Origin of the sequence: Asanoa iriomotensis, assembly GCF_016862515.1 — a bacterium.
GTDB lineage: Bacteria > Actinomycetota > Actinomycetes > Mycobacteriales > Micromonosporaceae > Asanoa > Asanoa iriomotensis.
In genome coordinates this window covers 112630-224491 of record NZ_BONC01000003.1, presented here as the reverse complement: position 1 = coordinate 224491, position 111862 = coordinate 112630, and the positions used below count along the sequence as shown (strand labels likewise).

At 71.8% G+C, this 111862-nt stretch carries 107 protein-coding genes and 2 pseudogenes (2 of these 109 running past the window's edge); 53 read left to right on the top strand and 56 right to left on the bottom strand.

Features of this window, described 5'->3' with window-relative positions; translation table 11 throughout:
• Positions 1–229: the beginning of an aldehyde dehydrogenase family protein gene (locus tag Air01nite_RS04225; protein WP_203700443.1), read on the bottom strand. Its footprint begins 1169 nt before the window's first position; 229 of the gene's 1398 nt are visible here — the first part of the coding sequence; the start codon lies at positions 227–229; its stop codon lies beyond the left edge, outside the window.
• 209 nt (positions 230–438) lie between these two features.
• Here Air01nite_RS04225 and Air01nite_RS04220 point away from each other — a divergent pair, with 209 nt between their 5' ends.
• The 6 genes from Air01nite_RS04220 (at position 439) to Air01nite_RS04195 (ending at position 3139) form a co-directional block, all read left to right on the top strand.
• Entirely contained in the window at positions 439–825 is a 387-nt protein-coding gene (locus tag Air01nite_RS04220; RefSeq protein ID WP_203700442.1) for a YbaB/EbfC family nucleoid-associated protein, read from the top strand.
• Positions 822–1136 carry a hypothetical protein gene (locus Air01nite_RS04215; protein WP_203700441.1) on the top strand — a complete coding sequence of 105 codons (315 nt, stop codon included), beginning with the start codon at positions 822–824 and terminating at the stop codon, positions 1134–1136. Before Air01nite_RS04220 ends, Air01nite_RS04215 begins: the two co-directional genes overlap by 4 nt.
• Positions 1136–1630 carry a WXG100-like domain-containing protein gene (locus Air01nite_RS04210; protein WP_203700440.1) on the top strand — a complete coding sequence of 165 codons (495 nt, stop codon included), beginning with the start codon at positions 1136–1138 and terminating at the stop codon, positions 1628–1630. The genes Air01nite_RS04215 and Air01nite_RS04210 overlap by 1 nt, the downstream gene beginning before the upstream one ends.
• Before the next feature lie 3 nt (positions 1631–1633).
• Entirely contained in the window at positions 1634–2131 is a 498-nt protein-coding gene (locus tag Air01nite_RS04205; protein ID WP_239090476.1) for an EndoU domain-containing protein, read from the top strand.
• Between the two features lie 18 nt (positions 2132–2149).
• Entirely contained in the window at positions 2150–2587 is a 438-nt protein-coding gene (locus Air01nite_RS04200) for a hypothetical protein (protein ID WP_203700439.1), read from the top strand.
• A 264-nt stretch (positions 2588–2851) separates the two neighbouring features.
• Positions 2852–3139 (top strand): DUF1905 domain-containing protein, encoded by a 288-nt coding sequence (locus tag Air01nite_RS04195; RefSeq protein ID WP_203700438.1) that lies wholly within the window; start codon positions 2852–2854, stop codon positions 3137–3139.
• Between the two features lie 27 nt (positions 3140–3166).
• Here the strand turns inward: Air01nite_RS04195 and Air01nite_RS04190 are convergent, their stop codons facing one another.
• The 3 genes from Air01nite_RS04190 to Air01nite_RS04180 all read right to left on the bottom strand — a co-directional run bounded on the left by Air01nite_RS04190 (position 3167) and on the right by Air01nite_RS04180 (position 5464).
• A complete protein-coding gene (locus tag Air01nite_RS04190; protein ID WP_203700437.1) occupies positions 3167–3724 on the bottom strand; it encodes a dihydrofolate reductase family protein in 558 nt (185 codons plus the stop codon).
• Between the two features lie 75 nt (positions 3725–3799).
• Positions 3800–4606: an MOSC domain-containing protein gene (locus Air01nite_RS04185; protein ID WP_203700436.1), complete on the bottom strand. Its 807-nt coding sequence runs from the start codon at positions 4604–4606 to the stop codon at positions 3800–3802.
• A 24-nt stretch (positions 4607–4630) separates the two neighbouring features.
• Positions 4631–5464 (bottom strand): class I SAM-dependent methyltransferase, encoded by an 834-nt coding sequence (locus tag Air01nite_RS04180; protein WP_203700435.1) that lies wholly within the window; start codon positions 5462–5464, stop codon positions 4631–4633.
• Positions 5465–5559: 95 nt separating this feature from the next.
• Between Air01nite_RS04180 and Air01nite_RS04175 the strand changes: the two genes are divergently transcribed.
• From Air01nite_RS04175 to hutH, 6 genes are all read left to right on the top strand, one after another.
• Positions 5560–6402 carry a MurR/RpiR family transcriptional regulator gene (locus Air01nite_RS04175; protein ID WP_203700434.1) on the top strand — a complete coding sequence of 281 codons (843 nt, stop codon included), beginning with the start codon at positions 5560–5562 and terminating at the stop codon, positions 6400–6402.
• A 19-nt stretch (positions 6403–6421) separates the two neighbouring features.
• Complete coding sequence (gene hutU, locus Air01nite_RS04170) at positions 6422–8056, top strand: urocanate hydratase (RefSeq protein ID WP_203700433.1); 1635 nt, start codon at positions 6422–6424, stop codon at positions 8054–8056.
• Between the two features lie 3 nt (positions 8057–8059).
• Complete coding sequence (locus tag Air01nite_RS04165; protein ID WP_203700432.1) at positions 8060–9355, top strand: allantoate amidohydrolase; 1296 nt, start codon at positions 8060–8062, stop codon at positions 9353–9355.
• Positions 9356–9428: 73 nt separating this feature from the next.
• Positions 9429–10766, top strand: coding sequence for a formimidoylglutamate deiminase (locus Air01nite_RS04160; protein WP_203700431.1), 1338 nt, complete (start codon positions 9429–9431; stop codon positions 10764–10766).
• Positions 10760–11929: an imidazolonepropionase gene (hutI, locus tag Air01nite_RS04155; protein ID WP_203700430.1), complete on the top strand. Its 1170-nt coding sequence runs from the start codon at positions 10760–10762 to the stop codon at positions 11927–11929. The genes Air01nite_RS04160 and hutI overlap by 7 nt, the downstream gene beginning before the upstream one ends.
• A complete protein-coding gene (hutH, locus tag Air01nite_RS04150) occupies positions 11926–13464 on the top strand; it encodes a histidine ammonia-lyase (RefSeq protein ID WP_203700429.1) in 1539 nt (512 codons plus the stop codon). Before hutI ends, hutH begins: the two co-directional genes overlap by 4 nt.
• A 158-nt stretch (positions 13465–13622) precedes the next feature.
• Here the strand turns inward: hutH and Air01nite_RS04145 are convergent, their stop codons facing one another.
• Positions 13623–14189 carry a helix-turn-helix domain-containing protein gene (locus Air01nite_RS04145; protein WP_203700428.1) on the bottom strand — a complete coding sequence of 189 codons (567 nt, stop codon included), beginning with the start codon at positions 14187–14189 and terminating at the stop codon, positions 13623–13625.
• Positions 14190–14275: 86 nt separating this feature from the next.
• Between Air01nite_RS04145 and Air01nite_RS04140 the strand changes: the two genes are divergently transcribed.
• From Air01nite_RS04140 to Air01nite_RS41845, 3 genes are all read left to right on the top strand, one after another.
• The gene (locus Air01nite_RS04140) at positions 14276–15187 is read left to right on the top strand and encodes an alpha/beta fold hydrolase (RefSeq protein ID WP_203700427.1); all 912 of its coding nucleotides are present in this window, start codon (positions 14276–14278) and stop codon (positions 15185–15187) included.
• A gap of 114 nt (positions 15188–15301) precedes the next feature.
• A complete protein-coding gene (locus Air01nite_RS04135) occupies positions 15302–15709 on the top strand; it encodes a hypothetical protein (RefSeq protein ID WP_203700426.1) in 408 nt (135 codons plus the stop codon).
• On the top strand, positions 15706–15906 hold the full coding sequence (locus Air01nite_RS41845) for a DUF6186 family protein (protein ID WP_373310305.1): 201 nt from the start codon (positions 15706–15708) through the stop codon (positions 15904–15906). Before Air01nite_RS04135 ends, Air01nite_RS41845 begins: the two co-directional genes overlap by 4 nt.
• 21 nt (positions 15907–15927) lie before the next feature.
• Here the strand turns inward: Air01nite_RS41845 and Air01nite_RS04130 are convergent.
• Positions 15928–16848: pseudogene (locus Air01nite_RS04130) on the bottom strand (AraC family transcriptional regulator); the annotation flags it as partial.
• Positions 16849–17104: 256 nt separating this feature from the next.
• Between Air01nite_RS04130 and Air01nite_RS04125 the strand changes: the two are divergent.
• The gene (locus Air01nite_RS04125; RefSeq protein ID WP_203700424.1) at positions 17105–17302 is read left to right on the top strand and encodes a hypothetical protein; all 198 of its coding nucleotides are present in this window, start codon (positions 17105–17107) and stop codon (positions 17300–17302) included.
• Here the strand turns inward: Air01nite_RS04125 and rdgB are convergent.
• The 5 genes from rdgB to Air01nite_RS04100 form a co-directional block, all read right to left on the bottom strand.
• Complete coding sequence (rdgB, locus tag Air01nite_RS04120) at positions 17299–17913, bottom strand: RdgB/HAM1 family non-canonical purine NTP pyrophosphatase (protein WP_203700423.1); 615 nt, start codon at positions 17911–17913, stop codon at positions 17299–17301. The genes Air01nite_RS04125 and rdgB overlap by 4 nt on opposite strands.
• On the bottom strand, positions 17910–18638 hold the full coding sequence (gene rph / locus Air01nite_RS04115; protein ID WP_203700422.1) for a ribonuclease PH: 729 nt from the start codon (positions 18636–18638) through the stop codon (positions 17910–17912). Before rph ends, rdgB begins: the two co-directional genes overlap by 4 nt.
• 10 nt (positions 18639–18648) lie before the next feature.
• A complete protein-coding gene (locus Air01nite_RS04110) occupies positions 18649–19812 on the bottom strand; it encodes a glycosyltransferase (protein ID WP_239090475.1) in 1164 nt (387 codons plus the stop codon).
• A complete protein-coding gene (locus tag Air01nite_RS04105) occupies positions 19809–20954 on the bottom strand; it encodes a glycosyltransferase family 4 protein (RefSeq protein WP_203700421.1) in 1146 nt (381 codons plus the stop codon). Before Air01nite_RS04105 ends, Air01nite_RS04110 begins: the two co-directional genes overlap by 4 nt.
• Positions 20955–21028: 74 nt before the next feature.
• Positions 21029–21778: an MBL fold metallo-hydrolase gene (locus Air01nite_RS04100; RefSeq protein ID WP_203700420.1), complete on the bottom strand. Its 750-nt coding sequence runs from the start codon at positions 21776–21778 to the stop codon at positions 21029–21031.
• Between the two features lie 286 nt (positions 21779–22064).
• Between Air01nite_RS04100 and Air01nite_RS04095 the strand changes: the two genes are divergently transcribed.
• Entirely contained in the window at positions 22065–22838 is a 774-nt protein-coding gene (locus tag Air01nite_RS04095; protein ID WP_203700419.1) for a hypothetical protein, read from the top strand.
• A 111-nt stretch (positions 22839–22949) separates the two neighbouring features.
• Positions 22950–23711 carry an alpha/beta fold hydrolase gene (locus Air01nite_RS04090; RefSeq protein WP_203700418.1) on the top strand — a complete coding sequence of 254 codons (762 nt, stop codon included), beginning with the start codon at positions 22950–22952 and terminating at the stop codon, positions 23709–23711.
• Here Air01nite_RS04090 and Air01nite_RS04085 read toward each other — a convergent pair.
• The 6 genes from Air01nite_RS04085 to Air01nite_RS04060 form a co-directional block, all read right to left on the bottom strand.
• Positions 23696–24661 (bottom strand): PLP-dependent cysteine synthase family protein, encoded by a 966-nt coding sequence (locus tag Air01nite_RS04085; protein WP_203700417.1) that lies wholly within the window; start codon positions 24659–24661, stop codon positions 23696–23698. The genes Air01nite_RS04090 and Air01nite_RS04085 overlap by 16 nt on opposite strands.
• A gap of 12 nt (positions 24662–24673) precedes the next feature.
• Positions 24674–25000 carry a MoaD family protein gene (locus Air01nite_RS04080; RefSeq protein ID WP_203700416.1) on the bottom strand — a complete coding sequence of 109 codons (327 nt, stop codon included), beginning with the start codon at positions 24998–25000 and terminating at the stop codon, positions 24674–24676.
• 61 nt (positions 25001–25061) lie between these two features.
• On the bottom strand, positions 25062–25553 hold the full coding sequence (locus Air01nite_RS04075; protein ID WP_203700415.1) for a M67 family metallopeptidase: 492 nt from the start codon (positions 25551–25553) through the stop codon (positions 25062–25064).
• Positions 25554–25609: 56 nt separating this feature from the next.
• A complete protein-coding gene (locus Air01nite_RS04070) occupies positions 25610–26104 on the bottom strand; it encodes a DUF2017 domain-containing protein (RefSeq protein ID WP_203700414.1) in 495 nt (164 codons plus the stop codon).
• Positions 26105–26107: 3 nt separating this feature from the next.
• Positions 26108–26398 carry an ATP-dependent Clp protease adapter ClpS gene (clpS, locus tag Air01nite_RS04065; protein WP_203700413.1) on the bottom strand — a complete coding sequence of 97 codons (291 nt, stop codon included), beginning with the start codon at positions 26396–26398 and terminating at the stop codon, positions 26108–26110.
• Positions 26399–26477: 79 nt separating this feature from the next.
• A complete protein-coding gene (locus Air01nite_RS04060) occupies positions 26478–28046 on the bottom strand; it encodes a hypothetical protein (RefSeq protein WP_203700412.1) in 1569 nt (522 codons plus the stop codon).
• Positions 28047–28243: 197 nt separating this feature from the next.
• On the opposite strand from Air01nite_RS04060, the gene Air01nite_RS04055 reads away from it, so the two are divergent.
• From Air01nite_RS04055 to Air01nite_RS04035, 5 genes are all read left to right on the top strand, one after another.
• Positions 28244–30907 carry a LuxR C-terminal-related transcriptional regulator gene (locus Air01nite_RS04055; RefSeq protein WP_203700411.1) on the top strand — a complete coding sequence of 888 codons (2664 nt, stop codon included), beginning with the start codon at positions 28244–28246 and terminating at the stop codon, positions 30905–30907.
• Between the two features lie 25 nt (positions 30908–30932).
• Positions 30933–32219, top strand: coding sequence for a nicotinate phosphoribosyltransferase (locus Air01nite_RS04050; protein ID WP_203700410.1), 1287 nt, complete (start codon positions 30933–30935; stop codon positions 32217–32219).
• Between the two features lie 10 nt (positions 32220–32229).
• Positions 32230–32811: an isochorismatase family protein gene (locus Air01nite_RS04045; RefSeq protein ID WP_203700409.1), complete on the top strand. Its 582-nt coding sequence runs from the start codon at positions 32230–32232 to the stop codon at positions 32809–32811.
• On the top strand, positions 32808–34037 hold the full coding sequence (locus tag Air01nite_RS04040) for an MFS transporter (RefSeq protein WP_203700408.1): 1230 nt from the start codon (positions 32808–32810) through the stop codon (positions 34035–34037). Before Air01nite_RS04045 ends, Air01nite_RS04040 begins: the two co-directional genes overlap by 4 nt.
• Before the next feature lie 207 nt (positions 34038–34244).
• Positions 34245–35123 (top strand): alpha/beta fold hydrolase, encoded by an 879-nt coding sequence (locus Air01nite_RS04035; protein ID WP_239090474.1) that lies wholly within the window; start codon positions 34245–34247, stop codon positions 35121–35123.
• Positions 35124–35550: 427 nt separating this feature from the next.
• On the opposite strand, the gene Air01nite_RS04030 is transcribed toward Air01nite_RS04035, so the two are convergent.
• Complete coding sequence (locus Air01nite_RS04030; RefSeq protein ID WP_203700407.1) at positions 35551–36555, bottom strand: GlxA family transcriptional regulator; 1005 nt, start codon at positions 36553–36555, stop codon at positions 35551–35553.
• Between the two features lie 91 nt (positions 36556–36646).
• On the opposite strand from Air01nite_RS04030, the gene Air01nite_RS04025 reads away from it, so the two are divergent.
• A complete protein-coding gene (locus Air01nite_RS04025; protein ID WP_203700406.1) occupies positions 36647–37201 on the top strand; it encodes a hypothetical protein in 555 nt (184 codons plus the stop codon).
• A gap of 87 nt (positions 37202–37288) precedes the next feature.
• On the opposite strand, the gene ctaD is transcribed toward Air01nite_RS04025, so the two are convergent.
• Both ctaD and Air01nite_RS04015 read right to left on the bottom strand, forming a co-directional pair.
• Entirely contained in the window at positions 37289–39043 is a 1755-nt protein-coding gene (gene ctaD, locus Air01nite_RS04020) for an aa3-type cytochrome oxidase subunit I (protein WP_203700405.1), read from the bottom strand.
• 178 nt (positions 39044–39221) lie between these two features.
• Positions 39222–40331: an FAD-dependent monooxygenase gene (locus tag Air01nite_RS04015; RefSeq protein ID WP_203700404.1), complete on the bottom strand. Its 1110-nt coding sequence runs from the start codon at positions 40329–40331 to the stop codon at positions 39222–39224.
• 146 nt (positions 40332–40477) lie between these two features.
• On the opposite strand from Air01nite_RS04015, the gene Air01nite_RS04010 reads away from it, so the two are divergent.
• Entirely contained in the window at positions 40478–41866 is a 1389-nt protein-coding gene (locus tag Air01nite_RS04010) for a GH12 family glycosyl hydrolase domain-containing protein (RefSeq protein ID WP_203700403.1), read from the top strand.
• A gap of 127 nt (positions 41867–41993) precedes the next feature.
• On the opposite strand, the gene Air01nite_RS04005 is transcribed toward Air01nite_RS04010, so the two are convergent.
• Positions 41994–42410 carry a DUF5655 domain-containing protein gene (locus Air01nite_RS04005; protein ID WP_203700402.1) on the bottom strand — a complete coding sequence of 139 codons (417 nt, stop codon included), beginning with the start codon at positions 42408–42410 and terminating at the stop codon, positions 41994–41996.
• The gene (locus Air01nite_RS04000; protein WP_203700401.1) at positions 42382–43398 is read right to left on the bottom strand and encodes a GntR family transcriptional regulator; all 1017 of its coding nucleotides are present in this window, start codon (positions 43396–43398) and stop codon (positions 42382–42384) included. Before Air01nite_RS04000 ends, Air01nite_RS04005 begins: the two co-directional genes overlap by 29 nt.
• 125 nt (positions 43399–43523) lie before the next feature.
• On the opposite strand from Air01nite_RS04000, the gene Air01nite_RS03995 reads away from it, so the two are divergent.
• Positions 43524–44744, top strand: a complete 1221-nt coding sequence (locus Air01nite_RS03995) for an FAD-dependent monooxygenase (RefSeq protein ID WP_203700400.1) — start codon at positions 43524–43526, stop codon at positions 44742–44744.
• Between the two features lie 392 nt (positions 44745–45136).
• On the opposite strand, the gene Air01nite_RS03990 is transcribed toward Air01nite_RS03995, so the two are convergent.
• Positions 45137–45922 carry an aldo/keto reductase gene (locus tag Air01nite_RS03990; RefSeq protein WP_239090473.1) on the bottom strand — a complete coding sequence of 262 codons (786 nt, stop codon included), beginning with the start codon at positions 45920–45922 and terminating at the stop codon, positions 45137–45139.
• Positions 45923–46002: 80 nt separating this feature from the next.
• Here Air01nite_RS03990 and Air01nite_RS03985 point away from each other — a divergent pair, with 80 nt between their 5' ends.
• Positions 46003–47067 carry a DNA polymerase ligase N-terminal domain-containing protein gene (locus Air01nite_RS03985; protein ID WP_203700399.1) on the top strand — a complete coding sequence of 355 codons (1065 nt, stop codon included), beginning with the start codon at positions 46003–46005 and terminating at the stop codon, positions 47065–47067.
• Between the two features lie 4 nt (positions 47068–47071).
• Here the strand turns inward: Air01nite_RS03985 and Air01nite_RS03980 are convergent, their stop codons facing one another.
• A complete protein-coding gene (locus Air01nite_RS03980) occupies positions 47072–47461 on the bottom strand; it encodes a cupin domain-containing protein (RefSeq protein ID WP_203700398.1) in 390 nt (129 codons plus the stop codon).
• Between the two features lie 241 nt (positions 47462–47702).
• Here Air01nite_RS03980 and Air01nite_RS03975 point away from each other — a divergent pair, with 241 nt between their 5' ends.
• Together Air01nite_RS03975 and Air01nite_RS03970 are read left to right on the top strand one after the other, a co-directional pair.
• Positions 47703–48986: an outer membrane protein assembly factor BamB family protein gene (locus Air01nite_RS03975; RefSeq protein ID WP_203700397.1), complete on the top strand. Its 1284-nt coding sequence runs from the start codon at positions 47703–47705 to the stop codon at positions 48984–48986.
• Between the two features lie 110 nt (positions 48987–49096).
• Positions 49097–50236 (top strand): hypothetical protein, encoded by a 1140-nt coding sequence (locus Air01nite_RS03970; protein ID WP_203700396.1) that lies wholly within the window; start codon positions 49097–49099, stop codon positions 50234–50236.
• Between the two features lie 75 nt (positions 50237–50311).
• Here the strand turns inward: Air01nite_RS03970 and Air01nite_RS03965 are convergent, their stop codons facing one another.
• Positions 50312–50506 carry a DUF397 domain-containing protein gene (locus Air01nite_RS03965; RefSeq protein WP_203700395.1) on the bottom strand — a complete coding sequence of 65 codons (195 nt, stop codon included), beginning with the start codon at positions 50504–50506 and terminating at the stop codon, positions 50312–50314.
• Entirely contained in the window at positions 50499–51386 is an 888-nt protein-coding gene (locus Air01nite_RS03960; RefSeq protein ID WP_203700394.1) for a helix-turn-helix domain-containing protein, read from the bottom strand. The genes Air01nite_RS03965 and Air01nite_RS03960 overlap by 8 nt, the downstream gene beginning before the upstream one ends.
• A gap of 177 nt (positions 51387–51563) precedes the next feature.
• On the opposite strand from Air01nite_RS03960, the gene Air01nite_RS03955 reads away from it, so the two are divergent.
• A complete protein-coding gene (locus Air01nite_RS03955) occupies positions 51564–51788 on the top strand; it encodes a hypothetical protein (protein WP_203700393.1) in 225 nt (74 codons plus the stop codon).
• Here Air01nite_RS03955 and Air01nite_RS03950 read toward each other — a convergent pair.
• The gene (locus Air01nite_RS03950; RefSeq protein WP_239090472.1) at positions 51754–53040 is read right to left on the bottom strand and encodes an MFS transporter; all 1287 of its coding nucleotides are present in this window, start codon (positions 53038–53040) and stop codon (positions 51754–51756) included. The two genes, Air01nite_RS03955 and Air01nite_RS03950, sit on opposite strands and share 35 nt — an antisense overlap.
• A gap of 54 nt (positions 53041–53094) precedes the next feature.
• Here Air01nite_RS03950 and Air01nite_RS03945 point away from each other — a divergent pair, with 54 nt between their 5' ends.
• On the top strand, positions 53095–54099 hold the full coding sequence (locus Air01nite_RS03945) for a GlxA family transcriptional regulator (protein ID WP_203700391.1): 1005 nt from the start codon (positions 53095–53097) through the stop codon (positions 54097–54099).
• Between the two features lie 15 nt (positions 54100–54114).
• Positions 54115–54546 (top strand): hypothetical protein, encoded by a 432-nt coding sequence (locus Air01nite_RS03940; protein WP_203700390.1) that lies wholly within the window; start codon positions 54115–54117, stop codon positions 54544–54546.
• 3 nt (positions 54547–54549) lie between these two features.
• On the opposite strand, the gene Air01nite_RS03935 is transcribed toward Air01nite_RS03940, so the two are convergent.
• On the bottom strand, positions 54550–56502 hold the full coding sequence (locus Air01nite_RS03935) for a VWA domain-containing protein (protein ID WP_203700389.1): 1953 nt from the start codon (positions 56500–56502) through the stop codon (positions 54550–54552).
• Positions 56499–57893: a sigma 54-interacting transcriptional regulator gene (locus tag Air01nite_RS03930; RefSeq protein WP_203700388.1), complete on the bottom strand. Its 1395-nt coding sequence runs from the start codon at positions 57891–57893 to the stop codon at positions 56499–56501. The genes Air01nite_RS03935 and Air01nite_RS03930 overlap by 4 nt, the downstream gene beginning before the upstream one ends.
• Before the next feature lie 95 nt (positions 57894–57988).
• Here Air01nite_RS03930 and Air01nite_RS03925 point away from each other — a divergent pair, with 95 nt between their 5' ends.
• Positions 57989–58741 carry a class I SAM-dependent methyltransferase gene (locus tag Air01nite_RS03925; RefSeq protein WP_203700387.1) on the top strand — a complete coding sequence of 251 codons (753 nt, stop codon included), beginning with the start codon at positions 57989–57991 and terminating at the stop codon, positions 58739–58741.
• A 7-nt stretch (positions 58742–58748) separates the two neighbouring features.
• On the opposite strand, the gene Air01nite_RS03920 is transcribed toward Air01nite_RS03925, so the two are convergent.
• On the bottom strand, positions 58749–59549 hold the full coding sequence (locus Air01nite_RS03920) for a TrmH family RNA methyltransferase (RefSeq protein ID WP_203700386.1): 801 nt from the start codon (positions 59547–59549) through the stop codon (positions 58749–58751).
• Between the two features lie 116 nt (positions 59550–59665).
• Between Air01nite_RS03920 and Air01nite_RS03915 the strand changes: the two genes are divergently transcribed.
• Complete coding sequence (locus tag Air01nite_RS03915) at positions 59666–62119, top strand: GcvT family protein (protein ID WP_203700385.1); 2454 nt, start codon at positions 59666–59668, stop codon at positions 62117–62119.
• A gap of 111 nt (positions 62120–62230) precedes the next feature.
• Here the strand turns inward: Air01nite_RS03915 and Air01nite_RS03910 are convergent, their stop codons facing one another.
• A complete protein-coding gene (locus Air01nite_RS03910) occupies positions 62231–63142 on the bottom strand; it encodes an N-acetylglucosamine kinase (protein ID WP_203700384.1) in 912 nt (303 codons plus the stop codon).
• 52 nt (positions 63143–63194) lie between these two features.
• On the opposite strand from Air01nite_RS03910, the gene Air01nite_RS03905 reads away from it, so the two are divergent.
• On the top strand, positions 63195–63953 hold the full coding sequence (locus tag Air01nite_RS03905) for a sugar isomerase domain-containing protein (RefSeq protein WP_203700383.1): 759 nt from the start codon (positions 63195–63197) through the stop codon (positions 63951–63953).
• Positions 63954–63980: 27 nt separating this feature from the next.
• Entirely contained in the window at positions 63981–64925 is a 945-nt protein-coding gene (locus tag Air01nite_RS03900; protein WP_203700382.1) for a DUF2332 domain-containing protein, read from the top strand.
• Here Air01nite_RS03900 and Air01nite_RS03895 read toward each other — a convergent pair.
• Together Air01nite_RS03895 and Air01nite_RS03890 are read right to left on the bottom strand one after the other, a co-directional pair.
• Positions 64915–66015, bottom strand: a complete 1101-nt coding sequence (locus Air01nite_RS03895; RefSeq protein ID WP_203700381.1) for a hypothetical protein — start codon at positions 66013–66015, stop codon at positions 64915–64917. The genes Air01nite_RS03900 and Air01nite_RS03895 overlap by 11 nt on opposite strands.
• 100 nt (positions 66016–66115) lie before the next feature.
• Complete coding sequence (locus tag Air01nite_RS03890) at positions 66116–67021, bottom strand: GNAT family N-acetyltransferase (protein WP_203700380.1); 906 nt, start codon at positions 67019–67021, stop codon at positions 66116–66118.
• Between the two features lie 54 nt (positions 67022–67075).
• Here Air01nite_RS03890 and Air01nite_RS03885 point away from each other — a divergent pair, with 54 nt between their 5' ends.
• Positions 67076–67513: a GNAT family N-acetyltransferase gene (locus Air01nite_RS03885; RefSeq protein ID WP_203700379.1), complete on the top strand. Its 438-nt coding sequence runs from the start codon at positions 67076–67078 to the stop codon at positions 67511–67513.
• Here Air01nite_RS03885 and Air01nite_RS03880 read toward each other — a convergent pair.
• Together Air01nite_RS03880 and Air01nite_RS03875 are read right to left on the bottom strand one after the other, a co-directional pair.
• A complete protein-coding gene (locus Air01nite_RS03880) occupies positions 67510–68163 on the bottom strand; it encodes a response regulator (protein WP_203700378.1) in 654 nt (217 codons plus the stop codon). The genes Air01nite_RS03885 and Air01nite_RS03880 overlap by 4 nt on opposite strands.
• Complete coding sequence (locus Air01nite_RS03875; RefSeq protein ID WP_203700377.1) at positions 68160–69407, bottom strand: sensor histidine kinase; 1248 nt, start codon at positions 69405–69407, stop codon at positions 68160–68162. Before Air01nite_RS03875 ends, Air01nite_RS03880 begins: the two co-directional genes overlap by 4 nt.
• A 116-nt stretch (positions 69408–69523) precedes the next feature.
• Here Air01nite_RS03875 and Air01nite_RS03870 point away from each other — a divergent pair, with 116 nt between their 5' ends.
• Positions 69524–70015 carry a PH domain-containing protein gene (locus Air01nite_RS03870; RefSeq protein ID WP_203700376.1) on the top strand — a complete coding sequence of 164 codons (492 nt, stop codon included), beginning with the start codon at positions 69524–69526 and terminating at the stop codon, positions 70013–70015.
• Positions 70012–71388, top strand: a pseudogene (locus Air01nite_RS03865) (PH domain-containing protein); the annotation flags it as partial. The gene Air01nite_RS03870 and the pseudogene Air01nite_RS03865, both read left to right, overlap by 4 nt.
• A gap of 21 nt (positions 71389–71409) precedes the next feature.
• On the opposite strand, the gene pdxR reads toward Air01nite_RS03865, so the two are convergent.
• Complete coding sequence (gene pdxR / locus Air01nite_RS40960) at positions 71410–72813, bottom strand: MocR-like pyridoxine biosynthesis transcription factor PdxR (protein WP_239090471.1); 1404 nt, start codon at positions 72811–72813, stop codon at positions 71410–71412.
• A gap of 47 nt (positions 72814–72860) precedes the next feature.
• Here pdxR and Air01nite_RS03860 point away from each other — a divergent pair, with 47 nt between their 5' ends.
• From Air01nite_RS03860 to Air01nite_RS03850, 3 genes are all read left to right on the top strand, one after another.
• Positions 72861–74177, top strand: coding sequence for an FAD-binding oxidoreductase (locus Air01nite_RS03860; protein ID WP_203700374.1), 1317 nt, complete (start codon positions 72861–72863; stop codon positions 74175–74177).
• 114 nt (positions 74178–74291) lie between these two features.
• Complete coding sequence (locus Air01nite_RS03855) at positions 74292–75698, top strand: trypsin-like serine protease (protein ID WP_203700373.1); 1407 nt, start codon at positions 74292–74294, stop codon at positions 75696–75698.
• Positions 75699–75862: 164 nt separating this feature from the next.
• Positions 75863–76099, top strand: a complete 237-nt coding sequence (locus tag Air01nite_RS03850) for a S1 RNA-binding domain-containing protein (protein WP_203700372.1) — start codon at positions 75863–75865, stop codon at positions 76097–76099.
• A 41-nt stretch (positions 76100–76140) separates the two neighbouring features.
• Here Air01nite_RS03850 and Air01nite_RS03845 read toward each other — a convergent pair whose 3' ends face one another.
• From Air01nite_RS03845 to Air01nite_RS03825, 5 genes are all read right to left on the bottom strand, one after another.
• Positions 76141–78579: an FtsX-like permease family protein gene (locus Air01nite_RS03845; protein WP_203700371.1), complete on the bottom strand. Its 2439-nt coding sequence runs from the start codon at positions 78577–78579 to the stop codon at positions 76141–76143.
• Positions 78576–79301: an ABC transporter ATP-binding protein gene (locus tag Air01nite_RS03840; protein WP_203700370.1), complete on the bottom strand. Its 726-nt coding sequence runs from the start codon at positions 79299–79301 to the stop codon at positions 78576–78578. Before Air01nite_RS03840 ends, Air01nite_RS03845 begins: the two co-directional genes overlap by 4 nt.
• On the bottom strand, positions 79298–79876 hold the full coding sequence (locus Air01nite_RS03835; protein ID WP_203700369.1) for a PadR family transcriptional regulator: 579 nt from the start codon (positions 79874–79876) through the stop codon (positions 79298–79300). The genes Air01nite_RS03840 and Air01nite_RS03835 overlap by 4 nt, the downstream gene beginning before the upstream one ends.
• Positions 79877–80021: 145 nt before the next feature.
• Positions 80022–81545: an amidohydrolase family protein gene (locus Air01nite_RS03830; protein ID WP_239090470.1), complete on the bottom strand. Its 1524-nt coding sequence runs from the start codon at positions 81543–81545 to the stop codon at positions 80022–80024.
• Between the two features lie 102 nt (positions 81546–81647).
• Positions 81648–82325 (bottom strand): siderophore-interacting protein, encoded by a 678-nt coding sequence (locus Air01nite_RS03825; RefSeq protein WP_203700368.1) that lies wholly within the window; start codon positions 82323–82325, stop codon positions 81648–81650.
• A gap of 247 nt (positions 82326–82572) precedes the next feature.
• On the opposite strand from Air01nite_RS03825, the gene Air01nite_RS03820 reads away from it, so the two are divergent.
• Complete coding sequence (locus Air01nite_RS03820; protein WP_239090469.1) at positions 82573–84606, top strand: glycerophosphodiester phosphodiesterase family protein; 2034 nt, start codon at positions 82573–82575, stop codon at positions 84604–84606.
• A gap of 84 nt (positions 84607–84690) precedes the next feature.
• Here Air01nite_RS03820 and Air01nite_RS03815 read toward each other — a convergent pair whose 3' ends face one another.
• The 6 genes from Air01nite_RS03815 to Air01nite_RS03790 are packed head-to-tail and all read right to left on the bottom strand — an operon-like array spanning position 84691 to position 90243.
• Positions 84691–86250: a SpoIIE family protein phosphatase gene (locus tag Air01nite_RS03815; RefSeq protein WP_203700366.1), complete on the bottom strand. Its 1560-nt coding sequence runs from the start codon at positions 86248–86250 to the stop codon at positions 84691–84693.
• On the bottom strand, positions 86237–87583 hold the full coding sequence (locus Air01nite_RS03810; RefSeq protein ID WP_203700365.1) for a sensor histidine kinase: 1347 nt from the start codon (positions 87581–87583) through the stop codon (positions 86237–86239). Before Air01nite_RS03810 ends, Air01nite_RS03815 begins: the two co-directional genes overlap by 14 nt.
• On the bottom strand, positions 87580–88596 hold the full coding sequence (locus tag Air01nite_RS03805; RefSeq protein WP_239090468.1) for an ATP-binding SpoIIE family protein phosphatase: 1017 nt from the start codon (positions 88594–88596) through the stop codon (positions 87580–87582). The genes Air01nite_RS03810 and Air01nite_RS03805 overlap by 4 nt, the downstream gene beginning before the upstream one ends.
• The gene (locus Air01nite_RS03800; protein WP_203700482.1) at positions 88584–88970 is read right to left on the bottom strand and encodes an ATP-binding protein; all 387 of its coding nucleotides are present in this window, start codon (positions 88968–88970) and stop codon (positions 88584–88586) included. The genes Air01nite_RS03805 and Air01nite_RS03800 overlap by 13 nt, the downstream gene beginning before the upstream one ends.
• 20 nt (positions 88971–88990) lie before the next feature.
• Positions 88991–89392, bottom strand: a complete 402-nt coding sequence (locus Air01nite_RS03795) for an STAS domain-containing protein (protein WP_203700364.1) — start codon at positions 89390–89392, stop codon at positions 88991–88993.
• Positions 89392–90243, bottom strand: a complete 852-nt coding sequence (locus tag Air01nite_RS03790) for an STAS domain-containing protein (protein ID WP_203700363.1) — start codon at positions 90241–90243, stop codon at positions 89392–89394. Before Air01nite_RS03790 ends, Air01nite_RS03795 begins: the two co-directional genes overlap by 1 nt.
• 117 nt (positions 90244–90360) lie before the next feature.
• Between Air01nite_RS03790 and Air01nite_RS03785 the strand changes: the two genes are divergently transcribed.
• The gene (locus tag Air01nite_RS03785; RefSeq protein ID WP_203700362.1) at positions 90361–91407 is read left to right on the top strand and encodes an ADP-ribosylglycohydrolase family protein; all 1047 of its coding nucleotides are present in this window, start codon (positions 90361–90363) and stop codon (positions 91405–91407) included.
• A gap of 13 nt (positions 91408–91420) precedes the next feature.
• Here Air01nite_RS03785 and Air01nite_RS03780 read toward each other — a convergent pair whose 3' ends face one another.
• Positions 91421–93031, bottom strand: a complete 1611-nt coding sequence (locus tag Air01nite_RS03780; protein WP_203700361.1) for a magnesium transporter MgtE N-terminal domain-containing protein — start codon at positions 93029–93031, stop codon at positions 91421–91423.
• A 143-nt stretch (positions 93032–93174) separates the two neighbouring features.
• Here Air01nite_RS03780 and Air01nite_RS03775 point away from each other — a divergent pair, with 143 nt between their 5' ends.
• The 5 genes from Air01nite_RS03775 to Air01nite_RS03755 all read left to right on the top strand — a co-directional run bounded on the left by Air01nite_RS03775 (position 93175) and on the right by Air01nite_RS03755 (position 102972).
• The gene (locus tag Air01nite_RS03775; RefSeq protein WP_203700360.1) at positions 93175–93372 is read left to right on the top strand and encodes a hypothetical protein; all 198 of its coding nucleotides are present in this window, start codon (positions 93175–93177) and stop codon (positions 93370–93372) included.
• Between the two features lie 131 nt (positions 93373–93503).
• Positions 93504–94094: a hypothetical protein gene (locus Air01nite_RS03770; RefSeq protein ID WP_203700359.1), complete on the top strand. Its 591-nt coding sequence runs from the start codon at positions 93504–93506 to the stop codon at positions 94092–94094.
• Positions 94094–96118 (top strand): flotillin family protein, encoded by a 2025-nt coding sequence (locus tag Air01nite_RS03765; RefSeq protein ID WP_203700358.1) that lies wholly within the window; start codon positions 94094–94096, stop codon positions 96116–96118. Before Air01nite_RS03770 ends, Air01nite_RS03765 begins: the two co-directional genes overlap by 1 nt.
• A complete protein-coding gene (locus Air01nite_RS03760; protein ID WP_203700357.1) occupies positions 96111–100970 on the top strand; it encodes a DNA repair ATPase in 4860 nt (1619 codons plus the stop codon). The genes Air01nite_RS03765 and Air01nite_RS03760 overlap by 8 nt, the downstream gene beginning before the upstream one ends.
• The gene (locus Air01nite_RS03755; protein WP_203700356.1) at positions 100960–102972 is read left to right on the top strand and encodes a prolyl oligopeptidase family serine peptidase; all 2013 of its coding nucleotides are present in this window, start codon (positions 100960–100962) and stop codon (positions 102970–102972) included. Before Air01nite_RS03760 ends, Air01nite_RS03755 begins: the two co-directional genes overlap by 11 nt.
• Here the strand turns inward: Air01nite_RS03755 and Air01nite_RS03750 are convergent.
• From Air01nite_RS03750 to Air01nite_RS03740, 3 genes are read right to left on the bottom strand one after another with little or no spacing between them, the layout of a single operon-like run.
• Positions 102969–103925, bottom strand: coding sequence for a dipeptidase (locus Air01nite_RS03750; RefSeq protein WP_239090466.1), 957 nt, complete (start codon positions 103923–103925; stop codon positions 102969–102971). The two genes, Air01nite_RS03755 and Air01nite_RS03750, sit on opposite strands and share 4 nt — an antisense overlap.
• Positions 103925–104674: an ABC transporter permease gene (locus Air01nite_RS03745; protein WP_203700354.1), complete on the bottom strand. Its 750-nt coding sequence runs from the start codon at positions 104672–104674 to the stop codon at positions 103925–103927. Before Air01nite_RS03745 ends, Air01nite_RS03750 begins: the two co-directional genes overlap by 1 nt.
• Positions 104671–105609 carry an ATP-binding cassette domain-containing protein gene (locus Air01nite_RS03740; RefSeq protein WP_203700353.1) on the bottom strand — a complete coding sequence of 313 codons (939 nt, stop codon included), beginning with the start codon at positions 105607–105609 and terminating at the stop codon, positions 104671–104673. Before Air01nite_RS03740 ends, Air01nite_RS03745 begins: the two co-directional genes overlap by 4 nt.
• 113 nt (positions 105610–105722) lie before the next feature.
• Here Air01nite_RS03740 and Air01nite_RS03735 point away from each other — a divergent pair, with 113 nt between their 5' ends.
• From Air01nite_RS03735 to Air01nite_RS03725, 3 genes are all read left to right on the top strand, one after another.
• Entirely contained in the window at positions 105723–105911 is a 189-nt protein-coding gene (locus Air01nite_RS03735; protein ID WP_203700352.1) for a DUF1918 domain-containing protein, read from the top strand.
• Positions 105912–106049: 138 nt separating this feature from the next.
• Positions 106050–106667 carry a PadR family transcriptional regulator gene (locus Air01nite_RS03730; protein WP_203700351.1) on the top strand — a complete coding sequence of 206 codons (618 nt, stop codon included), beginning with the start codon at positions 106050–106052 and terminating at the stop codon, positions 106665–106667.
• Entirely contained in the window at positions 106664–107827 is a 1164-nt protein-coding gene (locus Air01nite_RS03725) for an FAD-dependent oxidoreductase (protein ID WP_203700350.1), read from the top strand. Before Air01nite_RS03730 ends, Air01nite_RS03725 begins: the two co-directional genes overlap by 4 nt.
• Here the strand turns inward: Air01nite_RS03725 and Air01nite_RS03720 are convergent.
• From Air01nite_RS03720 to Air01nite_RS03710, 3 genes are read right to left on the bottom strand one after another with little or no spacing between them, the layout of a single operon-like run.
• Positions 107800–108936 (bottom strand): DODA-type extradiol aromatic ring-opening family dioxygenase, encoded by a 1137-nt coding sequence (locus tag Air01nite_RS03720; RefSeq protein WP_203700349.1) that lies wholly within the window; start codon positions 108934–108936, stop codon positions 107800–107802. The genes Air01nite_RS03725 and Air01nite_RS03720 overlap by 28 nt on opposite strands.
• A 17-nt stretch (positions 108937–108953) precedes the next feature.
• Positions 108954–109643 (bottom strand): 4-carboxy-4-hydroxy-2-oxoadipate aldolase/oxaloacetate decarboxylase, encoded by a 690-nt coding sequence (locus Air01nite_RS03715; RefSeq protein ID WP_203700348.1) that lies wholly within the window; start codon positions 109641–109643, stop codon positions 108954–108956.
• The gene (locus tag Air01nite_RS03710; RefSeq protein WP_239090465.1) at positions 109640–110365 is read right to left on the bottom strand and encodes a PIG-L deacetylase family protein; all 726 of its coding nucleotides are present in this window, start codon (positions 110363–110365) and stop codon (positions 109640–109642) included. Before Air01nite_RS03710 ends, Air01nite_RS03715 begins: the two co-directional genes overlap by 4 nt.
• Before the next feature lie 137 nt (positions 110366–110502).
• On the opposite strand from Air01nite_RS03710, the gene Air01nite_RS03705 reads away from it, so the two are divergent.
• The gene (locus Air01nite_RS03705; protein WP_203700347.1) at positions 110503–111183 is read left to right on the top strand and encodes a GntR family transcriptional regulator; all 681 of its coding nucleotides are present in this window, start codon (positions 110503–110505) and stop codon (positions 111181–111183) included.
• A gap of 4 nt (positions 111184–111187) precedes the next feature.
• On the opposite strand, the gene Air01nite_RS03700 is transcribed toward Air01nite_RS03705, so the two are convergent.
• Positions 111188–111478 (bottom strand): muconolactone Delta-isomerase family protein, encoded by a 291-nt coding sequence (locus tag Air01nite_RS03700; protein WP_203700346.1) that lies wholly within the window; start codon positions 111476–111478, stop codon positions 111188–111190.
• Positions 111475–111862, bottom strand: partial view of an alpha/beta hydrolase gene (locus Air01nite_RS03695; RefSeq protein WP_203700345.1) — the 3' portion only. The gene runs 335 nt beyond the window's last position; 388 of the gene's 723 nt are visible here — the last part of the coding sequence; the start codon falls outside the window, past its right edge — the gene reads right to left on this strand; it ends in the stop codon at positions 111475–111477. The genes Air01nite_RS03700 and Air01nite_RS03695 overlap by 4 nt, the downstream gene beginning before the upstream one ends.

The window sequence follows — 111862 nt, the reverse complement described above, 5'->3', positions numbered from 1 at the left end:
CCTGCGCGAGCAGATAGGCGAGTTGCTCCTGTTCGGCGGCGATCCCGTCGGCGATGTCGTGCAGCAGCCGCGCGCGCTCGTGAGCCGGCTGGCTGGCCATCGCGCGCTGGCCCTGCTGCGCGTTGTCGATGGCGCGCTGGAGCCCGGTGTGGTCGGTGGCGCGCACCTCACCCAGTTGTTCACCCGTTCCCGGATTGTGGACGGCGATGACCGCGTCGGCCGCTAACATCCGATCACTCCAAACCGGCGATGCCGTCCGCTTTGCCCGGCACCACGCACTCGACCTGCGCTGATATAAACATCCAGGGCTGCAAGAGTTTCGATGTCGTGACGGAATGGTCACAGACTCCGTGGATCACCGTCAATACTCATCCCATGATTGACCGCCGTCCACTTTGTCCGTCACGGTGAATACATCGATGCCCTACGCTCCGTCACGTGACGGATTCATCGGCGTTGACTAATTTGATCTCGGAAGCCGCTGCTGCCTTGTCGGCGGCGAGCGTCGAGTCTCCTGTCGGCTCCGGAGCCGCGGCTGACGGCTTGATCGCGGTGCGGGTGGCGCTGCCGGGCCGGGTGGTCGACATGGACCTGGACCCGGCGGTGCTGCGGCTCCCCGTCGCGGTCTTGGCCGAGTCGCTGACCTCGGCGGTCAACGACGCCCTGGCGGATCTGCAGGCTCGATTGCCCTCTGGCTCCGTCGACCTCGATGTGCTGGGCAGCCGGCTACACACGATCCAGCGGGAAACGGCACGCCAGTTCTCGGCGTTCACGGAGTCGCTCGTCGACGCACAGGCGGCGCTGGCGCGCCGGGCAGGCCGATGAGCAGCCCGGGCTTCCAGGTCGACCCGGCCGCGCTGGGCAGCTCGGCCGCCTCGCTGTCGCAGGCAGCGGGCTCGTTCGTGGGAGCGCTGCGGGCATTCGAGGCGGAGCTGGCTTCGTTCGGTTCGCCGTGGGGCGCCGACGAGATCGGCTCGCTGATCGGCACGGCCCACGCGGAGGTAGCGGACTGGGCATTCGAGTGCTTCCGAACAGCAGCGGACGAGATCGAGGCTGCAGGCTTCGACCTGGGCGACATGGCCGCGGCGTACGAGCAGGTCGAAGACCGGATCCGCACCACCTTCGAGGGTCTCTGATGGCGCTCGACCTGCCTGGAGAGTTGCGGTCGTTGCTGGGCGTGCTCGGCTACACGTGGCCAGAGGCCGACGAGGACAAGCTGTTCGAGATGGGCCAGGCCTGGCTCGGCTTCGCCACAACGCTGGAGGACCTGTCCTCGTCGGCGGAATCGGGCGCGTCGCCGGTGTGGTCCCGGAACGCGGGAGCAGACATCACGGCCTTCGAACAGTGGTGGCACAAAGAGGACAGCCCGCTGGCCACCCTCCACGACGGCATGCCAGCAGCGGTCCTAACAGGAACAGGCTTAATCATCTGCGGCACGATCGTGCTGGCCCTGAAGGTAGCCGTGATCGTCCAACTAACGATCCTGGCAATCCAGATAGCCCAGGCGATTGCTACGTCAGCCGTGACCTTCGGCGCGTCACTGGCAGAGATCCCCATCTTCCAAGCCATCACCCGCACCCTGGTCGGCAACCTCTTCGACGAGGTAATCGCCACGCTCCTCGAAGCGTGACCAATGGCCAAGAAGAACGCCGGTGGCAAACTCATGCGAGCGGCCCTGGCGTACCTACGGAAGGCCAACCGCCGCGAGCGCCCTGGCCGCTTGAGCGTCTGGTCGCGCGATCATGTGTTTAAGGGCCACATGTACCCTGGCGCGACCCACGGCTCAGGCTGGCATTACCGCCCGGGCGGCATGGACTGGCCGAATCGACGGATCGACCCGTCGACGGTCACGAGGAGGTCGTCGACGGGCGCATACTCCGCCACCGTGCAGTACTTCGACCCGACGATCCCTCCCAGCGGAGTGTGGCGCGACAAGCACGGCAACGACGGCGTGAGCAGCTTCTTTCCTGATCACTGGACACCGAGCGAAGTAGAGAATGCGATCAACACAGCCTTCCATCGATCAACTCCGGTTCCCGGAAGCAATCGATGGCGCGGCACGTATCGGGGCATGAGAATCGAGGGCTACTATGACAACGGCGACGTCGGTCACGGCTGGCCGGTCATCTGAAGCTGGAGCGAACCCCAGTTGACCTTCATCAGATTTGCGTCCGATCAGTACGACCTTCCGGTATTCGCGGTCACAGATCCCACGTACACGGCACTCGGGTCGTGGATCACCGGCGACATCTCGGTCCATTTCAGAGTGTGCCTCGACGCCTTGGCCGACGTTGACGACCTTGCGAAGGGTCGACCGGTCGAGCCCTGGGGTAGTGAACACTACGACGTCGCTATCGACGCCAACGGCATCCGTTTCAGCAATCGCTTCGTCGACGAGTCCGGCAGCTATTCACTCCGCGACCTGACCGAGGCGTTGGAGGAGTACTGGCGCTTCCTCGCTTCCCAGCCCGAGGACCCCGACCTCGTCCGCCAGTACTGGCCCGACCTGCCGCGATGGCAGGCGGAACTATTGCTGTGGGAGCAGCGCCGCGAGCGGCAACATCCATACCGCGGACGTCTCTTCTAGCTCGAGATCCCATCCGGTCCGTGCACCGCAACCGACGCGAGGCGCCGGCCGCTCGCCGCTCTCGCCGCGGCGCTGCCACGCCTTGGTCATCGCAGACCTCGAAGAAGCGTCTTGGACCGCGAGGTGACACAGCATCGCCCTGGCGCGCCCGCACCGCCAGAGCCTGCAACGGTGGGGTTGTCGGCGCTCCCGGGCGAAACGCGGCGGTGCCGCCCCCGTGAAGCGGGCGGTTGCGAGGGTGGTGGGTCTGTTTATGGTGTGGCGATGGAGATGGAGTTCGACGGGGAGATCTGGTTTTGGAGGGGGCCGGCACCTTGGCACTTCGTTACCGTGCCCGAGGCCTTCTGTCTTGAGATTGCGGCCAATGCCGATCTGGTCAGCTATGGCTGGGGGATGATTCCGGTCGGGGCGCGGGTTGGGGCGACCGACTACACCACCTCGCTCTGGCCCAAGGATGGGCGTTACATCGTGCCGATCAAGACCGCGGTGCGTAAGGCCGAGCGGATCGATGTCGGTGACACCGTGACGGTCCGGTTGACGTTGGACGTCTGAGCCGGACCGCCACGGGCCCGCACCGCATCAGCCCAACGTGTAGCTCAACAGCACCGACCGGTTGTCGAACGTGCGGGTGCCGGTCAATTCCAGAGCGGTCCGCGCGATCGGAAGCAACCGCTTGCCGCCGCCCAGGATGACCGGGTGGACGATGACCTGGATCTCGTCCACGAGGCCCAAATCCGCCAGCGTCGCGGCCATGCCAGAGCCGCCGTTCAGCAGCAGGTCCTTGCCCGTGCCGGACTTCAGGGCCGCTACCGACTCGGCCACGTCCGAGTTGATCACTGTGGTGTTCCAGTCGAGCGGGCCGCGCAGCGTACGCGAGAAGACGATTTTCGGTGTTTCGCGCCAGATTGGGGCGAACTCCTGGTCGTGGGGGTGATCCGATTCCTTGTCCGCGGTCGGCCAGTAGCCGGACATCATCTCCCAGACAACGCGGCCATAGAGAAAGGTGTCGACGCCGTCGTGGACCTCGTGTGCGTAGTCGGCGAGCTCCGGGCCCAGCTCTGTCCAGTCGAACTCGCCGTTGGGGCCGTCGACGAAGCCGTCGACCGACGTGTGCACCCAGTAAATGATCTTCCGCATGATGGTCCTCCGACCTCGGTTTCGTGTCCTTCAAACACGATGTCGGAGCGGGCACCGCAGCTTCGACAGCCTCGGCTAAAGAAGTTCGACCTCGTCTCCCACCTGGACCGCGCCCGGGGCCGACGGCACCAGGTTGAGGCCGAACATCAGGCCCTGGTCGATGTTGCGGTGCCGCCCCAGCGCGCGCAGCGGCTGCTTGCCCTTCACCGCCGTCTCCTGGTCAATTGTGGTCACGACGCAGCGGTCGCACAGGCTGATGGCGTCGAAGACCACGCCGCCCACGCGCAGGCGGCCGCCGACCCAGCCGTCCTCGGCCCACGGTGCCGCGCCCTCGACGACCAGGTTCGGGCGGAAACGGGTGATCGGCACCGGTTCGTCGCCCGCCTCGAGCAGCCAGTCGTTGAGCGCACTCAGGGAAGCGGCGTTGGCGAGCAACAAGGGGTACGCGTCCGCGAACGTCGTCACGCCCACCGTCGAACTGGCGCCGGCCACGTGGGCCGTCGGGTCGTGCAGGAACACCAGGCTGACGGGGCTGCCCAGGAACTCGCTCAGCCAGGCGTCCGCCTCCGGCCCGGCCGGGCGCGCCGGCACCGGGGCGGTCCGGCTTTTGAAGATCTTCACGCCCACGTCGTACGCCGGTGATGGCTCCTGGATCGTGATCGATGTGCGCCCGGGCGCCGTCAGCCGCAGCTCACCGGGCTGGACCTCGGCACGCAGGAAGACGAGCGCGGCGTTGTCCCGCTGCGTCACGCCGACACCCGCGCTGTCGACGATCATCCAGCGGCGGTCGCCGGCCAGGCCCCACGGCTCGACGCGCGCGCCGTCGTGGGTGACTCGGTGACAACCCTTCACCGGGTACGTGTAGATGGCGCCCAATCGCATCGCTTCAGGGTGCCACCGGGGCGCTCACCAGGCGAGGCCGATTCCGTCGCCGGCGTACCAGTGCTTGGCCGGAGTTTCGCGATATGCGAGGAAACGGCGGCCGGTGCGCTCGGCGTGCTCGGCCAGCACGTTGGTCACCGTGACGTTGTCGGTCAGCAGCAGGGCTCCGGGTGCCAGCTTGGGCTCGACGGCCCGGAACTCGCGCCGCTCGTGCGCCACGTGGTGGTTGCTGTCGTGCAGGAACATGTCGACCTTGCGGTCCAGCGCGCCGATCGAGGCGATGGAGTCGCCGATGACCAGGTCGACGACCTCGCTCCAGGGCGCGATGCTGGCCAGGTAGCCGGCCTCGGGGTTGATGTCGAGCGACGTGACCCGGCCCGGTGAACCCTCGGCCGTGTTGCGCAGGAGCGCGGCCGCGAGCACGCACGTGCCGAGACCCTTGTCGACGCCGGTCTCGACCACGTGGGCGGGACGCTTGGCTCGCACGATCGCGTACCAACCGATGCGCCTGGCATATCTGACCTGCTTGTCGGCGAGGCCGCGGCGGGCGGACGCGGCGGTGGCCGACGTGATGTGGTCGCGCAGCGCCTCGTCGTTGTCGAGCTCGTCCATGTAGCCGCGGACCGTCGCGACCGGGACCGCGCAGGTGATGCTGACGAACCAGGCGAGGTGCTCCCGGGACAACTTCGTCAGCTCGTACGTGTAGTTGTGGTGCTCGCGGGAGGTGAAAAGCCACCGCACCGACGAGCCGATGACGCCGGCGTCGTGTCGGGCCACGCGGTGGAGCCGTTTCGGGAAGGCCGCGACGGGTGCCAGCGGTGTGCGGGCGATGGCTCTGCGAAGTCTCGTCCGGTTCACGCGGCAGTTGTATCAGACTCTGTTGCCTGGGTCACACAGGTAGTTGGCAACGCCTCGCGCTTGTTTCTGAATGGTTCTATGCATACGCTGCGGGAGTGAATGAAGGCGTTCGGGTGGTGGATCTGTTCCGTGGGGCGCGGCTGACGCCGACCCAGCGGCGGATCGCGCACTGCCTGGTGCAAAACGCCACGTCCGCGGCCTATCTATCGGCGTCGGAGGTCGCCGAGCTCGCCCAGGTGAGCCAGCCGAGCGTGACCCGGCTGGCGATGGCGCTGGGCTACGACGGCTATCCGGCGCTGCGGCGCAAGCTCCGAGAGCTGGTCAGCCCGACGGTCGACGTCGCCTGGGCCAAGCCCGACGGTGACAACGAGCTTCAGGTGGCCGTCCGGGCCGAGGCCGACAATCTGCACGACCTGGCGAGTCGGCTGGGTGACCCGTCGCCGTTGTCGCGGGCCGGCGCCCTGCTGGCGGCCAGCCGGCCGTTGCCGGTGCTGGGGCTGCGGTCCGCCGCGCCACTCGCCGCCTATTTCGGATACTTCGCCGCGAAGGTGCATCCCGACGTCCGGCTGCTCGACACCGGCGGCAGCATGCTCGCCGATCGGGTCGACCAGGCCCGCGCGGCCGGTGCGACGGCTTTGCTGGCGTTCGTCCTGCCCCGCTACCCACGCGAGGCGGTCGACGCGCTGACCGCCGCCCGGGCCGACGGCCTGTCGGTCGTCCTGATCACCGACTCCGCGGTCGGCCCCGCCGCCGACCACGCCGACGTGGTGCTCACCGCCGCGGTCGGTGCCCAACTCGTCTTCGACCTGCACGCCGCCCCGATGGCGCTGGCCATGGTGCTGCTGCAGGCGCTCTGCGACGCGGTGCCGGCCGAGTCACAGAGCCGCCTCGAAGAGTTCGAACGCTCCGCGTCCCGTCGTCAGTTGTTCGTCAGCTAGTCAGCTAGGAGGCCGTCCCGTGCGAGCACCGCGTGGCAGCAGCATCACCGCCCTCGGGTGGCCGCAAGAGGCCGCCAAGCGCATGCTGATCAACAACCTGGATCCGGAGGTGGCCGAGCGGCCCGATGACCTGGTGGTCTACGGCGGCACCGGCAAGGCGGCGCGCGACTGGCCGTCGTTCCACGCACTCGTGCGCACGCTCGACACCCTGCGCGACGACGAGACCATGCTCGTGCAGTCCGGGCGGCCGGTCGGCGTGTTCCGCACCCACGAGTGGGCGCCGCGGGTGCTCCTGGCCAACTCCAACCTGGTCGGCGACTGGGCGACCTGGCCCGAGTTCCGCCGGCTGGAGAAGCTCGGCCTGACCATGTACGGGCAGATGACCGCGGGCTCGTGGATCTACATCGGCACGCAGGGCATCCTGCAGGGCACCTACGAGACGTTCGCGGCGGTGGCCGAGAAGCGGTTCGGCGGCTCGCTGGCCGGCACGCTGACGCTGACCGCCGGCTGTGGCGGCATGGGCGGCGCGCAGCCGCTCGCGGTCACCATGAACGGCGGCGCGTGCCTGATCGTCGACGTCGACCGGTCGCGGCTCGACCGCCGGGTGGCGACGCGCTATCTCGACGTGGTGGCCGACTCGCTCGACGAGGCGGTTTCCCTCGCCGTGGCCGCCAAGGCCGAGCGGCGGGCGCTGTCGGTCGGCGTGGTCGGCAACGCCGCGACGGTGTTCCCCGAGTTGCTGCGCCGGGGTGTCGAGATCGACATCGTGACCGACCAGACCAGCGCGCACGACCCGCTGTCCTACGTGCCGGAGGGTGTCGACCCGGGTGACGCGCCCGACTACGCGGCGGCGAAGCCCGACGAGTTCACCGACCGGGCCCGCGCCTCGATGGCGGCCCATGTGGCGGCGATGGTCGGGTTCATGGACGCGGGCGCCGAGGTGTTCGACTACGGCAACTCGATCCGGGGCGAGGCACAGCTCGGCGGCTACGAGCGGGCCTTCGCGTTCCCCGGCTTCGTGCCCGCCTACATCCGGCCGCTGTTCTGCGAGGGCAAGGGCCCGTTCCGCTGGGCGGCGCTGTCCGGCGACCCGGCCGACATCGCGGCCACCGACCGCGCGGTGCTCGAGCTGTTCCCCGAGAACGAGTCGCTCGCCCGGTGGATCCGGATGGCCGGCGAGCGGGTGGCGTTCCAGGGACTGCCGGCGCGGATCTGCTGGCTGGGCTACGGCGAGCGCGACAAGGCGGGTGTCCGGTTCAACGAGATGGTCGCCTCGGGCGAGCTGTCGGCGCCGATCGTGATCGGCCGGGACCACCTCGACGCGGGCTCGGTGGCGTCGCCCTACCGCGAGACCGAGGCGATGGCCGACGGCTCCGACGCGATCGCCGACTGGCCGCTGCTCAACGCCCTCGTCAACACCGCGAGCGGCGCGTCCTGGGTGTCGATCCACCACGGCGGCGGCGTCGGCATCGGCCGCTCGATCCACGCGGGCCAGGTCTGCGTCGCCGACGGCACGGCGCTGGCCGGCCAGAAGATCGAGCGCGTGCTCACCAACGACCCGGGCATGGGCGTCATCCGCCACGTCGACGCCGGCTACGACCGCGCCGCCGAGGTGGCCACCGAACGCGGCGTCCGCGTCCCGATGGCAGAGTGACCCATGCCCAGCGACCTTGACCTGGCGCGCACCTTCCGGGAGGTGTGGGCGGAGCTGTCGGGCATCGGCCGGGCACCCGACGGCGGCTACCTGCGCTTCGCGTGGTCACCGGCCGAGATCGCGCTCCGCGACTGGTTCCGCGCCCAGGCCACGGCCCGCGGCATGACCCTCACCCACGACGGCAACGGCAACCTCTTCGCCACCTGGTTCCCGGCGGGAGACGGCCTCGCGCCCGGCGGCGGCCGGGCGACCGCCGACGGCCTGTTGGCGCCGTCCGGTGGGCCCGGAGGGGTGCTGACCGGCAGTCATTTCGACTCCGTGCCGCATGGTGGGGCCTTCGACGGGCCGCTCGGGATCGTTTCGGCGTTCCTCGCGGTCGACCTGCTGCGCGACCTCGGGTTCCGGCCCGAGCGGGCGATCACCGTGGCCGCGTTCGCCGAGGAGGAGGGGTCCCGGTTCGGGTTGGCCTGCCTCGGGTCGCGGTTGCTGACCGGTGCGATCGACCCGCAGCGGGCCGCCGCGCTCACCGACCGCGACGGCCTGTGCCTGGGCGACGTGCTCGGCGCCGCGCCGGCCGGCGTGCGGCCCGACCTGGTCGCGGGCTTCGACGCCTACGTCGAGCTGCACGTCGAGCAGGGCCGCGCGCTCACCGCACCGGTCGGGGTGGCCAGCGCGATCTGGCCGCACGGTCGCTGGCGCTTCGACGTCGAGGGCGAGGGCAACCACGCCGGCACCACGCTGATGAGCGACCGGCGCGACCCGATGCTGACCTACGCGTTCACGGTGCTCGCCGCCAACAAGGAGGCCCGGCTGCGCGGCGCGCACGCGACCGTCGGGCGGGTCGAGGTCAGGCCCAACGCGACCAACGCGATCCCGGCCGCCGTCCGGGGCTGGCTGGACGCCCGGGCCGCCGACGAAGAGGCGCTGGCCAGGTTGGTCGAGGCCGTCGCCAAGAAGGCGACCGAGCGGGCCGGGCGCGACGGCACCGCGATCCGGTTCACCGCCGAGTCGACCACCGGCGAGGTGCGGTTCGACACCGGTCTCGCCGACCGCCTGGCCACCCTGCTCGGCGGCGTGCCGATCCTGCCCACCGGGGCCGGCCACGACGCCGGGGTGCTCTCCGCGCACCTGCCGACCGCGATGCTCTTCGTCCGCAACCCCACCGGGGTCAGCCACGCCCCGGCCGAGTCGGCCACCGACGAGGACTGCGCGGCGGGGGTCCGGGCGCTGGCCCGCGTGCTCCAGGAACTGTCCCGCCGACCACTCGTTGATCATGACGAGGGGGTGGCTGGGGCATGAGCGAGCGCAGCGAGCGAACCAGTCGGCTCAGTGATTGGAGCTCTTGCCACTCCTCGATTTTCGAGGAGTGGGCATGAGTGACGGGCTGTGGTTCGCCGATTTTGCGTGGTTGGGTTCCGACGAGGCGCCGACCGAGCGGGTGCTGATCGAGGTGGTCGACTCGCGGTTCTCGACGATCACCGTCGGGGTCGCGACGCCGCCCTCCGACGCGATCCGGTTGCCGGGGCTCACGCTGCCCGGGCTCGCCAACGCCCACTCGCACGCGTTCCACCGCGCCTTGCGCGGCCGCACCACCGACGACCGGGGCAGCTTCTGGACCTGGCGCGACCGGATGTACGCGCTGGCCGGCCGCCTCGACCCCGACCGCTACCTGGCGCTGGCCCGGGCCACCTACGCGGAGATGGCGCTGGCCGGCATCACCACCGTCGGCGAGTTCCACTACCTGCACAACGACGTCGACGGTGAGCCCTACGTCGACCCCAACGTGATGGGCACCGTGCTGATCGAGGCCGCCGCACAAGCCGGCATCCGGATCACGCTGCTCGACGCGCTCTACCTGACCGCGAGCGTCGACGGCGCCCCGCTCGAGGGCGTCCAGCTCCGGTTCGCCGACCACGACCTCGACGCCTACCTCGAGCGCCTGGAGCGGCTCGACGCGGCCAACGCCGACAACCAGGACACCGTGCGGATCGGCGCCGCGCTGCACTCGGTCCGCGCCGTGCCGGCGGAGCTGCTGCCCGCGTTCGCCGAGCGCACCGTCGGGCGTCCGCTGCACTTCCACCTGTCGGAGCAGCGCGCCGAAAACGAGGCCTGCCTCGCCACGCACGGGCGCACCCCCACCGAGCTGCTCTCCGACAGCGGCATCCTCAGCACCCGGTCGACGGCGGTGCACGCCACCCACCTCACCGACCTCGACCGCACCCTGCTCGGCGACACCGGCACCGGCGTCTGCTTCTGCCCGACCACCGAGCGCGACCTCGCCGACGGCATCGGCCCGGCCCGGGCGCTGGCCGACGCCGGCAGCCCGCCCTCCCTCGGCAGCGACAGCCAGACGGTGATCGACCTGTTCGAGGAGTCCCGTGCCCTGGAGGCCGACGAGCGGCTCCGCACCGAGCGGCGCGGGCACTTCACGCCCGCCGAGCTGGTCCGGGCCGCCTCGGTGGCCGGCCACAACGCGCTCGGCTGGGCCGACGTGGGCCGGATCGCGGTCGGCGAGCGGGCCGACCTGGTCGCGATCGACACCGCGAGCCCGCGCACGGCCGGCGCCCCGCCGGTCGGTGCGGCAATGGTCGCGAGTGCCGCCGACGTCACGACGGTGGTGGTCGACGGGCGGGTCACCGTCCGCGACGGGCACCATGTGCGGATAGACGTCCCGGCGGCGCTCGAAGAGGCGGTGCAAAGCTTGTGGTGAGTCTGGTGATCGACAACATCGGCGAGCTGGTGACCAACATCCCGGGCACCGGCGACGGCGGGCTGCTCGGCATCCGGCGCAAGGCGGCCGTGCTGGTCGAGGAGGGCGACATCGCCTGGATCGGCCCGAGCCGCTACGCACCGGCCGCCGACCGCCGCATCGACGCGCAGGGCGGCGCCGTCCTGCCGGGCTTCGTCGACAGTCACGCCCACCTGGTCTTCGCGGGCGACCGGGCCGCGGAGTTCGCGGCGCGGATGGCCGGCGAGTCCTACACCGGCGGCGGCATCCGCACGACCGTCGCCGCGACCCGAGCCGCCGACGACGAGGTGCTCCGCGACAACGTGGCCCGCCTGCACACCGAGGCGATGCGCCAGGGCACCACGACCATCGAGATCAAGAGCGGCTACGGGCTGACCGTGGCCGACGAGGCCCGCTCGCTGCGGATCGCCACGGAGTTCAGCCGCGACACCACCTTCCTCGGGGCCCACGTGGTTCCCCCGGAATACGCCGACCGGGCCGACGACTATGTCGGGCTGGTCTGCGGGCCGATGCTGCGGGCGGCCCGGCCTTATGCCCGCTGGATCGACGTGTTCTGCGAGAAGGGCGCGTTCGACGCCGACCACGCACGGGCGATCCTGACCGTGGGCAAGGACGCCGGTCTGGGCGTCCGCGTGCACGCCAACCAGCTCGGGCCCGGCGAGGGCGTGCAGCTCGCGGTCGAGCTGGGCGCGGCCAGCGCCGACCACTGCACCCATCTGTCCCGCGCCGACATCGACGCGCTGGCGGGGTCGCGCACCGTCGCGACGCTGCTGCCCGGCGCGGAGTTCTCCACCCGCTCGGCCTATCCCGACGCGCGCCGGCTCCTCGACGCCGGCGCCACCGTCGCGCTGGCCACCGACTGCAACCCCGGGTCGTCCTACACCTCCTCGATGCCGTTCTGCGTCGCGCTCGCCGTCCGCGAGATGGGCATGACGCCGGCCGAGGCGGTCTGGGCGGCCACCGCGGGCGGCGCACGGGCGCTGCTCCGCGACGACGTGGGCGTGATCCGCCCTGGTGCGCGGGCCGACATCGTGCTGCTCGACGCGCCTTCCCACCTGCACCTGGCCTACCGGCCTGGCGTACCACTGGTCACCAAGGTCCTGCACAACGGAGTGCCGCAATGACGACTGTCACCGTTCTTCCCACCGGCGTCACCCCCGCCGACGTCCATGCCGTGGCCCGCGGGGCCGCGCTGGTCGAGCTGCACCCGACCGCCATCGAGGCGATGGCCGCGTCGCGGGCCCACGTCGACCGCATCGAGGAGTCCGGCCGCCCGGTCTACGGGGTGTCGACGGGCTTCGGATCGCTGGCCAACACCTATGTGGCCAGCGAACGCCGGGCCGAGCTGCAACACGCGCTGATCCGCTCGCACGCCGCCGGCGTCGGCGCCCCGATGCCGCGCGAGGTCGTCCGGGCGATGATGCTGCTGCGCATCCGGTCGCTGGCGATGGGCCGGTCGGGCGTCCGCCCGCTGGTCGCGCAGTCGCTGGTCGACCTGCTGAACGCTGACGTCACCCCGTGGGTGCCCGAGCACGGCTCGCTCGGCGCCTCCGGCGACCTGGCGCCCCTGGCGCACTGCGCGCTCGTGCTGCTCGGCGAGGGCTGGGTGCTCGACAAGTCGGGTGCCCGCATCGACGGCAGCGAGGCCCTGCGCCGCGCGGGCCTGCACCCGATCGAGCTGGCCGCCAAGGAGGGCCTGGCGCTGGTCAACGGCACCGACGGCATGCTCGGCATGCTCCTGCTGGCGATCGGCGACGCCGCGCACCTGTTCACGATGGCCGACCTGACCGCGGCGCTGTCCATCGAGGCGATGCTGGGCTCCGAGCGCCCGTTCCTGCCGGAGCTGCACGCCATCCGCCCGCACCCGGGCCAGGCCACGTCGGCGGCCAACATCCACCGGCTGCTGCAGGGCTCCGCGATCATGGATTCCCACCGCGACGACCTGGCTCACGCGGTCCAGGACGCCTACTCGATGCGCTGCGCGCCGCAGGTGGCGGGCGCCGCTCGCGACACACTCGAGTTCGCGATCCAGGTGGCGGGGCGCGAGCTCCGCTCGGTGGTCGACAACCCGGTCGTGCTGCCCGATGGTCGTGTCGAGTCGACGGGCAACTTCCACGGTGCGCCGCTGGGCTTCGCCGCGGACTACCTGGCGATCGCGGCGGCCGAGGTAGGCGCCATCGCCGAACGCCGCGTCGACCGCCTGCTCGACGTGTGCCGCTCGCGCGACCTGCCGCCGTTCCTGTCGCCCGACGCGGGGGTCAACTCGGGGTTGATGATCGCGCAATACACGGCGGCGGGCATCGTCGCGGAAAACCGCCGCCTGGCGTCGCCGGCGTCGGTCGACTCACTGCCGACCAGCGGGATGCAGGAAGACCACGTCTCGATGGGGTGGGCGGCGACGCGCAAGCTACGCACGGTGCTCGACAATCTGACGAGCCTGCTCGCGGTGGAGCTGCTGGCGGGGGTCCGCGGGATCCAGCTACGGGCGCCGCTCACGCCGTCGCCGGCGGGCACCATCGCGACGGCGGCGGTAGCCCGCTTCGCGGGCACGCCGGGTCCGGACGTCTTCCTGGCCCCAACCATCGAGGCGGCCCGCGACCTGGTGGCCGGCACGGACCTACGCACAGCGATCGAGGCAGAACTCGGCCCCCTGAGCTAACCCGACCGCAACCGCGCCGCCCGGGCGGGTCGGCAGCGGCGCCGCCGGCGGAGCGCGGGCATGCGCGCGGCGCGGGTCAGTGTGGGGTAAGCCCAGCCGCGGGTCACCGCAGCGCGGGCCGCAGGGCACGGCGGCGCAGCCGCCGCAGGCAACGGCCCTCAGCGCTCCCCCGGCCCGTACGGCTGGGCGAACAGCAACAGCTCCACCGGCCGCGAGCCCTCCGGCCGCGCGGCGGGATCCCGCAGCCGGTCGTCATACCGGCTCAACACCGCCCGCAGATCGGCCACCAGCTCGCGCACCTCGTCGACTGTCCCGTGCACCACGGTGTTCGAGCCGCCGAGCACGTCCTGCCACTCGACCGGCTCGGCGTGCCGGTTGGCCTGCGCAGATTGCAACCGCTCCAGCCAATGCCGGATGAGCACATCGGACAAGGCCCGCGCGGCGGCCGTCGACTGTTCATCGTCCTGGACGTCCGAGAAGGCCAGCGGCATTTCCAGCGCCCGCCATGGGCGGCGGCGGCCCGGGCCCGTGCCGACCTCCTCGACGAAGCCGAACCTGGCCAGGGCACGCAGGTGGAACGCGCAGTTTGTCGGAGTTTCCCCGATCAGCGCGCTCGCCTCCGTCGCGGTCAGCGTCTCGTGCAGGCGCAGCGCCTCCATCAGCGCGATTCGGGTCGGGTGCGCCAACGCGCGCATCGCCGCCGCTCCCTGCAGTCGTCCGCTCACTATTCGCGAAGCTCCCTCTTGTTTCGGGTCCAACCTTTCGAGAATATCGTCTCGAAAGAATTCCCTCGAAAGCAGGAGGCAACGGGATGACGAATGGGCGGCAGCGCGACCTGGTGATCAAGGCACTCTCGGCGCTGGCGCCCGGCGCGCGCTTCGGCTACGGCGAGCTGGCCCGGCCCGGCGGCCGCCACCTCCGGTGGGTGGAGACCGACAACGGCGGCCCGACGATCCTGCTCGCCGCCGGCGCCGGTGACACCGTGCTCGACTGGGGTCCCGTGCTGCCCGCGCTCGCCGCCGACTTCCATCTCGTGGCCTACGACCGTGCGGGGCTCGGTGCCAGCGACCCGGCGCCGCGGACCACGTTGGACGCCCAGGTCGACGACCTGGTCGCGCTGCTCGACTGGCACGGGCCGGCGCTGCTGGTCGGGCACAGCTGGGGCGGGCTGCTCGTCCAGCACGCCGCCGCGGCCCGGCCCGGCATGGTGTCCGGGCTCGTGCTGGTCGACCCGACCCACGAGGAGATCATGGCCGAGCTACCCGTGCGGCTGCGGCTCGGTGCCGATGCCATGCTCGCCTGGATCGTGGTGCTCAAGGCCGTCGGCAGGTTCGAGAAGCGGCTCACCGCGTTCGGCCGCGGCACCGCCGAGAAATGCAGCGCCGACCCGGCCGTCCAGGCGCTGTTCATGGACGCCTACCGGGCCTCGTACGACCGGCTCGGTCAGGTCGTGTCCATCCGGTCCGAGAACCTGCTCGCCTCCCGGGTCGCCGCCGCCCGCCGGGCCCGGGCCGCGATGACGGTGCCCGACGTGCCGATGACGATCCTGACCGCGACCCGCGGCAAGCCGCCCGCGCTCCAGGCCCGCGCGGCCGAGCTGGCCGACCAGACCGCGGCCGCCTTCCCGAGGGGTCAGCATCTGGTGGTCGACGACGCCGGCCACTACCTCCACCACGACCAGCCGGCCGCCACGGCGGACGCGATCAAGGCCATCGCAGGTTGATCACCTGTCACGTTGAGTGGTCCCGCACCATCCGTAGCGACCAATGCGCCCTTGAGCCGCAACTCACGCGCGAATGAGCATCCCGGCGGGGTCGATCTTCGGCAGACTGAAGTGATGGTGGAGTCGCAGCATCGCGAGGAGACCGCCAGTCGTCCCCTCCTCCTCAACCGATACGCCGTCGTAGTCGTGCTCATCGTCGGCTACGCACTGGCCGCCGCCATCGCCCGCCCATTGACCCTGCCGGCGTCGATCACCGTGCTCGCGCCCGGGCTGGCTCTGGTCGTCTGGGGCGCGCGCCGCGTACCGAATCGATCGGTGAAAACCACCAGGTCGACCGTCGTCACCTGGTTCACCCTGCTCGGCCTGTTCTGCGTGTGGGAGGTGGTCGCCTTCCTCTGGGGCAACGACCAGGCCCACCCCACGCTGAGCCTGGCGTTCGACCCGGTGCTGGAGAACTATCCGGCCCGGGCGCTCGGCTACGTGATCTGGCTGAGCACCGGAGCCTGGGTGGCGTCCCGATGAGCGCCCGCAACATCCTCATCACGGGCTTCATCGTCATCTTCGGCTCGATGGTCCTGGTCGACCTCGTCAGCCGCCGACGCGGCCGCGGCCCGCAGCCGGTCGCGACCGCGCTGACCGCCGCCATGCGCACCCCGCTCGGCCGCGTCCTGGTCCTCGGCTGGTGGTGCTGGATCGGCTACCACTTCCTGGCCCGCTGACACGAGCACCCCCGACCGGCGCCGATGCTCCTGGGGACTGACCCCGTGGACCCGCTTGAACGCGGTGCTGAGCGCGAACGCGCTCCCGTACCCCACCTGCCGCGCCACCGCCGCCACGGTCGCGTCTGGCTCACGCAGCAGATCGGCCGCCAGCGCCAGCCGCCACCCGGTGAGATAGGACATGGGCGGCTCGCCGACAAGCTCCGCGAACCGCCGCGCGAGCGCCGCCCGCGACAGCCCACTCCGCGCGGCCAGTGACGCCACCGTCCACGGATAAGCCGGATTGCTGTGCAGCATCCGCAACGCACGGCCGACCACGGGATCGCTCTGCGCCTGGTACCACGCGGGCGCGGCAGCCTCCGGCCGCGAAAACCAGGCCCGCAACACGGCGATCAGCAACAGGTCGAGCAGCCGGTCGAGCACCGCGGACTGCCCCTGGTCGTCCCGGGTGATCTCATCCCCGAGCAGCCCGACCAGCGGCGTGTCCCATTCGTCGGACCGCACCACGAGCAGCGTCGGCAGGGCGCGCAAGAGCCGCTCACTGATCTCACCGTTGACCTGATAGGTCCCGGTCAACAGCACGGACCCACCGTCCACGCTGGTGCCCCAGGTCCGCACGCCGAGCGCCATCTCGTCGTGCAGCTCCCGCCCGTCGGGCGTGGTGCACCGCTGCCCGGGATGAATCACGATCTGCGGCACGGTCCCGGGATCGTCAGCCACGGTGTAGTGGTCAGGCCCGCGCATCACCGCGACGTCACCCGGCCGCAGCCGCACCGGAGCCGCGTCGTCGAAGATCACCCAGGCGTCGCCACGAACCACCGACACGATCGACAGCGGCGCCTCGTCGCGGATCCGCAACGACCACGGCGGGTCCAGCACACACCGCAGCAGGAACGCCTCCCGCGCCCGCGGCCCGTCCAGCAGCCCGGCAAGAGCATCCATCGAACCATGCTAACGAGCCCTGCTCGGGCCCGCGGTGGGCGCGACCGTCGCTCCCGCCAGCCACCGCTGCGCTGCCATCTCCGCCGCCGGTCACCCTCACCCCAAGAACCCCACCGGCAACGGAGACACATCATCATGGATGTATGAAAGCCAAGCGTGCGATCGGCACCGCGCCGATCTGGCTCATCGCGCTCCTGGGCGCCACCGTGACCGCGCGTCGTGCGCTGATCCGGGCGGCGCCAGCGACCGCGTCGCCGTGATTCACCAGCACCAGGCCCGCACTTGGCGGCCCCGCGCGTGGTGCGCTGACCCGGGCGGCGCCAGCGACCGCGTCGCCGTGATGTTCGCCGGCACCGGGCCCGCGCTTGGCGGCGCGACTGTCGGCGACGAGGTCAGCCTCTATCTCGCCGCCGGCGACGGCCGCGAGGTCCCCCGCCACGAGACGTCGTCCTAGCGGATGTTCTCCTTGGCGATGACCTTCGCCAGGGCGCGCAGTGCCTTGCCGCGGTGGCTGATCGCGTCTTTCTCCGCGGGGCTCAGCTCGGCGTTCGTCTTCTCCTGCCCCTCGCCGACGAAGAGCGGGTCGTAACCGAAGCCCCCGCTGCCGCGCGGCGAACGCAGCAGATGCCCCTGCTGCCGCCCCTCGACCAGATGCTCGCGGCCCCCCGGCGTCACCAGCGCGGCCGCGCAGACGAAGGCCGCACTGCGGTGCTCGTCGGCGAAGTCGCTGACCTGGGCCAGCAGCAGGTCGTTGTTGGCGGTGTCGTCACCGTGCTTGCCCGCCCACCGCGCGCTCAGCACGCCCGGCATGCCGTTGAGGGCGTCCACCGCGATGCCCGAATCGTCGGCGATCGTCGGCAGGCCCGTGCGGCTAGCCCCCTCGCGGGCCTTGAGCAGCGCGTTCTCCGCGAACGTCAGCCCCGTCTCCGGCACCTCCGGATAGGACTCCACGTCCTTGAGGCTCACCAACTCGATCGCACCGCCACCCAGAGCCGCATCGAGGATCCGCTGGAGCTCCACAAGCTTCTTCGCGTTGTTCGTCGCCAGCAGCATCCGACGGCTCATGACGCGAGCGCCTTCCGCTGGGCGTCGGCCAGCGTCGCGCAACCCGCCACCGCGAGGTCCAGCAGGGCGTCCAGCTCCGCCCGGTTGAAGACCGCGGCCTCGCCCGTGCCCTGCACCTCGACGAAGTCGCCCTCGTCGGTGCAGACCACGTTCATGTCGACGTCGGCGGCGCCGTCCTCCAGGTACATCAGGTCCAGCCGGGGCTCGCCGTCGATCACGCCGACGCTCACCGCCGAGACCGAGCGCGGCACCGCTTCCTCGATCTTGCCCGCGAGGATCTTCCGGCCGGCCATCCAGGTCACCGCGTCGTGCAGCGCCACATAAGCGCCGGTGATCGCCGCCGTGCGGGTGCCGCCGTCGGCCTGGAGCACGTCGCAGTCGAGGACGACCGAGTTCTCACCCAGCGACTTCAGGTCGACACAGGCCCGCAACGAGCGACCGATCAACCGCGAGATCTCCTGCGTACGCCCGCCGACCCGGCCCTTGACACTCTCCCGGTCGGAGCGCGTCGTGGTCGCCCGTGGCAGCATCGCGTACTCAGCGGTGACCCAGCCGAGGCCCGTGCCCTTGCGCCAGCGCGGCACCCCCTCGGTCACGCTCGCCGTGCACAACACCCGGGTGTCACCGAACTCGACCAGCACCGAACCCTCAGGGTGCATGCTCCACTGTCGAGTGATCGTCACCGGTCGCAGTTGGTCGGGTCGCCGCCCGTCTGGTCGAGCCATGGGGGCCAGCCTAGGCGGCCTCCACGTCGGCCCGCGCGCGCCCCGCTGTCACCGCCCCCGCGTGTGCACCGAGGAACCCCGCCGTCGCCACCGGCCAGCTGAACTCCTCGGCCCGCGACCTGGCCCGTGAGCGGCGGAAACCCTCGTCGACCGCGAGCAGGCCGGCCACCGCGGCGGCCAGTTCGGGACCGTTGCCGGGCGCGGCGGCGCCGGCCGGGCCGATCACCTCGGGCAGCGCGCTGGCCGCGTTGACCACCACCGGCGTGCCGCAGGCCAGCGCCTCCAGCGCCGCGAGCCCGAACGTCTCCACCGGTCCCGGCGCGATCACCACGTCCGCGCTGGCCAGCAGCGCCGCCACGGCGGTCTGGTCGGGCAGGAAGCCGGCGAACGTGACGGGCAGACCCGCCGCCCGCTCCTCGAGCGCCGGCCGGCGCGGGCCGTCGCCGAGCACCACGAGCCGGGCCGGCACGCCCGTGCGGACCAGGGCCGCGAGCGCGTCGACGGCCAACTCGGGCTTCTTCTCCGGCGAGAGCCGGGTGCAGGTCACCAGCAGCACCTCGCCGTCGGGGGCATATTGGGCGCGCACCGTGAGATCGTGCCGGCGCGGGTGGAACGTGGACAGGTCCACGCCGAGCGGCGCCCGCAGGACCGGCACGCCGATCCGGACGAACTCCTCCGCGGCCCAGCCGGTGGTGCAGACGATCGTGTCGTACGCGTCCGCACTGCGGGCGTTGAGCGCGTCCGCGGCCCGCCGTCCCGCCGCACCCGGCAGCCCGGAGATCCGCAGCAGCCCCGCCAGGCTCTCGTGGGAGACCATCACGCTGCGCACCCCGGCGTCCCGGGCCCACCGGCCGGTCCAGCGCAGCGTGCTGCGGTCGGAGACCTCGAGCCGGTCCGGCGCGAGACTGTCCAGCAACCGGGCCAGCGGCCGGCGGCCGACCAGCACCCGGTAGCCGCCGGTCAGCGGCACCATCGGCCCCGGCAGCGTGATCACGCGACCCTGGTCGGTCTCCTCGTCGGCGTACCGCTCCCCCGGCATCACCAGGATCGGATGGTGCCCGTTGGCGAGATACCCCGCGCCGAGGCTCCGCAGCGCCGTCCGGAGGCCACCGGACCTGGGCATGATGAAATTGGCGAGCCGCACGATGCGCAGCCCGGCCGCGCCGGAACTCATGCGGCGACGGCCAGGCGCGGCCGGGAAGCCCTTGCGGCGAGCACTTCCGTGTAGTGCCCGATCAGCTCGTCGCCGATCGCCGCCCAGGTGCGCCCGGCGACCGCGTCCCGCGCCGCGAGGCCGTACCGCGCGCGCAGTTCCGAATCGCCCGCCAGCGCGGCCACCGCGTCCGCGATCGCGGCGCCATCGCCCGGTGGCACCAGCGTCCCCGTCAGGCCGGGCCGGACCAGGTCGACCGGGCCGCCGGCGGCCGGCGCGACCACGGCCACGCCGCTGGCCATCGCCTCCTGCACGCTCTGGCAGAACGTCTCGTGCGGCCCGGCGTGCACGAACACGTCCAGGCTCGCGTAGATCCGGGCGAGCTGATCGCCGGCCCGCTGGCCGACGAACGCGGCACCCGGCAGCGCCTTCTCGGCGTCCTTGCGGCCCGGGCCGTCGCCGACCACGACCAGCCGCACGCCGGGCAGCCGGCCCGCGGTGGCCAGCAGGTCCAGCCGCTTCTCGGCGGCCAGGCGGCCGACGTACCCGATGAGCACCTCGCCGTTGGGCGCGAGCGCCCGGCGGACCGCGGCGCTGCGCTTGCTCGGGTGGAAGCGCACGGTGTCGACGCCGCGACCCCAGCGGTGCACCCGACGGATGCCCTGCTCGGCCAGGTCCGTCACCGACGTCGAGGACGGCGCGAGCGTACGGTCGGCGCCGTTGTGGATCGTGCGGATCCAGTGCCAGGTGATGTCCTCACCCCAGCCCAGCCGGTAGTTGCGCAGGAACGCCGCGATGTCGGTCTGGTAGACCGCGACCGTCGGCAGGTTGCGCTGGTTGGCCAGCGCCACGCCACGCGCGCCGAGGAAGAACGGACTCGCGAGGTGCACGACGTCCGGGGCGTGGGCGATGAGCGCGTCGGTGAGCCGGGCGCTGGGCATGCCGAACCGGAAGCCCCGGTAGCGGGGCAGGGGGACGCTCGGGATGCGGACCACCGGGTACGACCGGGGGCCGGTCACGCCCCGGGCGGACGACGACGGCGCGGGCGCGATCACCATCGGCTGGTGGCCTCGGGCGACCAGGTGCTCGGCGACGCGGACGACGGAGTTCGCTACGCCGTTGACGTCCGGCGGGAAGGACTCCGTGATGAGCGCGATACGCATGGGCACACCGTGTGCGCCGGTCCGGTGCGGGGGACGAAGGCCGGTTGTCGATCCGGCAAACAGTGCCTGAAGGGTCAGATCTCGTAGCGGGCGCCGGGCCGGACGATCTCGACCGGGCCCGCGTACGTCGCCGACGCCGCCTCGAACGTGAGCGCCTCGCTGCCCCACGCCGTGACCAGATGGGTCAGCAGCAGCCGGCCGACGCCGGCCTTGGTGGCGACCTCGCCGGCCTCACCGCCGGTCAGGTGGATGTCGGGCGGGTTGTCGGCACCGTCGAGGTAGCTCGCCTCGCACAGGAACACGTCGGCCCCGTGCGCCAGGCGCAGCAGCGCGTCGCAGGGCGCGGTGTCGGACGAGTAGGCGAGCGCCCGGCCCTGGTGCTCGATCCGCACGCCGTAGGTCTCCACCGGATGGTTGACCCGGTCGACGACGACCTGGAACGGCCCGATAGGGAACGAGCCCGGCTGGAGGCCGTAGAAGGTGTAGACGTCGTCGAGCGTGTCGTCGACCTCGTTGTTGTAGCCGGCGGCGATCCGGGCCGGCGCGCCCGCGGGCGCGTAGACCGGGATCGGCGGGTAGGCACCCTCGGGCGCGTAGCGCCGCACCACGATGTAGTCGCACGCGTCCGAGACGTGGTCGCAGTGCAGGTGGGTGATCAGGATCGCGTTGATGCCGTGCAGGCTCGCGTAGCGCTGGAGCGCGGAGAGCGATCCGGTGCCGAAGTCGACGAGAAGACGGAAATCGTCCGCTTCGATCAGGTACGCGGAGCAGGCCGACTCGGGGCCGGGAAAACTGCCGGCACAGCCGAGGATCGTCAGACGCATCCGGACGTTCCCGGCATGTGGTTGACAGGCCCGCCGACCGTTCGGAGGCACAAGATCGTGGTCGACGAGATTGTCACGCTGCGCAGCCTACGCCGTGGCCCGGAAGCTCATGAAAGAACTGATCGAACTTGTCGCGAAGGTGACACCGCAGCGTCGGATACCTTCCGGCAATTCCGGATGATCGCGGTTGGAGATCATGCCGTTACGCGTAGTCACATTCTGACGTTGAACCCGTGGCGGGCCCGCCGGGAGGCGGCGGGCCGATTCAGGCACGGGACGGTGACGTGTGTCGAGCCAGGCAGATATCCCAGCGGCGGACAAATCAGACAGCAGTCAGGCGGAGTCGTCGTCACCCCGGCACGCCAAGGGTGGGGACGCCACCGCGGCCACCGGCGTGATCGCGGGGCCGGCGGCCGGCGACGGCCTCGAGTCCCTGCCGATCGTGCCGCCGAGCGGGGCCAACCCGGCGCCCAGCCAGACGGTGGTGCCCACGATCACCGGGCTCGACACGGTCGCCGGGCCGGAGACAGTGGCCGCGGCGAGCGGCGACGGTGCGCTCAGCGGAGTCGCGACCGGCGACGACACGCTCCACGGTGGCGTCCGCTCCCCGGCCGCGCCGCCGAAGGCGGAGGATGCTGACGGCGGCGCTCCGGCGCACGGCGACGCTGGTGCGGTCAGCGTCGAGCGGCTGCCGACCCGGCTGAGCGTCAACAAGGCCCGGCACGCGGCGTCGGCACAGACCGGCATGTTCCGCATGGGCGACCTGCACTCGGACGCGCACCCGACGCCCGACAACAGCCACATGCTCGGGATCTGCGCCTGGGGCACGGCGTTGGCGCTGGCCGGCGTCGGTGTCGGCATCCGCGGGCTCGCGGCGATCATCGGCGGCAGCGCACCAGGCTGGTACAAGCCGGCGCTGATCGGCGTGGGCGTGATCGGGGTGCTGCTGACCGTGGGCGCGTTCGTCACGATCCAGCGCCGCTACCTGCCCTGGCTCCTGCTCGCCTTCGCCACCCTGCCCCTGGCAGTGACGATCGCGCTGACGATCATCGCGCTTTGACCGTGGCCACCCGCGGACCTGGCAGCGCAGCGAAGCGGAGCGGTGTCCGGCGGGAGCGACGGTTTACAGCCACCGCGGACCCGGGCAAAGTTATGTGTCTCTGATCGGAGGGTGACTGTGACGGAGACGGCGCGTTCCGCCGACGGCACGATGATCGCGTTCGAGCGGGTCGGTGACGGGCCCGCGGTGGTGTGTGTGGACGCGGCGGGCGGCTACCGCGAGCGCGGCCCGATGCGGCCGCTCGCGGCGGCGCTCGCCGACGGTTTCACCGTGTTCACCTACGACCGGCGCGGCCGGGGCGAGAGCGGCGACACCGCGCCCTACGCGGTCGAGCGGGAGGTCGACGACCTGGCCGCGGTGATCGCCGCCGCGGGCGGACGGGCGCACGTCTACGCGTTCTCGTCGGGCGGGCTCGTCGCGCTGCACGCGGCGGCGGCCGGTGTGCCGATCGACCGGATGGCGCTGCTCGAGCCGCCGCTCGGCGAGCCGTCCGCCGGTGAGTCGTCGCTGACGCGGGAGCTGCGGGCGCTCGTCGGCGCTGGCCAGCACGAGGAGGCGGCCGCGCACTTCCTGGCCGCCATCGGCGTGCCGGAGGAATATGCGACGCCGGACCCGGGGCTGATCGCGGTCGCGCCGACGTTGGTCTACGACTGCGTGATCAGCGACGACACCTCATTGGACCTGATCTCCCGCGTACGCCAGCCCACGCTGGTCATCGACAGCGAGGGCACCACCGGCCCGCTGCCGGGCTGGGCGGTGACGATCGTGGAGGCGCTGCCACACGGTCGTCACTCGAGCCTGCCCGGCAGTTGGCACGGTGTCGAGGAAGGTGCGTTGACGAAGGCGTTGCGGGAGTTCTACGCCCAGAGCTGACCGTCGAGGGCGTCTTCGGCCTCCGCGAGGGTGCCGCCGTAGGCGCCGGTCGACAGGTATTTCCAGCCGCCGTCGGCGACCACGAACGCGACGTCGGCCCGGATGCCGTCCTTGACCGCCTGGTGGGCGACGGCCAGGGCGGCGTGCAGGATCGCGCCGCTGGAGAAACCGGCGAAGATGCCCTCGACCTCGACGAGCTGTCGGGTCCGCAGCACCGCGTCCCTGGTGCCCACGGAGAAGCGCCGGGTCAGCACCGACGCGTCGTAGAGCTCCGGCACGTAGCCCTCGTCGATGTTGCGCAGGCCGTAGACCAGCTCGCCGTAACGTGGCTCGGCGGCGATGATCTCGATGCCCGGCACCTTCTCGCGCAGGTAGCGGCCCGTGCCCATGAGCGTGCCCGTGGTGCCGAGGCCCGCGACGAAGTGGGTGATCGTCGGCAGGTCACGCAGCAGTTCGGGGCCGGTGGTCTCGTAGTGGGCGCGCGCGTTGTCCGGGTTGCCGTATTGATACAGCATCACCCAGTCCGGGTGGTCGGCGGCGATCTGTTTCGCCGTCGCCACGGCCTGGTTGGACCCACCGGCGGCCGGCGAGAAGATGATCTCAGCGCCGTACATCCGGAGCAGTTGGGTGCGCTCGGTGGAGACGTTCTCGGGCATCACGCAGACCAGCCGGTAGCCGCGCAGCTTGGCCACCATGGCCAGGGAGATGCCGGTGTTGCCGCTGGTCGGCTCCAGGATCGTGTCGCCCGGGCGGAGCCGGCCGGCGCGTTCGGCCTCGCGGACCATGAACAGCGCCGCCCGGTCCTTGATGCTCCCGGTCGGGTTGCGATCTTCGAGCTTGGCCCACAGCCGGACCGGCGGTGCGCCCTCGGGCACTGCCGGCGACAGCCGGGGCAGACCGACCAGCGGGGTGTCACCCGCCGCTTCGAGCAGGCTCTCGTACCGCGACATGGCGGTGCCCCCTCAGCGCGCCGTGTTGCGACCCAGCAGGGCGGCCGCGGCGGCAAAACCGAAGGCGCCGCCGGCGACTGCGGGCAGGATCGTCACGTTGTCGCCGTCGTTGAGCTTGGCGTCGAGCGAGCCGAGGAAGCGGACGTCCTCGTCGTTGACGTAGATGTTGACGAACCGGTGCAGCCCGCCCTGCTCGGTGATCAGCCGGCCGCGCAGACCCGCGTGCCGCGAGTCGAGGTCGGACAGCAGCGCGGCGAGCGTGTCGCCGGAACCCTCGACGGTCTTCGCGCCGCCGGTGTACGTGCGCAGGATGGTGGGGATGCGAACCTCGATAGCCATGATCATTGCTCCTGTGAAGAACGACAGTCTGATGGGGACGGTGGTCGGGCGGGCGCGTGGGTCAGCGGCCTGGCGAACACTCGTAGTCGACCGTCGTCGGGCTCTGCCCGAACATGTATGACTGAACGGCGTGCGGGTCCACGGTGGGGTCAACGATCTGAACCGGCTCTTCGGTTACGACGCCGTCCACGATGCGGTATGACCTGATCTCCTCGGTGTCCGGCTCGCGGGTCGAGACCAGCATGTAGTGCGCCTCGGGCACGCCGGCGAGATCGGTGTCGGTGCGTGACGGGTAGGCCTCGGTCGCGGTGTGCGAGTGGTAGATGACCAACGGCTCTTCGTCACGGTCGTCCATCTCGCGCCAGACGCGCAACTGCTCCATCGAGTCGAACTCGTAGAAGGTCATCGACCGGGCCGCGTTGTCCATCGGGATGTGGCGCACCGGGGTGTCGCTGCCGACCGGGCCCGCGACCACGCCGCACGCCTCGTCGGGATGATCGCGGCGTGCGTGGGCGATGATCGCGTCGATGATCGACCGGTCGATGCTCAGCACGGTCCAAGCCTACCGTCTGAGCGGTCCGCCCCGGGACGTGGCAGCGGTCACCACTGTTACTCAGTGAGCGCGGTGAGCAATGATTCCTGGAGGTAGCCGAGGTAGGCGTAGACCGAGAGTTGGAAGACCCGCGACGACGAGGGGTCGCTCAGCACCGCGTCGTCGAGTTCCTCGCCCAGGTCGGTGTCGGAGCTGATGTCGAGCCGCACGCCCATCGCCAGCCGGGCGTCGTTGAGCGCTCGCAGCCAGGCCTCGGCGGCCTCCTCGTCGAGCTTGACCTCGCCGCCCGCGGCGCTGGGCAGGGCGGCCAGGATGGCGCCGGCGGCGTCAATCTTGCCGGTCTTGAGGTCGCCCTCAGTGAACCGGCGGAACTCGGCCGAGTCCTCCGCGTTGGTGGGATAGATGTCGGGGAACAGCCGGTCGACCACTGGGTCACCGTGGTCGAAGCCGTCGGTCAGCAGCCCGACCACCTCTGTCGCGACCTTCCGCAGCACCCGGACCTCGTCGGGTGCGAAGGTCGCGATGCAGTGCTCGCCATAACGCCGGAACATGGTTCAGGGTTGCTCGACCGTCGCCCAGAGGCCGTAGCCGTGGAGACACGAAGCGTCGTATTCCATCCGCTCGCGGGCGCCGGAGGAGACGGCGGCGCGGCCTTTGTTGTGCACATCGAGCATCAGGGACTGGGCCTTGTCGTGGCTGTAGCCGAACTGCTTCTGGAAAACCCACGTCACATAGGTCATCAGGTTGACCGGGTCGTCGTGGACGATCGTGATCCAGGGACGGTCGGTCGCCGGCACCGTCTCGACGTCCGGCACCTGCACGGGGGTCGTCTGCGGGGCTGCCACCCCGCCATCGTACGAGCAATTCGACGCACCGACGACCGCCACATGCGTCTCACTAACTCTCATCTGTTGTGTGCGCTGGTCAGGCCAGCAGGATGCCGTGATCGACGGCTTCGGCCAGCACGCCGGCGAGTGCCCGGTGGGTGGCTTCGAGCCGCCGGGAGACCTCCCGGAGCAGCTCCAGCTCGACGCTGCGGATCGACCGTTGTGCCCACGAGCGGGCCCGGTTGGTGTCGGCGGGGCCGGCCGCGCGCCACTGGCCGTAGCAGCCGCCGGCGAGCCCGACGCCGACCGACGGCAGGATCGTGCGGCCCGGCTCGACCGGGTAGGCGCCCAGCCCGGCCACCGCGCCGCCGCCGGCGACCGTGGCCACCCCGGCGGTGCTGGTGATCAGCAGGACCTTGTCGAGATCGCGGGCGGCGCGGTCGTCGGCCAGCGCGCGGCGTACGCCCGCCGCCACCCGGCGCCGGACACCCTCATCCGGTGGGGCGCCCAGCACCTGGGTGGCGGCGGAGGTCAGGAGGCGGTCGACGACCTCGTCGCACTCGGCGACCGCCCGGAGGGACAGCGCGTGCATCTCGCGGTCGAGGGTCTCGGGCAGGCCGCTGGGGCCGGTGCCGAAGACGATCTCCTGGACGCAGCGCAGGTGGATGTTGGCGAGTTCGATGGCCAGGCGCTGCCGGACGAGGTGCGTCTCGGCGCGCGCGGCCGTCTCTAGTCGTTCGGCCCAGTTGGACTCGTGGACGCCTTCGGCGACCCGGACCGTGCGCATCGCGTTGGGCGGCACGGGCGGGTTGTGGCTGGCCCGCTGCATGCCCTCGGCCGACGCCCAGTCGATCAGCGCGCGCCGCAGGTAGGCGGTGTCGCCGGCGGCGGGGTCGACGGCGAACCAGGGCGAATCGGCTAGGGCCGGGATGGCGGTGGCGATGGCCAGCCGCTGTGCCTCGACCGCGCCCGCGGCCGGGTCGTCGTCGCCGAGGCCGGGCGCGATCTCGCTCAGGTGCAGGAGGTCGACGTCGGCGGTGGACCCGGTCGACAGGGCGGTGGCGGGCGCGAACCAGGTGCCGTCGGAGCGCGGCGTGACGACGAAGAAGACGGCGGCGTTGGTCTGTGCGATCTCGCCGAGGATGTCGAGCTCGAAGCGGCCGGGTAGCTGGCCCGCGCTGAGCACGTACATCACCGCGCCGCCGCGGCCGACCGCGTCGTGCAGCACCCGGCCGCCGGCCACGCCGAGCACCTCGGTGTCTGGCGCGTCGACCAGCGTGAAGTGGCGCAGCAGCGGGTCGGGCAGGCTGAGCTCGACCCGGCGGGGCGGGCGTGCCGCGGCCGGCTCGTCGACCGGCGCGGACGCCGAACGAAACGGGTGCGCCTTGCGGGCACCGGGTAGGTAGGAGCAGACGTCCTTGCCGTGGCCGTGGTTGACCACGAGGTAGCTGGCCGGCGGGACGTCGAGCAGCGGGCCGACGGAGCCCACCAGCGCGGAGATCACGTCACTGTGGCCACTGCCGCGGGCACCGAGCGCCACGACCGCCAGCGGCTCGTCGGGGATGGGCTCGAGGATCGGACCACGCGTCCGGGTCGGCGTCCGCCGCTGCTGCGGCAAGGAGATGATCTGCGCTCCGGTCAGCCGATCGAGCGTGTTCGAACCCATTAGCCTGCGCCTCCCTGGCTGTTTTGCTGGTCTTGCGCGCGGCGATCACGGACCGCATTCCGCCGGGCACCGGAACGCTATGCGACCCGCCACCTAACATGACAGGCGACGGGGTACTCATGCCATGTTGGCCAGATACTCAACTTCAACCCGTTACGGGGAGTACCCATCGCCGTTACTCTCTATATGCTGCGCTGATGAGTCCGTGGAGATTTGTCGGGCGTGCCGCCGAACTCAACCGTCTCATCTCGACCGCCTCGGGCGGAAGCGGAAGAGGGCTCATATTTAGCGGCAGTGCGGGCATCGGCAAGAGCCGCCTGCTGCGTGAAGGCGTCGCCGCGCTGCCGACCGAGCGGCTGGCGGTCTGGACCGCCTCCGCCAACGCCGCGACCGCCTCCCTGCCGTTCGGTGGGCTCGCCCAGGTGCTGCCCACCGACCAACCGCCCGGCCTGACCGCGGCCGGCCTGCTGCGCTGGGCCGTCGAGGCGCTCAACCAGCAGGCCGCCGGCCGGCCGATCGTGCTCGCGATCGACGACGCGCACCTGCTCGACCCGTCGTCCTCGGCACTGGTCTACCTCATGGCCCGCGACGAGGGCGCCACCGTGCTCGGCACGCTGCGCAGCGGCGAGCAGTTCCCGCACCCGATCCGGGCACTGTGGACCGACGACTTCGTGGAGCTGGTCGAGCTCGAGCCGATGTCGGTCGACGACGTGAGCCGGCTGCTGGTGCAGATGCTGGAGGGCGACGTCGACCAGGCCAGCGCCGAGCGGCTGTGGAAGCTGTCCGAGGGCAACGCGCTGCTGCTGCGCGAGCTGGTGATGGCGGCCCGGCAGGCAGGCGAGTTCACCAAGCAGTTCGGCGTCCACCGGTGGACGGGCCGGCTCGAGCTGGCACCCAGCCTGTTCGACCTGATCGACGCCCGGATCGGGCAGTTGACGCCGGGCGTACGCACGGTCGTGGAGCTGGCCTCGCTCGGCGAGCCGATCGGCATCGACCTGCTGATCAAGGCGACCAACCCGGTCGACGTCGAGACCGCCGAGGAGCGCCAGCTCATCCGCGTGGTGACCAGCGACCGGCGCTCCAACGTGCGGCTCGCCCACCCGCTCTACGGCGAGGTGGTCCGCCGCCGGTGCCCGGTGGTGCGCCAGCGGCGGCTCGAGGCCCAGCTCGCCGACCTGGTCGAGGCGGTCGGCGCCCGGCGCCGCGACGACCTCCTCCGGGTCGCGGTGTGGCGCCTCGACTCGGGCACCGCACAGGACCCGATGCAGCTGCTGATGGCCGGCGCGCAGGCGTTCGCGGGCTTCGACGTGCCGCTGGCCACCCGGCTGGCCCGGGCAGCGCTCGACGCCGGCGGCGGGTTCGGCGCCGCCGAGCTGCTGTCCACGATGATGATGTTCAGCGACCAGCCCTCCGAGGCGCTGGCCGTGCTCGACGCGGTCGGCGAGCAGGCCACCTCGCAGTCGCTGCGGGCCCGCTGGCTGGTCGTCCGCGGCCTGGTCTCCTACTGGGGCCTCAGCCGCGAGGCGACTCCCGACGAGCTGGCCGTCGAGGCCAAGGCGCTGTCGGACCCGGCCGACCAGGCGCGGGTCCGCTCGTTCGAGGCGATCATGCGGCTGCACAAGCTGGAGTCCGCCGAGGCGCTGCGGATCGCCCGCTCGATCCTCGACCGCCCGGCCGCCCCGGTCTCCGCCCGCGGCCTGGCGCTGTGCATGATCGCCCACCTCCAGGCGGCACAGGGCGAGTCGCGGGCGAGCGAGCGGGCCGTGGCCAGCGTGCAGGCCGACGCGCCACTGTGGCGCACCGACATGCCTTATCTTCAGCTCGCGCTGGAGCTGGCCCGGGGCACCCGGCTGGCCATCGCCGGCGACCTGACCGGCATCGACGCGATCGTCGCCGACGAGTTCGCCGACCTGGCCGACGCCGGCGACTTCCGGCTCGGCTCCGGCTATCTCTCGGTGCTGCGTGCGCAGGCGGCCCGGCTCCGCGGCCAGACCGGCGAGGCGCTGCGCACCAGCGTGCAGGCCTGCGCGGCGCTGGCGACCAGCCGGATCTACGCGGGGCTGGCCCACGCCGAGCGGGCACAGGCGCACGCGCTGCGCGGCGAGGTCGACGAGGCCCGCGACGCGATGGCCGACTCCGACGAGTCGCAGTCGCCGATCATGTCGATCGTCTACCCGTGGCGCGAGCAGGCCCGGGCCGCGGTCCTCGCGGTCGCCGACGACCTGCCGGGCGCGGTCGAGGTGCTCCGCCGCCTGGTCTGGCGGCTGCGCGGCGACGGCTTCGCCGGCCACGAGGTGCTGGCCCTGCACGACCTGGTCCGGCTGGGCCGGGCGGCCGAGCCGATCGGCTGGCCCGAGGAGCACGACCCGGCGCAGACGGTCGCCCAGCGCCTCGCCGCGCTGGCGCCGACGCTCGAGGGCGACCTGCCGGGCATCATGGCGGCGCACGCCACGGCGGCGGCCCAGCGCTCCGGCCCTGACCTGCTGATCGCCGCCGACCTGTTCAAGGTCAAGGGCCTCTGGGTGTACGCCGCCGAGGCGGCCGCAGCGGCCGCGGGCCGCTTCCGGGAGACCCGGGCGACCGAGGCGGCGGGCAACGCCAAGGCGCTGATGAACGACCTGTTGAGTAAATGCGACATGCTGCGCACGCCGGCGCTCGGCCTGTCCCGGCCGGCGCTTACCGACCGGGAGCGGCAGGTCGCCAAGCTGGCCGCCAACGGGGTGCCCAGCCGGCACATCGCCGCGGAGCTCTTCCTGTCGACCCGCACGGTCGAAAACCACCTGCAACGGGTGTACGCGAAGCTCGGCGTCGCCGGCCGCGCGGAGCTGAGCGCCGCGTTGCGCATGCTTCCCGACAGCTGACGCCTCTTCCTCTTAGTCTGGTGGGATGACCAAGGGCCACCCCGCTCTGCTGACTGACCACTACGAGCTGACCATGGTCAGTGCCGCGCTCAAGGACGGCACGGCCGACCGGCAGTCCGTGTTCGAGGTGTTCGCGCGGCGGTTGCCGCCGGGTCGTCGTTACGGCGTGGTGGGCGGGCCGGGCCGGCTGGTGGACCTGATCCGCTCGTTCCGGTTCGACGAGGAGGAGATCGCCCACCTGCTGTCGCGGGGAGTGGTCGACGACCAGACCGCGGAATGGCTGGCCGGTTACCGGTTCACCGGCGACATCGAGGGCTACGCCGAGGGCGAGCTGTTCTTTCCCGGATCCCCGATCCTCACGGTCTCCGGGACGTTCGTGGAGTGCGTACTCCTGGAGACCCTGATTCTGTCCGTCCTGAACCATGACAGCGCGATCGCCGCGGCGGCCGCGCGGATGGTCACCGCGGCGCGCGGGCGCGGGCTGATCGAGATGGGCTCGCGGCGCGCGCACGAGGAGGCGGCGGTCGCCGCGACGCGCGCGGCCTATCTCGCGGGCTTCTCCTCGACCTCGAACCTGGCGGCGGGCATGCGGTACGGGATCCCGACCGCGGGCACCGCGGCGCACGCGTTCACACTGCTGCACGACGACGAGGCGGCCGCGTTCGCCGCACAGGTCGCGGCACTGGGCAAGAGCACCACGCTGCTCGTCGACACCTATGACATCGCGCAGGGCATCCGCACCGCGATCAAGGTGGCGGGCACCGACTTGCGCGCGATCCGGATCGACTCGGGCGACCTGTCGGTGCTGGCCGGGCACTCGCGGGAGCTGTTGGACTCGCTGGGCGCCACCGAGACGAAGATCATCGTGTCGGGCGACCTCGACGAGTTCTCGATCGCGGCGCTGGCCGCCGAGCCGGTCGACATCTACGGCGCGGGCACCTCGGTCGTCACCGGGTCGGGGGCGCCGACCGCCGGCCTGGTCTACAAGCTGGTCGAGGTCGACGGCCGGTCGGTGGTCAAGCGGTCGGAACACAAGGCGACGATCGGCGGGCGGAAGACGGCGGTGCGGCGGCACAAGCCGACCGGCACGGCGATCGAGGAGATCGTGGTGTCGCAGGGCACACCCGAGTCGCGTACGGGCGACCGGTTGTTGCAGCGGCCGTACTTCGTTGGTGGTGAGGCTGCTGTTCTGCCGTCGCTGGACGAGTCGCGGGAGCACCTCCGGCAGGGATTGATCTCGATTCCGTGGGAGGGCCTCAAGCTGTCGGCGGGCGATCCGGCGATCCCCGTTACTGTCGTACCCGCGCGTTAGTGTTCACCCCATGACCCGCGCACTGATCATCGTCGACACGCAGAACGACTTCTGCGAGGGTGGCTCGCTGGCCGTGGCCGGCGGCGCCGGCGTGGCAACGGAGATCTCCCGTGCGCTGTCCGGGTCGCCCGACCGGTGGGACCACGTGGTGGCCACCAAGGATTTCCACATCGACCCGGGCGCGCATTTCAGCGACAGCCCCAACTTCGTCACCACCTGGCCCGCGCACACGGTGGTCGGCACGCCGGGCTCCGACTTCCACCCCAACCTGGAGACCGGCCGCATCGAGGCCGTCTTCCACAAGGGCCAGCACGCGGCCGCCTACAGCGGCTTCGAGGGCCACACCGCCGACGGCGTCGGCCTGGCGACCTGGCTGCGCGACCACGACGTCGACGCGGTCGACGTGGTCGGCCTCACCACGGACCACTGCGTCCAGGCGACGAGCCTCGACGCGGCCCGCGAGGGCTTCCACACGACGGTGCTGCTCGACCTGACCGCGGGCGTCCTACCCGACACCACGGCGGCGGCGGTCGAGCGACTACGCGAGGCGGGCGTCACGCTCGTCGGCGAGCCCATCGTCAAGCCGGCGTGAGGCTGACGCCCTACCGGTCGGTCCTCGGGCTGCCCGGCGTCCGCACGCTGCTCGTCGTCGCAATCCTGGCCCGCATCCCGTCGGTGGCCGCCGGCGTGACGCTGACCCTGCACGTGGTCCTGGAGCTCGACCGCGGCTACCTCGCGGCGGGCCTGGTCGCCACGGCCTCGACGATCGGCGCCGCGGTGGGCGCGCCGCTGCTGGGCCGCATGGTCGACCGCCGCGGCCTGCGCCCGGTGCTGGCGGTCTGCACTGTCGCCGAGGGCGTCTTCTGGTCGGTGGCGGGTTGGCTCCCCTACCCGATGCTGCTGGGCTTGGCCCTGCTCGCCGGCGTGCTGATGCTGCCGATCTTCTCGGTGGTCCGGCAGTCGCTGGCGGCGCTGGTGCCGCCCGACCAGCGCCGGCCCGCGTACGCCCTGGACTCGATGTCGGTCGAGCTGTCCTTCATGGTCGGCCCGGCCCTGGCGGTGCTGCTGGCCACCGCGGTCTCACCGCAGGCGACCATGTGGGCGGTCGGCGTCGGCGTGGTCCTGTCGGGCACGGCCCTGTTCGTCTTCAACCCACCGGTCCGCGCGGAGTCGGAGTCGGTCGCCGCCGACGGCCCGGTGCCACCGCGCCGCTCGTGGCTGACGCCGCGGATGCTGGCGATCCTGGCCATCGCGGCAGCGACGACCCTGGTCCTGGGCGGCACGGACGTGACGGTGGTCGCGGTGCTGCGCGAGTCGGACCAGGTCGGTTGGACGGGCCTGGTGCTGGCGTTGTGGGGGGTCTATTCGCTGATCGGCGGGTTCGTCTACGGGTCGCTGTCGCGGGTGCCGTCGCCGTTGGTGTTGCTCGCGGTGCTGGCCCTGGGCACCGTGCTGGTCGCCCTGGCCGGCGCGGAGTGGTTCCTGCTCGCGGTGGCGCTGATCCCGGCCGGGGCGCTGTGCGCCCCGGCCCTCGCGGCGGCCGCCGACGCGGTGAGCCACCTGGCGCCGCCATCGGTCCGCGGCGAGGCGATGGGCTTACACGGGTCGGCCATCACGGTCGGTCTGGCGCTGGGCGCCCCGTTGGCCGGCTGGGTCATCGACGCGTCATCGCCGCGCTGGGGCTTCGTGGCGACCGGGGTCGCGGGGTTGCTGGTCGCTGTCGCGGTGCTGCCGGTCTACCTGTCACGCCGACGACCGCCGTTGTCGGTCCCGCCCACGCAGCGCGCGGCAGAGCCTTCCTTGGCCGCCACGGACTAGCGCCCTGGGTGCGGCCGCTTCGCGCTCCCGCGCCACCCGCGCCTGACCTGCCGCCACGTGCCATGCCGAAGCGGACAGGCCAACCCTCGCGCCGCAATCCGCCGGCGTCGACCGACGGCCAAGCCGCATCGGCCCGGGTCGTCAGCGGTCACAGCCTGCCCTCGGCCACGCAACCGCTTGCCGAGCGGAGCAGGCCGCGTCTGGCTGGTGCCAGAGGCGCCGTCGTACCTTGCGATCATGGGCGCGCATGTTCTCGCTGACGATGGTTGCCGGTTGTGGACCGCGGTCGCCGGTGATGGGCCGCCGCTTCTGCTCTGTCATGGTGGGCCGGGGCTCTGGGATTACTTCGACGGGGTCGCTGAGCTGTTGGGCGGCTTCGTTCGGAGCATTCGCTGGGATCAGCGGGGTTGCGGGCGTTCTGAGCGCCGCGGGCCGTACACCGTCGATCGGTTCGTCGGCGATGTGGACGCCGTGCGTCGGCACTTCGGCGCCGAGCGGGTCAATCTGCTGGGGCACTCGTGGGGCGCCATGCTCGCGTTGCGGTACGCGTTGGCGCACCCCTCCCGGGTTGGCAGCCTGATCTACGTTTCCGGCACCGGAGTCGACCCGGATCTGACCTGGCGTGATGCCTTTCATCGCAACCTCACACACGGCATCGGAGCGGACGCGGCGCGTTGGCGCGAGCTGGACGAGCGTGAGCGGACGCCCGAGGAGGACCGCGAGCACGCGATCCTCCAATGGCAGGCCGACTTCGTCGACCCGGTCACGGCCCGCGGCCACGCCGAACGACTCGGAACGCCGTGGCTCGGGATCAACTACACCTGCGCACGGGCCATCAACGCCGAGTCGCGTCGTTTCCTGCGGGATCACGACGTGCCGGCGCTCTGCCGCGCGCTCACCACGCCCACGCTCATCGTGGATGGCGCACACGACATCCGACCGCGATGGGCGGTCGACTCGTTGGAGCGGTCGCTACCCGACGTCAAGCGGGTCACTCTGGCTGGCGCCGGGCATATCCCCTGGGCCGAGGACCCGGCGGGTTTCCGGGAAGTGGTCGCCAAGTTTGTGACCCAGGTCGCGTCCTAACTCGACAGAGCTGGGCTCGTGCCCACCGATTGCGCGCCGGAAGACCCCGCCTGATTTCGGCCGGTGGCATGCGGCGCGTGCCGCGCTGCGTCCGCGAACCACATCCAGAGACGTTGCCCTCTCGGTGACCTGGGTCAGCGGACCCCGCAGCGGCCAGGCAACGGAAACCGCACCGTGCTTCTTCCACAGCATCCGGACACGAGCTGCGAAGGCCTGCGGCAACACCCCGCACGAGCCGAAGGGCGAAGACGTGACCACCCAGCTTGTGATCCGCTTCGGCTTCTAACCCGGCATCGCCGATCCAGTTAGTGGGCCCAGGACACGCGGCGGGGAGACCACATGAAACCTGCCCCATCGCAGGCGGAACCCACCACGACGGCCGAGCCCAGCGGCTCGGCCGGGCCGAAGCATGAAGCCTCGTCGGTCCCTAGCCTGACATTGCCCTTTCGGGTTCGGGGGTCTCGGGCGCTGGGCGGCGGGAGACCGCGCGGTATTTGGCCGGTGGCATGCGGAAACGGGCCACGAAAGCTTGGCGTAGCGCTTCGGCCGAGCCGAAGCCTGAGCGGGTGGCTACCTCTGGCATCGGGAGGTCGGTCGAGTCCAGCAGGCGGGCCGCCGCGTCGACTCGGGCGCAGCGGATGAAGCGGGCCGGTGGGTCGCCCAGTTCGCGTAGAAACAAGCGGGTCAGGTGGCGGGGGCTCACGCCGACCGCGTCCGCTACGCGGGCCGTGGACAGGTCGCCGTCCAGGTGGGTGAGGACGTGGTCGACCGCGCGGCGGACCACGTCGTTGTCGGGGGCGGGCGGCGCCACGTACACGCTCATCTGGGCCTGGTTGCCCGGTCTTTGCAGATATGTGACCAGGTCCCGGGCGACCTGGCGGGCCAGGTCCGGGCCGTGGTCCTCCTCCACGAAGGCGAGCGTCAGGTCCAGGGCGCTGGTCACGCCGGCGGCGGTGGCTACGCGGCCCTCGCGGATGAAGATGGGCGCCGAGTCGACGCGGACGTCGTGGTAGCGGCTGGCCAGCCGCGGTGCGAAGCGCCAGTGGGTGGTCGCGCGGCGGCCGTCGAGCAGGCCGGTCGCGGCGAGCACCGTCGCACCCGTGCATACCGACGCGATCCGGCGGCTCTCGCGGGCCAGCCGGCGGACGTGCGCGACTACCAGTGCGTTGTCGGCCGCCCTCTCGTGGCCGAAGCCGCCCGAGACGATCACCGTGTCCAGCGGGCCTGTCAGGCGTTCCAGGGTGAGCTGCGCTTCCACCACCAGGCCGCTGTCGCAGCGGATCGGGCGGCCGCCGAGGGTTGCCAGCGATACTCGGTAGCCGGGGCTCAGCTGGCCGATCGTGTTGGCCAGGCCGAACGTCGAGGTTACGCAGGCGATGTCGAGCAGTTCGGCGCCGTCGTACCCGACCATGACGATGTGCCGCGGATCCATATCCCTGACCTTAGGCCGCCGATCCCTGGGATTCGGACCTGTATTTCTCCGGCCGTTCCGGGCGGGCCGCCGCCGCTGCCACCGTCGGGGCATGACTCCCACGACGATCCAAGAGAACCCCTCGCTGCTGCGGTGGGTCGCCCACCGCTGGCCCACCTTCGCCGCGATCCCGGTCGTCGCGGCTTCGTTGTTCGGCCTGGCCGACGTGCGCGGACTGGCGTTCCTGCTCGTCCTGTCGCCGCTGGGCTACCTGGTGCCGGCATCGGTCAACCGGCCCGGAATCACCTGGCCCGCGGTGCTGATCGGCTCCGTGGCGATCGCGCCGTTCAAGATTCTCGGGCTGAATCCGGCGTACGCGCTGCTGGTGGCTTCCGCGGTCTTCGTCGTGATCGGCACCGTGCGTCGCGCTCCTGGCTTCGGTGTCCAGGCGATCGCGGCCGTGCTGTTCGCCTTGCTGGCAGTGGTGGCGATCGAGGGCGAGTCCCTGGTCCTCGGCGGCGTCCTGATTTCGCTCGGGTTGCTCGCCCACGCCGCGTGGGACGTCTACCACCACCGGCTGAACCGGGTCGTGCCGCGCTCGTTCGCCGAGTGGTGCGCCGTGTTGGACGTCATCGTCGGCGTGGCCGCACTCGTGCTGATCTTCTAGGCTGTTCCGCCGACCCGCGGCAGGCCCGGGACCAAACAAAGAAGCGGCGCGCCGGACCTGGTCCTGGCGCGCCGCTTCTTGTTGTCGCTAGCGGTCGACGTTGCTCGCCGTGTCTTCCTTGTAGCTGGCGCCGCCGTCGGACTCGCTGGTCAGCGGCTTGGCGCCGCCCTCCGGCGGCCCGGCCAGCGAGTGGCCCGCGGCCAGCTCCGGGAACTTCAGGTCGAACGCCGGGCGCTCGGACCGGATCCGCGGCATGCGGTCGAAGTTACGCAACGGCGGCGGCGACGAGGTCGCCCACTCGAGCGAGTTGCCGTAGCCCCACGGGTCGTCGGCCAGGGCCATCGGGCCGGCCTTGTAGGACTTCCAGATGTTGTAGAGGAACGGCAGCGTCGAGACGCCAAGGATGAACGCGCCGACCGTCGAGATCTCGTTGAGCGTCGTGAAGCCGTCGCTGGGGCGGTAGTCCGCGTACCGGCGCGGCATGCCCTCGTTGCCCAGCCAGTGCTGCACCAGGAACGTGGTGTGGAAGCCGATGAACGTCAGCCAGAAGTGAATCTTGCCGAGGCGTTCGTCGAGCATGCGGCCGAACATCTTCGGGAACCAGAAGTAGATGCCCGAGTAGACGGCGAACACGATCGTGCCGAAGAGCACGTAGTGGAAGTGCGCGACCACGAAGTACGAGTCGGAGACGTGGAAGTCGACCGGCGGGCTCGCGAGCAGGACGCCGGTGAGGCCGCCGAAGAGGAACGTCACCAGGAAGCCGACCGCGAACAGCATCGGCGTCTCGAAGCTCAGCTGGCCGCGCCACATCGTGCCGATCCAGTTGAAGAACTTCATGCCGGTGGGCACGGCGATCAGGAAGCTGAGGAAGCTGAAGAACGGCAGCAGCACCTGGCCGGTGGCGAACATGTGGTGCGCCCACACGCTCATCGACAGCGCGGCGATCGCGATGGTGGCGCCGACCAGACCCTTGTAGCCGAAGATCGGCTTGCGGGAGAAGACCGGGATGACCTCGCTGATGATGCCGAAGAACGGCAGCGCGACGATGTAGACCTCTGGATGGCCGAAGAACCAGAAGAGGTGCTGCCAGAGCATGGGTCCGCCGGTCGCGGCGTCGTACACGTGAGCGCCGAGGATCCGGTCCGCCGCGAGCGCGAACAGCGCCGCCGCCAGCAGCGGGAAGACCATGATGACCAGCAGGCTGGTGACCAGGATGTTCCAGGTGAAGATCGGCATCCGGAACATCGTCATGCCGGGCGCCCGGAGCGTCAGGATCGTCGTGATCATGTTGACGCCGCCGAGGATCGTGCCCAGACCGGAGATGGCCAGGCCGACGATCCACATGTTGGCGCCGACACCCGGCGTGTGCTCGATGTCGCTGAGCGGCGTGTAGGCGAACCAGCCGAAGTCGGCCGCGCCGCCCGGGGTGAGGAAGCCGCCGAGGGCGATGGTGCCGCCGAACGCGTACAGCCAGTAGGCGAAGCTGTTCAGCCGCGGGAACGAGACGTCCGGGGCGCCGATCTGCAGCGGGACGACGAAGTTCGCGAACGCGAACACGATCGGCGTCGCGAAGAACAGCAGCATGATCGTGCCGTGCATCGTGAACAGCTGGTTGTACTGCTCCGGCGATAGGAACTGCATGCCGGGCCGGGCGAGTTCGGCGCGCATCAGCAGCGCCATCAACCCGCCGATGAGGAAGAACACGAAGCTCGTGACCATGTACATGATCCCGATCTGCTTCGCGTCCGTCGTGCGCAGCATGCGCGCGAACGCCGAGCCCTTCACCGGCTGCCGGACCGGCCAGGGCCGCGTCACGATCGGCTTCGGTGCAACGGTGGTCACCACAGGCCTCCGCATCGTCGTCTGTGTCGGAGGCAGAATAGTCCTCGCATCTCAGGGATCCCGCGCTGGGTGGTGAAAACCTCTCTGAACCCCTGCGCGGTTGAGAACGGCCCCCTGTCTGCCTGCGCAGACGATCACGCAACGTTCGTGGAGCGTTACAAGTCGGCCTCGTGCCTGGCTAGGCCGGGTCGACGAGCAGGCGGTAGTGGTCACGGAAGATGCGGTCACCACGGCCGCGCAGGAGCGGGTCGCGCAGGGCCGGGGCCACGTCGCGGGTGCGGTCGCGGTCGCGGGTGCGGTCGAGGACCCACTTGGTGCGCGGGCGGCGGCGGCTCTCGTAGCGGCGAAGCGCCTCCGGCACCGACGTCGCCTCGGTGAGCGCCTCGGCCAGGACCACCGCGTCTTCGAACGCCATCGCGGCGCCCTCGGACAGGGTGGGCGAGGTGGCGTGGGCGGCATCGCCGACCAACACCGCCGGCCCGCGCGACCAGCAGGCGATCTCGACCTCGTCGGTCAGGGCGACCTGCACCTTGTCGACCGCGTCGAGGATGTCGGGCACCGGAGCGCCGTGCCCGCCGAACACCTCGCGGAGCCGGCCGAGCGGGTCGGCCGGTGCACTGGTGCCCGGTTCGTCGGCATAGAGATATAGCCGGCCCTCGCCCATCGGCGTGACGACGAAGGCGGTGCGGAGGCCGAGCAGCGCCGTCCAGTCGGTGATGGCGGGGCCGCCCGTGACGACGCTGCGATAGACGACCTGGCCGACGGGGCGGGCCGGGCCGCCGAGGGCGGCGAGGGCACGGACCGCCGATTTGCGGCCGTCTGCGCCGACCACCAGGTCGTACGAGGCGGTCGAGCCGTCACCGAACGTCGCCGAGGCTGCGCCCTCGGTGTCGACGTCGAGCCGGGCCAGCGCGGTGTCGTAGCGGACCTCGCCGTCGACCGAGGCCAACAGGACGCGCTGCAGCTCGGCGCGGGGCAACGCGCGGCACTCGCCGACGCCGTCCCAGAGCTTGCCGAGGTCGACCTCGCACAGCTCGCCGCCGCGCTCGTCGAGGAAACGTTGCCGCTCGACCACCTGCCCGAGCGGCCGGACCGGCTCGTCGAGGCCCAGCTCGCGCAGCGCCCGCGCGGCGTTGCCGGGCAGGAAGATGCCGGCGCCGGGGAGGGTGGTGGCGGGCAGCTTCTCGACGACCTCGGGACGGTAGCCGACCAGGCGCAGCGCCCGGGCCACGGCGAGACCAGCGATGCCGGCGCCGACGACGAGGACGCGCAGCGTAGACGGGAGCATGTGGACGAAGCCTCCGAGGTGGTCGAGGGGCCACGCACTGAAGCCAGAACATTACTCGCTGTCCGGACCTCTATCCAGCGCCCTGAACATGAACTAATGTCGATGGAAGCGCTCCCATCTCCTCCCTCGACATTGGAAGGAGCAGCATGCGCCGACTTGTCCGCGCCGCCGTGACCGCCGTCCTGGTCGCGAGCGGCATGGTCGCCGTGGCGTCGCCGGCCGAGGCCGACACGCAGATCTGCGAGCAGTACGGCTCGACCACCATCCAGGGCCGATACGTGGTGCAGAACAACCGCTGGGGCTCGAGCGCGCAGCAGTGCATCAACGTCACGGACACCGGCTTCAGCATCACCGCGCAGCAGGGTTCGGCGGCCACCAACGGCGCGCCGCTGTCGTATCCGTCGGTCTTCCTCGGCTGCCACTACACGAACTGTTCGCCGGGGACGAACCTGCCGATCCAGGTCAGCCAGATCAGCAGTGCGAGCTCCTCGATCAACTACACGTTCGCGAGTGGCACCTACAACGCGTCCTACGACATCTGGCTCGACCCCACGCCACGAACCGACGGGGTCAACCAGATGGAAATCATGATCTGGTTCAACCGCCAGGGCCCGATCCAGCCGATCGGGAGCCCGGTCGGCTCCGCGACGGTCGGCGGCCGCAGCTGGGAGGTCTGGCGCGGCAGCAACGGGGCCAACAACGTCATCTCCTACGTGGCTCCGTCGCCGATCAGCTCCTGGAACTTCAGCGTGCTGGACTTCATCGCGGACGTGCGCTCGCGCGGAGCGATCACCAACTCGTGGTATCTCACCAGCATCCAGGCCGGTTTCGAGCCCTGGAACGGCGGAGTGGGCCTCGGCGTGACCAGCTTCTCGGCGGCGGTCAACGGCGGTGGCACCGGCCCGGGCCCCGACACGCAGGCACCATCGGTGCCCGGCCAGCCGACCGCGGGCACCGTGACCGCGTCGAGCGTCGCGCTGTCGTGGGCGGCCTCGACCGACAACATCGGGGTTACCGGGTACGACGTCTATCGCCAACAGGGCGGTGGCGCGGCCACGCTGGTCGGCAGCACCGCCGGCACCTCGTTCACCGCGAGCGGGCTGTCGGCGTCGACGTCGTACACGTTCTCGGTGCGCGCCCGCGACGCTGCCGGCAACGTCTCGGCCGCCTCGCCGGGCCGGACCGTGACGACCGCGGGATCCGGCGGAGGCGGCGGGTCGGGCTGTCGGGTCCGCTACGCCGCGAACGTCTGGAACAACGGCTTCACCGCGGACGTGACGATCACCAACACCGGCACGAGCGTGATCAACGGTTGGACCCTGACCTACACGCTCCCCAGCGGGCAGGCGATCACCAACAGTTGGAACGCCACGGTGACCACCTCCGGCTCGGCGGTGACGGCTCGCAACCTGACCTGGAACGGGACGCTGGCGGCCGGTGCGAGCACCGCCTTCGGCTACCAGGGCACGCATGGCGGCGGGTACGTGTCGCCGTCCGCGTTCACCCTCAACGGCTCGGCCTGCACGATCGGCTGACCGGTCGACCGCGCCGGTCGTGGGCGCGCGCCTGCGGCGAACCTCGCCGCTGACGCCACCCGCGACCGGCGCACGCCCGCCGGCTGCGGAGCCACCGAAACCGCGTCCGCCGCCCGCAGGCGGGCTGCTAGCCCGAGGCGGCATCGTAGGCCTCCGTCAGCCAGGCGCGGACTTCTTCGTCGACCTGTCGTGCTTCGGTGAAGGCGACCACGTTGGCGATCAGGTCGGCCGAGACTCGCATCGTGCGGCGGACGCGCTCGTTGTCGATCTTGTGCGGGAGCACCAGCATCAGGTCGACCGCCCGCGCGCGTGGGCGGACCTCGGCCAGCGTGCGGTCGGTCTTGAGGAAGACGCCGACCTTGACCGCGTCGGTGTGCACCGGACCGAGGCTCTGCACGTGCGCCAGGATGGCGTCGAAGATGGCGCGCCACTCGGGACGGTGTGGCGTGAAGGTCTCGTCGATCGTGCCGGCCGGCACGCAGACGTGCGACTGCCGGGTGCGACCGAACTCGCGCTCACACGACGGACAGGTCCATCTGGTCATCGCCGCTCACCTCCCGGCGGGCCAGTGCGGCGGCGACGCCGTCGAGCAGCAGGCGCAGGCCCGACTCGAAGACCGCCTCGATGTCGTAGTCGAAACCCTGCTCTGCCACATAGCGCAGGGCCGAGGACCGCTCGGGTGCCGCGTTCAGCACAGCCTCGATCTCGCCGCCGTGCTGGTCGGCCCACTCGTCGTTGGTGACGCCGGTGTCCGCGCGCGCACGTAGCTCGGTGTCGAGGCTGAGCGCACTGGCCCGCACGTGGCCGAACAGGGTCAGGTGGATGTGCATCATGTCGTCGACGCCGAATCCCAGCGCGCGTAGCGTGCCCAGGCTCCATTCCGAATAAGGCAGAAGATTCGGTAGTAGCTGCGGGCGCGTCAGCGACAGCGGATCCGCGGCCCACGGGTGGGCCTCGAACGACCGCCACATCTGCCGCGCCGCGGTTTCGAGCCGGGTGCGCCAGTGTGCGGGAAGCTCGTCGGGAAGCGGGGCTTCACCGAACACCGCGTCGATCATCGCGAGGATCAGCTCCTCTTTGCCTGGGACGTGCCGGTAAAGGGACATGGTGGCCACGCCGAGGTCGGCGGCCACGCGGCGCATGGTCAGCATGGACAGGCCCTCGGCGTCGGCGATCGCGATCGCCGACCGGACGACGCGGTCGCGGTTGAGCTCGGCGTCGGCGGGTCGGCGCAGCCGCGGGGTCGGGTCGCCGTGGAAGCCGCCGGCGTGCGCCGGGAGGCCCAGCTCGATGACCATCTCGACGGGCGGGCTGCCGCGGTCGAGAACGACGCTGCCCGCACCGGAGCGGGTCTCCACCAGACCGGCCTCGCGGAGCGCGTTGATCACCTTGGTCGCGGTCGCCATCGCGACACCCCAGTCGCGGGTGATCTCGCGGGTGGATGGGATCCGATCGCCGGGAGCCAGGTCACCACGCGCGATGCGCTCACGGATCTCCGCGGCGATCCGCCGGTAGGGCGCTTCCTCGTGCATGGCTCTCGTGCCTCCTCCGTACTAGTGCGCATGAAGACCGTATCACGTGCTGAGTAGTGCGCTATACAACGTACGCACGCGTGTTGTACGTTGTACGCGTCCCACCGCGACACGGGAGGCAGACCATGAACGTCCTCATCTCCGGAGCCGGCATCGGCGGGCTCGCCCTGGCGCACTGGCTCGGCCGGCACGGCATCCAGGCGACTGTCGTCGAGCGCGCGCCCGCTCTTCGCTCCGGCGGCCAGGCCATCGACATCCGCGGCGCGGCCCGCACGGTCGTCGACCGGATGGGCATCCTCGACGCCATTCGGGCGCGACACACCGGAACACACGGCATCGTGTACGTCGATCGTGCGGGTGCGCCCGTCGCCCGCATGTCAGGCGACGACTTCGGTGACTCCGGCGGCGTGGTTGCCGAGATCGAGATCCTCCGCGGCGACCTGGTGCGCATCATGCGCGACGCGGCGCCCGCGGCCGAGTTCCTGTTCGACGACCACATCACCGCGCTGCACGACGGCCTGGAGGGCGTCACGGCCACGTTCCACCGCGCACAGCCGCGCATGTTCGACGTGGTCGTCGGCGCCGACGGGCTGCGCTCGGGCGTCCGCCGGCTGACCTTCGGCGGCGACCGGGAGACCGTACGCGACCTGGGAATGTACGGCTCGTTCTTCGCCGCCCGCACCTCGCTCGACCTCGAAGGCTGGGAGATGATGTACAACCTGCCCGCGGGCAACGGCGTCGGTGGCCGGGTGCTGCTGCTCTATCCGGTGGGTCGCGACGGCGAGGTACGCGCGATGTTCTCCTGGCACTCACCCGACCTGGGCCACGACCGGCGCGACACAGCGACACAGAAGGCCTTGGTCGCGGAGGTGTTCGCCGGCGCCGGCTGGCAGATCCCCCACCTGATCGAGCAGATGTGGCCGGCTGACGACTTCTACTTCAACCGCAGCGGCGCCACCCGCCTCGACCGCTGGTCACAGGGCCGCGTCACGCTGCTGGGCGACGCCGCGTTCGCCGGCTCGATCGGCATGGGCACGAGCATGGCGCTGGTCGGTGCCTATGTGCTCGCCGGCGAGTTGGCGACGGCACCGGATCCGGCGACGGCATTCAGCGGCTACGAGAGCGGCATGCACGACTTCGTGACCCGCAACCTCAAGCGCCCGCCGGGCGGCGACAGCGGTTTCGCCCCGGCGTCCCGGGCCGGGATCTGGCTACGCAACCAGGTCATCCGCACGATGACCAAGCTCCCCGGCAAGAGCGCGATGACCGGCAACCTCCAGGCGTCCGCCAACGCCATCACGCTCAAGGACTACCCGATGACCAGCGACCAGCTGACGACGCCCTGACCGCTTCGACAGCCGGCGCGGCCCGACGCAGCGCGACCCGAGGCGGGCGCGCGCCAGCGCGGCGCGGGCCAGCGTTGGGCGGGGCGGCGCGGGGCAGCGTTGGACGGCGCGGCGCGGCGTGGGGCAGCGCGGACCGGCGCGGCGCGGGGCGACGCGGCGGGCGGGGCGACGCGGCGGGCGGGGCGACGCGGCGGGCGGCACGGACCGGCGTGGCTCCGGGCGACACGAGCCAGCGACGCGGGCCAGCGCGACGCGGCGTGAGGCGGCGCGGCGCCGCGTGGTGGCGCGCCGCATGGCGGCACGGCGCGTGGCGGCACGGCGCGTGGCGGCACGGCGCGTGGCGGCACGGCGCGTGGCGGCACGGAGAGCGCGGCGCGCGGAGAGCGTGGCGGTTAGTGGCCCAGGCCGTCGATGGCGGCCATCTCTTCGGCGGAGAGCTTGAAGCCGAAGACGTCGCCGTTCGTGTGGATGCGGGCCGGTGTCACCGACTTCGGGATCACGACGATTCCATGTTGGATGTGCCAGCGGACCACGACCTGGGCCGGTGACACGCCGTGCGCCTGCGCGACCCGGGTGAGGACCGGGTCGCCGAGGCGGGTGGTTTTGAAGGGGCTGTAGCCCTCGAGGACTACGCCGCGCTCGTGGTGGCCTTTTACCTCGGCCGCGTTGAAGAGGCGCGGACCCCATTTGATCTGGTTGACCGCCGGGGCTTCGCCCGTCTCGGCGATCAGCGAGTCGATCTGGGCGAGCGAATAGTTGCTGACGCCGATCGTGCGGGTCTGGCCCGCGTCGCGGATTTCGATCAGGCGGCGCCAGAGGTCTACCAGGCTGCCGCGGGACGGTGGCCAGTGGATGAGCCAGAGGTCGAGTTGGTCGACGCCCAGCATGCGCAGGCTTTCGTCGATTGTGCGTTGTTCGCGGCCCGCGCGTTCCGGAGGGAGTTTCGTGGTGATGAAGATTTCTTCGCGGGGCACCGCGCTTTCGGCGATCGCGCGGCCGACCAGGTCCTCGTTGCCGTATGCCGTCGCCGTGTCGATGAGACGGTATCCGGCGTCGAGCGCTACCGACACGGCCCGGTGGGCGCTTTCGCCGTGTGCCTGCCACGTGCCGAAGCCGAGCAGCGGCATCCGCACGTTGCCGGGCAGCTTGACGGTTGGTTGTGCGGTGGATGAGGTCATGACCTTTTCTACCCGTCCATCAGGTTGGCATGCCCGAAGCCCGCGGTGCGCGGCGGCGGCCCATCCCGGACAATATCGTCATGGCCGACCGGCTGGAGGAATACCGCCGTAAGCGTGACGCGGGGCGCACCCCCGAGCCGGTGCCCGAGGCGGCGCCCGAGCCCGGCGGCAACGATCGCTTCGTGATCCAGCAGCACCATGCCCGCGCGCTGCATTGGGACCTCCGCCTGGAGCGCGACGGTGTGCTGGTCAGCTGGGCCGTGCCGCGCGGGCTGCCGCGGGACCAGGTGCGCAACCACCTCGCCGTCCACACCGAAGATCATCCGATGGAATATCTCGACTTCCACGGCGAGATCCCGGCGGGTGAGTACGGCGGTGGCCGGATGAAGGTGTTCGACACCGGCACCTACGAAACGGAGAAGTGGAAGCCCGACGAGGTCATGTTCACGCTGCACGGGTCCCGGGTGTCCGGCCGCTACGTGCTGTTCCGCACCGGGCGGCCCGAGCCCGGCAAGCGGGAGGACTGGATGATCCGGCGCATGTCGCCGCCGGCCGACGGGTGGGAGCCGCTGCCCGAGCTGATCCGCCCGTCACGGCCGACTCCGACCGACACGCTGCCCGAGAACGACGACGACTGGGCGTTCGAGATGCGGTGGGACGGCACGCGGGCGGTCGCCTACGTGTCCGGCGGCCGGGTCCGCCTCATGTCGATGTCCGACCAGGACATCAGTGGCGCCTACCCGGGAGTACGGGAGATGGGTCAAGCCCTGGCTCCGACCGAGGCCGTGCTCGACGGCGAGATCATCGCCTTCGACCGGCAGGGCCGCGTCCGCCAGGCCCCGGCCACCGCACCTGGGCGCCGGCCGCCGCCGGGGCTGGTCGTCAGCTACCTCGTCTACGACCTGCTCTGGTTGGAGGGGAAGCGCACCACCGACCTGCCCTACACCCAGCGACGCGAGCTCCTCGACGGCCTCGCGCTGTCCGGCCCGGCCTGGCAGACCCCGCCCGCCTTCCACGGCGGCGGCGAGTTCGCCCTGGACGCCGCTCGCGAGCAGGGCCTACCGGGCATCGTCGCAAAACGCCTGGACGCGAAATACACACCTGGCCGCCGCACCACCGATTGGCTGCGAATCGACGCGACCTAGAAAACTACGCAGGCGGCTCGTCCTGGCCGCTTTCCTCCAACCGGTCCGCTTCCTCCTTCGTCCGGTGCACCGCGTCCGAAGCGTGCTCCGGCGGCCCGTACACCGTGTAGAGCACCAACGGGTTGGGGCCCTTGTTGACGAAGTTGTGCTTGGTGCCGGCGGGCACGAAGACGAGATCACCGGGGTTGACCGGCTTCCGCTCTCCCGCGACCCGGGCCTCACCCACCCCGCTGACGAAGGTCAGGAGCTGGTCCGTGTGCTCGTGGACCTCCTCACCGATCTCCCCGTCCGGTGGAATGGTCATGATGACGAGCTGCGTGTGCTTGCCGGTCGCCAGCACCCGGCGGAAATCCGGGTTCTTGTCGGCGACCGCGGCGATCGTGAAGTGCTCCATGCACCATCCATACCCGGCCGATTAATGCCGCGAACGAGGTTTGGCACATCCGTTCACCGGGCAGTGGATGGCATAACCAGGTCCTCGTCGATGTACCGCCCTCGGGCTGCACCGACGGGAGACGGTCAAAACTCCCGACCGCGGCGAGCACCGGCGCCGCGGTGCGGGAGTTTTAAGCGGTGCGGGAGTCCCCCGTTCGGCGAATGGACCCCCGTCGTTCCCCGCGCTTAACTGCACCCAGATGGCCAGCAGCGGCGAGGTCGACGTCTGGCCGGCGGCCGGCACCGGCCCGGCATCCGGCCGGTTCGCCCATGTCATCGAGATCGACCGCGACGGCGACTGGCAACCGCCCGACCCGCGGCCCTGGAGCACCCTGACCCGGATCGCCGCCGCCGCCTTCACCATCGCCGTCGCCGCCGGGGTCTGGTTCGCCGGCATCGCCCGGCCGACCTCCCTCGCGCCGATCTTCCAGCGGCCCGGCGCGGCCGAGGTGATGGCCCTCGACGGCACACGGGCGTACGTCTCCGGCGACAGCTCCGTGCGTGCCTACCAGCTCGCCGACGGCACGTACCTCTGGTCCCGGCCCGTCATCGGCCTGGCCAACCTGCTCGTCCTCGGCAGCGACCGGCTCGCCGTGGCCACCGTCGACGTCGGCCAGCGGCCCCTGGTCGAGGTCCTCGACGCCCGCACCGGCGACGTCGTCTGGCAGCGCCAGACCCGCTTCGTCGCCCGCGCCGGCGACGTGCTCGTCGTCAGCGGCCCCCTGAGCGGCAACCAGATCCCCCTGCGCGGGCTCGCGATCGCCGACGGCACTCCACGCTGGAGCGTCGACATGGAACCCACCGCCACCGTCGCCGGCACCCGGCACACCGACCAGATCGAGGTGCTGCCCGGCCACCTCCGCGTGCGCGACCTGACCAGCGGCCGGATCGTCGTCGACGTCCCGGAGCCGGCGACCGCCGCCAGGGCGACCGTCGTCGGCGGCACCGCGCTGGTCGTCGACGAGACCGGCATGATCACCGCGCACGACGCCGGCGACGGCCGCTTCCTCTGGCGCCGGCCGACGCCCCTGATCGGGATCTTCTCCGGGTTCGGCGACTGCGGCCGCTACATCTGCCACCTCAACGACCGAGGCACGGTCGCGCTCGACCGGTTGAGTGGCCGCCAGGCCTGGACGGCCGACAAACGCTACCTGTCGATGCCGGTCGACGAGGAGCACATGTTCGTCGCGGAGACGTTCGAGGGCTTCGACGGACCGGGCACGGCGGTGGTCGACCCCCGCAACGGCCAGGTCCGCGCCGAGACCGCGCCGTGGCGGGCGCTCGGCGCGATCGATGGTCCGGAACTGCTGGTCTGGCGGTACGACGGCCCGCGTCGCCAGCTCATCGGCCTCTTCGACGCGCTGTCGGGCCGCACACGGGTCATCGGCCGCGCCGACGGCTGGGTCTCCCCGCCCACGTGCGTGATGGACCCACAGCACGTCCTCTGCGCCAACACGTTCGACTTCGCCGCCTGGCCACGATGAAACGACAGTCCCCCAAAGGGAGGACAATATGGAGAGACCGGGAGTCTGCCTGTAATTATCGCATTTCCCGTGTCTTCGACGTCCAGGTTTCCCAGCCCCTCTGGAGTGCCATGAACAGCCAGTCGCTGGCGGCCGAGTTCGCGACCCGTACCTCCGGCTTCTGGTCCTCCATGACCCGCGAGGCGCTGGCTGACTGGGTGGTCCGCGCCGACGCCGAGCCACAGCCGTTCGGCGCGCTCCCGTCCGCGGTGCCGCGGCTGCCCGGCCTCATCCGCGCGATCAACGACGCCGACGCGAAAAGCTTGCGTGAGGTCGCCCTCGGCATCGCCGGCATCGTCATCCGCACCACGGTGCCGGCCGCCGCCGAGTCCGCCGGCCAGCACTGGCTGCTCACCCCGTACGCGAACGGCGCCGAACGCTGGTTCCGCCTCACCGTCGGCATGTGCTGGGCGGCCGAGGTCAGCTACTTCGACGACGGCCGGATCACCACCGCCTTCCGGATGGCCGAGTCACCGATCAGCCGCGCCCTCACCGACGGCACGCTGCGCAAAGAGGACCTGGACAAGTTCGGCATCGCCAAACGCACCACCGACCTGCGTACGTTCGCCGAGGACGCGATCGTCTACCACTGCCCCGACATCGACGGCCTGCTCTGGTTCCTCGACCAGCCGGCGGTCGGCGAGGCCATCCGTCTGATGAACGCCCGCCTGGTCGCCAGCGGCCAGTTCGCCTGGCACAGGAGCTACGACCCGGACCTGGCCGAGGAAGCGTGGGCCGCCGCCGAGGCCCTGTCGCTGCCGGACCCCTTGGACCGGCCGATCGAAGCGAAGTACCAGGGCCGACACACCCCGGGCGCCTTCCCCGAATGGCAGGCGGTCAACGCTGAGGCGCACGAAGCGGCCCGCGACGAGCACGACCGCCTGCTGGTCCAGCTGATGACCAAGCTCAACGAGGTCGGCATCAAACCGTTCCAGCCCACCAGCCCACGGGCGGACCTGGCCTGGCGCACCCCGGACGGGCGCCTGCACGTCGTCGAGGCGAGGAGCATCCTCGGCCCGACCGAGGCCGACCGGCTGCGACTGGGCCTGGGCCAGGTCCTCGACTACCGCCACCGCCTGGACACCAGCGGCCGCCCTCAGGCGTACCTGCTGGTCAGCACCCTCGACGACCGCCAATGGCACGCCATTTGCGCGGAGGTCGACGTCCGCCTCCTGGTCGCCACCGAGCAGCAGACCTGGAACCTGCTCTGACGCCGAAGAAACTCCAACGCCGAAGAAAAAGCGACCGCCGGACCCCGCGAAGAGGCCCGGCGGTCACAAGGCGGATTACGGCTGGAAGTCGCCGCGGCTGGTGGCGTCCACGAAGGATTGCCAGGCCGTGCGGCTGAAGGTCAGTGCAGGGCCGGATTTGTCTTTCGAGTCGCGGACGCCGATTTCGCCGCCCAGCGTTGCCCATTCGACGCATCCGCCGTTAGCACCACTGTAAGTGGACTTCGTCCAGGTGACTGCTTCGTCACTCATTGTACAACTCCTCCGAGAGCGCCCGGATTGCGCGAGTCGATTGTGCACTGTCTAATGCCCGCTCGGAAGCGCTTTGCCAGATTGACTCGTACATATCCACCTCCCGGGTCTTGTCGAGGTAGAGGGCGCCGGTCGGGCCGTCGCTGTAGACGGTCGGCGGCTCCGGATCCCGGCCACGCTGGTCGGGGAAGTCGAGAATCGCGAAACCGCCGCCCGAGGCCCAGCGATGCAAACCCGCGGAAAACGGGAGCAAGCGCACAGCGACATTCGGCCGGTCATTCGCCTCGATGAGATAGCGCAGCTGGCCCGCCATCTCCGAGGGCGACCGCAACGGCCGCCGCAGCACCGCCTCGCTGATGATGACCTCCAACGCGGGCGGCGGCGGCAACCGCCGGTCCAGCAGGTTCTGCCGCTCCATCCGCACCGCGAGCCGCCGCTCCTGCTCCTCCCCGGACAGCTCCGGGTCGTCCAGGGCGATCACTTCCCGCGTGTACGCCTTCGTCTGCAACAAACCCGGCACGATGTCGGTCTGCAGATAGCGCAGCCGCCGGGCGGCCGCCTCGAGGCCCACGTACAACTCGAACCAGGACGGCAGCGCGTCGCCGTACGACTGCCACCAGCCTTTCGCTTTGGTCTCGCGGGCCAGGCCCATCAGTGCCTCGGTCAGATCCGCCGACGCGTCATAAAGTTCGCACATGGCCTTGACGTCGAGGGCGCGCATCCCTACAGTTCCGTTTTCGATCCGCCAGATCCGTGGCGTCGACCATTCCAACGCGTCGGCCGCCGCCTTGACCGTGACCTGGGCGTCTTCGCGAGCCCTTCTCAGGTATCGGCCGAGTTGACGTCGTGGAACTGTCGAACCGTGGTCTTCGGTCGGCATGTTCGTTCCTCTCCCGAACAGCGTTTCCGTAGTGGACACCCACAGATCATTGCGTCTTCATACCGCGTGGGCGGAATTCTGCTCCGCAACATTGCGTTTGGGAAGGGTCACGCCCAACATTCAACTCATGACCAGTCGGAAGCGGCGAAATCAACCGGCAGTCACGGGGCGGCAATCATGATCGACGCTGGCAATGTGATCGAATGCCCGCCGGGCAGCTGGAAGTTCACCGGATCGCCGCACACCCTGTTCCTCCGCGTGGAAAAGGTGCGGGCGGACCTGAGCGGCTTCTACGAGGGTGAGCTGTGGATCGAGGGCCAGCAGCTCGCGCGCGACGGCACGCCGCTCGGCCGGCTCCAGGCCCTCGTCACCGTGGCGCTGATCCGGGTGCTCCAGCCATAGCCGGCGAGGCGAAGCCAACACCGCCGCGCCGCCGGAACAGCATCAGCGACAGCCCGGCGGCGCCGATCGCCAGCACGCCCGCGACGTACCAGGCCAGGTCGTAGTTGCCGAGCTGGTCGCGGACGATGCCGGCCGCCGACGCCGCGAGCGCCGCGCCGAACTGGTGCGACGCGAACACCCAGCCGAACACCACGGCACCGCGGTCGCCGAAGTACTCGCGGCACAGCGCCACCGTCGGCGGCACCGTCGCGACCCAGTCGAGCCCGTAGAACAGGATGAACACCACCATCGACGGGCGCACGGCGTCGCCGAACAGCGCGGGCAGCAGCAAAAGCGAGCCGCCGCGCAACGCGTAGTACCCGCCGAGGAGCACGCGGCTGTCGAACCGGTCGGTGAGCCAACCCGAGGCGATCGTGCCGGCGATGTCGAACAGCCCGATCAGCGCGAGCAGCGACGCCGCCGTCGTCTCGGTCATCCCGTGGTCGTGCGCCGCCGGGATGAAGTGTGTGCCGACCAGCCCGTTGGTCGTCGCCCCACAGATCGCGAACCCACCGGCCAACAGCCAGAAGGCGCGGGTCTTCGACGCGTCACGGAGCGCCGAGACCGCTCGGCGGGCCGCACCTCCCGAGACGACCGGCGGCACGACCTCCGTGCCGCCGTAGGCCGGAATGCCGAGGTCGCTCGGGTGGTCACGCAACAGCCAGAGCACCAGGGGTACGACGGCCAGCGCGGCACCGGCGACCACCAGCGAGGCGGTCCGCCAGCTCGACCGCTCGACCAGCAACGCCAGCACCGGCAGGAACACGAGCTGCCCGGTCGCGCCGGCGGCGGTGAGCACGCCGGTGACCAGGCCGCGGCGCTTGACGAACCAGCGGCCGGTGACCGTGGCGACGAACGCCAGCGCCATCGAGCCCGTGCCGACACCGACCAGCACGCCCCAGAGCAGGATCAGCTCGGCGCTCGTCCGCATGAACACCGTCAACCCGCTGCCCAGCGAGACCAGCAGCAGCGCGGCCGCCACCACCCGCCGGATCCCGAACCGGTCCATCAGGGCCGCCGCGAACGGCGCCGTGAGCCCGAAGAGCAGCAGGTTGACCGAGACGGCGGCGGAGATCGTCGCGAGCGGCCAGCCGAACTCCGCGTGCAGCGGGTGGATGAGCACACTCGGCGTGGCACGGAAGCCGGCCGCGCCGATCAGCGCGACGAAGGCGACGGCGGCCACGAGCCAGGCAGGGTGAACGAGACGGCGCACGGAGAAGAGCATGCGTGACCAGGGGTACGCGCCGCGAGTGGCCGGGCAGCCATCATGCGCAATAATTCGGCCATGCCCCACCGCATCGCCGTCCTCGCCGTCGACCAGGTGGTCGGCCTCGACCTCGGCACCCCCGCGCAGGTCTTCGGCACGGCCCGGGACGCCGACGGCCAGCAGTTCTACCAGGTCGACATGTGCACGTCCGGCGGCCTGCCGGTCCGCTGCACCGCCGGCTACACGGTGCACCCCGACCACGACCTGGCCCTGACCGAGACCGCCGACACGGTCATCGTGCCCGGGATCCACGACGGTCCGGCGCTGACCGACGGCACGGTCGACCCGGCGGTCGCCAGCGCGCTGCGGGCCGCGCACGCCCGCGGCGCCCGGCTGATGTCCATCTGCACCGGCTCGTTCGTGCTGGCCGCCGCCGGCCTCCTCGACGGCCGCCGGGCCACCACGCACTGGGCGTACGCGGACCGGTTCCGCCGGTTCCACCCCGCCGTCGACCTGGACCCCGGCGTCCTGTTCGTCGACGACGGCGACATCCTCACGTCCGCCGGCGTGGCCGCGGGCATCGACCTCTGCCTGCACGTGATCCGCCGGGACCACGGCGTGGCCGTGGCCAACCACGCCGCCCGGCGCTGCGTGGTGCCGCCGTGGCGGGACGGCGGCCAGGCGCAGTTCATCGAGCGCCCGCTGCCGGCCGGCGACGGTGCGGCGTCCACGGCGGCCACCCGGTCCTGGACGCTGGAGCGGCTCGGCGAGCCGCTGACGCTGTCGGCGATGGCCACGCATGCCAACATGAGCGTCCGGACGTTCACGCGGCGGTTCCGGGACGAGACCGGGGTCAGCCCGGCCCGGTGGCTGCTGAGTCAGCGCACCGACCACGCCCGCCGCCTGCTGGAGACCACCGACCTGGGCGTCGACCAGGTCGCCCGGCACGCCGGATTCGGCACGGCGGCCGCGTTGCGGCAGCAGTTGCACGCCGCGATCGGTGTGTCGCCGACCACGTACCGTCGCACGTTCCGGCCCCCCACTGGCGATCGGGTGCCGGTATAGGCGACTATGCCTGCCATGCAACCGCAGGAGCGACCGGGCGGCCGCGTGTACGGCGGCGGGCCCAGCTATGGCGAACCGACCAGCGGCGGACCGCACTACGGCACGCCGACCAGCGGCGGCCCGAGCTACGGTGCGCCGACCAGCGGCGGGCCGAGTTACGGCGCGCCGACCAGCGGTGCACCCAGCTACGGCGGCCCACCGAGCGGCCCGCCCAGCGGCCCACCGAGCGGCCCGACGAACTACGGCGGCGGGCGACCACGGCGGTCGAGCCGGGGCGGCACAGGTCGCGACCCGATGATGGTCGCCGCCGTCGCGATCGGCGTCATCGGCGTCATCCTCGGCATCCTGTTCGCGACCGGCGTCTTCGCCGGCGACAACCCGACCCCGCCCGCACCACCGCCGGCGACGGCACCGGCCTCACCGGCCCCGACCACCGCCGGCGGCTGAGAGCTAAGCCGCCCGGGAGCCTCGGCGACCGCGCCGGGCGCGGATGTAGTCGGAGACCACGTACGCGCCGAGGTCGCCGGACGACGGGGTGAACACCCGTCCCCCGCTGCGCTGGGCCACCGCGTCGACGAACCGCCGCAGCCCCTGGTCCTCGCCGAGCATGAACAGGTTGAGCGTCGCGCCGTAGCGGGTCAGCCGGTCGACCTCCTGCACGGTCGCGGTGATGGTCTCCCGGGTCGGCGGCCACATGAACACGGGGTAGCCGTCCTCGTCGACGTGCGCGGTCGGCTCACCGTCGGTCACCACCAGCACGACCGGCTCGGCCTCCGGGTGCTTGCGCAGGTGCCGGCCGGCCTGGCGGAGCGCGTCGTGCAGGTTGGTGCCCTGCTCGTAGTCGGGCTCGATCGCCGCCAACTCGGCCTGCGAGAGCGGCGCCGCCGACCGGCCGAAGCCGATGATCTGCAGCGCGTCCTGCGGGAACCGGGTGGCGACCAGGTGCGAGAGGGCCAGCGCGGTCTGCTTCATCGGGCCCCAGCGCCCCTCGGAGACCATCGAGAACGACAGGTCGACGCAGAGCGCGACGGCCGCCGAGGCGCGCCGCTCGGTCTCCACGACCTCGAAGTCCTCGACCGCCAGCGAGACCGGCACGCCGGCACCCCGCCGGGCCACCGCGCGGGTCACCGTGCGGACGACGTCCAGCGGCTGCTCGTCGCCGTACTCCCAGGGCCGGGAGGCACCGGTCACCTCGCCGGCCGCGCCCGCGTCGCGCAGGTCGTGCTGGCCGCGCCGGCCACCGGCGAGGTCCGCGAACACCCTGTTCAACGCGGTGCCGCCGAGCCTGCGCAGGGCCTTCGGCGACAGCGTCAGACCGTCAGCGTCACGGGTGACCCAGCCCTGCCGGCGCATCTCGCGCTCCAGCTCCTGGAGCCGGCGCACGTCGTCGGCCGCCGACCGGCCCAGCGCCCGCTCGACCGCCTCGACGTCCACGTCGTCGAGCGTCGCGCCGGGGTGCTCCTGACCGAGCTGGTCGATCAGGTCGTCCAGCTCGCCGATCTCCTCCAGGGCGCCCGTCGCCTCGCCGTACCCGAGCGGCTCCTCGCCCCTCATCCGCTCGCGGCGGTCCCAGCCCAGGTCGGGGCGCAACGCCCGCAGGTTGTCGGTGAGCGCGCCCATCTCCCGGGCCAGGTCGCCGTTGCCGAGCGCCTGCTGCATCAGCGACGCCAGTTCCTCGCGCTGCTGCGGCGACAGCGAGCGCATGAGCCGCTCACCGGCCGCCGCCCGCCGGGCCAGCGCGTCGACCAGCTCGTCGACGCTCTGCGGCTGCTCGGGGAAGTAGTCGCCGTGCCGGCGCATGAACTCCGCGAACTGGTCGGTGGTGTCCTCGCCACGGGCGTGCCGGGCGAGCAGCGCGTTGAGGTCACGCATCATCTCCGCGACGGCCTGCTGCGCCGCCGGGTCCTGCAGGCTCTGCTGGAGCCCGCGGAACCGCTGCTCGACCACCTCGTCGCGCAGGCCGTCGAGGATCTGCTGGTAGAGCTGCCGGCCCTCGTCGCTGGCCCACTGGTATTCGCGCAGCTCCTCGACGGCCCGCGCGGTCGACCGCGGCAGGTTGTCCAGGATGGCCGAGTTGAAGGCCGCCGCCTCGTCGTCGCGGCCCGACAGCTCGTCGCGCTCGGCGGCCAAGGCCTGGTCGAGCAGCTGCTGCGCCCGGGTCACCGCGCCGTCGAGCTGGCCACGGCGCATCGCGTCCCGGCGCATCCGGCGTGCCCGCGCCTGCAGGTCGTCGAGGCCGCCGCGACCGGACAGGCCACGGCGGAGCAGGTTGCGCAGGGCGTCCCGGAGCGAGCCGCCCTCCAGCACGTCGGCGCCGACCTCGTCGACCGCGGCGCGGACGTCGTACGGCGGCGCGAGCGGGTCCGGCCCGCCCTCCCACGCGCCGTAGCGGTTGCGTTTCATCCCCGGCTGCCGTACATCGTGCGACCGTCGCCGCTGGCCTTGGACATCCGCCGGGTCAGGTGCAGCCCCTCCAGCACGAACTCGATGCCGGCGGCGGCCTCGCCACGGTTGGGCGCGTCGCCGAGGCCGAGCCGGTCGAGCACCTTCGCGAGCCCGGGCAGCGTGCCGACTTGGCGGAGGATCTCCTCGGCCGGCACGAGCTCGCCGGTCTCGACGATGTCGCCCTCGGCGACCAGGTTGACGAAGCTCGACAGGTCGAGCCCGGCCAGCCGGGCGCGGAACGTCTCGGCGGTCGCCGTACGCAGCAAATGGGCCAGGATCTCGATCTCCCGGCCCTCCTCGCCGCTCTCGAACTCGACCTTGCCGCGCAAGGTGCTGGTCACCGACTCGGTGTCGCCGATCCGGGCCACCGCCTCGGTCTCGCCGAGCAGGCCGGAGCGGCGCAGCGCGGCGGCGGCGACCGTCTCGGCCGCCGCGATCGGGAACCGGGCGGAGACACCCGACCGGGCGTCGACCGATGGCGACTCGCGGACCGCGCGGGCGAACCGGGCCACGACCTCCAGGACGTGATCGGGTACGGCCGCAACCAGGTCGGCCTCCTGGCGCACCAGGTCGAGCTCGAGGTCGAGCTCCAGCGGGTAGTGGGTGCGGATCTCGGCGCCGAACCGGTCCTTGAGCGGCGTGATGATCCGCCCGCGGTTGGTGTAGTCCTCGGGGTTCGCGCTCGCCACCAGCAGCACGTCCAGCGGCAGCCGGAGCTGGTAGCCGCGGATCTGGATGTCCCGCTCCTCGAGCACGTTGAGCAGGCTGACCTGGATCCGCTCGGCGAGGTCCGGCAGCTCGTTGACGGCGAAGACGCCGCGGTTGGTGCGCGGCACGAGTCCGAAGTGGATGGTCTCGGGGTCGCCGAGGGTGCGGCCCTGCGCGACCCGGATCGGGTCGACGTCGCCGACCAGGTCGCCGACGCTGGTGTCGGGAGTGGCCAGCTTCTCGCCGTAGCGCATCGACCGGTGCAGCCAGTCGACCGGCTGACCGTCGCCGTTCTCCTCGACCGCGCGCCGGGACGACGGCGTCAGCGGGCGCAGCGGGTGTTCGTTGAGTTCGGACCCGGGCAGCACCGGGGTCCACTCGTCGAGCAGCCCGACCAGCGACCGGATCAGCCGGGTCTTGCCCTGGCCGCGCTCGCCCAGCAGCACCATGTCGTGACCGGCCAGGATGGCCCGCTCGACCTCGGGCAGCACCGTCTGGTCGTAGCCGACGATGCCGGGGAAACGAGGCTCGCCGGTGCGCATCCGCTCCAGCAGGTTGGCCCGGAGCTCCTCCTTGACCGTCCGATAGGTGTAGCCGGCGGCCCGCAGCTCCCCGACCGTACGAGGCAGGTTTTCTGTCACCCGACCGACGCTATCTCGCGATCGTTCCGGGCGCGTATCGCTCACGGCGAACAACGGGTGGACAGGATGTTCCCGATGTAACTAGTGTGACGCACATGAGTCCTTACCTTGACGCGGCCGCCTGGCAGGAGAGCTGGGACCGTCAGCAAGAGGCGTTCCTCCCCGATCGCGAGGAGCGGTTCGCCGCCATGCTGGACATCGTCGAGGCCGTCGCCGGCCCCGCACCCCGGGTGCTCGACCTGGCCGGCGGCACCGGATCGATCTCGCTGCGGACCCTGCGTCGCTTCCCCCGCGGCACCACCACCCTGGTCGACGTCGACCCGGTGCTGCTGACCATCGCAAGGGCCAGCCTCGACGACCGCACCGCGATCGTCGCCACGGACCTGCGCGAGCCGTCCTGGACCGCTGACCTGCCGGACGACGGCTACGACGCCGTGCTGTCCGCCACAGCCCTGCACTGGCTCGACGGCGGGCGGCTGGCCGCCCTCTACGGCGAGGTCGCCGGCCTGCTCCGGCCCGGCGGCGTGCTGGTCAACGCCGACCACATGCCCGACGAGGGCCTGCCGGTGCTGAGCGCGACCCTGCGCGACCGGGCCCGCGAGCGCCGCAACGCCCGCTACGCCGCGGGTGCCGCGATCTCGTGGCCCGCCTGGTGGGACCTGGTGGCCGGCGACGAGATCCTGGCACCGCACTACGCGGAGCGCACGAAGATCTTCGACAGCACCCACCACAACGACTGGACCCCGCCGGCCGCCTGGCACGAGTCGGCCCTGCGCGATGCCGGCTTCACCGAGGTCGGCCTGGCCTGGCGCGGCGGCACCGACGCCGCGGTGGTCGGGGTGCGCTAGACCAGGCTCATTCCTCCCGGCGCATGCGTTGGCGGGCCGCCTCGTACAACACGATCGTGGCCGCGGCCGCCGCGTTGAGCGACGACGCCGCGCCACCGATCGGGATCCGCACCATCTCGTGGGCGGCCTGCCGCCAGGCACCGCTGAGCCCGACCGTTTCGTTGCCGACCAGCAGGAGCGTCGGCCCGCGCAGGTCGGCGTCGGCCACGTCGACCGTGGCCCGCTCGTCGGTGCCCACCAGGCGCAACGGGGAAGCCCATTCCATGACCTCGGCCGTCGCCGACGTACGCACGACCGGCAGCGCGAAGATCGACCCCGTGCTGGCCCGGATCGCCCGCGGGTCGTACGGGTCCGCCGCGTGCCCGCAGACCACCAGCCCCTCGGCGCCGAACGCGTCCGCGGACCGGATCAGCGTGCCCAGGTTGCCGGGCGAGGTCGGCCGGTCGAAGAGCACGTAGAGCGGCGCCCCGGCCCGGTCCGGCACGTGGTGGCCGAGCCGGTCCAGCCGGTCCGGCGGCAGCCCGACCACGGCGACCAGCTCGGCGTCCTCCTTCTCACCCAGCTCGGCGTGCAGCTCGGCGGCCATCTCGACCGGCTCCGGGACCTTGTCGAGCAGCGCGGTCGCCCACTCGGACAGGCGCCGCCGGGCCGGGAAGATCAACTGACGGACCTCCCACCCGTGCTCGACCGCGAGGCTGATCGGGCGTACGCCCTGGACCAGGAACTCACCCGCCCGCTGCCGCTTGTTGCGATTGGTCAACAGCGCCTGCCACTGCTGGAACGTCGCGTTCCGCGTCGTGATCTTCACCGTGCCACCTCATTCCGCACGGGCCTGTGTTTACCATCGTCGGATTCGCCGGAGGACGTGGTGCGGCATTCGCCGCACCACGTCCGAGGAATCTAGTAGGCACTGGGGTGGCGGAAGTGGCTTTTCCGGAACGTGCGCGGGTAGTAGTGATCGGCGGCGGGGTGATCGGCACCTCGGTCGCCTACCATCTGGCTGCCCAGGGCTGGACCGACGTCGTCCTGCTCGAACGGGACAAGTTGACCTCAGGCACCACCTGGCACGCGGCCGGGCTCATGGTCACGTTCGGGTCGTTGTCGGAGACCTCGACCGAGATGCGGAAATACACCCGTGACCTGTACGCCCGGCTGGAGGCCGAGACCGGCCAGTCCACCGGGCTCAAGCAGGTCGGCTTCATCGAGGTGGCCGCCGACGCGGACCGGCTCGAGGAATACCGCCGCGTCTCCGCCTTCAACCGCCTCTGCGGCATCGACGTGCAGGAGATCGGGCCGGGCGAGATCAAGGAGCTGTTCCCGCTCGCGCACACCGACGACCTGCTGGCCGGCTTTTACGTCGCCGAGGACGGCCGGGCCAACCCGGTCGACGTGACGATGGCGCTGGCCAAGGGCGCCCGGCTGCGCGGCGCGACGATCATCGAGGGCGTGCCGGTGACCGGCGTGCTGCGCCGCGGCGACACGGTGACCGGCGTGCGCACCCCGCAGGGCGACATCGAGGCCGAGTACGTCGTCAACTGTGCCGGCATGTGGGCCCGGCAGCTCGGCGAGCAGGCCGGCGTCAGCATCCCGCTGCAGGCGGCCGAGCACTACTACCTGATCACGGAACCGATCGCCGGGGTGTCGGGCGACCTGCCGGTGCTGGAGGACCCGTCCTCCTACGGCTACTACCGCGAGGAGGGCGCCGGCCTGATGGTCGGGCTGTTCGAGGCGGAGTGCGCGCCCTGGCACGTCGACCGGGTCCCCGAGGCGTTCTCGTTCGGCACGATCCCACCGGACTGGGACCGGATGGCGCCGTACCTGGAGAAGGCGATGGCCCGCGTCCCGATCACCGGCGAGGTGGGCGTCCGCACGTTCTTCTGCGGCCCGGAGTCGTTCACGCCCGACCTGTCGCCGGTCTTCGGTGAGGCGCCGGAGCTGCGCAACTACTTCGTCGCGGCCGGGCTCAACTCGATCGGCATCCTGACCGGCGGCGGCATCGGCCGGGCGCTGGCGCACTGGATCGTCGACGGGCAGCCCGACATCGACGTGACGGGCATGAACATCGACCGGCTGGAGCGTTATCAGTCCACACCGGACTATCGCGCGACGCGTACCGTCGAATCGCTCGGCAAGGTCTATGCCACCCACTTCCCCGGCCTGTCGATGAAGACCGCGCGCGGCGCGAAGCTCTCGCCGTTCCACGACCGGCTGGTCGCGCAGCGCGCCTACTTCCGCGACGTCAGCGGTTGGGAGGGCGCCGACTGGTACGCGCCACCCGGCGTCGAGCCACGGGTCGCACAGCTCTCCTGGGGCCGGCAGAACTGGTTCCCCTACTGGGCCGAGGAGCACAAGGCCGCCCGCGAGGGCGTGATCCTGATGGACATGTCGTTCATGTCCAAATACCTGGTGCGCGGCGACGAGGCGGGCGCGATGCTCGACCACCTCTCGGCCGGCGCGGTGGACGGCGACCCGGAAAAGATCACGTACACCCAGTGGCTCAACGACCGCGGCACGCTGGAGGCCGACCTCACGGTCACGAAGCTCGCCGACGACCGGTTCTGGGTGGTCGCCTCCGACACCGCCCATCGCCACGCACTGTCCATGATGGAGCGCTCTGCCAAGGGCCGGCACGCCTTCGTCACCGACGTCACCGGCGGCTACGCGCAGCTCAACATCCAGGGGCCGCGCTCGCGGGAGCTGCTGCAGTCGGTCACCAGCGCCGACCTGTCCAACGAGGCGTTCCCGTTCCGCACCGCCCGCGAGATCGACCTCGGCTTCGCGCGCGTGCTCTGCGTCCGGATCACCTACCTGGGCGAGCTCGGCTACGAGCTCTACATCCCGACCGAACAGGCGATCCACGTGTACGAGCGGCTGACGGCGGCCGGCGCGGCGGTCGGGCTGCGGCACGCCGGGCTGAAGGCGCTGTCCAGCCTGCGGATGGAGAAGGGCTACCGGGACTACGGGCACGACATCGACAACACCGACTCGGTGCTGGAGGCGGGGCTGGGCTTCGCGGTCGCGCTCGACAAGCCGGGCGGCTTCGTCGGCCGCGACGCGGTTCTGGCCCGCAAGGCCGAAGGCCCGCTGCACCGCCGCCTGGTCCAGGTGCTGCTGACCGATCCGGAGCCGCTGATGTTCCACGGCGAGGTGGTCCGCCGCGACGGCGTCGCCGTGGGCTACATCCGCGCGGCGTCCTACGGCTTCACCCTCGGCGGCGCGGTCGGCCTGGCCATGCTCACCCGCGCGGACGGCGCCGGCCTGGACCAGGCGTGGCTGGACAGCGGCGAGTGGACGGTCGAGGTCGCCGACCGGATCGTGCCGGCCCGCTGCTCCCTGCGCCCCCTCTACGACCCCACCAACACCCGCATCCGCATGTAAGGAACGGTCCGTTGTTAACGGTTTCTGCATAGGAACGGTCCCTTGTTAACGCACGTCGGCAGCCGTGGCCGCAGGCGATGTTAATAACGAACCGTTCCTATGCGAAAAGCGTTAATAACGGACCGTTCCTTCGCCTGAAGCCGCTAGGCGGGCCGCGGCTGAGGCCGCGTCGCCGGCTAGGAGGGTCGTGCGGCCGGTGGCCGTGTGGAGACGCTCCCGCACCGCGGCGGACAGCTCCGGGACCGCGGTCAGGAGGCCGCCGGCGAGGACGATCGGGCCGGCGCCGGGTGGCAGCGCCAGCAGGGTCCGGGTCAGGCGGTCGGCGCCGTCGGCGACGATCGCCTCGGCGGCCGGGTCGCCGGTGCGGGACGCTTCGAACACCAGCGGGGCGAGGGCGGCCATCTTGTCGCGGGCCAGGCCGTAGAAGGCGCTCACGAAGCCCTCCGGCCCGGCGCCGCCGACGGCGGCGTGCACCGAAGAGACGAGCGGGCCGGTCGCGCCGGCGTGCAGGGCGTGTGCGGTGTGGCGGGCCGCAGCCACGCCGAACCAGAAGCCGGAGCCCTCGTCGCCGAGCAGCCAGCCGATCCCGTCGACCCGCCGGCGCACCGACCAGTCGACGATCTCGCAGGCGATCGCGCCCGTGCCCGCGATCAGCACCGACCCGGTCGGCCGGTCGTGGCCGCCGGACGCATAGGCCACCACCGTGTCGGCGACCGTGCGCAACGGCACCGGCACCCCGGTCGACGACCAGGCCGCCGCGTAGGCCGCGGCTCCTTCCGGCGTCGCGAGACGGCTGTAGCCGGCCACGCCGACCACCGCACCCACCACCCGCGCCGCGTCGAGGTCGCCCAGCGCCGCTCGGACCGCGCCGACGAGGGCGGAAGCCGCCTCGGCCGGCGGGCGCGCCACCGGGTTGCCCGGCCCGCCGCGCGCACGGCCGACCACGGTTCCGTCGACTGTGGTCACCACGACGCGCGTGCTGGTGCCACCGCAGTCGCCACCGATCACCAACGGCTCGTTCACGACACACATGCTGCGCCGCACCCGCCCGGAAAGCCAGGACGACAATGACCGCATGACGATCGGCGCCGATAGCTATCTCGCGGCCGTCAGGGCCGCGATCGACCACGTCGCGACGACCCAGGCCGATGGGGTACGGCGGGCCGCCGACCTGGTCACCGCGGCGCTGCGCGCCGGTGGCGTGGTGCAGGCGTTCGGCGCCGGCCATTCCGAGGCGCTGGCCATGGAGATCGCCGGGCGGGCCGGCGGCCTGGTGCCCGCCAACAAGATCGCCCTGCGCGACCTGGTGCTGTTCGGCGGCGCGGACCGGACCGTGCTCAACGACCCGTTCCTGGAGCGCGACCCGGCGGTGGCCCACCGGCTGTTCGAGCTGGTGCCGGTCGAGCCCGCCGACGTCTTCGTGATCGCCTCCAGCTCCGGGGTCAACGGCGTCGTGGTCGAGCTGGCCCGGATCGTCAAGGAGCACGGGCACGGTCTGATCGCGGTCACCTCGCTGGCGCACACGATGGCCGTGTCGCCCAAGCACCCGTCCGGCCGGCGCCTCGCCGACCTGGCCGACGTGGTGCTCGACAACGGCGCGCCCTACGGCGACGCGGCGCTGCCCGTCGGCGACGGCGGCGCGAAGGTCGGCGCGATCTCCTCGATCACCGGCGCGCTGCTCGCCCAGCAACTGGTCTGCGAGGTGGTCGCCCGGATCGTCGCGTCGGGCGAGACGCCGCCGATCTACATCTCCTACAACGTGCCCGGCGGCGACGAACACAACCGGCAGCTTGAAGCGCGTTACGCCGGCCGCATCCGCCGCACCGCCTCCTGACCGCCGCCCTGCGGCAAGATGACGGGCATGACGACCGCACTGTGGTACGCGGAATTCGCGGCGGCTGAGGCGCGCGGCGTCTCACCGGCCTACGAACGACTGGCGGACGCGGTGTCCCGCGACGACGAACTGATCGCCCTGCTCGACGGGCTTCCGGAGGCAAAGCGCCAACCCAACCTGCTGTTCGGCGTGGTCCGTTGGCTCGGCGGTCCGGTCGGCGACCCGGCCGAGTTCCGGGCCTACGCCCTGGCCAACTGGGCGACGATCGCCGCGGCCATGCGCACCCGGGCCACGCAGACCAACGAGGCAGGCCGGTGCGCGGTGCTGCTGCCGGTGCTGGCCGCGTTGCCGCAACCCCTCGCGCTGCTGGAGGTGGGCGCGTCCGCCGGCCTCGGCCTCTATCCCGACCGGTACGCGTACCGCTACGGCGACCAGGTCGTGGGGTCAGGCGAGCCGTTGCTGGAGTGCGCGGCCACCGGCCTCACGCCGCCGACCGCGTTGCCGGAGGTGGTGTGGCGGGCGGGACTCGACCTGAACCCGCTCGACGTCACCGAGCCCGCCGACGTGGCCTGGCTCGACGCGCTGATCTGGCCCGAGCACCAGCACCGCCGCGACCGGCTGCGGGCCGCTGCCGCGGTGGCTGCCGCCGACCCTCCGCTGCTGGTCCGCGGCGACCTCGTCGACGACCTGCCGGCGCTGGCGGCGCAGGCACCGCCCGGCGCGACGCTGGTCGTCTTCCACACCTCGGTGCTCTACCAGGTGCCGCAGCCACGGCGGGACGCCTTCGTCGCGCTGGTCCGCGACCTGCCCGGGCACTGGGTGGGCCTCGAGACACCCGACGTGCTGGGCCTGCCCGCGCTGCCCCCGCCGCCCGCTCCCGGGCTGCACAACGTGCTCACCCTGGACGGCACGCCGCTGGCGTACGCGCGCGGGCACGGCCAGGAGCTGAGCTGGTTCGCTCTCACACCCTGACCCGCACGCCGTTCGCGAACGCGCCGCTGTGCAGCTCGATCATGGTTGGCGTGGCGCCGGCCGGAATCGCCCAGGAGACCTGCGCGAGCCGCTGGTCACCGGGCGCCAGTGGCGCGGCGAACACGTCGCGGCCGCCGTTGGCCGCCCGGGTCGCCATCTCGTCGGTGTGCACGGCCAGGTCACCGGCGACGGCCAGCCGTTGCAGGTGCGGGTGCCAGAACTCGGGCGTCGTGCTCCGGTTGGTCAGCCCGACCACGGCGGTGCAGCGCTGGCCGGAGCCCTCGGGCACGCAGACGAACCGGTACGCGGTGAACTCGAACGCGTTCTCCCGCAACGGCGTGCCGAGCGCGCCGGACGACGTCGGCCCGATCCAGCCCGATCCGGGCCCGCGTTGTGCCGTCTCCGAGGTGGCCGATGCCAGCTTGGGCAGACCCAGCGCCACCACCAGCACGCCAAGGCCGGCCAGCAGCACCAGCGCCGTCACCACGGCGACGCCGGCGCGGCCCCGGTCGGTGAGCGCGGTGACCCGGGCGGCCGCGCGCGGCCAGCCGTACCGGACGAAGAGGACGGTGGCCGCCACGAGCAGCATGCCCAACACCGGGACCCACCAGTGCCGCCACCACGGCTCGGGTTGCGGGTCGAGGACCGCGGGTCCGGCCGGTGTCCAGACCGACGCCGCGCAGTCGATGGGCTCACCGGCCAGGCCGACGTAGGCGCACGCCGCGCCGGACACCGGTGTGCCGCCGTGTGCGGGCGTGAAGGTCGCGGTCAGCGTGGTCGCCTCGTACGGGCCGAGGCGCACGGGCCAGACGATCTCGTTCGGCGACCCCGGGCCGGGCGAACCGCCCGGCCCGGGTGCCGGGTTCGTGGCCGTCACGCCGGCGCCGTCCGGAATGCTCTGCCGGACCGACAGTTCGGTCGGCGCGGCCGTGAAGTTGCGGACGACGACGTGATATTCCGCGTCCCGATGTCCCGTGCTGGTCACCGCCACGTCCACCTGACTGGCGTCGGGCTGTGCCGCCGCCGCGGGCGCCGCCGCCACGGGCAACGCGGGTGCCAGGAGCGCGAGAGACAAGGCAGTACGAAGCATGGCCGATCTCCCCCCGTTTTCCACGGTAGGAAGACCGGCTCTCGCCTCGGTGTGAACCCGGGATCCGGGCCGGAATCGACGGCCCCCGGTTACCCTCCGCTCACAGCTCCTTGACCGCGGAGCGCTCGGCGCCGATCGGCCGGTAGCCGAGCCACTCGTTGATCGCCAGCATCGGCTTGTTGATCTCGTCGTTGCCGGTGTATCCCTCGGTGAACCCGGCGTCCCGCGCTGCCCGGAATGCGACTGATTTGGCGATCTTCGCCAAACCGCGACCGCGGTAGGCGCGCCGGGTGCCCGTGCCGGTGGACATGAACCGGCCGGACTCGCGATCCGCGTAGAGGAAGGTCATCGTCGCGGGCTCGCCGTCGACCAGCACGACGTGGCTGAGGTCCTTGTCGACGTTGGGGTCGTGCCAGATGTCCTCGAACCAGTCGTCGTATTCGATCTTGTCGAACGGGGTGTCGGACGGCTCGTCGGCCATGGACTCGACGTCGACCGCGAACACCGCCTCGGGCCCGGCCTCGGCCATGGTCGCGACGGTCACGCCGGCGGGGATCGGTGGCGCCTCCGGCAGGTCGGCCAGCAGGAGCCGCTGGTAACGCACGTCGTAGGTGAGGGTGAACCCACGCTTTTCGAGGAAGCGCAGCGTGTCGGGCTCGTCGACGGCGTGGACCACCAGCTTGCGGCCACCCACGGACCGCAGGTGGGCCTCGACCGCGGCGAGCAGCGCGTTGCCGATGCCCCGCCCGCGCACGTCGGGTCGCACGATCGTCGTGGCGCCGGCCGCGCCGGCCTCGGAGGTGAAGATATTGAGGTCGGCCCGGGCGAAGCCGGCCAGCCCCTGCTCGTCGTCGACGGCGAACAACGCACCCTTGGCGTTGCGCGCGGCCAACTCCCAACCGTGCCGCAACCCCGCGACGGTGTTGACCTGCCAGGGAAAGACCTGGTTGCGAATCGCGAGCAGGGCGGCAGCGTCGTCGGCGGTGCCGGGCCGGACGGTAGTCATGCGACCTGTCTAACAGCCCCCGCAACCGGATTTACGGATGGCACTATCGCGGGCATGGATTCCTCCGTCACGCTCCGCCCGGTCGACGCCGACAACTGGCGCGCGGTCGCGGCCCTCGCTGTCACCGACGCGCAACGCGCCTGGGTCGCGGATCCCGCCTACTACCTGGCGTTGTGCCACTACAGCCCGGTCGGCTGGCAGCCGCTCGCGGTCACCGACGCCGCCGGCACCGTCGTCGGCTTCCTGATGTGGGCGATCGACCCGGCCGACGGCGCCGCGTGGCTCGGCGGCATCACGATCGACGCGACCGAGCAGGGCAAGGGCTACGGCCGGGCGGCGGTCAGCGCGGCCCTCGTCGAGATCGACGCGCCGAGCTTCGCGTTGTCGTACCAGCCCGACAACACCGTCGCCCGCGCCCTCTACGCGAGCCTGGGCTTCGCGGAGACCGGCGAGCACGAGGACGACGAGGTGGTGGCGCGCCGGCCGCGTTAGCTGTCGCCGGCGTCGTGCGCGAGCAGGGCGAGTTGGATGCGGTTGGTCAGGTCGAGCTTGGCGAGGGCGCTCGAGATGTGCGCCTTGACCGTGCCGACCGACATGAACAGCCGCTCGGCGATGTCGCCGTTGGACAGTCCCTCGGCCACCGCCGACGCCACCGCCCGCTCGCGCTCGGAGAGCGCCGCCAGGCGCTCCCGGGCGCGGTCACGGCGGGTCGTGTCGCCGCCGGCCGCGACATGGTCGATCAGCGTGCGCGCGACGCTCGGCGAGAGCACCGGCTCGCCCGCCGCCGCCCGGCGCACCGCCTCGACGATCTGCTCCGGCGGCGTGTGCTTCAGCAGGAAGCCCGCGGCACCGGCGCGCAGCGCCTCGACCACGGTCGCGTCCGCGTCGAACGTGGTGAGCACGATGACCGCGGGCCGGGTGCCGGCGAGGGCGCGGGTCGCGGCTATCCCGTCGACCACCGGCATCCGCACGTCCATCAGCACCACGTCCGGCCGGGTGCGGTTGACCTGGTCGGGCACCGAGGCACCGTCGACCGCCTCGCCGACCACCTCGATGTCGGGCGCCCCGCCGAGCATCAGCCGCAGCCCGGCCCGCACCAGCGCGTCGTCGTCGACGAGCAGCACCCGCACCGGCTCCGTCATGCCGGCCACGGTAGCCGGGTGACCAGCCGGAAACATCCCCGCTCGGCGCCGTGCTCCAGCGTGCCGCCGTCGAGCGCGACCCGTTCGGCGAGCCCGGCCAGACCGACGCCGGCACCGGGGATGGCGTTGCCGGGCGCGCTGCCCGGCGCGAGCGGGTTGCTCACCGTGGCCACCACGCCCTCGCCCGGCGCACCGGCGACCCGCACCTCGACCTTGGCGCCAGGAGCGTGCTTGCGGGCATTGGTGAGTCCTTCTTGGACAGTGCGGTAGACCGTGCGCTGCACGGCGGCGCGCAGCGTCTCGGTGGGCTCGCACTCGACCGTCATCGACACGCGTTGGCCGACCGCCTCGGCGTCGGCGACCAGCCGGTCGATGTCGGCGATCCGCGGCTGCGGCCCGGCCGGCTCCTCCTCGCCGGCGCGCAGGACCTCGAGCACGTCACCGAGCTCGACCAGCGCCCGCCGGGCGTTGCCGTGGATGACGTCGATCGCGGCGCCGACGTCGCCCGCCTCCAGCGGGCGCCCGGCGCCGGCCTCGGCCTGCGCGGTGCGGTAGGCCAGCGCACCGGCGTGCACCGAGATCAGCGAGATCCGGTGCGCGAGCGTGTCGTGCATCTCCCGGGCGATCCGGGCGCGCTCGGCCCGGCGCGCGTCGGCGAGCCGGTGCTCGTGGTCGCGCGCCGTCCACTCGGCGTCGCGGCGCAGGCCGGCCACGACCTGCCGGCGCGACCGCACCGCCATCCCCCACACGAGCGGCACGACGAACATGAGGAACACGATCGCCGACATCGCCTGCCAGGGGACGCCGGGCGGCGGGTTGGCGAAGCTGAACCACAGCGAGGGCACGAGAAACGCCAGTGCCACCGGCACGGACACCAGCCACCCGCGGTGCACGGCGACGGTCAGCACCGCGACCAGGGCGGCGCCGCTCGCGCTGTCACCGATCAGGTAGGCCACGAACACGAAGCCGGCGACCGCCACCGGGTGCCGCCGCCGCAGCCACAGCGCGAGGCAGGCCGCGAGGGTGACGAACGGGTCGACCGTGTGGAACCACTCCGGCACCGTGCCGGCGTAGTACGGCTTCTCCTCCGCGTTGACCACCATGAAGCTGAGCGCGACGAGGAACAGCGCGGTGTCGGCCGCCCAGTCGCGGACGGTGCGGCGACGACGCGGCTCGTCGACCGACAGGCCCGCCAGCTCCGCGGGCAGCAGCCACCGCGGCGCGTGGAACGGGTGTGTGGGCATGCCGCGAGGGTACGACGCCGCCCGGTCGCCGCCCGACCAGTAATCCTGGCCGACCGGCCAACGCGAATAGACCATGGACAGTGGCACCACTTGCACGGGACCGCCACGCTGAGTCGATGGGGGATCTCGGACTGCACCCGCCTCGGCACCGGGTCGCGCCCCGGGCCGTGGCCTGGTGGACGCTGCGCGGTGTGCTCGGCGGCGGGATACCGCTGATCGCCGCTCTGGTCGTCTTCGTGTCCGTCGAGTCGTGGCGCCCGTGGCTCGGCCCGGTGCTCGTCGCGCTGGTCGTGTTGACGGCCGCGCACGCCGCCGTCGTGCCGTCCTGGCGCTACCGCGTGCACCGCTGGGAGGCGACCGACGACGCCGTCTACGCCCTGTCGGGCTGGTTCGTGCGCGAGTGGCGGGTCGCCCCGCTGTCCCGCGTGCAGACCGTCGACGCCACCCGCGGCCCGTTGCAGCGCCTGCTCGGGCTGGCCACCGTGACCGTGACCACCGCGTCCGCGAGCGGACCCGTGCAACTCGTCGCGCTGCCCGACGCGGAGGCGACCGAGGTGGCGGCCCGGCTCACCGCGACGGTCGGCCGCACGGCCGGTGATGCGACGTGACGTGGCTCCGGCTCGACCGCAAGGTGATCGCGGTCGACCTGGTGCGCGCCGCGATCTCGCTGGTGCCCACCGCGATCGCGGCCGGCGTGCTCGGCCTGCAGCCGAGCGACGCCTGGCCCGCGCTCGTGGTGGCCGTGCTCGGCGTGACCCGCGCGGCCGCCGACGTGGCCCGCTGGGCGACCACCCGCTACCGGATCACCGACGAGCGGGTCGAGGTGCGGGGCGGGCTGTTCACCCGCAAGGAGCGCTGGATCGCCCGCGACCGGATCCGCAGCGTGGGCAGCGACGCCCGGTTGACGCACCGGCTGTTCGGGCTGCGGGTGGTCACGGTCGGCGCGGGGTTGACCGGGGTCGCCGGCGCCACCGCGGCGCTGCGCATCGACGCGGTCTCGACCACCACCGCGCGGCGGCTGCATGAGCTGCTCGACCCCGCCGCCGCCGGGCCGGCGCAACCGGACGGCGAGCTGCTGGCCCGTTTCCGGCCGAGCTGGATCCTCTACAACGTGCTCAGCATCTGGGGCCTGTTCAGCGGCGCCGGCCTGATCTGGGGCGGCTACTGGCTGGGCCGGCTGTTCGGCTACGACGCGTACGACCACGCCCGGGAGCTGGCCGACGGTGCGCCGATCGGCTGGATCCTCGCCGTCGCGGTGCTCGGGTTCGCCGCGATCGCCAGCATCGGCCTCGTCGGTGGCTTCGTGGCCGCGCACTGGGACTTCCGGCTGACCCGCACCGCCGCCGGCAGCCTGCGCACCACACAGGGACTGCTGCGGACCACCTCGGTCGACCGCGAGGAGCACCGGATCCGCGGCATGCAGATCAGCCAGCCGCAGGCCTGGCGCTGGCTCGGCGTCGCCGACACCACGCTGATCACCACCGGCGTCAGCCTGTGGAGCACGACCGGCGGAGCGACCATCCTGCCGCGCGGCCCGGTCTCCGTCGCCCGGTCGACCGCGACGAAGATCCTCGGCAGCGACGTGCTGACCCGCCCGCTGCGCCCGGCGCCGCCCGCCGCGCTGCGCCGGCGGCTGGTCAAGGCGTTCCTCTGGGCTGCCGTCGGCACGACCGCCGCCCTGCTGGTCGATGCCCGGTTCACCGGCCGGCTCTCCCCCGCCGACGCCGCCTGGCTGTTCCCCACGCTGCTGGTCGTCTCCACGGCCGGCGCGGTCCTGGCCTACCGCAGCCTCGGTCACGCGGTGCACGACGGCTATCTCGTGGTCCGGTCCGGGCTTGCGACCCGGTCGACGGCGGCGTTGCGGCAACCCGCGGTGATCGGGTGGCGGGTGAAGCAGTCCTTCTTCCAGCGCCGGCTCGGGCTGGCCACGGTGATCGCCACGACGGCGGCCGGCCAGGGCGCCTACGTGGCGCACGACATCGCGGCGGCCGAGGTCGCCGAGCTAGTGCGCGCGCAGCCCGGCGGCGAGCAGGCCGAGCCCTTCGTCGATCGCCGGCGGGTCGAGCGTGGCGTACCCGAAGATGAGCCCCTGCGGGCCCGGAGTGAGCCGGTACGGGCCGACACCGTGCACGCCGACGCCGCGGGCGAGGCCGGTGCGGACGACGGCGTCCTCGTCCAGGTGCGGCGGGAGCCAGGTGACCAGGTGCAGACCGGCCGCCACGCCGGCGGGCCGGAACTCGGGTAGGTGCCGGGCCAGGCCGGCCAGCAGGGTGTCGCGGCGGCGCCGGTAGACCGGGCGCATCCGGCGCAGGTGCCGGTCGAACTCGCCACCGGCCAGGAAGTCGGCGAACGCGAGTTGGTCGACGGCCGAGCCGCCGCGGTCGGCGGTGACCTTGGCGGCCGCGAGGTCGTCGACCAGGGCGCGCGGTGCCACCAGCCAGCCGACCCGCAGCCCGGGTGCCAGCGTCTTGCTGGCCGTGCCCGCGTACACGACATGATCCGGGTCAAGGCCCTGCAGCGCGCCCACCGGCGCGCGGTCGTAGCGGTACTCCGCGTCGTAGTCGTCCTCCACCACCACCGCGTCGTTGGCGCGGGCCCAGCGCAGCACGGCCGCCCGCGCCGGCGCCGGCAGCACGCCACCGGTCGGCCACTGGTGCGAGGGCGTCAGCACCAGCGCGTCGGCCCGCACCGCGGCCAGCGCGGTCACGTCGATGCCGTCCGGGCCGACCGGCACGCCGATCACCTCGAGGCCGGCGGCGCGGGCGTGCAGCCGGGCGTCGTCGTCGGGTGACGGGTCCTCGACGGCGAGCCGGCGGGCGCCGCGGGCGGCGAGCACCTGGACGAGCAGTGCGATGCCCTGTGCGAAGCCGTTGGTGACCACCGTCGTGTCCGGGGTCGCCACGGTGCCGCGGACCCGGTTGAGGTAGTCGGCGAGGGCGAGCCGCAGTTCCGGCACGCCGCGGCCGCTGGAGTAGCCGAACCGGTCGTTGGGCGCCTGGGTCAGCACCCGCCGCAGCGAGCGCAGCCAGGCCGCGCGCGGGAAGTGGGCGACGTCGGCCCGGCCGTACCCGAAGTCGATCCGGACCTCCGTCGCGGGCTCGACCGCCGCCGCAGGAGACGCCGGGGCCGGGCCGGCGGCCACCCGGGTATACCCGCCGGGCCGGCTGCTCAGGTAGCCCTCGGCCACGAGCTGCTGGTACGCCTCGACCACGATGCCGCGGGAGACGCCGAGGTCGGTCGCGAGCGCGCGGGTCGGCGGCAGCGAGGCACCCAGCGGCAGCCGGCCGGACCGGATGCCCTCGCGGATGGCGGTCTCGATCTGGCGGTGCAGCGCCTGCGGCGCGGCCCGGTCCAGACCGATCAGCAGGTCCGCGGCAGCCGACGAATTGGTCCAGGATTCCGCCATGGAATCGGAGCTTATCGGCAGTACCGATTCTTGGCACCGTGTGTGCCATGACGACGACATCCCTCACCGGCCAGGTCCTCACCCCCACCGACGACGGTTACGACGACGCGCGTTCCGTCTGGAACGCCATGGTCGACCGCAGACCCAGGCTGATCGTGCGCTGCGGCACGGTGGCCGACGTGGTCAGCGCCGTCCGCCACGCCCGCGAACACGACCTCGAGATCGGCGTCCGCTGCGGCGGTCACGGCGTGCTGGGCCTGGCCGTGCCCGCCGACGGTCTGATGATCGACCTCACCCCGATGGGCGGCGTGACCGTCGACCCGCGTACGAGGCGGGCCCGGGTCCAGGGCGGCGCGCTGCTCGGCGCGCTCGACCGGGCCGCGCAGGCACACGGCCTGGCCACCACGGCCGGCAACGTCTCGCACACCGGCGTCGGCGGCCTCACCCTCGGCGGCGGCATGGGCTGGCTGGCCCGGCAGTACGGGCTGACCTGCGACAACGTGCTGTCGTACGAGGTCGTCACCGCCGCCGGCGAGGTGCTGACCGCCAGCCGCACCGAGCATCCGGAGCTGTTCTGGGGCCTGCGCGGCGGTGGCGGCAACTTCGGCATCGTGACGTCCTTCGAGTTCCAACTGCACGAGATCGGCACCCGGGCACTGATCGCCGAGTACGCGTTCGACCAGGCCGACGCCGTCGCGGTGCTGGAGGGCTGGCGCGACCTGAGCGCGGCCGCGCCGCGGCAGGCCACGTTCACCGCGATGGTCGGCGGCGCCGGCACCGTGGACGTCGGCTTCGTCTGGGTGGGTGACCCCGCGGCCGGCCGGCGGCTCACCGCCGACTTCGCCGACCTGGGCCGCGCCCGCCGGCAGTCGGTCCGGGAACTGTCCTATCTGGAGCTGCAGACCATCGACGACACCGTCGACGGCCATCACTTCCGGCGCTACTGGAAAGGTCTCTTCCTCGACCGGTTCCCGGCGGACGCGGCGGCGGCGTTCGCGGCGCGGGGCGGCGGCGACGAGGCGCTGCGGCCGGGTGTTTCACTACAGGCCTACGGCGGCGCGATCCAGGACGTGCCGGACGACGACGCGGCCTACGGTCAGCGCGGCACGCTGTTCGAGCTCGTCGCGGCGGCCAGGTGGACCGACCCCGCCGAGGACGCCGACCGGATGGCGGCCGCCCGGACCGCGGCCGCGCCGCTGACCGCGTTCTCCTGCGGGCAGTACCTCAACACGATCAGCGACGAGGGCGCCGACGGCGTCCGGCAGGCCTTTCCCGCCGCGAAGCTCGCCCGGCTGACCGCACTGAAGCGGGCGTACGACCCGGCCAACGTCTTCCACCTCAATCAGAACATCGCCCCGAACTGATCCATCACGTCCGCCTACCTGTCTTTCTGGTATGACCGGACAAGGCATCGAAGGCGTTAAATTCCCCGAAACTCACGAGGTTTGGGGGAGGATGCTTTGTCCCGACTAAGAAGGATGCTGCTCGGTGTGGTGACCGCCGCGGCACTGGCTGCCGGCGGCGGGGCGCTGGCCGGCCCGGCCAGCGCGTCGCCCGATCCGGTCCCGGACGGTCCCAACCAGGTGGTCGGCGGCACGCTGGCCACACAGGGCGAGTTCCCGTGGATGGTGCGGCTGTCGATGGGCTGCGGCGGCGCGATGTACACGCCGAGCCTGGTGCTGACCGCAGCGCACTGCGTCGGCGCCACCGGCAACAACTCGTCGATCACCGCGACCTGGGGCGTCGTCGACCTCCAGGACCCGGCCCGGACCACCCGCACGTCCAACTACGTCTACCGGGCACCCGGCTACAACGGCGACGGCAAGGACTGGGCGTTGATCCGCCTGTCGAGCCCGATCAGCAGTCCGCTGCTGAAGATCGCCACCGACACGTCGCTACACAGTGGATCGTTCACGGTGGCCGGCTGGGGCGCCACGGTGCAGGGCGGCGGCCAGTCCCGCTACCTGCGCAAGGCGACCGTCCCGTTCATCAACGACAGCACGTGCGCGGCACAGGGCGGCTCGTACGCCGGTCTGATCCCCAACGAGGAGATCTGCGCCGGCGTGCTGCCCGGCGGCGGCATCGACACCTGCCAGGGCGACTCGGGTGGCCCGATGTTCAAGCGGGACGCCAACAACGAGTGGGTGCAGGTCGGCATCACGTCGTGGGGCATCGGCTGCGCGCAGCCGAACGCACCGGGCGTCTACACCGAGGTGCGCTACTTCGCCGCCGACATCCTCGCGGCCGCGGTCTCCCTGGGCGGTGGCCCCGGTGGCGGCGGCGTGAGCGTGACCAACCCGGGCAACCGGACCTCGACGGTCGGCACCGCCGTCAACGCGACGCACAGCGCGTCGGGCGGCACGGCGCCGTACACGTGGTCGGCCACCGGCTTGCCCCCGGGCCTGTCGATCTCGTCGTCGACCGGCACGGTCACCGGCACCCCGACCACCGCCGGCTCATACGGCGTCACGGTGACGGCGACCGCCTCGGCGGGCGGTTCGGGGAGCACGTCGTACACCTGGAGTGTCAACCCGGTCGGCGGCTGCGGTGCCATCACCAACGGCACGGACCTGACGATCCCGGATCTGTCCACCGTGGAGAGCACGATCACCGTGTCCGGTTGTGCCGGCAACGCGTCCAGCACGTCGACGGTCGAGGTGCACATCGTGCACACGTACCGCGGTGACCTGGTCGTGACGCTGGTGGCACCGGACGGCAGCCTCTACACGCTGCTCAACCGCAGCGGCGGCAGCGCGGACAACGTCGACCAGACCTTCACGGTCAACCTGTCGAGCGAGGCCCGCAACGGCGCCTGGAAGCTGCGGGTACGCGACGCGGCGTCGGCCGACACCGGCTACCTCAACTCGTGGACGCTGACGCTCTGATCCACCTATGATGGCCGGGTGACTGCCGGGTCGGCCCTTCTGACGGGCCTTTCTTCGAACGGTTACCCGGCCATCTCTTGATCGCCCCGCGGGCCCGCGGCCCGCCGGTGCACCTCCTCTCCTTGCCTCGCAGGCACGTCTTCGAGAGGAGGTGAATTCCTGACATGCCCGCATCTGACGCTGCCTGGTCCGCGTTCGCGGCCCGTTTCACGGTCGGCTCGGTCGTGCACGGCGACGTCGTGAGCGTCGTGCCGTTCGGCGCGTTCGTCCGCATCGGCGAGGTCGACGGCTTCGCGCCGGCCCGTGAATGGCCGACCCCGCTGGAGGAGGGCACGGTCGTCCCGGTCCGCATCGCCGCCATCGACGCGGAAACCCGGCGCTTCGCCGTGCATCCGGCCTGACCGACGGTCTCCGGGGGTGGCGCCGCCCCCGGATCCCGCCGTCACTCGATGGGCTGGCGAGCCAGCATCGTCGGTTCCCTGCCCGCGAGGAGCCAACCACCGGCGTACGCGACGGCCGGCAGGCCGACGAGGATCGCGGCCAGGTGGAGCAGGGGCACATGGCCGAGCCAGTGTGCGTCGCGGAGGTTCCACGCGAGCAGCGCGAGGTACGCGCCGCCGGTGCCGATCACCGCGCCCAGCAGCGCCAGCGCGCTCGCCGTGGCGGCGGTCAGGGTGCGCCTCGTCCTCCGCCGCGCGCCGGCGGCGGTCAGCGTGCGCAGGTCGCGTGCCGTCTCGCTGCGGATCAGGCCGACGGTCATGGCCAGCACGCCGAGCGCGACCGCGATGCCGGTGCCGGTGGCGTTGTCGGCCAGGCGGGCGACGTCGTTGCCGGTCGGCCGGGACTCCACGCTGAGGCCGGCGGCCAGGGCCACCTGCTGCGCGCGGTCGAGCTGCTCCTGCGTGAGCGGTCGCGGTGCCTGGACGAGCCAGCCGGCCGGCGCCGCGGTCAGCTTCAGCTCCGCCATGGCATGGGTGGTGATCAGCGCGCCGGGCAAGGAGGTGTACGCCGGCAGCGGCGCTGTCTGGATCCGCGGACGCCAGAAGCGGTGCCGGCCCGGATAGAGGTCGTACGCGGCGAGGTCGGTGCGCACGGCCAGGATGTCGGTGTCCGGTTCCGCCTCGACTCCGTAGCGGGCCAGCAGCTCGGGCGTGGCGACGAACAGCATCACGGAGTCGGCGCTGCTGTAACTGACGCCGTTCCCCTTGGGGTGGGGCCGTCCCAGCAGCATGGCTTCCGGGCCGCCGGGTGCGCCTTCGAAGCCTTGCACCGGTGGCGCGCTGGGATCGATCGCCGCCTGCAACGGCAGCGTCGTCGTCGCGTGCAGCTCGGTGGCGATCGCGTCGACCCGTTCTTGCGCGGTCGCCGCCTCCTCGGCGGTCAGCGGCGGAACCGGCCCGAACGGTGCCTGCGGCGAGAGCCAGACGATGATCTGGTCGGTGGGCAGGTTGCCGCCCGTGGGCGCCGCCGCTTTCGCGACGGCCACGGCGGCCGTCAGCGCGACCGCGGCCGCGATGCCGACCGCGAGCCCGGTGGCGGCCAGCGCGGCGCTCGACCGCGCGCGGTAGCGGGCCAGGTCGCGCAGCGCCAGCCGGGGTGCCAGCGGCGCGAGCCGGGCCAGCCGGCCGAGCAGCGCGATGCCCAGCGGGGCGAGCAGGAGCAGGCCGACGGCGGTGGCGAGGATGCCGCCGACGATGAAGGGCGCCTTGGTCTGCTTGGCCGCGACGAGCGCGCCGAGGCCGGCGAGCAGCAGCACGCCGCCGAGCGCCGCGAACCGGTGCGCCGGGCGTGGCGGCGCCGGGCGGGCGGACAGCGCGCTGACCACCGGCAGTCGGGCGGCCGCGCGGGCCGGCCACCACGCGGCGCAGACCCCGGTGAGGGTCGCCAGCAGGACGCCGGCGAGCAGGGCGAGCCAGGGCAGGTGGAACCGGTCGATGCGGTGCCCGACGAGCGGCTCGAGCCGCGGGCTGAGCAGGAACCAGGCGGCGACGCCGAGGGCGGCACCGGCGAGGGCGCCGGCCGCGCCGACGACGGCGCCGTTGGCCATCAGCACGAGGCGGATGTGCCGGTGGCTGGCGCCGATCGCGCCGAGCATGCCGAGCGCCCGCAGGCGGCGTTGGGCCATGACGCTGAAACCGGCCGCGGCGAGCAGGCCGACGAAGAGCAGCGCGACGGTGGCCAGGGCGAGGACGCCGACGCTGGAGCCGTCCCCCTCCTCCTCGGCGCGGACCTCCACCAACGCTCCGGCCGGCAGGGCGGTGTGTTCCTCCGTCGCCCGGGCGAGCACGACGACGTGTTCGTCCGGGGTGGTCGGCGCGGCCTGGCCGGGCGCGACGAGAGCGAAGCGGTCGAGCAGGTTGAGCGGGTTCTCGACCAGGCCGACGACCGTGCGGCCGTCCCAGGTGTCGCCCACGCGCAGACCGAAGATCGTGGCGACGCTCCCGGTGACGGCGATCTCGCCGGAACCCTGCGGGTAGCGGCCCTCGTCGAGCCGGAGCATCGGCCGGCCGTACACGCCGGCGGGGTCCTGATCGCGCAGGTCGACGGCGTTCGCGGAGCCGGGCACCCGGATCTTCCGATGTCCGATCACCTCGACGGTGCCGAACGCGGCCCGCACCGCCGCGACGTCGGCGTCAAGCCCGGCGCCCGTGCCGGCCAGGGTGAGCAGGCGGTTGGCGGTGCCGAACGACGACGCCTGTGACGGTGGCGTGTTGGCGGACAGGCCCAGGCCGACGGTGGTGGCGGCGACCGCGACCAGCAGCAGGGCCAGCAGCAGGGCCTGCTGGCGCCACTCGCGGCGGAACAGCCGCCAGGCCCAGCGCAGCACCGCCCGCCGGGCGGGTGCGCCGCCGTGGCCGCCGCCGAGGTCGAGTGGCCTCATCGCGCGGGCTCGCCGGTCAACAGCGAGTCCGGCCCGGGCCGGGGTGCCGTGCGGTCGACCACGCGGCCGTCGCGGATGAACACCACGCGTTCCGCCCACGAGGCGAGCTGCGCGTCGTGCGTCACCACGACGGCGGCCAGACCGCGCTTGCAGGCGGCCAGCAGCAGCCGCATCACCGCCTCGCCGTTGGCGGAGTCGAGGGCGCCGGTGGGCTCGTCGGCGAGCAGCAGCCGGTGGTCGCCGACGACGGCGCGGGCGATCGCCACCCGCTGCCGCTCGCCGCCGGAGAGCTGGTCGGGGAAGCGGGACGCCCGCTCGGCGAGACCGAGGTCGTCGAGCGCACGCAGGCCGGCGGCGCGGGCCTTGCCGGCCGGCATGCCGTCGAGCTCCAGCGGCAGCGCCACGTTCTCGGCCGCGGTGAGCCCTGGGAGCAGGTTGAAATCCTGGAACACGTAGCCGATGGCGCGCCGGCGCAACCGGGCGCGCTCGTCGCGCGACATCGCCGAGACCGGCTGCCCGCACACGAGCACCTCGCCTGAGGTCGCGGACTCCAGCGCACCCGCGATGGTGAGCAGCGTGCTCTTGCCCGAGCCGCTGGGCCCCATCACGGCGACCAGCTTCCCGGCCTCGACGGTCAGGTTGACCTCGCGCAGGGCGTGCACCTCGTCCACGCCGTCCACATAGGTCTTGGTGACGTCGCGCAGCTCGAGCACGCCGCTCATCGGCGCACCACCGCACGACGCCGGATCTTCGCCGCCGCCGGTGCGGCCGCGGGCGGCGCCACCGCGGCCCGCTTGATCCGCCCGTCGGCGCTGTCGAGCCACTGCACCACGGAGTCCAGCCGGAAGATCTCGGCGTCGACGACCAGGGCGAGCGCAAGGTCGAACTCGGCCTCCTCCTCCTTGAGGTGGGTCCACTGCTGCATGAGCTCCACCAGGTAGCGCCGATGCTCCTGGATCACCTCGTGCACGTCGACCTCGGGCAGCCGCACGGCGACCAGGATCTTGATGACGATCTCGTCGCGCGGTGGGGATGCCAGATCGGGTGGGGTACGCAACCAGGAGTCGAGCTCGGCGGCACCGCCGTCGGTGATCCGGAAACCCTTCTGAGGCCCGGGATCGGCGTCGTCGTCGGAGGCGACGAGCCCGTCGCGCTCGAGCCGCTGGAGGGTCGTGTAGACCTGCCCGACGTTGAGCGGCCACACCTCGCCCGTGCGCGCCTCGAACTCCTCGCGGAGCTGAAGACCGTATTTCGGCCCTTCGCTCAACAGCGCCAACAACGCGTGCCGAATGCTCACGACATCACCCCACTCGATATCATGCCGAGTAGCATACTGAGTATAACGAGGCATGTCCACCACGGACTCCAACGGTCAAACGGGGGAGGTTTGCGCACTGACGCGAGCGGGGTCATCCGGTCGGCCGGATGACCCCCCTTGCTGGTCAGCAGGCGCAGCGCGCCGTGGGTGCGGCGGCGGGCGCCGGTGCGGCGGCCGCCGCCTTCTTGACGTCGGCGAGCATCCGCGCTCGGGTGATCGGGTCGATCACCTGGCCGCGGACCACCACCGAGTGGATGCGCGTCGTGTTGCGGATGTCGCGCAGTGGGTCCGCGTCGAGCAGGACCAGGTCGGCGACGTTGCCGCGAGCGATCGTGCCGCGGTCGTGGACGCCGAGGTAGCGGGCCGGTTCGAGGGTCGCGGTCTGCAGCACCCGCATGTTCGACAGGCCCGCCTGTGCGAGCCGGGCCAACTCGTCGTGCAGGCTGAAGCCCGGCATCAGGTAGGCGGTGCCGTTGTCCGTGCCGGCCATCAGCGGCACCCCCGCCTGGTCCAGGTCGTGGACCAGGCGCAGCCGGCGCTCGAAGATCTCACGGCCGCGGGCGTCCTGCTCCGGTGTGCGGCCGGTCGTGTAGATCAGTTCGAGGGCGTACGCCCAGAACTCGCGTGTGGCCGCCGGGAAGTAGGCGTAGCGCGGGTCGTTCATCGGGGTGTCGCCGGGCAGGTCCGTGAACGTGTGCAGCACCAGCGTCGGTGTGACCCGGGTGCCGTTGCGGGCCAGCCGGGCGAAGACGGCCGCCGCCTTGTGGCGGTCGTAGCTGCGGGCGGCCGCGTACTCGTAGGGGTGCATCTTGTTGAGCCACCCGTTGTACTCGCCGCCCGCGATCGGCACCGACGTGATCGCCCGGCGCAGTTCGTCCTCGCGGCTCGACGTGTCGTACCAGACCTGGAAGAGGTGCTCCACGCTGGCCAGGCCGGCGTCGCTGGCCTCGGTCAGCTGCACGAAGTCGGAGACGTGGCCGAGGAACGGGATCCGCTGCCGGCGGGCCTCGTCGGCGATCGCGAAGAACGACCCGCGTGACAGTCGTGTGTAGACCTTGATGAAGTCGGCGCCGGCGTCCTTCTGCGCGCGCACCGCGGCGCGGGCCTCGGCGGCGGTCGCGACACCGATGTACGGCGCTCCCAGCCCTTCCCACAGCGACGGCGAGCCGTCGACGATCGGGCTGCCGATGGTCCAGTGCGGCCCGAGCCGGGTGCCGGCCTCGATCTCCCGCCGCCACTGCGTGACATCGGCGTTGGCGCTCATGTCCCGGACCGTCGTGACGCCGTTGACGATGTGCAGCGGCAGCTCGATCGCCGCGCCGTCGAACGTGTGGTTGTGCATGTTGGCCAGGCCCGGTATCAGGAACTTGCCGCGCCCGTCGATCACGTGGGCGCCGGGCAGCGCGCCGACCCGGCGGCTCGGCTCGACCGCGAGGATCCGCCCACCGCGCAGCAGCACGGTCATGTCCCGCTGCGCCGGCGCGCCCGTCGCGTCGATCACGGTGACGTGGGTGATCGCGGTCATCCGGTCGGCGGCGGCCGGCACGCGCGGCGTGGCGCTGGCCCGCCCGACCCCGACGGCCGCGCCCGCGGCGAGCCCGACGGCACCTGCGAGAACCGAACGGCGGGAGATGGCGTTGCGCTGCATGGGAAACCCCTTCGCGGTCGATGACGTGCCTTCACGATCTCCCGGGCGACGGGTCGGGGTCATTGCCGTGAGCGGGCGTATCGACGGTAGGGAAATCCTCACCTAGTCCATTCCGCGACGGCCCGGTGTCCAGAAGGGCTTGATCACCAGGGCTGAACGGGGCCAGCCGCGGTCGCTCCGGAAGTGTTGGCTCACTGCTTGGCAGTCACGGGCCTCGCCGGCGATGTAGACCGTGCCGACGGCCGGCAGCTCCAGCGCGCGCACCGCGTCCAGCAGCTGTCCACTCCGGACCCAGGTGAGCTTGCGCGGCAGCGGTATCTCGTCGCCCGCCGTCGCCAGGACGCCCATCGCCGGGGCGTCGTCGGGCAGCGCCCGGAGCATCGCCGCGAACGGCACCGCCGCGGTCTCGTCACCAGCGAACACGTGCGACGCCGTGGAGCGCAACGTCAGCCTGCCCTCGGGCCGACTGAGCGTGACCTCGTCACCCGGGCCGGTCGTGCGTGCCCACGCGCTGCCCGGGCCGTCGCCGTGGTCGAGCACGGCGAGGTCGAGGACGCCGCGGCCCGGATCCAGATTCCAGATGGAGTACGTCCGGCGTGCGTCGCCAGGGTTGCGCAACCATCGGCCCGGCGGGGTCACGTTGACCCGCACGTGCTGGCCGGGCAGCCAGGTGAGGCCACGCAGCCCGTCACCGGTGAGCCGGATGGCGCGCATCCGGTCGGTCAGTGCGGCGTTGTCGGCGACGGTGGCGCGAAGAAAGAAACGGTCGAAAACGGCCATGGCCGCGCTCCGTTCGAACATGTCACCGACCGGCGGTCGACAACCCCGCGGTGACCTTACCGACCGATAACCGGTTGCCGGGCCGCGTAGGCCGGCGCCGCGGTTCAGGCGACCGGGCGGGCGCTACGTCGCGTAGACATTTCCATCTGTTCATCTGCTGCATGCTCACGGGCCGTAACGGGTCTTCAGGATCGGCGGGACCACCGATCCCAGGAGGAACTCGATGTCCCGATGGCAACGACGTGCCGTGACGGCGCTCGCCGCCACCGTGGCCCTGAGCGGGGTGGCCGGCCTGACCGCCGGCATCAGCCCCGCCGCGGCTTCGAAACCCGCCAAGACCTTCGACCTGCAGGCGCACCGCGGAGGCCTCGGGTTGCGGGTGGAGAACACGCTGGCTTCGTTCGGCAACGCGCTCCGGCTCGGCGTGTCCACGCTGGAGCTGGACGTGCAGATCACCGAGGACGGGCAGGCGGTGGTCACCCACGACCGCCGGACCACCGGCTCGAAGTGCAAGGACACCGCGCCGGCGTTCCCCGGTGACCCGGAGTTCCCGTACATCGGCAAGTACATCAACACGCTGTCGCTGGCGCAGGTGCGCACGCTCGACTGCGGCAGCCTGACCCTGGCCGACAAGCCGGGCCAGGTCGCGGTGCCGGGTGCCCGGATGCCGCTGCTCAGCGAGGTCTTCGCGCTGGTCAACCGCTACCAGGCGCGGGACGTGAAGCTCAACGTGGAGACCAAGGTCGAGGCCGGCGCGCCGACCGAGACCGCGCCGCGCGAGCAGTTCGTCCAGGTGACCGCCCGTGAGGTGCGCAACGCCGGCCTGCTAGGGCAGGTCACGATCCAGAGCTTCGACTGGGGCGCGCTGATGCGGATGCGCCAGGTCGAGCCGCGGCTGCCGCTGGTCGCGCTGACCAACATCGACTTCCTGCAGACCGGCAAGCCGGGTGCGTCGCCGTGGCTGGGCGGCATCGACATCGACGACTTCGGTGGCGACCCGATCAAGGCGATCAAGAGCTTCGGCGTGACGACCTTCTCGCCGGTGCACGGCACGCCGCAGAACGGCACGGTGAACGACGCCAACTACGTGCCGTACGTGACCAAGGCGATGGTCGAGCACGCGCACCGCAACGGCATCAAGGTCGTGCCGTGGACGATCGACGACGTGCCGACGATGACGAAGCTGATCGACGACGGCGTCGACGGCATGATCACCGACTACCCGGACCGGTTGCGCACCCTGCTGGGCCAAATGCGGTTCAAGCTGCCCAAGGCGTACGCGTCGCCGTTCGACGTGCAGGCCCACCGCGGCGGCCGCGCGGACCTGCCGGAGAACACCCTGCCGGCGTTCGCCCGCGCGCTCTCCAACAAGGCCGTGTCCACGCTGGAGCTGGACACGGGCGTCACCAAGGACGGCAAGCTGGTCGTCATCCACGACCGGACGATCAACGGCTCGCACTGCATCGACACCGTGCCGGTGCGCCCGCGCGACCCGATGTTCCCGTACGTCGGAAAGCGCGTGCACGACCTGACGCTGGCGCAGATCAAGACCATCGACTGCGGCACGAAGACACTGCCGGAGCTGCCGAACCAGACGCCGGTGCCGGGCGCCCGGATCCCGACCCTGGACGAGGTCTTCGCGCTCGTCAAGGGCAGTGACCGGCCCGACGTGCGGATGAACATCGAGACCAAGATCAGCCCGACGGCGAACGACACCGAGGCGTTCGGCCCGTTCACCGCCAAGCTGGTCAAGGCGATCGAGAAGGCCCGCTTCGAGGACCGGGTGACGATCCAGTCCTTCGACTGGCGCACGATCATCCGGGCGCGCGAGCTCAACAAGAAGATCGAGACGGTCGCCCTGGTCTGGCAGTACGGCCCGGCCGAGTGCGCGACGCTGGCCGACGAGTGCTCACTGCAGGCGGTCTACGGCGACAAGTCGGTCAAGAGCCCGTGGACGGGCGGCCTGGACTGGTGGAAGTACAAGGACCTGGGCAAGCTGGTCCGCGCGGCGGGCGCCGGCACGGTCTCCGCCAACTGGCAGGTCCACGACCCGACCCAGGGCACGGTCGTCGACAGCGACTGGTACCTGCGCCAGGACCCGACCTACTACCACGGCCCGGACGTGCCGGTCCTCCAGCGCCGCGACCACCTCAAGGTCGTGCCGTACACGGTGGACGATCCGGCCATCATGCAGCGCGTCATCGACCTGGGCGTCGACGGCATCATCACCGACAACCCAACGCTCCTGATCCAGGTAGCAATCCGCAACGGCCTGCGCTGAACCGCAAGGAACGGACCGTTATTAACACCCCGTGTTAGTAACGGTCCGTTCCTATGCGGAAAGCGTTAACAACGGACCGTTCCTTCAGCCGCGGCGGAGGGCGACGATGGCGATGTCGTCGGCTACGTGGGTCGTGGCCAGGTCGGCCAGGAGGCGGTCCGCATAGGCGTCCAGGTCGGGCTCGACGTGTGCCGCCGACACCGCCAGCGTGGCCAGGCCGTCGTCGATGTCGTGCGTGCGGCGTTCGACCAGGCCGTCCGTGTAGAGGACCAGCGTGGCGCCCGGCGGGAGGAACAGGTCCAGGTCGCCCGGGCGTGGTGCGGCCAGGCCCAGCAACGGCGCCGGGTGCTCCACGAACGCGGCCGCGCCGTTGACCACCAGGAGCGGCGGTGGGTGGCCCGCGTTGGCCAGGCGGATCCGGCCAGACGGCGGGTCCAGCATCAGCACGCAGATCGTGGCCAGCTCGCCCGGCAGCAGCGTGCGCAGGAGTTGGTCCGCCTTCGCCAGGAGGACCGCGGGTGGGTGGCCCTCGACCGCGTACGCCCGGACCGCGTGCCGCAGCTCGGCCATCACCGTGGCGGCGTAGAGCGAGTGGCCCGTGACGTCGCCGATCGCGGCCAGCAGCTGCCCGTCGATCATCGTCAGCTCGTAGAAGTCGCCGCCCACCTCGGTCTGCGCGCTCGCCGGCACGTACCGGACCGCCAGGTCGTAACCCGCGACCGCCGGGATCCGTTGCGGCAACAGGCTGCGCTGCAGGGTGAGCGCGATCCGGTGCTCCTCGTCGAAGGTCCGCTGTGCCTCGACCGCGGACGCCACCGCCTGGACCAGCAGGCGCAGCACGTCGGCCTGTTCGCGCAGCACGGTTTCGGGCACCGTGACGTGCACGGGTGGGCGGTCGTCGCGCAGCCGGGCCGTGCCGACCGCGACCTCGTCGGTCGCCCAGTCGAGCTGTGGCCACTGTTCGCGGGAGTCGGTGCGGACGAGCGCGCCGACGGGCACGACCACCGCGGCCGCGGGCCATTCGCGGATCACCGGCTCCGCGCCCGGGCCGGCGACGGCCGCGACCAGGCGCTCGCCGGCGGAGCTGACGGCGCTGACCGTGTCGGCGGCCACCACCGCGCCGGAGCCGAAGATCTCCGCCGCGCCCGTCGCCGCGGCGGTCAACAGCTCGCTGAGGGTACGCGCGGTGTTGACCACCACCGTCGCCTCGGCCAGCCGGGTCAACCCCGCGGCGAGCGTCTCGGCGTGCCGCCGGGCGCGGTAGTAGCGCAGTACCGCGTGGGCGGTCGCCACGAGCTCGTCGGGCTCGATCGGCTCGGCCAGGTAGGCGTCGGCGCCGCGGGTCAGCCCCTGCGCCCGGTCGGCCACGTCGACCGCGTGCGCCGAGACGTGGATGACCGGCGTCGCCGCCAGCGCCGGGTGGGCCTTGATGCGTTCCGCGACCTCGAAGCCGCTCAGGTCGCCCAGCCGCACGTCCAGCACGACCAGGTCGATGTCGCCCGCGCCGACCCGGTCGAGCGCGGCCGTGCCGCTGTCGGCCTCGACGACCGTGAAGCCGGCCCGGGTCAGCCAGCGGACGAGCAGGTAGCGCTTCGCGTCGCTGTCGTCGACGACCAGCACCGTGGTGACCTCAGGATGTTCCATCGCCACCCGCCACCGGGAGCCGCACGGTGAAGGTGCTCCCCGCGCCGGGCTCGCTCGCCACGGTCAGCTCGCCGCCGAGCAGGGTGACCAGGCGGCGGGCGTACGGCAGTCCCAGGCCGGTGCCGGTCGCGCCGGTCGGTGCACGGCCCGGCACCTGGTAGAACTCCTCGAAGATCCGGTCGTGCAGCTCGGCCGGGATGCCGATGCCGGTGTCGGTGACCTGGATCAGCCAGTCCGCGCCGGCCCGCGTGGCGGCCATCCGGACCTCGCCGGCCGCCGTGAACTTGAGCCCGTTGTGCAGTAGGTTGCGCAGCACCTGGGCGAGCAGCACCTCGTCGGTGCGGATCTCCGCCGGCGGCGCCGGGTCGACGACCACCAGCTCGACGTCGCCGGTCGTCATGGCCCGCACCGTGCCGCGCAGCTGACTGAACACCCCGCGCAGGTCCACATCGGACCAGTCAGGCTGAATCGTGCCGGACTCGGCCTTGGCCAGGTCGAGCAGGTCGTTGACCAGCCGCAGCAGGTCCGCGGCCGAACCGCGGATCAGCTGGACCTGGCGGGCCTGGTCCTCGGTCAGGGGGTCGGACTCCGGGTCGTCGAGCAGCCGGGCCAGCCCGATCACGGCGGTGACCGGCGCCCGCAGCTCGTGGCTGACGTTGGCCAGGAACCGGGTCTTCGCCTCGCTCGCCGCGCGCAGCTGCGCGGACCGCTCGTCCAGCTCGGCGTAGAGCGCCACCACGCCGCGGTTGGTTTCCTCCAGCTCACCGGAGAGCTGGTTGTAGAGCGCCATCACGCCGCGGTTGGTCTCCTCCAGCTCCGCGTTGAGCTGGGCCAGCTCGTCGCGGTGCGCGCGGGTCTCCTCCAGCGCGGTGAGCAGTTGCTCGTTCTGTTCGGCCATCTCGTCGAGGGGGGAGCGCGGTGCCGAGGCGGCGAGCTCGCCGCGGATGCGGTCGAGCCGTGCCTCGCTGAGTTCCCCTCCGGCCGGGATCCGCCGGCTCATCCTCACCACCGTCGTAGTCGGTCCGTCGTCGATCGTGAGATCGTCGACCAACCGGCCGAGGCTGGGCAGCTGGTCCGCCTGGCTCGGGCCGATGGCGACGACCTCGACCTGAATTTTCCCGGCGGAGACACCGAACCAAACCTCGGCGGCGGTCGCCGCGGGTCCGCCACGGTCGGTGAACAGGGTGCGACCGATCTCGCTGAGCGCGGTGGCCAGCCGCACCTGGTCCTGCCGTTCCAGGCCGACGGCCGCGGCCACCTCGCGAGCCCGCTGCCGGGCCACGAACACGTCGGATTCGGTACGCAGCAACAGGTGCACCAGGCGCGTGTTCATGCGCGGGCCACCAGCACGCACGCGTCGTCACGCCGGGTGCCGGCGTCGCGCAGGACGGTGGCGGCGATCACCTGTGGCGAACGTCCCCGCAAGCCGGGGTAGTCGTCGACGTTCCACCGGTCGACCACGCCGTCGGAGTGCATGACCAGCAGCGCGCCGGGTGCGATCGGATAGCTGAACTCGCGGACGACCCGGCGTTGGTGGCCGGCGATGCCGGGCAGCGAGACCAGGCCGCGCCGGGTGGCGTCGTCGACCAGGAACCCGGCGATGTTGCCGAGCCCGGCGTACCGCACCTGCCCCTCGTCGAACTGGGCGACCGCGATGGCGGCACCCCGGGTGTGTCGCACCGATCGGTGCACATGCTCCACCACCACGGCGGGCGGGCCGGCGGGCGCGGCCCGGAACCCCTGCACGACCGCCGCGGTCGCCGCGGCCGCCAGCGGGCCGTGGCCCAGACCGTCGCAGACCAGCACCTGGGTGCGCCCGTCGGCCGTGCGCGTCGCGTAGCCGTCGCCGCAGACCTCCTCGCCGCTCATCGGCCGGCTGACCGCGGCGACCGTGGCGGGCCCGGGCGCCGGGCCGGGCCAGATCTGCGCGACCGTCACCGTGCCGCGGCCCGACACCGAGCTCAGGTCGAGCCAGCCGGCCTGGCGGGCGATCGCGCCGAGGCCGATGCCGAGCGTGCCGGCGGTCGAGTGACCGTCGCGGGTCGACGCGGTCACGTCACCCATGCCGGGCCCGGAGTCGACCGCGAGCAGCTCGACGCCGGCGACCTCGCCGGACCGCACCGGGCGGACCAGCAGGCGGCCCTCGTCGGCGTGCTTGACCAGGTTGCTGGCTAGTTCGGTGGCGACGATCGCGAGCCCGCCGAGCCGGCCCTCGTCGAGCCCGACCTCGGCACCCACGTCCTGCGCCGCCCGCCGGACGGCGCTGACCGCGCTGGCCTCCTCGAGGCGGAACCACAGTCCACCGTCGACGAGCCCGCTCGCGCGGCTCACCGCTACCGCGCCCACTTGGTGATGGTGATCCGGGTGCCCCGGCCCGCGGCCGTGTCGATCTCGAACTCGTCGACCAGCCGCCGCGCGCCGGACAGCCCGAGGCCGAGCCCGCCGCCGGTGGTGTAGCCGTCGGTCAGGGCCAGGTCGAGGTCGGCGATGCCGGGTCCGTCGTCGGCGAAGACGATCCGGATGCCGGTGCGGCGTCCGCTGTCCACCACGGTCACCTCGGCGCCGCCGCCACCGCCGTACACCAGGGTGTTGCGCGCCAGCTCGCTCGCGGCCGTGACCAGCTTCGTCTGGTCGACCAACGACAGCTTCGCGCCGACCGCGACGATACGCACGAGTTGCCGCACGCGCACCACGTCCTCGTCGGCGGCGATGGTCACCATCTGCGGCCCGACGTCGGTGGTCACGTCGTCGCCGATAGACCGTCGATGCCGAGGTCCTCGGGCTCGTCGGCCCGGGACCGCGCGAGCAGCTCCATGCCGAGCTCGACGTTGAGCGCCGTGCGGATGCCGTCGAGCGAGAGCCCGAGCTCGACCAGCGTGATCGCGACCGCGGGACGCATGCCGACGACGACGGTCTCGGCGTCCAGCACGCGGGAGATCGCGGCGATCGAGGAGAGCATCCGGCCGACGAACGAGTCGACGATGTCGAGCGCCGTGATGTCGATGATGACGCCGTGGCAGCCGGTCGCGACGATCCGGTCGGACAGGTCCTCCTGGAGCGCCAGCGCGGTCTGGTCCTGCATGTCCACCTGGATGGAGACGAGCAGGATGTCGCCGATCTTGAGGACCGGGACGCGTTCCATCAGTTGCTCCGCGCCTTGCGGTTCGCCTCGATCATGCGCAGCGCGTGGCGCAGCGCGTCGGCCAGGCTCGCCTTGGTGGCGATGTCGCCGAACTCGATGCCGAGCGCGACGATCGTCTGGGCGATCTGTGGGCGGATGCCGGAGATGATGCACTCGGCACCCATCAGGCGGGCGGCCACCACGGTCTTGAGGATGTGCTGCGCGACCTGGGTGTCGACCGCGGGCACGCCGGTGATGTCGATGATGGCGTACGGGGAGCCGGTCTCGACCAGCGTCTCCAGCAGCCGCTCCATGATGACCTGGGCGCGGGCCGAGTCGAGCGTGCCGACCAGCGGGATCGCGACCACGCCCTCCCACAGCTTGACCACGGGCGTGGCCAGCTCGAGCAGTTGCTCGGCCTGGTCGGCGATCAGCTCCTCGCGGGTCTTGGCGTAGGTCTCGAAGGTGAACAGGCCCAGGTCGTCGATCACCAGGCCGAGCGCGAGCAGGTCGGCGAGCACCTGCGGGTCGGCGCCGCGCACGTCGACGACGTCGAAGAGGGCCTTCTTGAGCCCGAACACGGTGACCGCGGTCTCGGCGGCGCTGAAACCCTGTCGGGCGCGGCTGCGGGACATCTCCACGAGCGTGGCGCGCAGCGAGGCGGCGGCTTCGGCGCTCAGATCGAAGTCACCGGCCTGCAGCGCCTCGACGAGCGTCCGGTGCAGATCCTGCACCTGCCTGAGCAGCTCGGCCCTGGTCAGCCGGCCGCGCAGCGGCGCCGCGACAGCGTCGGTCCAGCTCGCCGTCAGCTTGTCGGCGTGGGTTTCGAGCAGCGCCGCAAGACGACCGCTCTCCTCCGCGGTGAGTCCCATCCATACCCTCCCCGGGCCCCTGGCCGGCCGTCGGGATGTGGGCCAGCCGGCAGACCGTACCACCCGTCCGTCATATCCATGCCTGGCAGCAACTACTTCGAGATCTAGGCTGCATGGATGTCATTTCGGGCGCGGGTACGGGGTTGCCTGCTGGGCGGCGCAATAGGGGATGCACTGGGAAATCCCGTGGAATTCCTGCATACGGCTCGAATCCGCGACGAATACGGGCCGGACGGACTGACCGACCTGCTCGGCGACCCGGCGCTGATCACCGACGACACCCAGATGACCCTGTTCACCGCCGAGGGGCTGATCCGGGCGAGCGTGGCGGGCGTCGAGCCGCCGGCGATGGTCTATCAGGCGCACCTCCGCTGGCTGGACACCCAGCGCCGGCCCGGGCCGCCGGACAGCGCCGACGGCTGGCTCGCCGGACACGCCTTCCTGTACGCGCGCCGCGCGCCCGGCAATGCCTGCATGTCCGGGCTGTCGGCCGGCCGGATGGGCACACCGGCGTCCCCGGCGAACCCGCACTCCAAGGGCTGCGGCGCGGTGATGCGCTCGGCGCCGTTCGGCCTGGATCCACGATGGACGGTCTCACGGGCGTTCGACGTCGCGGCCGAGTGCGCCACGCAGACGCACGGGCATCCGTCCGGCTTCCTGGCCGCCGGCGCGTTCGCCGCGATCACGCACGCTCTGGTCGTCGGGGAGCGCGACCTGCCGGACGCGGTCGAGGTCGCCCTCGGCCTGCTCCGGCGGCAGCCGAAGCACGACGAGGTGACCACCGCGCTGGAACGGGCGCTGGCGCTGGACCGCGCGGTGACACCGGAGCGGGTCGAGACGCTCGGCGGCGGCTGGATCGCGGAGGAGGCGCTGGCGATCGCGCTCTACGCGGCGCTGGCCCACCCGACGGACGTGCGCCGGGCCCTCCTGGCCGCGACCAACCACTCGGGCGACAGCGACTCGACGGCCGCGATCGCAGGCAACCTCCTCGGCGCCTGGCGCGGTGAAGAGGCCCTGCCGCCGGACTGGGTGTTCCGGCTGGAGGGCCGCGGCACGATCCTGGAGTTGGCCGACGACCTGGTCTTCGAGTGCACCCAGGGCGACCAGCTACACGGCGACCTGGGCCCCTACACCGGCTGGACCGACCGCTACCCCGGCAGCTGAGGGCGCGGGCCGGCTATCTCGCCGGCTTGCGTCTGGCCGGTTTACGCGTGCGCTGGGGAGCGGCGGCACGCCACGCCCAGCGAATCTCCGCCGCCACCGCTCTTGGGAGCCGGGCCAGCAGCGCGCGGAGCTCGTCCGGCCGCCAGACCTGAGCGAGCCGGTCCAGCGGCATTCTGCGCAGCGTTGGTTCGAGAACTTCCCGCGGCACGATCGCCATGACCTCGCGCAGCCGATTGTCGTCGAGGGCGTCGACGATCGCCTGACGTTGGTCGTGCTCGGCCAGGAAGAGGACGATCCGTTCCACATCCATCGCCGCGAGTGCGACTCGGCGTCTGGATTCGGGCATCCTGGCGATCAGATCCACGTCGTCGGGCTCGATGAGGCGCGCGATTCGCATGGCCTGTTCGTCAGGGAGTGCGTTGTAGAGGTGGCTGCCGAGGGTCTTGCTGGTCGTCCCGTAGCTAGGGCTCCGCAGGCTGGCTCGGAGCTCCGCGTCGATGCCGCCGAGGATCCAGATGGCGGTTTCGTCGTCCAACGCCACCAGATACCGCAGCCGCACTTCGTGCGTCATCAGGACGAACAGCCTGGCTCGCGGTCCAGGCATCATGTCCCTGAGCAACATCCCGATATATGCGGGATCTGCCTCGGCCAGGAACCCTTCCAGCGTGGGCAGCGTCGCGCGCATCTCGTCGGTGCTGGGGATGAGCCAGTAGAGGATGTCTTCGGCCATGGCGGGCGGAAGTCGACCGAACACCGACGCAGTCGTGGCCGCCGAGCGGCGACCCATCAGAATCAAGAGCTGTGCGCTGGTCGCCGGGCCGATCACTTCGAGTATGCCCGCGGCCTGGGCGGGCACGGTGAACAGAACCTCCACCCCGATCTCGGCATCCAAAGGCGCGAGAATCCGCCCCCATCGTTCGACATCCTCCGCCGGACCCGCGACAGCACCGAAATCCTCGAGCAACTCGGCGATCCGGTCGCCAGCCATGCCGGCGAAGATGCGGGTGATGCCCGCCGGGGACATCGCCGCCAACTGGCGCCGGGCGACCGCGACCGACTCCCGGCTCACCAGGTCCGCGGCCAGGTCCGGTTTCAGCTCCGCCAGCACCGCACCCGCGCGGTCGGGGCGCATCTCGGCAAGCCGCTCCCGGGCGAGGTCGGCATCGATGAAGGCCAGCTGCTCGGCGGCACGCCCGGCCGGAAGCCGCTCCAGCCGCTCAGCGGCGACGGCAGCCGGAAGCCGCTCGAGAACCTCGACCTCGATCGCCAGCTCCACGAACGAGTCGCCTTTGGGTCGAGCAGTCGACCGGACAACGGGTGCCGGGGATCGGCGGGCCGGCAGAAAGATCGCATCGCGCTTGGCCAGCCAGACCCGATGTGCCGCCGCCGGCAGCCCGCATCCGTAGAGAAAGCCCTCGAGCGACGCCTGCTTGGGGACACCTTGTCCCCTGAGGAGGTTGTAGACGGTGCCACGCGATATCGGTTCCGGAGAACTCCGGCTGACCTTGGCCACACCGTCCGGCGAACGACCCGATTCGCTCATCAGTCGCTGCAGAGCCGCGGCGAAATCAGCGGGGTTCGTCACCGCTCCTGCGTCGAGCGGCACTTGCGATTCTGCGGCCATGGCGACGTCATCTCCGTGGGCCTGATCGACGGGCCATCAGGGTATCCAATCCGTCCAGCCCGACCCCGGTTGAACGGTTGAACACCGACGCTCAACGTCAGCGGCACTCACCGCCTGAAACGACGCGAGCGAGGGGAACACCGATGAACCCACCTTCTGACCGCGGCCTCTGGGTCGCCTGTTGTCTGCTGCTGAGCGCCGTCGTCAGCATCATCGGCGGGCTGCTCAGCTATGCGGATGGAGCCAACCTGGCCGGGGCACTCGCAACCGGCGGCGCGGCCTTCCTCGCGACCGGCACGCTGGGGCTCGCCGTCCTGGCGCACCTGGATCCGCCTCGTTAGCCCTGGAGCGTAGGCTCCGGGCTGCGCCGGTTAGCCAGTTCGGCGCAGGAGGCATCCAACGATCGGATGAGCCCACACTTGTGCCTCCATGCCATCATCCTGGTGAACATTCATGGGGGTGGAAGCGACAGGTGGGCGACTTCATTGACACCGCACTAGGCTTTCCGGCCGTCGTTTTCACCGTCCTGCTCGCCGTGGTCGTCTGTTACTGGATCCTGGTGCTCGCCGGCGGTCTGGACCCAGACGGCGACGGTTGGCTCGACGGCGCGCTCGACCGGATCGGGCTCGGCGGCACGCCGGCCACGGTCGTGCTGTCCATTGTGGTGGCTGTGGCCTGGTTCGCCAGCCTCGTCGGCAGCGTGCTCCTCGGTGACCACGCGCTGCTCGAGACCCTGGTGCTGATCGTCAGCATCGCCCTCGGCGCTTTGGTCGCCAACCAGCTTCGCCGGCCGCTGCGCCGGTTCTTCCCGACCGCGCCCGAGGCGTCGCGGCATGACTTCGTCGGTCGGGAGTGTGTGATCCGCACCGGGCGGGTCGCCATCGACTTCGGCCAGGCCGAGGTGCACGCCGCCGACGGGTCCTCCGCGATCGTGCAGGTGCGCCAGACCGGCGCCGACACGTTCGCCGCGGGCACCCGCGCGGTCATCTACGACTACGACTCCGCCGGCGAGTTCTTCTGGGTCGTGCCGGCCGACCTCTCGGATCGAACGAAGGACCGTTGATGGACGTTATCTCGCTCGGGTTCCTCGTGCTCGTCCTGGTGCTCATGCTCGTGCTCCTGGGCGTGCTGCTGCTGGTCAGCCGGTTGTTCCACAAGGTCGAGCAGGGCAAGGCGCTGATCATCTCGAAGACCCGGCGGGTCGACGTCACGTTCACCGGCGCGGTCGTGCTGCCGGTGTTCCACAAGTCCGAGATCATGGACATCTCGGTCAAGACCATCGACATCGAGCGGTTCGGCAACGACGGGCTGATCTGTCAGGACAACATCAGGGCCGACATCAAAATCACCTTCTTCGTACGCGTGAACAAGACCGCCGAAGACGTGGTGAAGGTGGCGCAGGCGATCGGCACCGCGCGTGCCAGCGACCAGTCGACGCTCCAGGAGCTGTTCAGCGCCAAGTTCTCCGAGGCCCTCAAGACGGTCGGCAAGCAGCTCGACTTCGTCGACCTCTACACCAAGCGCAACGAGTTCCGCGACCGCATCATCGCCGTCATCGGCACCGACCTCAATGGATACTCGCTCGAGGACGCCGCGATCGACGTGCTGGAGCAGACTCCGCTCGACCAGCTCGACCCGCGCAACATCCTCGACGCGCAGGGCATCCGGAAGATCACCGAGCTGACCGCCGCCGAACACGTGCGCACCAACGAGTTCCGGCGCAGCGAGGAGAAGGAGATCACGCGCCAAAATGTTGATGCGCGTGAAGCGATTCTCGAGCTGGAGCGCCGCCAGGCCGACGCCGAGATCAAGCAGAAGCGGGAGATCGACACCGTTCGTGCGCGCGAGGAGGCCGAGACCGAGCTGGTCCGGGCCGAGCAGCGGCTGCGCTACAACGCCGCGAACCTGCGCACCGACGAGCAGCTCGGCGTCCAGCGGGAGAACCAGGCCCGGGAGATCGCGGTCGCCGAGAAGAACCGCGAGCGCGTCATCGCGATCGAGACCGAGCGGATCGAGAAGGACCGCATGCTCGAGGTGATCGGCCGCGAGCGGGAGACCGAGCTGTCGACGATCGCCAAGAACAAAGAGGTCGAGGCCGAGAAGCGGGCGATCGCCGAGGTGGTCCGCGAGCGGATCGCGGTCGAGAAGACGGTCGCCGAGCAGGAGGAGCACATCAAGCGCCTGCGGGTCGTCGAGGAGGCCGAGCGCCTGCGCCAGTCGACGATCATCCAGGCCGAGGCGATGGCCCAGGAGAACCTGGTCAAGGACATCAAGGCGGCCGAGGCCGCGGAGGCCGCCGCCAAGCACCGCGCCCGCGAGCAACTGGTCCTCGCCGAGGCCCGGCAGCAGGCGGCCGAGCTCGACACCCGCGCGAAGATCCGGCTGGCCGAGGGCACGCAGGCCGAGGCGGCCGCCACGGGCCTGGCCGACGTGCAGGTGCGCGAGCGGGACGCCGAGGCGATCGAGAAGGTCGGCCGGGCCGAGGCCGCGGTCGAGCGGGAGAAGGCGATCGCGGCGGCCGAGGGCATGCGCGAGAAGCTCAAGGGCGAGGCCGAGGGTCTGACCGAGAAGGCGGCCGCGATGGCGGCGCTGGACGACGCGACCCGCGAGCACGAGGAATACCGACTGCGGCTGGAGGCCGAGAAGGAGATCCGGCTCGCCGGCATCGACGTGCAGCGGCAGGTCGCCGAGGCGCAGGCGACGATCGTCGGCAAGGGCCTGGAGAAGGCCGACATCGACATCGTCGGCGGCGACAGCATCTTCTTCGACCGCCTGCTCAGTGCGATCTCGGTCGGCAAGAGCGTCGACGGGTTCATGCAGCACTCCACCGTGGCGGCGTCCTTGGCCGAGCCGTGGCTCAACGGTGACTCCAGCTTCGCCGACGACCTCGGCAAGCTGCTCGGCAAGGTGAGCACGGCCGACATCACCAACCTGACGCTGTCGGCGTTCCTGCTCCAGCAGATCCGGGCCGGCGGCGACGACGCGGGCAAGCTGCGCGAGCTGCTCACGGCGGCCGAGAAGCTCGGCGTCGCGGACGCACCGCTGGCCGCGCTCAACGCCAAGTCCCTCCCGGTCGCCCGTGGCTGACACGCAAACCGCGCCGGCCAGCCTGGACGCCGGCACCTACGAGGTGCTGCGCGACCGGCTGGCGGCGCGGTCCGCCGAGCTGGCCCGCCGGGCGGAGGAGCTCAACGCCCGGCGGCTCGCCGAGTTCGGCAGCACCGAGCTGCGCCTGGTCGGCACCGACCGGGTCCGCACCGAGCACAACTGCGTGCCGCGCGACATCGTCCCCGCCGCCGGCGTGATGCTGTTCGGCTACAACGTGTTCCTCGGCCTCAAGCCGGAGACCACGGTCGGCGACGTGTTCTCGCTGCACCGGTTCCTGCGCGACGGCGACGCGTTCCGGTTCGACGACGTGCCGGCCGGCGAGGTGCCCGGGCTGCTCGACGACGAGACGTTCCAGCGCGACTTCGCCGAGCTCTATCGCTACTACAAGGAAACCCGGCTGGCCACGCTCCGCGAGGTCGACGGGAAGCTGCTCGCCGTCTTCCAGACCGGTCCGCGCACCGAGGACGTCAAAGTCCTGCGCTGGGCCGCGACCCAAGAAGGCGTGTCCTATCTCGACAACCGGGGCGAGCGCGACCACGTCTTCCCGCCCAGCCACGACTTCGAGTGGGTGGAGACCACCCGCGACGACCACGTGCTCGGCCGGCACCCACACATCTCCGTCGCCGGCGAGGTGTTCGTCGAGACGGTCGGCGGCGACCTCACGCTCAAGGTCGAGGACAACACCGAGTCGGGCGAGGGCATCTACTCCGAGCCGGTCGAGCAGCCGCTGCAGAGCCTGGCCGACGCCGACGTGCACTGGGCCCGGGTCGGTCCGCTGATCCTGCTGCGCATCCGCCCGTACAAGGAGAGCGCCTGGCGTCATCTGGTCTTCAACACCCGCACCAAGGGCGTGGTCCGGCTCGACGGCATCGGCCAGGCCTGCCAGCGGTTGCCCGAGGACCACGGCCTCGTCTTCCCGGGCGGCTTCTATCTGACGACCGGCGTGGTGAAGACCTTCGAGACCGACACCACGGACCTGGTCTTCGAGCGGGTGATCCGGTCGCCCAACGGGGAGGACGTGCTCTACGTCTTCCACGCCCTGGTCGAGGGGCGCAGCCTGCTGCTGCCGTACAACGTGATCCGCAAGGAGGTGGCCACGCCGCTGTCCTGCCACGGATACTCGCTGTTCGACGACGGCACGCTGGTCATCTTCCGGGCCACCTCCGACGAGCCGACCCGGGTCCACCCGATGCAGGTGTGGCAGACGCCGTTCCAGTCCGACGCGTACGCCGCGCGCCAGCCGGCCGGCACCGGCGCGCTGGCCCGGGTGGGCAACGCCGATCTCGTCCGCGGCATCTCCGACGCGCTCTCGGTCGCCCGGATGGTCGGCGAGATGAGCCCGTCGATCCCGGTGTACGAGGCCCTGATCGCGACCTGCGTCCGGGTCTTCGACCACTACCACTGGCTGGGCGAGGCGGAGCTGTGCGACCTGCGCACCCCGCTCGCCGAGGTACGCGCGACCGCCGAGCAGGTGCTCGACGAGTACGAGAAGGTGCAGGCGCTCACCGCCGCCGCGGCCACCGCGTTGGAGACCGCCGCCGCCGACATCGCATCGCTGGTCCGCCGGGTCAACGGTGAGGCGCCGGCCGGCACCGACGGCTGGATCCGCCAGCTCGCCGAGTTGCGCCGGGCGCAGGGTCACCTGGAGACGCTGCGCGAGCTGCGCTACGTCGACGTGGCCCGGATCGACACGTTGGCGACCGACCTGTCCGGCCAGCTCGACGCCGCCGCCCGGCGCGCCGTGGCGTTCCTCGAGCGCGACGACGCCTTCACCGGCTATCGCGACGAGGTCGAGCGCCTGGCCGCGGAGGGCGCGCAGGCGCCCACGGTGGCGGCGGTGGGGCCGGTCAACGAGAAGCTGACCGAGCAGTCTGACGAGCTTCGGCTCGTCACTGACGTGGTCGGCACGCTGGACATCGCCGACGCGACAGTGCGCACGGCGATCCTGGAACGGATCGGCGAGGTGCTCGGCGGGGTCAACCGGGCCCGGGCCACCCTCGACGCCCGCCGCCGGGACCTGGCCGCGATCGAAGGCCGGGCCGGCTTCGCCGCCGAGTTCGCTCTGCTCAACCAGGCCGTGACCGGCGCGCTGGCCGCCGCGGACACCCCCGAGGCGTGCGACGACCAGCTCGGCCGGCTGCTGCTGCAGGTGGAGAACCTGGAGTCGCGGTACGGCGAGTTCGACGACTTCCTGACCGAGCTGTCGACCAAGCGCACCGACGTCTACGAGGCGTTCTCGGCCCGCAAGCAGGCGCTGGTCGACGACCGCGCGCGGCGGGCCGACCGGCTCGTCGAGTCGGCGGACCGGATCCTCACCAGCGTCCGCCGCCGGGCGTCCACGATGGACACACTGGACGACGTCAACACGTACTTCGCCGCCGACCCGATGGTGGCCAAGCTCCGCTCGGTCGCCGACGAGCTGCGCGCGCTCGGCGACGCGGTCCGCGGTGAGGAACTCGACGGGCGGGTCAAGGCCGCCCGGCAGGAGGCCGGTCGGGCGCTGCGCGACCGGGTCGACCTGTTCCGCGACGGCGGCGAGACGATCCAGCTCGGCCGGCACCGGTTCGCGGTCAACACCCAGGCGATCGAGCTCGCGCTGGTGCCGCACGACGGCGCGCTGGCGGTCGCGGTGACCGGCACCGACTACCGCGCACCGGTCGACGACCCGGAGTTCGCCACCACGCGCGAGTTCTGGGACCAGCCGCTGGTCTCGGAGTCGCCGGCGGTGAGCCGGGCCGAGTTCCTGGCCACCTCGATCCTGGCCACCGCCGACCTGGACGCGCTGCACGCGGCCGCGGCCGGCGGCACGCTGGCCGACCTCGTGCGGCGGACCGCCGAGGAGCGCATCGACGAGGGCTACGAGCGGGGCATCCACGACGCCGACGCCACCGCGATCCTGGACGCGCTGCTGCGCCTGCACGCGGCCGCCGGGTTGCTGCGGTATCCGCCCGCGGCGCGGTCGGCCGCCCAGCTCTTCTGGGCGTTCGGCGCCACCGAGGCGGCGAAGCCGGCGTGGCAGCGCCGGGCCGCCTCGCTGGCCCGGGCCCGCGCGGTGTTCGGCGGCTCACCGGCGATCGACGAGCTGGAAGCCGAGCTGGGTGCGGCGATCACCGAGTTCGGTCTGGTGGACGACCCGCTGGCCGGCGAGTACCTCTTCGAGGAGCTGGCCGCCGGCAACGGTGGGTTCGTCACGAGCGCCGGCGCCCGGGCGCTGGTGTCCGACTTCCGCAAGCGGCTCGGCCGGCCCAAGGCCCGCGAGCTCGACGAGGACCTGCGGGCGCTCGGCGCCGACCTGCCCGCCCGGCACCAGCTCGCGTCGGCGTGGCTGGCCGCGTTCGCGGGGGCGCACGACGACCTCGCCGAGGCGGTCGCGATCGAGCTGTGCGGCGGCGACCTGCCCCGGTACGACTCATCGGCCGAGCTGACCGCCACCGTCGACGGGTTGCTCGCCACCCATCCGCGGATCGCCCAGCGGCGGTTGGCGTTGCGGTTGGACGAGGCGCTGACCCGTACCCGCGAGTTCCGTGACCGTCGGGTCCCCGCCTTCCGCGACTACCAGCGAAAGCGCGCGGCGGTCACGGCCCGGGCCGGCGAGCGGCTGCGGCTCGACGAGCACAAGCCGCGGGTGATGGCCGGCTTCGTCCGCAACCGGCTGCTCGACGAGGTCTACCTGCCGTTGATCGCCGACAACCTGGCTCGGCAGGTGGGTGCGGCCGGTGAGGGCAAGCGGGTCGACCAATCCGGACTGTTGCTGCTGATTTCCCCGCCCGGCTACGGCAAGACCACGCTGATGGAGTACGTGGCGAGCCGGCTCGGCCTGGTGTTCGTCAAGGTGAACGGGCCGGCCCTGGGCACCGGCGTCACGTCGGTCGACCCGGAGTCGGCGCCGAACGCGACCGCGCGCCAGGAGGTAGAGAAGATCTCCTTCGCCCTGGAGATGGGCAGCAACGTGTTGCTCTACCTCGACGACATCCAGCACACCTCGCCGGAGCTGCTCCAGAAGTTCATCTCGCTGTGCGACGCGCAGCGCCGGATGGAGGGGGTCTGGGACGGCCGGACCCGCACGTACGACCTGCGCGGCAAGCGGTTCGCGGTGTGCATGGCCGGCAACCCCTACACCGAGTCCGGCAAGCGGTTCCGGGTGCCGGACATGCTCGCCAACCGGGCCGACGTCTGGAACCTCGGCGACGTCCTGTCGGGCCGCGACGACCTGTTCGCGCTGAGCTATGTCGAGAACGCGCTGACCACCAACCCGGTGCTGGCACCACTGTCCACACGGGAGCGTGGCGACATCGAGCTGCTCGTGCGGATGGCCCGGGGCGACACCTCGGTGCTGCCGGACCAGCTCGCGCACGCGTACCCGGCGGTCGAGCTGGCCCAGATCCGGTCGGTGCTGACGAAGGTGCTGCGGGTGCAGGACGTGGTGCTCGCGGTCAACCGGGCCTACATCGCCTCCGCCGGGCAGGACGACGCCGCCCGCACCGAGCCGCCGTTCCTGCTGCAGGGCTCCTACCGCAACATGAACAAGCTGGTGGAGCGGATCCTGCCGGTGATGAACGACGAGGAGCTGGAGACCGTCCTCGACGACCACTACCTGGGCGAGGCGCAGACCCTGGCCGCCGCGGCCGAGGCCAACCTGCTCAAGCTGGCGGAGCTGCGCGGGCGGCTGTCCGCCGACCAGGCCTCCCGGTGGGCGGCGGTCAAGGCCGCCTATCTGCGCCAGAAGGCCCTCGGCGGCGCCGACGACGATCCGATGGCCCGCGCGGTAGGCGCCGTCGGCTTGGTCGCCGACCGCATCGGCGCCATCGAAGCGGCCTTGCGTGACCGCTGACGACCCCTACCTCTGGCTCGAAGAGCTGGACTCACCACCCGCCGCGCGGTGGGTCGCGGACCGCAACGCGGAGACGCTGGCCGCGTTCGCCGACGAGGGCTTCGCCCGGGCGAAGGACGCGATCCGGGAGGTGCTCGACAGCAAGGACCGGATCCCATACCCGGGCTGGCGCGGGGACGGCCTCTACTACGACTTCTGGCAGGACGCGGACCACCCGCGCGGCTTGTGGCGGCGGACCACGCCGGAGCAGTACCGGCGCGACGAGCCGGAGTGGGACGTCCTGATCGACGTCGACGCGCTGAACGTGGCCGAGGGCGAGAACTGGGTGTGGGGCGGTGCGACGGTGCTGCGGCCCGGCTACGACCGCTGCCTGGTCAGCCTCTCCCGGGGCGGCGCGGACGCCGTGGTGGTCCGCGAGTTCGACCTGCGCGGCCGGGTCTTCGTCGACGGCGGGTTCACGCTGCCCGAGGCGAAGAGCGACGTGGGCTGGATCGACGCCGACCACATCTACGTCGGGACCGACTTCGGGCCCGGCACGTTGACGGCCTCCGGTTATCCGCGTGTGGTGAAGCGGTGGCGGCGCGGCACCGCGCTGTCGGAGGCGGAGCTCGTCTACGAAGGGCACGTCGACGACGTCGCCGCCGGCGCGAGCCATGATTCGACGCCGGGCTACGAGCGCGACTTCGTCGGCCGGTCCCTGGACTTCTATCGCAGCGAGCTGCACCTGCGCCGCCCGACCGGCGACCTCGTCAAGGTCGACATACCCGACGACGCCGGCTGCGACGTGGAGCGGGACTGGCTGCTGATCTGGCTCAGGACGCCGTGGACGGTCGGCGGCGCGACGTATCCGGCCGGCGCCCTGCTGGCCGCGCCGTTCGGCGCGTATCTCGAGGGCCGGCGGGACCTGAGCGTCCTATTCGAGCCCGACGACCGCACGTCGCTCGGGTCGTTCGCGTGGACCCGTAACCATCTGATCCTCACCACGATGACCGACGTCCGGACCCGGCTGCACGTGCTCACCCCGGACGCCGCGGGCTGGCGTCGGCGGCCGCTTCCCGGGGCCGGCGAACTCGACGACGCCTGGATCGTCGACACCGACCCCGACAACGACGACTCCTACCTGACCGCATCGGCCGGGTTCCTGCGGCCGGAGACCCTCAGCCTGGACACCGTCGGCGGTGCCGTCGAGGTGCTCAAGCGAGCACCGGCGTTCTTCGACCCCGAAGGCATGGAGGTGCGTCAGCATTTCGTCGCGTCCGCCGATGGCACGCGCGTGCCGTACTTCGTCGTGGGCGGCGCCACCCCCGCGCCGACTCTTCTTACCGGGTACGGCGGTTTCGAGATCTCACAGACTCCGCACTACGACGGCGTCGTTGGGCGTCGGTGGCTCGCGCGCGGCGGCACATACGTCGTGGCGAACATCCGCGGTGGTGGGGAGTTCGGTCCGGCTTGGCACCAGGCGGCGCTGCGGGAGAAGCGGGTCAAGGCGTTCGAGGACTTCGCCGCGGTCGCGGCCGATCTGGTGGCACGCGGGATCACCACCCCGGCACAGCTGGGCATCGAGGGCGGCAGCAACGGCGGGCTGCTGATGGGTGTCATGCTGACCCGCTGTCCCGCGCTGTTCGGGGCGGTCGTCGCCACGGTGCCGCTCCTCGACATGCGCCGCTACACCAAGCTGCTCGCCGGGGCATCATGGATCGCCGAGTACGGCGACCCCGACGTCGATGCCGACTGGGCCTACCTGCGCGAGTTCTCGCCGTACCACAACGTTCGGCCCGGCCGGTCGTACCCGCCGGTCCTGTTCATGACCTCGACCCGCGACGACCGTGTCCATCCTGGACACGCGCGGAAGATGGTGGCCCTGCTGCGCGAGCACGGCTACGACGTCTCCTACTACGAGAACGTGGAGGGTGGGCACGGCGCGGCCGCCGACAACGAGCAGGCCGCCACCCTCTGGGCACTGACCCTCGAATATCTCTGGCGCAAGCTGGGCGGCGCCTAGCTCCAGACCTGCTCCGCGACGCGGCGGAAGTTGCCGCCGAGGATGCCGGTGATCGCTTCCGCCGGGTAGCCGCGGTCGGCAAGGGCCTGCTCGACGCGGAGCAGGTCCTCCGGGGGCATGATCTTGATCGGGCCCCACCGCGCGTACATCTCGGGGAAGAGCTCCGGGTTTTCGGTCATCTCGCGGTTGAGGTCGTCCAGGTCGAACGAGTAGTCGGACGAGATGCCGACGTGTTCGGGGCCGACCAGCTCCACGGCGTAGTCGATGTGGCGGACCAGCGCGTCGACGCTGGCGTCGTTGGGGCCGAGGAAGATACCGACGCCGGTGATGCCGATGACTCCCCCGGTCTCCGCGCACGTCCGGGCCTGCTCGTCGGTGATGTTGCGCTCGTGCTCCCACAGCGCCCGCATGCAGGAGTGGCTGTAGACCATCGGCTTCTCGGTGAGCGCGGCCATGTCGAGCCCGGTCCGGATGCTGCAGTGGGAGCCGTCGACCACCATGCCGACCGCGTTCATCTCGCGGACCAGGTCCCGCCCGTACGCCGTGAGCCCCTCGTCGACCGCGTCGGTGCACCCGGAGCCGGCCGCGTTGCGCACGTTGTAGGTCGGCAGCAGCGTGCGTACGCCCAGGTCGTAGAACTCCTTGACCCGCTCGAGCCGGCCGCCCAACGGCCCGGAGTCCTCCAGGTCGAAGGCCACGCCCACCTGGCCGGCGCGGGTCGCGGCGTCGATGTCGGCGACGCCGTCGACCAGGGTCAGCCGCTCGTCGGCGGTCACGCCGCGCCGCCAGGTGTGCAGCAGCTCGAAGACCAGCTCGGTGGGGTGCGGCGAGAAGCCGACGTTGACCGAGACGTACGAGCCGCCGGGGCGGGCGTAGCGGGCCAGCTCGCCGATGTCGGCCGAGGGCACGAGCGGGAGGCAGCAGTGCTGTTCCCAGAGGAGCGGGTGGTCCATCACCGCACCATACTGAAGCGGCGGAGAGCCAGCGGGGCGAACCCGGCGGTCAGGAGCGCGCACCCGACCAGCAGGTAACCCAGGCTCGCGCCGGGCGGATCCCCGGCCGTCAGGGCGCGCACGACGGTGACGAGCTGGCTGACCGGGTTCACGTCGACGAACGCCTGCAACCAGCCCGGGAGGGTCGCCGGCGTGGTGAAGATGTTGCTGAAGAACGACAGCGGATAGAGCACCGACTGGGTCAACGCGAGCACCGCGCCGGGTGTCTTGAGCGTCAGCGCCAGCCATGTCCAGACCCACGACAGGCTGACGGCGAACAGCAGCACGAGCAGCACCGCCCCGGTGACGCCCAGCACCCCGCCGGCGGGGCGGAAGCCGAGGGCGAGCCCGAGCGCCAGCACCACAGCCGAGGCGAGCGCGTAGCGGACGACGTCGCCGATCAATGCGCCGGCGAGCACCGCGCCGGGGCGGATCGAAAGGGTGCGGAACCGGTCGTACACCCCGGTCGCGATGTCGACGCTGAGCGCGGCACCCGTGGTGCCGGTGGTCACCAACAGCGTCATCACCAGGATTCCCGGGATCAGATAACCGATGTACGCGTCGATCGAGCCGCCGATCGCACCGCCGAACAGGAAGCTGAAGATCAGCGTGAAGACGACCGGGTGCACCGCGACGTCGAGCAACTGGACGGGGGTGCGGCGGAACTTCTTCAGCGCCCGGCCGCCGAAGGCGAGCGTCACGGCACTCATGCGACCCGCTCCTTCGCGGTGGTGAGGGCCAGGAAGACCTCGTCGAGGCTGGGTTGGCCGAGGGCGAACTCGGCGACGTCGATGCCCGCCCAGGACAGCTCGGCGAGCGCGGCAGCCGCACCACCGGCCGCCCCCTTCGCGGTGAGCACCGCGGGGTCGGTGTCGGACGCCTCCGCCGCGCCCAGCGCACGCACCAGCAGGTCGCGCGCGGCGTCCCGGTCCGCCGGGTCGTGCAGTCGCAACCGGAGGGTGCCGCCGCCGATCGACGCCTTGAGCTGGTCAGTGGTCCCGTCCGCGACGACCCGGCCGTGGTCGATCACCGCGATCCGGTCGGCGAGCTGGTCGGCCTCGTCCAGGTATTGGGTGGTGAGCAGCACGGTGGCGCCGTCGGCGACCAGGCCGCGGACCAGGCTCCACACCTCGCCCCGGCTGCGCGGGTCGAGGCCGGTCGTCGGCTCGTCGAGGAACAGCAGATCGGGCGGCACGACCAGGCCCGCGGCGAGATCGAGGCGGCGGCGCATGCCGCCCGAGTAGGCGCGGACCAGGCGGTCGGCCGCATCGGCGAGGTCGAACCGGTCGAGCAGTTCGGCGGCGCGCGCGGCGGTGGCCGCCCGCGACAGCCGGTGCAGCCGGCCGAGCAGGGTGAGGTTCTCGCGGCCGGTCAGGGTCTCGTCGACCGACGCGTACTGGCCGGTGAGGCTGATCCGGTCGCGCACCGCGGTCGGCTCCTCGACCACGTCGTGGCCGAACACCCGGGCGCGGCCGGCGTCCGGGCGCAGCAGCGTGGCCAGCATCCGGATCGTGGTGGTCTTGCCGGCGCCGTTGGGGCCGAGGAAGCCGCAGACCGAACCGGCCGGCACGGTCAGGTCGATCCCGTCCACCGCCCTGGTCGCGCCGAACGTCTTGACCAGCCCCTCAGCTTGGACTGCGTCCATATCGCCTCCCTAGAGTCGGACTCTAGTGTTGCACTCCAGTGACGTGATCCGTCAAGTGTGCGGGCGGAATGTCGGGGAAGTAGGGAAGGGTCCGCGCGGGATGGGAGGACGCCATGCAAGCCGCAGTTGGTGACCGGCTCGTCGTCGAGGGCGTCCATGTGGGCGACCCGCGGCGGACGGGCGAGATCGTCGAGGTGCGCCACGCCGACGGGAGCCCGCCGTACCTGGTCCGCTGGCCGGACGGCACGGAAGGACTGGTGTTCCCGGGCACCGAGGCACACATCGAACAGTCCCAAAGGTAAAGATCGGTCGATGACTGCCGGCCGGGGCGCGTCGGGGGCCGGCGCGCCCCGGCCGTGCTGACATCGCACGGGCCTCAGATTAGTTGACTCTGACTATTCAGTCGTGGATAGTTGGGGATGACTAACGGAGGCGAAACGATGGCGGCGGCGAAGCGGAAGGTCGGCAATCTGCTGGCCCTGGCGGTGCTCTCCTACCTGACGGTGGGGCCGAAGCACCCCTACGAGCTGTCCCGGCTGCTGCGCGAGCACCAGGACGACCGCAGCTTCCGGTTCAACCACGGCTCGCTCTACATGGTGATCCAGCAGCTCGCCAAGGCCGGCTTCGTGGCCGAGCAGGCGACCATGCGGGAAGGGCAACGGCCCGAGCGCACCGTGTACGCGATCACCGACGCGGGCCGGGCCGAGCTGCGCGACTGGCTGCGCGAGCTGGTCGGGTCGCCAGACCACGAATACCCGCACTTCGTCGCGGCACTGTCGCTGATCGCGGCGCTGCCGCCCGACGAGGCGGTCGCGCTGCTCCGGCAGCGGTCGCTGCGCCTCGGCGAGCAGCGAGCCGAGATCAGTGCGCTCGTCGACGGCGCCGCCGGTGTGCACCCGCTGTTCCTCGTCGAGGAGGAATACCGGATCGCGCTGCTCGACGCCGAGATCGCCTTCGTCGCACGGTTCATCGGTCAGATCACGGATCCGGAGACGGGATGGGGTCCACAGTGGGCCGCCTTCCACGCCGGCTCACTGGACAAGGGGGACGAGTCATGATCCGCACCGCACTGGTCGTCGGCGGCGGCATCGCCGGGCCGGCGACCGCCATGGCCCTGCGGAAGGCCGGCATCGACGCCACGATCTACGAGGCGTCCACCTCGCCGCGCTCCGGCGCGTTCCTCACCCTGGCGCCCAACGGCGTCGACGCGCTGCGGGTGCTCGACGCCGACGAGGCCGCGCTGGCGGCGGCGTTCCCGACGCCGGGCATCACGCTGCGCAGCACGACCGGCAAGGTGCTCGGCGTCAGCAGCACGGGCGGCAAGCGCAGTTTCACGCTGCGGCGGGAGGCGCTCTACCAGGCCCTGCACGACGAGGCGGTGGGCCGCGGCATCCCGGTGCTGACCGGCAAGCGGCTGGTCGGGCTGACCGAGGGCCCGGCGAGCGTGCGCGCGAAGTTCGCCGACGGCAGCACCGCCGAGGCCGACGTGCTGGTCGGCGCCGACGGCATCTACTCGGCCGTCCGCCGCGCCATGGACCCGGCCGCCCCGCCACCGGCCTACGCCGGGCTCGTGGGCAACGGCGGCTTCGCACCGGCGGTCGCCGGGATCGACGCCGCGCCCGGCCACTACGAGATGATCTTCGGCCGGCGCGCGTTCTTCGGCTACCTGGTGGCGCCCGGCGACGAGGTCTGGTGGTTCGCCAACGTGCCGTGGCGCTCCGAGCCGGCCCGCGGCGAGCTGGCCGCCATCGACTGGTTGCCGCGGCTGCGCGACCTGTTCGCCGGCGACGCCGGTCCGGCGATCCCGGTGCTCGACGCGACCACCGAACTCGTGCCGATGGACCCGATGCAGTCCGTGCGCGGCCTGCGCTCCTGGCACTCCCGCCGGGTGGTCCTGGTCGGCGACGCCGCGCACGCGCCGACACCCACGTCCGGCCAGGGCGCCTCACTGTCCATCGAGGACGCGTTGGTGCTGGCCAAGTGCCTGCGCGACCAGGCGGAGCCGGCGGACGCGTTCGCCCGCTTCGAGGCGAGCCGGCGGCCGAGGGTCGACGCCATCATCAAGGCCGCAGCCCGCAACAACAGCAGCAAGGCCGCGGGCCCGGTCGGCCGCGTGATCCGCGACGCGATCCTGCCCACGGTGCTCAAGCTGACCGCCGGCGAGACCGCCCAACGCAAGGTCTTCGACTATCACGTCGACTGGGCGGCGGCTGCCTGACGGTCCTTTTCCAGCGCGGTGACCTGCCGGGCCGAGAGGGCCAGCAGGGGGTGGGCACCGAGCGCGGTCAGCGCGTCGAAGCTCTCGCTGTCGAGCAGCGCCGTGCGTTCCTCGGGGCGCAGCGGCGCCTCGGCGACGACGGCCGCACGGTCGCGGACGAACGCGGCGCGGTAGTCGGCCTCGACGATGATGCGGTGCAGCAGGCGGTTGAGCTCGAGGCTGGCCGGCTCGGGGAAGCGGTAGTACTTGTAGTCGGTCTGGGTGAACTCGTGGCCGCCGAACCGAGCGATCTCGGGCACCGCCCGGTCGGCCGGCAGCGGCGGCAGGAACTGGACGACGCCGTGGCCGTGGTGCGACAGCTCCTGATAGGTCAGCAGCCGGCCCGGAACGTCGCCGATGAGGCCGAGCATGACGAACCACGTCATCAGCTCGCTCTCACCCACCTCGTCGAGGTTGACCGGCGTCAGCGCGAGCAGGTCGTCGAACCGCCCGGCCGCGATCTCGGAGATCACCCACTCGTCGAACGCGAAGTTCGGCGCCTCGTAGCGGGCCGTGCCCGGGAAGTGCGACATGCCGCCGCTGGCGATGATCGCGACCCGCTCGTCGCGCTCGTCCAGTGCGGCACGCAGCGCCTGGCCCAGGGCGTACGCCCGTCTCGGGCTGGGAATCGGCGGCAGGTAGGTGTTGACCAGCAACGGCACGATCGGGATGTCGCGGTCGCCGACCACGAACTCGAGTGGCGTGAGGAACGCGTGACCGAGCAGGGCGTCCTGCGAGTACGTGAGGTCGAAGTCGCGGGCGATCGCACCCCGCAGCAGGTGCGTGGCCAGCTCCGTGTGCACCCGGGCCTTCCGGGTGCGCGTCGTGTAGTGCGCGGTGACCTCCGGCGACAGCACGATGGTGAACGCCGGCACGGCCTCGAGCCAGAAGGTCTCCAGGTGGTCGAGACCGATCAGGATGATGGCGTCGGGCCTGGTCTCGCCGAGCACCTCACCGAACGCGCGCAACCCGTCGGTGCTCGCGTCGAGCTTGGCGGCATCCTCGTGCGGTGGACGGCTCAGCAACTGCGGAGCGTGTACGGCGGCGCCTGCGGCGACGATCTCTGCCACGTGGATGCTCCTTGTAGTCAGGACTCGGCCGCGTCGCGGTAGACGACGCCGAGCGAATCGAGCAGCGGACGCAGGTTGTAGAGGTCGAGTCCGAGCTCGCCGGCCGCGAGCTTCGCGCGCTTGACCGCCTCGTTGTCCTCCCGGGCCCGTGACTTCGCGGCCACCTCGGCGGCGGCCGCGCGGGGAACGACCACGACACCGTCGTCGTCGGCCACCACCACGTCGCCAGGGCTGACCAGGGCCCCCGCGACGACGACCGGCACGTTGACCGAACCACCGGTGGCCTTGACGGTGCCTTGCGCCGAGACGGCCCGGGACCACACGGGGAAGTCCATCTCGGTCAGCTCGGCCACGTCACGGACGCCCGCGTCGATGACCACGCCGAGCGCGCCGTGGGCGCGCAGCGACGTGGCCAGCAGCTCGCCGAGCGCGCCGTCGCCGGTGGCGGAGGTGAACGCGACGACGAGGATGTCGCCCGCCCTGACCTGCTCGACCGCCGCATGGATCATCAGGTTGTCGCCGGGGTGGGACAGCACGGTGACCGCGCGCCCGGCGATGCGCCGGCCCGGGTAGATCGGCCGGAGGTAGGGGGCGAGCAGCCCGGTGCGGCCCTGCGCCTCGTGTGCGGTCGCGACGCCGGCGGCGGCGAGCGCCTCGACGGCGACCGGGTCGGGGGCCGCCGTGGAGCGCACGACGACGCCGCTCACCGCAGGCTCCCCGCGACGGTCGGAAACACCCGCTGGTAGGCCTCGGCGTGGGTGATCGTGCCCGCGCCACCGTTGCGCCGCGCCTGCACACCACGCCGCTCACCGAGCGCGTCGTAGTAGGCGACGAGGTGTCCCTGCGCTCCCTCCATCGCCTCCATCGCCTTGCGCTTGAGCGGGAAGACCTCGGTCACGTCGAGCAGCAGGTCGGGCTTGAAGCCGCACTGCTCGGGCTGGTGCGGCTCGAACTGGAACACCTGGGGCGCGCCGATGGGACGGGTGCCGGGGTCGTGCCCGGCGGCCTGGGCGATCATCCGGGCGCGCAGCACCACCTCGTGGACCAGCGCGTGGTCGAGGTTGTAGGGGTCGTGTGCCGGGTGGGTGAGGATGACGTCGGGCCGCACCCGGCGCATCGTCGCCACGAGCGTGTCGTAGAGCCCGTCGGTCGCGCGGATCGGGTAGTCGCCCAGGTCGAGGAACTCGATCTCGGCGCCGAGAACGGCGGCCGCGGCCGTGGCCTCCTCGTGCCGGCGTTCTTTCACGGTCTCCAGCGTCATGCCGGGCTGCTTCCACAGCCCCTGCGACTCGCCCTTCTCGCCGTAGGTCAGGCAGACCACGTGCGCACGCCCGCCCTGGCGGACGAAGGACGCGATGGCTCCGCTGGCGCGCCACACGAAGTCGGCGGCGTGCGCACTGACGACGAGCATGGCGGGTTGGTCGGTCACGATGGCCCTCCTTGCCTGTGCAGCGGGCCGGAAGCGGTTGCCTGCAACGACTCGCTCACGCTGAAGGTATCGACTGCTCCCAAGATTGACAATAGAATCGTTAGCAATTCCGCTGTACGCAATGGGAGGACGACGACGTGACGACGACGCCGCGCCAGACAGAACGCCTGCAGGACACCGCTTCCGTGGTGCACGCGATCCGCGAGGCGATCGTCGCCGGCGAGTTCAACCCTGGGCAGCGGCTCATCGAAAGCGAGCTGTCGCAACGGTTCTCGGCCTCCCGTGGCACCGTGCGGCAGGCGCTCGCGTTGCTGGGCAACGAAGGGCTCGCGGTGAGCGAGGCCAACAGGGGCGCCCGGGTGCGCCCGGTCTCCAAGGCCGAGGCGATCGAGATCACCGAGGTCCGCGCGGTCCTCGAAGGACTGTGTGCCCGCCGCGCCGCCGCCAACGCCAGCGCGGCCGAGCGCAAGGAGCTGCGTGAGCTCGGCGCGACCATGCAGGCCGCGGTGAAGCGTGGCGACATCATGACCTACAGCCAGGTCAGCCAGGACGTGCACCTGCGCATCCGCGAGCTGTCGGGCCAGCACACCGCGGCCGACCTGCTCAACCGGCTGCGCTTCCGCAGCGTCCGCTACCAGTTCAGCGTCGCCCTGCTGCCGGGCCGGCCGGTCGTCGGCCTCAAGGAACACCTCGGCGTGATCAAGGCTGTCGCGGCCGGTCAGTCCGATCTGGCCGAACACCTCATGCGTGAGCACCTGGAGAGCGTCGTCGAGGCGATCAGCCAGCTGCCCGAGTCGCTGCCGGCCCTGCACGGCTGACGGCTCAGCCCGGGCGTTGTTCCTGCGGGTGCGTGGCGAGGGCCTCCACCGAGATCTCCATCCACGGGAACATCGGCAGCGACGCGAGCGCCTCGTGCAGCGCGGTCGCGTCGGCCGCCTGGTAGAGGCCGATGGAGTCGCGTGTGCCGGGCACCCGCCACAGCCGCACGAGAATGCCCGCGTCGCGAAGCTCCTGCGCACGCTGGCGTTCGAGCGGCTGCAGGCGCTGGCGCAGTTCCTTGCCCTCGGGCGTGGCGGGCAGCCGGTTGGACTGGCGCACCAGAAACTCGTTCACGCGGGTGCCTCCGTGCGATCGGCCGCCGCCAGCAAGCTCGCGGCGAGCAGGTCCGGGTTGGTCAACGGCACCTCGTGGTCCGCCGGGATGCGTGCGACCGGCCAGCCGAGCCGCTCGGCCTTGTCGGCGAAGGCGCCGAACGGCGTGTTCCAGCCCGCACAGAGCACGTAGGCGCCGGACACGGTCAGCGACGCCGCGTCACCGGGCGAGCCGTCGAGGTAGGTCTGCAGTGGATGCGGGGTGAGCCTGGGCGTGATCGCCGCCACCGCGGCCGGGTCGGTGACACCCAGGTTGGCCAGCGGTCGCGGCGGGATCAGCCACACGCCGGCGGCGTCGGGCGCCGCCGACTCGCGGTAGTGCGCGGCGGCATGCGGCGGAAGCAGG

Excerpts from the sequence above, each read along its gene's own strand:
- Air01nite_RS04215 (WP_203700441.1), top strand. The coding sequence starts at position 822 with ATGAGCAGCCCGGGCTTCCAGGTCGACCCGGCCGCGCTGGGCAGCTCG.
- Air01nite_RS04210 (WP_203700440.1), top strand. The coding sequence starts at position 1,136 with ATGGCGCTCGACCTGCCTGGAGAGTTGCGGTCGTTGCTGGGCGTGCTC.
- Air01nite_RS04205 (WP_239090476.1), top strand. The coding sequence starts at position 1,634 with ATGGCCAAGAAGAACGCCGGTGGCAAACTCATGCGAGCGGCCCTGGCG.
- Air01nite_RS04195 (WP_203700438.1), top strand. The coding sequence starts at position 2,852 with ATGGAGATGGAGTTCGACGGGGAGATCTGGTTTTGGAGGGGGCCGGCA.
- Air01nite_RS04190 (WP_203700437.1), bottom strand. The coding sequence starts at position 3,724 with ATGCGGAAGATCATTTACTGGGTGCACACGTCGGTCGACGGCTTCGTC.
- Air01nite_RS04185 (WP_203700436.1), bottom strand. The coding sequence starts at position 4,606 with ATGCGATTGGGCGCCATCTACACGTACCCGGTGAAGGGTTGTCACCGA.
- Air01nite_RS04165 (WP_203700432.1), top strand. The coding sequence starts at position 8,060 with ATGCCCAGCGACCTTGACCTGGCGCGCACCTTCCGGGAGGTGTGGGCG.
- Air01nite_RS04160 (WP_203700431.1), top strand. The coding sequence starts at position 9,429 with ATGAGTGACGGGCTGTGGTTCGCCGATTTTGCGTGGTTGGGTTCCGAC.
- hutH (WP_203700429.1), top strand. The coding sequence starts at position 11,926 with ATGACGACTGTCACCGTTCTTCCCACCGGCGTCACCCCCGCCGACGTC.
- Air01nite_RS04140 (WP_203700427.1), top strand. The coding sequence starts at position 14,276 with ATGACGAATGGGCGGCAGCGCGACCTGGTGATCAAGGCACTCTCGGCG.
- Air01nite_RS04135 (WP_203700426.1), top strand. The coding sequence starts at position 15,302 with ATGGTGGAGTCGCAGCATCGCGAGGAGACCGCCAGTCGTCCCCTCCTC.
- Air01nite_RS41845 (WP_373310305.1), top strand. The coding sequence starts at position 15,706 with ATGAGCGCCCGCAACATCCTCATCACGGGCTTCATCGTCATCTTCGGC.
- rdgB (WP_203700423.1), bottom strand. The coding sequence starts at position 17,913 with ATGAGCCGTCGGATGCTGCTGGCGACGAACAACGCGAAGAAGCTTGTG.
- rph (WP_203700422.1), bottom strand. The coding sequence starts at position 18,638 with ATGGCTCGACCAGACGGGCGGCGACCCGACCAACTGCGACCGGTGACG.
- Air01nite_RS04110 (WP_239090475.1), bottom strand. The coding sequence starts at position 19,812 with ATGAGTTCCGGCGCGGCCGGGCTGCGCATCGTGCGGCTCGCCAATTTC.
- Air01nite_RS04105 (WP_203700421.1), bottom strand. The coding sequence starts at position 20,954 with ATGCGTATCGCGCTCATCACGGAGTCCTTCCCGCCGGACGTCAACGGC.
- Air01nite_RS04100 (WP_203700420.1), bottom strand. The coding sequence starts at position 21,778 with ATGCGTCTGACGATCCTCGGCTGTGCCGGCAGTTTTCCCGGCCCCGAG.
- Air01nite_RS04085 (WP_203700417.1), bottom strand. The coding sequence starts at position 24,661 with ATGTCGCGGTACGAGAGCCTGCTCGAAGCGGCGGGTGACACCCCGCTG.
- Air01nite_RS04080 (WP_203700416.1), bottom strand. The coding sequence starts at position 25,000 with ATGGCTATCGAGGTTCGCATCCCCACCATCCTGCGCACGTACACCGGC.
- Air01nite_RS04070 (WP_203700414.1), bottom strand. The coding sequence starts at position 26,104 with ATGTTCCGGCGTTATGGCGAGCACTGCATCGCGACCTTCGCACCCGAC.
- Air01nite_RS04060 (WP_203700412.1), bottom strand. The coding sequence starts at position 28,046 with ATGGGTTCGAACACGCTCGATCGGCTGACCGGAGCGCAGATCATCTCC.
- Air01nite_RS04055 (WP_203700411.1), top strand. The coding sequence starts at position 28,244 with ATGAGTCCGTGGAGATTTGTCGGGCGTGCCGCCGAACTCAACCGTCTC.
- Air01nite_RS04050 (WP_203700410.1), top strand. The coding sequence starts at position 30,933 with ATGACCAAGGGCCACCCCGCTCTGCTGACTGACCACTACGAGCTGACC.
- Air01nite_RS04045 (WP_203700409.1), top strand. The coding sequence starts at position 32,230 with ATGACCCGCGCACTGATCATCGTCGACACGCAGAACGACTTCTGCGAG.
- Air01nite_RS04030 (WP_203700407.1), bottom strand. The coding sequence starts at position 36,555 with ATGGATCCGCGGCACATCGTCATGGTCGGGTACGACGGCGCCGAACTG.
- Air01nite_RS04025 (WP_203700406.1), top strand. The coding sequence starts at position 36,647 with ATGACTCCCACGACGATCCAAGAGAACCCCTCGCTGCTGCGGTGGGTC.
- Air01nite_RS04015 (WP_203700404.1), bottom strand. The coding sequence starts at position 40,331 with ATGCTCCCGTCTACGCTGCGCGTCCTCGTCGTCGGCGCCGGCATCGCT.
- Air01nite_RS04010 (WP_203700403.1), top strand. The coding sequence starts at position 40,478 with ATGCGCCGACTTGTCCGCGCCGCCGTGACCGCCGTCCTGGTCGCGAGC.
- Air01nite_RS04005 (WP_203700402.1), bottom strand. The coding sequence starts at position 42,410 with ATGACCAGATGGACCTGTCCGTCGTGTGAGCGCGAGTTCGGTCGCACC.
- Air01nite_RS04000 (WP_203700401.1), bottom strand. The coding sequence starts at position 43,398 with ATGCACGAGGAAGCGCCCTACCGGCGGATCGCCGCGGAGATCCGTGAG.
- Air01nite_RS03995 (WP_203700400.1), top strand. The coding sequence starts at position 43,524 with ATGAACGTCCTCATCTCCGGAGCCGGCATCGGCGGGCTCGCCCTGGCG.
- Air01nite_RS03990 (WP_239090473.1), bottom strand. The coding sequence starts at position 45,922 with ATGACCTCATCCACCGCACAACCAACCGTCAAGCTGCCCGGCAACGTG.
- Air01nite_RS03985 (WP_203700399.1), top strand. The coding sequence starts at position 46,003 with ATGGCCGACCGGCTGGAGGAATACCGCCGTAAGCGTGACGCGGGGCGC.
- Air01nite_RS03980 (WP_203700398.1), bottom strand. The coding sequence starts at position 47,461 with ATGGAGCACTTCACGATCGCCGCGGTCGCCGACAAGAACCCGGATTTC.
- Air01nite_RS03975 (WP_203700397.1), top strand. The coding sequence starts at position 47,703 with ATGGCCAGCAGCGGCGAGGTCGACGTCTGGCCGGCGGCCGGCACCGGC.
- Air01nite_RS03970 (WP_203700396.1), top strand. The coding sequence starts at position 49,097 with ATGAACAGCCAGTCGCTGGCGGCCGAGTTCGCGACCCGTACCTCCGGC.
- Air01nite_RS03965 (WP_203700395.1), bottom strand. The coding sequence starts at position 50,506 with ATGAGTGACGAAGCAGTCACCTGGACGAAGTCCACTTACAGTGGTGCT.
- Air01nite_RS03960 (WP_203700394.1), bottom strand. The coding sequence starts at position 51,386 with ATGCCGACCGAAGACCACGGTTCGACAGTTCCACGACGTCAACTCGGC.
- Air01nite_RS03955 (WP_203700393.1), top strand. The coding sequence starts at position 51,564 with ATGATCGACGCTGGCAATGTGATCGAATGCCCGCCGGGCAGCTGGAAG.
- Air01nite_RS03945 (WP_203700391.1), top strand. The coding sequence starts at position 53,095 with ATGCGCAATAATTCGGCCATGCCCCACCGCATCGCCGTCCTCGCCGTC.
- Air01nite_RS03940 (WP_203700390.1), top strand. The coding sequence starts at position 54,115 with ATGCAACCGCAGGAGCGACCGGGCGGCCGCGTGTACGGCGGCGGGCCC.
- Air01nite_RS03935 (WP_203700389.1), bottom strand. The coding sequence starts at position 56,502 with ATGAAACGCAACCGCTACGGCGCGTGGGAGGGCGGGCCGGACCCGCTC.
- Air01nite_RS03925 (WP_203700387.1), top strand. The coding sequence starts at position 57,989 with ATGAGTCCTTACCTTGACGCGGCCGCCTGGCAGGAGAGCTGGGACCGT.
- Air01nite_RS03905 (WP_203700383.1), top strand. The coding sequence starts at position 63,195 with ATGACGATCGGCGCCGATAGCTATCTCGCGGCCGTCAGGGCCGCGATC.
- Air01nite_RS03900 (WP_203700382.1), top strand. The coding sequence starts at position 63,981 with ATGACGACCGCACTGTGGTACGCGGAATTCGCGGCGGCTGAGGCGCGC.
- Air01nite_RS03895 (WP_203700381.1), bottom strand. The coding sequence starts at position 66,015 with ATGCTTCGTACTGCCTTGTCTCTCGCGCTCCTGGCACCCGCGTTGCCC.
- Air01nite_RS03890 (WP_203700380.1), bottom strand. The coding sequence starts at position 67,021 with ATGACTACCGTCCGGCCCGGCACCGCCGACGACGCTGCCGCCCTGCTC.
- Air01nite_RS03885 (WP_203700379.1), top strand. The coding sequence starts at position 67,076 with ATGGATTCCTCCGTCACGCTCCGCCCGGTCGACGCCGACAACTGGCGC.
- Air01nite_RS03880 (WP_203700378.1), bottom strand. The coding sequence starts at position 68,163 with ATGACGGAGCCGGTGCGGGTGCTGCTCGTCGACGACGACGCGCTGGTG.
- Air01nite_RS03875 (WP_203700377.1), bottom strand. The coding sequence starts at position 69,407 with ATGCCCACACACCCGTTCCACGCGCCGCGGTGGCTGCTGCCCGCGGAG.
- Air01nite_RS03870 (WP_203700376.1), top strand. The coding sequence starts at position 69,524 with ATGGGGGATCTCGGACTGCACCCGCCTCGGCACCGGGTCGCGCCCCGG.
- pdxR (WP_239090471.1), bottom strand. The coding sequence starts at position 72,813 with ATGGCGGAATCCTGGACCAATTCGTCGGCTGCCGCGGACCTGCTGATC.
- Air01nite_RS03860 (WP_203700374.1), top strand. The coding sequence starts at position 72,861 with ATGACGACGACATCCCTCACCGGCCAGGTCCTCACCCCCACCGACGAC.
- Air01nite_RS03855 (WP_203700373.1), top strand. The coding sequence starts at position 74,292 with ATGCTGCTCGGTGTGGTGACCGCCGCGGCACTGGCTGCCGGCGGCGGG.
- Air01nite_RS03850 (WP_203700372.1), top strand. The coding sequence starts at position 75,863 with ATGCCCGCATCTGACGCTGCCTGGTCCGCGTTCGCGGCCCGTTTCACG.
- Air01nite_RS03845 (WP_203700371.1), bottom strand. The coding sequence starts at position 78,579 with ATGAGGCCACTCGACCTCGGCGGCGGCCACGGCGGCGCACCCGCCCGG.
- Air01nite_RS03840 (WP_203700370.1), bottom strand. The coding sequence starts at position 79,301 with ATGAGCGGCGTGCTCGAGCTGCGCGACGTCACCAAGACCTATGTGGAC.
- Air01nite_RS03830 (WP_239090470.1), bottom strand. The coding sequence starts at position 81,545 with ATGCAGCGCAACGCCATCTCCCGCCGTTCGGTTCTCGCAGGTGCCGTC.
- Air01nite_RS03825 (WP_203700368.1), bottom strand. The coding sequence starts at position 82,325 with ATGGCCGTTTTCGACCGTTTCTTTCTTCGCGCCACCGTCGCCGACAAC.
- Air01nite_RS03815 (WP_203700366.1), bottom strand. The coding sequence starts at position 86,250 with ATGGAACATCCTGAGGTCACCACGGTGCTGGTCGTCGACGACAGCGAC.
- Air01nite_RS03810 (WP_203700365.1), bottom strand. The coding sequence starts at position 87,583 with ATGAACACGCGCCTGGTGCACCTGTTGCTGCGTACCGAATCCGACGTG.
- Air01nite_RS03800 (WP_203700482.1), bottom strand. The coding sequence starts at position 88,970 with ATGGTGACCATCGCCGCCGACGAGGACGTGGTGCGCGTGCGGCAACTC.
- Air01nite_RS03795 (WP_203700364.1), bottom strand. The coding sequence starts at position 89,392 with ATGGAACGCGTCCCGGTCCTCAAGATCGGCGACATCCTGCTCGTCTCC.
- Air01nite_RS03790 (WP_203700363.1), bottom strand. The coding sequence starts at position 90,243 with ATGGGACTCACCGCGGAGGAGAGCGGTCGTCTTGCGGCGCTGCTCGAA.
- Air01nite_RS03785 (WP_203700362.1), top strand. The coding sequence starts at position 90,361 with ATGTCATTTCGGGCGCGGGTACGGGGTTGCCTGCTGGGCGGCGCAATA.
- Air01nite_RS03780 (WP_203700361.1), bottom strand. The coding sequence starts at position 93,031 with ATGGCCGCAGAATCGCAAGTGCCGCTCGACGCAGGAGCGGTGACGAAC.
- Air01nite_RS03775 (WP_203700360.1), top strand. The coding sequence starts at position 93,175 with ATGAACCCACCTTCTGACCGCGGCCTCTGGGTCGCCTGTTGTCTGCTG.
- Air01nite_RS03765 (WP_203700358.1), top strand. The coding sequence starts at position 94,094 with ATGGACGTTATCTCGCTCGGGTTCCTCGTGCTCGTCCTGGTGCTCATG.
- Air01nite_RS03750 (WP_239090466.1), bottom strand. The coding sequence starts at position 103,925 with ATGGACCACCCGCTCCTCTGGGAACAGCACTGCTGCCTCCCGCTCGTG.
- Air01nite_RS03745 (WP_203700354.1), bottom strand. The coding sequence starts at position 104,674 with ATGAGTGCCGTGACGCTCGCCTTCGGCGGCCGGGCGCTGAAGAAGTTC.
- Air01nite_RS03740 (WP_203700353.1), bottom strand. The coding sequence starts at position 105,609 with ATGGACGCAGTCCAAGCTGAGGGGCTGGTCAAGACGTTCGGCGCGACC.
- Air01nite_RS03735 (WP_203700352.1), top strand. The coding sequence starts at position 105,723 with ATGCAAGCCGCAGTTGGTGACCGGCTCGTCGTCGAGGGCGTCCATGTG.
- Air01nite_RS03730 (WP_203700351.1), top strand. The coding sequence starts at position 106,050 with ATGGCGGCGGCGAAGCGGAAGGTCGGCAATCTGCTGGCCCTGGCGGTG.
- Air01nite_RS03725 (WP_203700350.1), top strand. The coding sequence starts at position 106,664 with ATGATCCGCACCGCACTGGTCGTCGGCGGCGGCATCGCCGGGCCGGCG.